This is a genomic window from Novosphingobium gossypii, from assembly GCF_050433305.1.
Lineage (GTDB): Bacteria > Pseudomonadota > Alphaproteobacteria > Sphingomonadales > Sphingomonadaceae > Novosphingobium > Novosphingobium gossypii.
Window position 1 is genome coordinate 1 of the sequence record NZ_JBNPXM010000007.1, and the last position, 112563, is coordinate 112563.

Below are 112563 nucleotides of genomic sequence, written 5' to 3' on the forward strand. Positions count from 1 at the left end.
CCCGAAGATGATCGTGGCGATGAGAGGCTGAACCCAAGGAGCCTACGTGCGCCTGCTAATCAAAAACAAACAACGCGTTCTCACACAGCCTCGGTGGAAAGCTGCCGCCGTGGAGCATAGGATATTTGTATGAAGCTCCTGACATATGTCTTTGCCTTCAGCGCCGCGACCACCATCTGCTCGCCAACGCGGGCGGAAGAAATTAATGAGCAAGCGCTTTCAGACGGTTGCGGTGACCTTGTGGTGGTCGGGCGAGTGCAGAACGGGGATTGGACCCGTGTCGATGATCCAGAAGACATCATAGGCCATGGATGGCTCGAAGCCACCTTGAAGGTGCGTAAGCTGATTGCCGGGAAGCTTGAGACGAAGTCGATCCCCGTGTCGTACTATGCCCACACCTACATGCGCGAAGATCGTGATTTTTTGTTCGTACTCGGCAAGGACGAAAATAGTGGGTGGCAGATCAAAACGGGCCGGCTAATGTCTGCCCATCCTCGCTTGAAGCGGCGCTGTGATCAAATGACAGCAGTAGGGCGTAACTCGTCCGTTCAGCATTAGCAGGAAACGAAAAAGCGATTCATGCAGGGACGCGACGGTGTCGGGCTTGCGGCGGCGCTTCCTCTTCGGCGCAGATCCCTCTGCGCCGTCGCGGCTCTGCGTGAACCCTGTTTTCTGTCCCATCTCTGGAGGCGAGCGTCCGTGGTACGTCAGCGGCAGTTTGCGCCGCCCCCACAGCCCTCACCGCTCGGTGGCGGAAACCTGCACGATCAACACTTTGTTAATGGTCGGGTCGATCCGCTTCACCGGAGCCTCAATCATTTCGGCCAGCCTTGCTACGTCCACTGGCGCGAAGCGCGAGGCACGCAGGGATGCGAACTCGATCGCGGCGGGAAGGGCGGCGGCGCGCAGTTCGGGCATGCGCTTGCCGATGGCGGCGGCATCGTCGCCGGACTTCGCCTGCACCGTGACGAGCACGTGAAGCACGCCGTCCATCCGGCCACCATCGACGATGGGGGCGTCGATCTGCTCCATCGCCAGGAACGATGCGTCGGGCGGCGGCAGTTCCACGGCCTTGCGCGCGTCGGTGTTGGCGGGCAACGCGGGGGCGGCCCAGGCCAGTGGCAGAAGCGCGGCCATGCCGGCGCGGGCCACTTTGACGCAGCCCGTTCTGGCGGGGGTCGTTCGGCTGGGGGATTGCATGCGATCTCCGATGGGCGGCCCGCCCGAGGTTCGCTCTTCCTATAATAGGATGAAAGTTAAGGAGTTGTTGAGCAATGAGCAGCGATCGGCGTCCCGCAAAGGTGCGGGTCGTCTCTTCCGAAGCGGGGGCCGAAGGCGACGTCGGGCTGGCACCTGCGCCCGGTACGCCCGCGCGTCGCCGGGGTGACAGGCCGCAGGAAGACGCATTGGCGGACGCCGGGACCGGGGGAGCGAATGCTTCCGCCGAGACGTCACCACAGGGGGGCAGCATCGCCTGGGCTCTCGGTGCGATCGTGCTGTTCCTGATCGGCTGTGCGGTGGGCGGCGGGCTATTGATGCTGTCCGGCCTTGTCTCGGTGACCGACCTGTGACGCGATCCCGGTATCCCGCGCGTGTGGCGCTGGCCCTTGGCGCGGCGTTGCTTTGCGGGACGACCGCGGCGCCCCCGCTGCCGTATGGCGCCATGGGCCCTGTCGTCGGCGCGCGGTTGCCGGGCTTTGCAGCGGAACTGGCGCAGCGCCCGTCGCTGACAGGGCCGTCGGCGTGGATCGCCATTCCCGAAAGGAAGGCATGGGACCGGTTGACCACCGCCGCATCCGCCGAACGGCAGGCGGCGCGCTGGGACTATGCCCGCAGCCTGATCGCCGGGGAACGCGGGCCGGAGGCATTGGGCGTGCTGCAGGTCATGCGGCAGGACGACCCGGACCTTGGCATGGTCGATGCGTGGCGGCTGGCCCATGGCGCGGCGCTGGCGCTGTCGGGGCGCTCTGCTGACGCAGTGGCCGAACTGGACATGCCGGGCCTGCGCGCCAACCCGGAGGCATGCCTGTGGCGGCTGCGCGCGCTGGCGGAATCCGGGCTTGCCGAACAGGCGTTGCAGCAGCTTGCCTGCGCCGGGCCTGCCCTGTCCGCCCCCCGCGCGGCGCCCTTCGTGCTGGCCGCCGCCCGCGCCGGGGTAGAGGCGAAGGGCGAAGCCGCCGCGCCCGACAAGGCGCTGCACTGGCTGTCGTGGCTGCCGGACCGCGATCCCGCCGCCAACCTCCTGCGCGGTCGGGCGGAGCAGGCGCTGGGCCATGCAGATCAGGCGCGCCTGCGCTTTGCCCGGGTGGAGCAGTCAGGCAACGCGCCGCAGCGAATGGACGCGCGGCTGTCGCAGGTCGAAGGCAAGATTGCGCGCAAGGCCATCGCTCCGCAGGCGGCGCTGAAGGAGCTGGACGCGATCCGCTATTCATGGCGCGGCGATGCGATCGAGGAACGCGCGCTGCGGCTGGCCTATTCCATCGCCGATGCGCGCGGCGATCTGGCAGAGACGCTTTCGGCAGGCGCGGCGCTGGTGCGTTATCACGATGCGGCGGCGCAGCAGCCCGAACTGCTGGCGGGCTTGCGGGCTAAGCTCTCCGAAGCGCTGGACCCGGCGCGCAAGCTGCCGCTGGACAAGGCGGCGGGGCTGTATTGGGATTATCGCGATATCGCGCCTTCCGGGGCGGAAGGCGACCTGATGGCCAGCCGTCTGGCCGGGCGGTTGCAGCAGGCCGGGCTTTACGAACGCGCGGCCGACCTGCTGTCGTACCAGCTGATGCAACGCGCGGGCGATCTGGCGCGCGGGCCGCTTTCGGCGCGGGTGGCGGGGCTGTATATCCTTGCCGGGCGGCCCGAGCGGGCCTTGCGGACCTTGCGCGAAACCGACGATCCGGGACTGCCCGATGCGATGCTGACCGAACGCAAGCGAGTGGAAGCCGCCGCGCTGGTACAGGTCGGGCGGCCGGACGAGGCGATGGCGGTGCTGCAGGATCTGCCCGGCTCCGCCCCGCTGCAGGCCGAAGTGCTGTGGCAGAAGCGCGACTGGGCGCGGTATGCCGACGCTTCAGCCGCCGCGCTGCCGACCGGGCGGACGCTGGACCCGGTGGCGCAGGCGCAGGTTCTGCGCCACGCCATTTCGCAGGCGATGCTCGGGCGCGAGGATGCGCTGGGCCGACTGCACGCACGCTATGCCGGTGCGTTCAGGGGGCTGGCGTCCGCCCCGGTTTTCGAGATGCTGACCGGCACTGCCGGCGCAGTCGATCCCGGCAAGCTGGCGCAGGCGATGGCGGCGATCCCCTCCGCCAGTCCGGCGGGCGATTTTGCCGACCTGCTGGCGGCGGGGAAGGCGCCGTAAGCGTCACTCGCTCTTGGAGGCGAACCAGATGACGTGCTTGGGCCCCTTGCCGTTGCTGCGGGCGTGGACCTTCACTTCGTCCACCGCCAGGCTGGCGCGTTCGAGGCGGCGGGTGAAGGACGGGTCCGGGCCGGCGGACCAGATCGCCAGCACGCCATCGGGCCTCAGGGCGCGATAGGCGGCGCGCAGGCCGACCTTGGAATAGATGACGTTGTTGTCTTCGCGCACCAGCCCGTCCGGGCCGTTGTCGACGTCGAGCAGGATCGCATCGTAATCGCCGTGGGCGTCGAGGATCGCCTGTGCCACATCGCCCATCACCAGATTGACGCGTGGGTCTTCCAGATGATCCTGCGTCAGGTGCGCCATCGGCCCGCGCGCCCACTGGATGATTTCGGGTACCAGTTCGACCACGGTGATCTGCGCATCGGCAGGCAGCACCCGCAGCGCGGCGCGCAGGGTGAAGCCCATGCCGTAGCCGCCGATCAGGAAATGCGGGCGCTTGGACGAACCCTTGATCCGGTCGTAGGCCATCGTCGCCAGCGCCTCTTCAGAGCCCCACTTGCGCGTGCTCATCAGCTCGTTGTGGCCGATGACGATCATGAAGTCCTTGTCGTGGCGGAACAGTTCCAGTTTCTCGCCGTCCGGAATCCAAGCCGTATCTAGGAGTTCGCGCTGGATCATGATGGCTTTCCGTATTGCAGATGGATGATGGGGTAAGGCCGCCCTTCGCCGTCACGCTCGGAGCGACCGGTGCGCACGAAGCCGCGCGCCTCGTAGAAGGGCAAGGCGTTGTCGGCCTGTTCGTTGGCATCGACGCGCGGCGCCGGGTGAAGGTCCAGCGCATGGGCGACCAGTGCAGAGCCGAAGCCATGGCCATGGACGGCGGGATCGACGAACAAGGCCTCTATCATGCCGTCGATGAAGATCATGAAGCCCTGCGGCACGCCGTGGTCGTCATCGACGATCCACAGCGGCACCTGGGGCAGCATCGCTTCCACGGCGGCGGCGATCTCCACGCGGTCGGCGCTCAGGAGAAAGCCGTGAGTGGCCTCCACCGCCGCGCGCCATATCGCGAAGGCGCGCGGTGCGTCGGCGGGGCCACCCGGCCGGATCACTTGAGGTCCGGCGCGGTGGCCTCGTCCTTCAGAAGCGCGATGGCCTCGTCCAGGGTTATGACCTTCTGGTGCTCTGCGCCCAGCGTGCGCAGGGCAACGGTGCCTTCATCCGCCTCGCGCTTGCCGACGACGAGGAGGTGCGGAACCTTCTTGAGCGAGTGTTCGCGCACCTTGTAGTTGATCTTCTGGTTGCGCAGGTCGGTTTCCACGCGCACGCCCGCAGCCTTCAGCTTCGCAGCGACTTCGGCGGCATAGTCGTCGGCGTCGGACACGATGGTGGCGACCACGGCCTGCACCGGGGCCAGCCACACCGGCAACTTGCCCGCGAAGTGCTCGATCAGGATGCCGATGAAGCGTTCATACGACCCGAAGATCGCGCGGTGCAGCATGACCGGGCGGTGCTTCTCGCCGTCCTCGCCGATGTAATGCGCGTCGAGGCGTTCGGGCAGCATGCGGTCGGACTGGATCGTGCCGACCTGCCAGGTGCGGCCGATCGCGTCGGTCAGGTGCCATTCCAGCTTGGGGGCATAGAACGCGCCCTCGCCGGGGAGTTCCTCCCAGCCGTAATCCTCGGTGGCAAGACCGGCGCGGATCACCGCGTCGCGCAGTTCGGCTTCGGCCTTGTCCCACTGTTCGTCGGTGCCGATGCGGTTGTCCGGGCGCAGCGCCAGCTTGATTGCATACGTAAAACCGAAGTCCTTGTAGACCTTGTCCGCCATTTCGCAGAAGGCCTGCACTTCGCCCACGATCTGGTCTTCGCGGCAGAAGATGTGGCCGTCATCCTGCGTGAACTGGCGCACGCGCATCAACCCGTGCAGCGCGCCGTGCGGCTCGTTGCGGTGGCAGCAGCCGTTCTCGACGATGCGCAGCGGCAAGTCGCGGTAAGACTTGATGCCCTGCTTGAAGATCAGGACGTGCGCGGGGCAGTTCATCGGCTTCAAGGCCATCCACTGCGCGTCGTCCGAGATGATCGGCCCATCGTCCTCGGTGTTGGGAACCTCGTCGGGGATGACGAACATGTTCTCGCGGTACTTGCCCCAGTGGCCGGACTGCTCCCACTGGCGCGCGTCCATGACCTGCGGGGTCTTCACTTCCTTGCAGTCGGCGGCGCTGATGGCGCGGCGCATGTAATCTTCAAGCGCGCGATAGATCACGTAGCCCTTGGGGTGCCAGAACACCGATCCGTGCGCTTCGTGCTGGAGGTGGAACAGGTCCATCTCGCCCCCCAGCTTGCGGTGGTCGCGCTTGGCGGCTTCCTCAAGACGCGTGAGGTGTTCGGCCAGCTGCTTCTTGTTGAGCCAGCCGGTGCCGTAGATGCGCGAAAGCATCGCGTTGTTCTGGTCGCCGCGCCAGTATGCGCCCGACACGCGCGTCAGCTTGAAGGCGGCCGGGTCCAGCTTGCCGGTGGAGGGCAGGTGCGGGCCACGGCACATGTCCAGCCAGTCGTCGCCCGACCAGTAGACCGTCAGCGGCTCGTCGCCGGGCAGTTCGGCGGCCCATTCGGCCTTGAAGCTCTCGCCCTGCTGCTTCCAGCGGCTGATGAGCTGTTCGCGGGTCCATTCCTCGCGGCGCAGCGGCTTGTTCGCGGCGATGATCCGGCGCATCTCCGCCTCGATCGCGGGCAGGTCTTCGTCGGTGAACGGGCGGTCCTTCGGCGCGAAATCGTAATAGAACCCGTCGTCCGTCGAAGGGCCGAAAGTGATCTGCGTGCCGGGGAACAGCGCCTGCACCGCTTCGGCCAGGATGTGCGCGAAGTCGTGGCGGGCAAGGTCGAGCGCGTCCGCCTCGTCGCGGCTGGTCACCAGCGCCAGCGCGGCGTCGCCGGTGAAGGGGCGCGACAGGTCCACCAGTTCGCCGTCGATCCGGGCGGCAAGGGCGGCCTTGGCAAGGCCGGGGCCGATGGCGGCGGCGACGTCCGCGGGGGTGGCGCCTTGCGGCATCTCGCGCACGGAACCGTCGGGCAGGCTGATCTTGAACATTTCGGACATGGACGAACTCGTTCTCTCGTTTGCCCCATGCGATACCAGAGCATGTGGGCGGGACATGTGCGCGCCATGGCACAGGCGCGGCTCCGGGTGAAGGTGCGGCGTCGGCGGAAATGGCTCTATTTCGAAAGGGAAGGCGCCGATCCCGTCCGAAACCCGGGGGTCGGCGGTTCGCGCGTTCAGCCCGCGACCGACCGTGCCCGGACGAGCCGGGTAGTCTGCGTAGTGAGGGCGATGCGCTTGGGCATGATCGCCATGTAGCGATTCGCACGCTCGATGCCAAGCGTCGGGCCCGATGACGCGGATGCTTGTCATTGTGTCAATGACGCTTGACTGCATGGTTCACCCATGACAAGTTAGCTTTACAACAAAGCAAGGAGGCTTGTCATGTTCAGCCGATCGTCGATGAAGAACCCCGCCTACCGCCGATATACCCGGCGGATGTTGCCGCTGAGCCTGCTGTACGTCGGCGCGATCATGCTGGCCTCGTGGCTGGTGCACGATCGGTCCACCATCAGCGCGGTTTCGGTGGGGCTGGCCCTGCTGCCCGGTCTTGCCATTCTGGGCTGGATCTGGGCGATGGCGCGCCTGCTGATCGAGCTGGACGACGAATTCCTGCGTCTGCTGGAAGTCCGCAAGTTCCTTGTCGCCACCGGCGTGACGCTTGCGGCCTGCAGCGTCTGGGGGCTGCTGGAAATCTACACCAATGTGCCCCGGTTGCCGGTGTTTCTGGTGTTCCCGCTCTGGGCGATGGGGCTTTTCGTGGGGATGCTGGTCAACCGGATCACGCTTGGCACCGCCGGGGCCTGCGCGTGAAGAACCGCCTCAAGGTGCTGCGCGCCGAACGGGGCTGGAGCCAGCAGGATCTTGCCGAACGGCTGGAAGTCTCGCGACAGAGCGTCAACGCGATCGAGACGGGGCGCTACGATCCTTCGCTGCCGCTGGCCTTCCGCATCGCCGACATCTTTGGTATGACCATCGAAGAGATCTTCCAAAGGGGCGAGTGATGGCTGGCGGGCCGTTGAAGCGTAGACGTGGGGCAAGGGTCGGCGTGGCGGTGGCCATAGCCGTTGCTGCCGCCGTGTCGCTGGGGCTGTTCCAGTCCTCTGCCGAGCCGGTCCCGTCGCGGGAGGAAACCGGTTTGAGCACGATCCGCGCCGACGGCAAGGTGATCCTGCGGGTGGTCGCGCCGTCCCTCTATTGAGCATCAGTGGACGGTGTGCCGCACCCGGCGCTCGCCCAGCCGGCCCAGCGCGGTCATCGCCAGCCAGCCCGCGGTCATGCAGACCCACGGCATCACCGGATAGTGAAAGCGCGACTGGCCGGAGAACACCAGGCAGATCAGCGTCGGATAAAGCGCGATGCCGTAAGGTAGCAGCCACCAGCCGATCCACCGCTGCCCATCACGCCGCCGCCGGGCGATCATGACGACGAACGCCGCCGCGAAGGCTGCCATCAGCAGCACGTAATATCCCTGATTGAGCACCCGCACGGCGCGATAGACGACCTCGAACCGCGCATAGCCGGGGGCACCGCCCTGATAGGCCCACTCGGCCTCGCCGTCGGGCAGCCACAGGCGCAGGAACTTCTTCGGTAGCAGTCCGGCGAAGCGGTCGGGGTGCTGGGTGATCCAGTCCATGCCCAGCCGCCGGGCTTCGGCGTCGCGCTGCACTTCGTCAAGGCCGGGGCGGGCCATCAGCGCCTTCACCACGGGGGCGTCGGGGGTGTAGTCGCCGGTCGCGGTGTCGTGGTTGCCGGTAAGCAGCGTATAGCCGCCGTTGGTGGATACGGCGACGACGTGGCCCAGTTGCACATAATTGCGCACCGTCCACGGCAGCACGGTCAACGCGGCAAGGGCCAGTACCAGCAGGCCTTCGCCCACCAGCCGGGGCACGCGCTGCCACACCTGGCCCATCCTCAGCCATTCGATGGCGAACAGCAGCGGCACCACCACCAGCGTCTGCGCCTTGACCAGTGTGGCCACGCCGAACAGGAACCCGGCGCTCACCAGATGCCAGCGGCTGGAGCGCGTCACGATCACCCAGCATCCGGCCATCAGCAGCGCGGTGTAGAAAACTTCGGTCAGCGCCAGCGGGACATAGCCGATGGCGTTGGGGTAGACCGCCAGCAGCAGCAGCCCGGCCCGCGCCGCGCCTTCGGAGCCGAACAGCCGCCGTCCCAGCACCAGCGTCATCGCCCCGATCAGCATGGCGCTGACAAGGTTGAACAGCCCCAGCGAAACCTGGCTCACGCCGAATTGCGCGAACACCAGCCCCAGCGCGATCGGCCAGCCCGCGGGCCAGAACGCGGTCGGCGCGCCCTGATTGTCGAGGTAGCCCTGTCCCGCTGCCAGACTGGCTGCGCGGGTGAAGTACCACTCCGCATCCGACGTCGGCACAACGTCGATCAGCAGCACGGCCACGCGCAGGGCGAAGTACAGCGCCCAGATGCCCAGCAGCACCGAGCGGTCGGTGGCGAACCATTCGAGGCGCAACGAAAGCCGCGACGGGCGGGTTGGGAAGTGAATGACCTTGGCGCTCATGAGGCCCTGCGGGTTAGGGAGGGGGACTTAAGATCGCATTACTGGCGGCGCGTCCAGCGGTTTTGCGGCTTGTGCTTCCGCCGCGCGGACATGATCCGGGTCGACGAATTTGCCGCAACGCCTTGCCCTGTGGCCCGGCGCTACCCACTAAGGGCAGCATGACGTCTACCAGCTATCTCGATCTTTCCGACGGGCGCTCCATCGCCTACCGCTTCACGCCCGGCGCCGCGGGGCACACGGGCCCTGTGATCGTCTTCCTGCCCGGCTACATGTCGGACATGGCCGGGTCGAAGGCCACCGCCCTGTTCGAGATGGCGCAGGCCAGCGGGTTGGCGTGCCTGCTGTTCGACTATTCCGGCTGCGGCCAGTCCCCCGGCGATTTCGCCGACGGCAGCCTGTCGCGCTGGGCGCAGGAAGTGCTGGCCCTTGTCGCCGCGCTGGAAACGGACGCGAAGATCGTGCTGGTCGGCTCGTCGATGGGTGGCTGGCTGATGCTGAAGGCCGGGCTGGCGCTGGGTGACAGGCTGGCAGGACTTGTCGGCATCGCCGCCGCGCCGGACTTCACCGAATGGGGCATCCCGCAGATGGACAAGGCCCTGCTGGCCGATGGGGAGACGATCTTCGAGGACAACCCCTACGGTCCCGAACCGACGCCCACCCATCCCGGTTTCTGGGCGGACGGGCAGGCCAGCCTGATGCTGGAAGGGCCGATCGCCATCGATGCGCCGGTGCGCCTGCTACACGGCCAGCGCGACACCGACGTGCCCTGGGAAATTGCGATGCAACTGGCCGAACGCCTGCGTTCAGCCGACGTGCAGGTCACGCTCATCAAGGACGGCGATCATCGCCTTTCGCGCGACGCCGACATTCGCCTGCTGCTGCGCACCGTCGCGGAGCTGGTGCTGCCACTGGCGGTAACGGACGCGCAGGCTTTGCCGGAGTCCTGATTGCCCATGTCCTCGCTGCTCCTCCTGCTCCCGCTGATGGCCCAGGTCGGTCCCGCATCGTCCCTGCCGAGCAACGCCAGCCGCTATGCGTCCCAGTTGCCGCTGGAGATCATCGAGAAGAAGGACAAGGAGGACCGCGACCGCCGCGCCCGTGAAGCGCAGACCGTGGCGATGCCATCCGGCAGCCGCAGCAGTGCCGGATGCATGAGCGCGGTGGAGGCGAACCCGGAAAAGTCCGCCGAGCTGGCCCGCAGCGCGTTGTCCGACGCCATTGGCCGCGAACGGGTGCGCGCCGGGCTATGCCTTGGCGTGGCGCTGAGCGACCTCGATCGCTGGGACGAAGCGCGCACCGCCTTCACCAACGCCCGCGACGCCGCCGACCCCGCCGACCATGCCAGCCGGGCGCGGCTGGGCGCGATGGCGGGCAACGCCGCTCTGGCCGCCGGGCAGGCGGGGCAGGCGCTGTCGCTGCTGGCTCCTGCGGCGACAGAGGCGAAGATCGTCGGCGATGCGGACCTTGTCGCCTCGATCGCGCTGGACCGCTCGCGCGCGCTGGTGGCGGTGAAGCAGCCGGACGAGGCCGCCAACGCCCTTGCCGAAGCGCGCGCCACGCAGCCGGACAATGCGCAGGCGTGGCTGCTTTCCGCCACGCTGTCGCGTCGTCAGGACAAGCTGGCGGTGGCGCAGACGCAGATCGAGAAAGCCGCCAGCCTTGCCCCGCAGGATCCCGAGATCGGGCTGGAAGCGGGCGTCATCGCGATGCTGTCCAACAACGAAGACGCCGCGCGGCGCAGCTGGGATTCGGTGGTGAAGACCGCGCCGTCCAGCGATGCTGCCGTCACGGCGAAGCAGTACCTCTCCCAGCTGGGATCCCCCGACCCGGCGAAATAAGGCTTTCCCCATGATCCCGCTTTCCGTTCTCGATCTCGTAACCGTCCGCGAAGACGGCACCGTCGGCCAGGCGCTCGACATTTCGGTGCGGACCGCGCAGGCCGCCGAACGGGCAGGCTACAAGCGGTACTGGGTGGCCGAGCATCACGGCATGGACGGGATCGCGGGCGGTGCGACCTCAGTGGTGCTGGCGCATCTGGGCAACGCCACATCGACCATCCGCATCGGTGCGGGCGGGATCATGCTGCCCAACCACACGCCTTACGTGATTGCAGAGCAGTTCGGCACGCTGGCCGCGCTGTTCCCAGGCCGCGTCGATCTCGGCCTTGGCCGCGCGCCCGGCGCTGACGGACGGCTGGCCCATGCCCTGCGCAAGGACATTCACGCCGCTTCCGAACGGTTTCCCAACGATGTGGTGGAACTGCGCGCCCGTTTTGCCGGGCAGGCGGCGGGCGGCGTCGCATCCCCGCAGGCGGACGGCGCCGATGTGGAAATGTGGATTCTCGGCTCAAGCCTGTTCGGCGCGCAGCTGGCGGCGATGCTGGGACTGCCCTACGCCTTCGCCTCGCACTTCGCCCCGGCCGCGCTGGACGATGCCGCGCGGATTTATCGCGAGCGGTTCGAGCCTTCGGAGTTCCTCGACAAGCCGCGCTTCATGGTCGGGGTCAACGTGGTCGCCGCCGACACGGACGAGGAAGCGCGCTATCTCTCCTCCTCCACCGACCAGAGCTTCGTGGCGCTGCGCTCGGGCAATCCGGGCCGGTTGAAGCCGCCGGTGCGCGATTACCGCGCCGGCCTGCCGGGTGCTGCGCGCGCCATGCTGGAGCAGGTCCGCGCCGTCAGCGCCATCGGTACCCCGCAGACGGTGCGGCGCGAACTGGAAGCTCTGGTCGAGCGGACCCAGGCCGACGAACTGATCGTCAGCATCGCCACTTACGACCCCGAAGCGCAGATACGGTCTCTGGAACTGACGATGGATGTGCTCAGGCAGCCGGCTTGACGAAGCGGGGTGCGATACCCCCTATCAAGGTAACTAGATTTCACCGTTCCCCATTGACCGCGCGGTTAAATTGCGGAACCCAAGCCGAATGGAAAAAGCAGACGTCGTCATCGTGGGAGCGGGTCATGGCGGTGCGCAGTGCGCGCTGGCCCTGCGCCAGAACGGGTTCGAGGGGACCATCACCGTCATCGGGCGCGAGCCGGAGCATCCTTACGAGCGGCCGCCGCTGTCTAAGGAATACTTCGCCCGCGAAAAAACCTTCGACCGGCTCTACATCCGCCCGCCGACTTTCTGGGCGGAAAAGGACGTGACGTTCAGGCTGTCCACCGAAGTGACAAAGGTGGACCCGGCGGCACGGGAACTGACGCTCTCCAACGGCAGCACCTTGGGCTATGGCAAGCTGGTCTGGGCGACGGGCGGCGATCCACGGCGCCTTTCATGCGGCGGGGCGGAACTGGCAGGCGTCCACGCCGTGCGCACGCGCGAGGACTGCGACACGCTGATGGCCGAAGTGGACGCGGGCACCAGGAACATCGTCGTCATCGGCGGCGGCTACATCGGGCTGGAAGCGGCGGCGGTGCTGTCGAAGATGGGGCTCAACGTGGTCCTCCTCGAAGCCCTGCCGCGCGTGCTGGCGCGCGTTGCCGGAGAGGAACTGTCCGCCTTCTACCAGAAGGAGCACCGCGACCACGGCGTCGACCTGCGCACCGGCGTGGCGGTCGAATGCCTCGAAGGTGACGGCCACCGCGTGACGGGCGTCAAGCTGGTCGACGGCGAGGTGATTCCGGCCGAAGCGGTGATCGTGGGCATCGGCATCGTGCCCGCCGTGGGCCCGCTGATCCTTGCAGGCGCATCCGGCGCCAATGGGGTGGACGTGGACGAATTCTGCCGCACCTCGCTTCCCGACATCTACGCCATCGGCGACTGCGCGGCCTTCGCCTGCGAATATGCGGGTGGCATCGTGATGCGCGTCGAATCGGTGCAGAACGCCAACGACATGGCGACCTGCGTGGCGAAGGCGATCTGCGGTGACGAAAAGCCCTACAAGGCGTTCCCGTGGTTCTGGTCCAACCAGTATGACCTCAAGCTCCAGACGGCAGGAATCAACGTCGGTTTCGACAAGACCGTGATCCGCGGCGACTTGGATGCGCGCAGTTTCTCGGTCGTGTACCTGAAGGACGGGCGCGTGGTGGCGCTGGACTGCGTGAATGCGGTGAAGGACTATGTGCAGGGTCGCAAGCTGGTGGAAGCGGGGGCGACGCCGGACGTGGAACGACTGGCCGACGCAACCGTGCCGCTGAAGGAACTGGTCTGAACCTGCCGTCGTCCCGGATCAGGTCTGGGACGATGGTATTTGCAACCTTGCCATCGCCCACCGGGCCGCGTCGGCGACGCCTTCGTCCGGGTCGGCCAGCAGCGGTTTCACCTGCTCCAGCAGCGCCGTGCGCCCGCTGTTTCCCGCCGCGTAGAGGCAGTTGCGCACGAACCGGTCGCGCCCGATCCGCTTGATCGGGCTGCCGGAGAACAGCTTGCGGAAACCGGCGTCGTCCAGAGTCAGCAGGTCCGCAAGGTCCGGCGCGGTCAGTTCGGCGCGGGGCAGGAACGCTTTCATCGTATGCGCCGTGGCCGCGAACTTGTTCCACGGGCATACGGCCAGACAGTCGTCGCAGCCGTAGATGCGGTTGCCAAGGCCGGCGCGCATGTCCTCGGGTACCGGGCCCTTGTGCTCGATGGTCAGGTAGCTGATGCAGCGCCGCGCATCGAGGCGATAGGGGGCTGGAAAGGCATCGGTCGGGCAGGCGTCCTGACAGGCGCGGCACGATCCGCAACGGTCCCGCGCCGGGGTGGAGAGCGGCAGGTCCAGCGTGGTGTAGATCTCGCCCAGAAACAGCCACGATCCATGCTCGCGGCTAACGACGTTGGTGTGCTTGCCCTGCCAGCCCAGCCCGGCGGCGGCGGCCAGCGGCTTTTCCATGACCGGGGCGGTATCGGTGAATACCTTTACACCCACTTCGCCCAGACCCTGCTTCGCCCCTTCGCTGACCATCCAGCGCGCAAGGTTCTTGAGCGCTTTCTTCACCGTGTCGTGATAATCGGCGCCTTGGGCATAGGTGGAGATACGGCCCACCTGCCCCTCGTCCGCCAGCCGCAGCGGGTCGGCGGCGGGGGCATAGCTCATCCCCAGCGCGATCACGCTGCGCGCCTCGGACCACAGCCCCTGTGGGCTGCGGCGGTGATGCGCACGTTCCTCCATCCAGCCCATGGTGCCGTGCATCCCCTCGGCCAGCCACGACTCGAGCCGCGCCGTCCGCGCCTCGTCGGGCAGGGCGGAGGCCACGCCGAACGCGCAAAAGCCGAGCGCGCGCGCCTCTGCCTCCACCGCTCCGGCAAAATCGCTTAGTGCGGTCTTAACCGGAGGTGCGCTATGAGGGGGGCAAGTGCTGGACCCTGGGGGTGTCATGGATGCGCAAGTAGGAGATCCTCGGTTGACCGGCAATGAGCGAAGCTTCGATCTGCCGCTGGCGATCGAGGCGAAAGGCCTCGTCAAGCGGTTCGACGGCACCGTGGCGGTCGATGGCGTCGACCTGACGGTGCCGCAGGGGTCGGTCTACGGCATCCTTGGTCCCAACGGCGCAGGCAAGACGACGACGCTGCGCATGCTGCTGGGCATCATCGAGCCCGATTCGGGCTATCGCCGGATCCTGGGAGCGGACAGGCCTCACGACGTCGCACACGCCATCGGCTATCTGCCAGAGGAACGCGGCCTCTACCCCTCCATGAAGGCCACCGAAGCGATCGCCTTTCTGGGCGCCTTGCGCGGACTGCCGCTGAAGGAAGGGCGCCGCCGCGCGCATGACCTGCTGGAGCGGCACGGACTGGGCTATGCGGCGGACAGGCAGATCCGCCAGCTGTCCAAGGGCATGGCGCAACAGGTGCAGATTCTGGGCACGCTGGTCCACCGCCCGCGGCTGGTCATCTTCGACGAGCCGTTTTCCGGGCTGGACGCGCTCAATCAGGGCAAGCTGGAAGCCATGATGCGCGGCCTTGCGGAAGAGGGAACGACCGTGATCTTCTCCACCCACGTCATCGCCCATGCCGAGCGGCTGTGCGACGAAGTGGCGATCATCGCCGGCGGCAGGGTGCCGTTCGCCGGGCCGGTGGATGTGGCGCGCGATCGCATTCCCGCGCAGGTGCGGCTGGAAACGCGCGAGGAGCAGGGGCTGTGGCGCACCGCCCTGCCCACCGACGCGCGGCGTGAAGGGCGCTTCTGGCGCTTCACCCTGCCGGACGAGGGGATCGAACCGCTGCTGCGCGCGCTGATCGCGGGCGAGGCGGGCATCCTCTCGCTGTCCATAGAGCGCGCGGGGCTGCACGATGCGTTCGTTGCCATCGCCGGTGCGGCGGCGGCGCGCGCGCTGGAAGAGGAAAAGCCCGAGGAGGCGGCGCGATGAGCGGGCATCGGGGGCGCCTGTCGACGCTTTTAGCCGCATGGGTGGTGGCGCGCCGCGACTTCACGGCCATCCTGTTCTCGCGCACGTTCTTCTTCTTCCTGCTCGGCCCGCTGTTCCCGCTGATCGTCGGCGTGCTGGCCGGCAGCGTCGGCCAGCGGGTGGACCAGAGCGGGCAGGCGCCGTCGATCGGCATCGCCATGGCCCCGGCCGACACGGCGGCGATGATCGCGGCGCACGATGCGCTGGCGGAACGGCTGGGGCCGGGTCTGCCAGACATGAAGGCTCTGTCTGCCATGAAGTCCGGCACGAAAGGCGATGCCACGGCGATGCTGTCGGGTTCGCTCGAGGCGCCGGTGCTGTCCGGTCCTGCGGATCAGATCCGGGCGTGGCGCGGCGATGTGGCGATGATAGCGGCGCAGGCACGCGACGGAGCCTTGCGCAAATGGCCGGATGTCCGGCTGCGGGCCGACGCCGTGGTGCATGCCACTGACCGCCGCGCCCGGCTCAGGACCGCGCAAGCCGCGCAGACGCTGCTGTTCCTGCTGACGATGATGCTGGCGGGCATGGTCCTGTCCAACCTTGTCGAGGAAAAGGCCAACAAGATCATCGAAGTGCTGGCCGCCGCGATCCCGATGGAAGCAGTGTTCCTCGGCAAGCTCTTCGCGATGCTGGGCGTGTCGCTGGTAGGCATTGCGTCGTGGGGCGCGGTGGGCGGGCTGGTCTATCTGGGCGCGGGGTCGGCCATCCCGGACCTGCCCGAACCGGCGGTCGGGTGGCCGCTGCTGATCGGGCTGGGCGTGGTCTACTTTGCCATGGCCTACCTGCTGCTGGGGGCGGTGTTCCTCGGGATCGGATCGCTGGCGAACACCGTGCGCGAAGTGCAGACGCTTTCGATGCCGGTGACGATGATGCAGCTGATGCTGTTCTTCTTTGCGACTTACGCGATGACCCAGCCCGGCAGCGGCATAGAGCGGCTGGCGGTTATCCTGCCGTTCAGTTCGCCCTTCGCGATGCTGGCCCGCGCCGCGCAGAGCCCGGCGTTGTTGCCGCATGTCGTAGCGCTGGCATGGCAGGCGGCGTGGGTGCTGCTTCTGGTGCGCGCAGGGTCCGTGCTGTTCCGGCGCAAGGCGATGAAGTCGGGGCCGCAGAGTGGTTCCCGACGCTGGTGGAGGCGGGCGCGGCCTGCCTGAACCTTGAGCCTGACCCTCTGGCCTGAACCTTGAGCTTGAACCTTGAGCCTGAACCTCAGGCCTGATCCGTGCCCTGGCGCAGGCGGCCCGGCTGCATGCGGTAGGAACGAACCGCCAGTTCCTCCAGGCTCATCAGCTGGCGGAACACCAGGCCATAGGCCGGATGTTTGCGCCAGCACACGGTTGCCTCGAATTCGGGCAGGGCATCGGCTTCGATGCGCAGGTGCTGGCCGATGGCAAGGTGGCGGTCGATCTCGATCCCTGCGCCCTGCCGGGACAGGTCGCGCAGGCGCGCGACACAAGTCTCTCCCGCAACCGTGATCCGGGCGATGTCCTCAACCCCGATACGGATCGGGCGCTTTGGGTAGGGTCCGGCTTCGGCGATGAAGCCGTGCACGTCGATCGGCACGTCGAATCGGAAGCCCGCCTCTCCGGCGTTCTCCCAGACCTTTTCCACGCCCAGCCTTTGGCCTGCCACGCTCTCAAGCGCCAGACGCCGTTCCTGCGCCAGCGCGTGGAACAGGCGCAACCGCACGCCGGTTTCGGAAACGTCCCGCACAATGCAGAGATATTGGCCACGCAGCCCGATCAACTTCGCGGCGCGCAGCAGCAGCGCGAAGCGCGGGCTGGCTCGCTGCTCCCGTTCTCGCTGTTCTGCGTATGACCCGGACTGCCCGGCGGGCAGCGTCTCCTGGAAAGTCATGCGGCCGATACCCCTCGATACGCGCTCCGCGTCGTCGCGACGACACTATGGAACGGTCCTTAGTATAGATACCGAGTTTGAAGTTACCGCTTTCCAAACGCAATCGTTCGAAGCGAACAAAACCGCCAATCGACGCAATTTATTCGATTGCAGGATCACTATGCGTCGAACACGCGATGGTGCGGGCGGCGGGACTCGAACCCGCACTGGATACCCAAGCGGATTTTAAGTCCGCAGCGTCTACCATTCCGCCACGCCCGCATGATCGCGAATTGACGACGGCCCGGCGTCTAGCCGCCGCTGTCGCGCAGCGCAATCAGGTTACGTTGAGGCGGGCGCGCATTTCCTTGCCGGGCTTGAAATAAGGCACCCGCTTTTCTGGCACTTCCACGCTTTCGCCGGTGCGCGGATTGCGGCCCTTGCGGCCTTCGCGATGACGGGTGGAGAACGCGCCGAAGCCGCGCAGTTCCACGCGGCCGCCATCGGCAAGGCGCTGGCTGATCTCCTCGAAGAAGGTGTCCACCGCGCGCTCGACGTCTTCGGCACGCAGTTCCGGATTTTCCCGGCCCAGTATCTGCAGAAGTTCCGACCTGATCATCGCCAATGTCCCCCAAAAAATTCCTGGTACACCCGGCACAGCCGAAAAAATCGACGGTCTGCGCAGGAATCCGAATATTACGCGTGGCCGCCCCATGGCCGATTGCAAAAATGCCATCGGCAAGCGGTTTGCGCAACGCTTTCAAGCAGCAGCCCCAAAATCGGCCAATCTGTCGCGCAAGCGACACGCCCTGCGGGACAACGGCCCATTTACAGCGGGAAATCCGGCGCTAACCTTCGATCTTTCACCGGTCGCAAGGCCGGGAACAAGAAACAGACAGACACAGGGCGCGAAGGCAAAAAGCACCATGAAAGACATGTCACTCTGGACCGAAGGGGACTGGATCGGCGCGATCGGCGCGGTCTTCCTCTTCGCGGTGCTCGCCGTGGGCGGGATCATCGCCACCCGCAAGAGCGATGAATTCGCAGGACACCCGCGCGGCCTCTTCGTGCTGTTCTATGCCGAAATGTGGGAGCGTTTCTCCTACTACGGCATGCGCGCGCTGCTGATCCTGTACCTCGTCAAGTTCTGGCTGTTTTCCGATGGCCAGTCGAACCTGATCTACGGGGCTTACACCAGCCTCGTCTACATCACCCCGGTGCTGGGCGGCTACATCGCCGACCGCTGGCTGGGGCAGCGCAAGGCCGTGCTGTTCGGCGGCCTGGTGCTGGCGCTGGGCCACCTGTTCATGGCCTACGAAGGGATGCACGGCATCACCGACCCCGCCACCAAACAGGCCGATCCCGCGCTCAATGTGTTCTGGCTGGCGCTGGCGCTCATCATCGTGGGCTCGGGCTTCCTCAAGGCGAACATCTCGGTGATCGTCGGCCAACTCTACAAGATGACCGACACCCGCCGCGACGCCGCCTACACGATCTTCTACATGGGCGTTAACACCGGCGCGGCGCTGGGCACGATCCTGGTCGGCTACCTTGGCGAGACACTGGGCTGGTCATGGGGCTTCGGCCTTGCCGGCATCGGCATGCTGCTGGGTCTGGTCATCTTCGTGCTGGGCCGCCCGGCGCTGCAGGGCCGGGGCGAACCGCCAAAGCCGCTGGCGAAGAGGGGCGAGTTCACGCTCTACGGCGTCGGCCTCGCTTCGGTCGCGGTGATCTGGCTCCTGATCCAGTACGTCAGCGTGATCCAGAGCCTGCTGGTGGTTTCGGGCATCGCGATGCTGCTCTACACCCTCTACGAAGCGTTCAAGCTGCCCAAGGAAGCGCGTGAGCGCATCTTCGCGATCCTGTTCCTGATCGCGCTCAACCCGATCTTCTGGGGCCTGTTCGAGCAGGCGGGCGGTTCGCTCAGCCTCTATACCGACAAGTTCGTGGACCGCGGCGGGGTGCCGACCAGCCTGTTCCAGTCGATCAACCCGATCTACATCGTCGTATTCAGCCCGATCATCGCCGGTATCTGGACGGTGCTGGGCAAGAAGGGGCTGGAACCGAGCGCGCCCGCCAAGTTCGCACTGGCGCTGGCGCAGGTGGGCCTGGGCTTCCTCGTCTTCGTGTGGGGCGCGGGCACGGGCGATCCGGCGGTGATGACCTCGGTGCTGTTCGTGTTCCTGATCTATGCGCTGCACACCACTGGCGAACTGTGCCTGTCGCCCGTCGGCCTTTCCGCCATGACGCGACTGGCGCCGCTGCACCTTGGCAGCTTCATCATGGGCGCGTGGTTCTATATGACCGCGGTGGGCAACTTCGTGGCGGGCAAGATCGGCGAGGCGACCGGCGGCGAAAGCGGCACCATGGACAAGGCACTGACGCTGGCGATCTATGCGAAGATCGGCTGGATCACGCTGGGCGTCGCTGTGGTCGTCCTTGCGCTGTCGCCCATCGTGAGGCGCTGGATGCACCTCGACACGCTGAAGGATCGCGGCATGGACGCCGACCTTGCCGGACGCTCCGGCATCGGGCTGGAGGCGCAGGAGGCAGGCGTCCATCCGGCCATGAAGACCGACTGACAAAACCATGCGGCCCGGGCGATCCCCGGGCCGTTTTACAAGGTGCGCCGATGGCACCGGCCGATCCGGACTTGCCTGCTCACCAAGAAGTTTGATGCCCCGACCCACCCCGTCCGGGGCGCGGCGCTAGGGCACGGTTAGAAACGCTAGACCTCGATCGGCGCATGATCGCGCCGAGGGACCATGCGATGTCGCACGCGCCCCCTCTACTGCCACCGCGGGTGGCGCTCTTCGGTCAGGGAAGGCTTACGCGGGCCCTCAGGCCCGCGCTTCGTTCACGCCGGTGCTGTTGTGGCGCAGGGCCTTCAGCACGGTGTCGACGATCTGCGGGGCGTTAAGGCCGGCTTCGTCGTACTGCGCGTCGGGCTTGTCGTGGTCCTGGAACACGTCCGGCAGGCGCATGGTGCGGATCTTGAGGCCGGCGTCGGTCAGCCCCTCATCGCTCGCCATCGTCAGGACGTGAGCACCCAGGCCGCCGATCGAGCCTTCCTCCACCGTGACGACCACTTCGTGGCTCAGCATCAGGCGGCGGATCAGATCGGTGTCGAGAGGCTTGGCAAAGCGCAGGTCGGCCACGGTGGCGGACAGGCCCTTCGCCTCAAGCTGGTCGGCTGCCCTCAGCGCTTCGCCAAGGCGCGTGCCGAGCGAAAGCAGCGCCACCTTGGTGCCTTCACGCACTACGCGGCCCTTGCCGATTTCCAGCAGTTCGGGCGTTTCGGGCATGGCTACGCCGGTGCCGTTGCCGCGCGGATAGCGGAATGCGATCGGACCGGCGTCGTACTGTGCGGCGGTGTGGACCATGTGGACCAGTTCCGCCTCGTCCGCAGCGGCCATGACCACCATGTTGGGCAGCGTCGCCAGATAGGTCACGTCGAACGAACCGGCATGCGTCGCGCCGTCCGCCCCGACCAGGCCGGCGCGATCGATGGCGAAGCGGACCGGCAGGTTCTGGATCGCCACGTCGTGAACGACCTGATCGAACGCGCGCTGCAGGAAGGTGGAATAGATCGCGCAGAACGGGCGCATCCCCTGCGCGGCAAGGCCCGCCGCGAACGTCACGGCGTGCTGTTCGGCGATGCCGACGTCGAAGCTGCGTTCGGGGAAGGCCTGCGCGAACTTGTCCAGCCCGGTGCCTGACGGCATCGCGGCGGTGATGGCGCAGATCGTCGGGTCGTTCAGCGCCTCTGCATGGAGCGCTTTGGCGAAGACGCCGGTGTAGCTAGGCGGTCCGGCAGGCGCCTTGGCCTGTTCGCCGGTGACGATGTCGAACTTCTGGACGCCGTGATACTTGTCCGCCGCGTTCTCGGCCGGGGCATAGCCCTTGCCCTTCTGCGTCACGACGTGGACCAGGATCGGGCCTTCGCCGGCATCGCGCACGTTTTCCAGCACCGGGACCAGCGCGTCCAGATCATGGCCGTCGATCGGGCCGACGTAGTAGAAGCCCAGTTCCTCGAACAGGGTGCCGCCCATGGCCATGCCGCGCGCGAACTCGTCGGTCTTGCGGGCGGCCTGATGCAGCGGGCGGGGCAGGCGGCGGGCGAACTTGCGGGCCAGTTCGCGCAGGCCCAGGAACTTGCCGGAGGACACCAGCCGCGCAAGGTAGGCCGACAGGCCGCCCACTGGCGGCGCGATCGACATGTCGTTGTCGTTGAGGATGACGACGAGGCGGTTGCCGGCATCGCGCGCGTTGTTCATCGCCTCGTAGGCCATGCCCGCGCTCATCGCGCCGTCGCCGATCACCGCGATGCCGCGGCCCGGCTCACCCTTGATCTTGCTGCCGATGGCAAAGCCCAGCGCCGCCGAGATCGAAGTGGAACTGTGCGCCGTGCCGAATGGATCGTACTCGCTCTCCGAACGCTTGGTGAAGCCGGACAGGCCGCCGCCCTGGCGCAGCGTGCGGATGCGGTCGCGGCGCCCCGTGAGGATCTTGTGCGGATAGGCCTGATGGCCGACGTCCCAGATCAGGCGGTCTACCGGCGTGTCGAACACGTAATGGATCGCGACGGTCAGTTCGACGACGCCCAGCCCCGAGCCGAGGTGGCCGCCGGTCTGTCCCACGGCGGAGATCATCTCCGCACGCAGTTCGTCGGCGAGTTGGCGAAGTTGCGCAGGCTTGAGCGTGCGCAGTTGATCGGGCGTCGAAACGGTGTCGAGCAGAGGTGTGGCCGGATTGGCAGTCATCTTACGGCCCTACACCGTTGTTGCGGACCTGTCGATTGACGGGTTCTGCAATATCGCGCGTAATTTGCGTTCGCGTTTCTTAGCTGCAATCGGCGCAGATGCCGCGCAGTTCGACCACCGGGCGCACGTCCGCGAATCCCGCACCCTTGGCGGCGGCGATGAGGGCGCCGGTCAGCTTGTCGTCATCGATGTGCACCGCCTGTCCGCAACTGTCGCAGATCAGGAAGATGCAGTCGTGCTGGCATCCGGGATGGCTGTTGGCGACATAGGCGTTGGCGCTTTCCACCCGGCGCGCCAGGTTTGTCCGCACGAACAGGTCGAGGATGCGGTAGACGCTGTTGGGCGCCACGCGCTTTCCGCGCAGCGACGATACGCTCTCGGCAAGGTCGTAGGCGGAGGCCGGGCGTTCGCGTTCCGCCAGCGCGGAGAACACGTCGGCGCGCATGTCCGTCCACTGCTCTCCGGCTTCGACCAGAGCGGTGCGCGCGGCCGTTACAAGGCCGTCGCCGGAATGTTCGTGATGGTGATGTTTACCCGACATGCCCCTCATATGGGGCTTTGCGCGGGCCAGTGCAATTGGCGGCTTGCAGTACGCCGATCAGCGGTTTCAGTGGCTCTGCGCGGCCTGTGCCGGGGGGACCAGATCGTTCGACAACGGTGCGACGTGGCCGATCCCCATGGCGCCCATCACCAGCAACGCACCGCCGGCGAAGCCGAAGGCGAAGTAGCGGTAGAAGTCAGGCTTGAAGATACCCATCACGTTGCTTTCGAACTGTCTTTCTGGTGGCCGGGATGCCTGCTGCATCACGCGGTCGGGAATGGCGTACGGGCCCTTTGGCCGGAAACGCCTTGCAGTCCAGTGAACAAAAGTATGCGTATGACACTTTAGCGACGAAGCGTTGAACTGGATCGACGAACTGCAGGATCAAGTGCGGTTATTGACGCCAGGCTGCCACAATCACCGAGAACGCCACCAGGATCAGCACGGGCAGGGCCGCGAAAACGAACGGCAGTGCGCTGGCTGCCAGAGCGCTGGCGGGCGACCGCAGTCTGCCCAATCGCAGCAGCACTGCCGCGATGGTCAGGCCGGTGAGAAAGCCGACGACGACGAGGGGGCCGAGCCAGGTAGCCGTCACCCCGTCACTGTCCCCGCGCCCGTCATCGTCGCTGTTCCTTCCGCCGGAATAGGCCAGCCCCTTAGTGCTTGAAGTGGCGCATCCCGGTGAAGACCATGGCGAGGCCGGCCTCATCGGCTGCCGCGATCACTTCGTCGTCGCGGATCGAGCCGCCCGGCTGGATCACTGCGGTCGCCCCGGCCTCGGCGGCGGCGAGCAGGCCGTCGGCAAACGGGAAGAAGGCGTCGGAGGCAACAGCCGAACCGACTGTGCGTGCCTGCGCCCAGCCGAACTTCTCTGCAGCTTCGGCGGCCTTCATCGCAGCGATGCGCGAGGAATCGCGGCGGTTCATCTGTCCGGCACCGATCCCGGCGGTGACGCCGTCCTTCGCATAGACGATCGCGTTCGACTTGACGTGGCGGGCCACGGTCCACGCGAACAGGCAATCGGTGAGTTCCCGGTCGGTGGGCGCGCGCTTCGTCACGACCTTGAGATCGTCGAAGCCGATGGCGCCGTTGTCACGCCCCTGAACCAGCAGGCCGCCGGTGATCGGGCGCACGGTAAGCCCGCCGCGACGCGGATCGGGCAGTTCGCCGGTCAGCAGCAGGCGCAGGTTCTTCTTCTTCGCGAAGAACGCCCGTGCTTCCTCGTCGGCATCGGGTGCGACAACGACTTCGGTGAAGATCTGGCAGATCGCCTCTGCGGTTGCGCCGTCAAGCGTCTGGTTGACCGCAACGATGCCGCCGAATGCCGACACGTCGTCACACGCCAGCGCGCCGTTCCATGCGTCGAGCAGCGAATCGCCCTGGGCGACGCCGCAGGGGTTGGCGTGCTTGACGATGACGACGGCGGGTTTCTGCCCCCTGAACTCGGCAGCGAGTTCGAAAGCGGCGTCGGCGTCGTTGTAGTTGTTGTAGGACAGTTCCTTGCCCTGCACCTGCTCAGCCTGCGCCAGTCCCTTGGTGAAGGGGCCGACCGGCGTGTAGAGCGCGGCCTTCTGGTGCGGGTTCTCACCATAGCGCAGCGTGGTGGACAGGCGGCCATTTACGCTGAGCATCTCGGGGAATTCAAGGCCCTGATCGGCAAAGGCGAACCACTGGCTGATCATCGAATCGTAAGCGGCGGTCTGCGCATAGGCGCGTGCGGCCATCAGTTTGCGGAAGGCGAGCGTGGTGGCGCCGTCGGTCGCTTCCAGTTCGACCAGCAGGCCCTCGTAGTCGCTGGGGTCGGTGACGATGGTGACGAAGGCGTGGTTCTTGGCCGCCGAGCGCACCATGGAGGGGCCGCCGATGTCGATGTTCTCGATGATTTCGTCGCGGCTGGCACCCTTCGCTACGGTCGCCTCGAAGGGGTAGAGGTTGACCACGACAAGGTCGATCGCGCCGATGGCATGTTCGGCCATCGCGGCAGCATGTTCCGGGTTGTCGCGCACGGCCAGCAGGCCGCCGTGGACCATCGGGTGCAGCGTCTTCACGCGGCCATCCATCATTTCGGGGAAGCCGGTGATCTCGGAGATGTCCTTGACCGTCAGCCCCGCATCGCGCAGCGCCTTGGCGGTGCCGCCGGTCGAAACCAGTTCCACGCCCCTGTCGCTGAGGACTTTGCCCAGTTCGGCAAGGCCGGTCTTGTCGGACACGGAGAGCAAGGCGCGGCGGATCTGGACGGAATCGGTCATGAGGCGGGCTTCCCTGGCGAATGTCTCTTCGCGCGCGCCCTTAGGACGCCGGGCGCACGGGGGCAAGGCAGGTCAGCCCATGAAGGATCGTTAACCGCCGATCCGCGGCCGTTTGAGCTACGCCAGCGACGCAGCGCCGGGGCAACCCGAATGATCGCTGCAGAAGGAGGTGATTCATATAGCTGTAAATACCGCAATCCTCATCATCATGGCCTGCCTCGCCTTCACGACCCTTGTTCTCAAGATCGTGGAAATGAGCCGCAATAAATGATGACGGGCGGGGGATGGGCTGGCACCTGTCCCCCAAACGAACCCGCCGCTTCAGAACGGCGAAAGGCGCGCTACTGGCATAGCGCGCCTTTCTGAATTCGGGTGATTCATAGATACAAATACCGCCAAACCAAGTTACTTTGGCCGAGACGAGTTTGCAAGACCGGGATTACGCTCGATCGCTTCAGTTCATCTTCTTGATGATCCACCCGAATGTCCCGCCTCCGCGCGAAACCATGCCCTGGACGACGATCTGCTGCGTCGCCTGCGGACGGCCCTGACCATCGACCCAGAGCGAATCCTCCACCGTCATCTCGCCTTCGTCGGTGGCGCAGCGGAATTGCCAGTAGCTGCCGTCGGGCAGCGAAAGGCCCGCGCCCTTGCCGTCCGCGGTCAGGGTTACGTCCACGTCCGGGCCAAGGTGGAAGCGCACCGCGAAGCCCACCTTGCCACGCTTGCCCTTCTTGCCGGCGGGCAGCAGCAGGTCTTCGCCGCGCAGTTCGCTGCCATCGTCGCGCAGCAGCAGGATGCGCTGGTGCGTCAGCCCGTAGCGGGTCGCATAGCCGTTGTGGCTGGCCTCCAGCCGGGTGGCGTTGGAGCCGTTTTCCTGTGGCAGCGTCTTGCGGTCCACCGCCACTTCGGTGACGCCCGAGCCGATCATGCCGTTGATGAGGACGGCGGTGGAATTAGCATCGTCCAGCGTCAGCGTGGAGTGCGCCGCCGTGGCGCGCAGGCCCTGTTCCAGTCGCACTGGCACCAGCCCCCCGCCGCTGGCCGCGCCGCCGCAGTTGACGACGATGCGGTGGGGCCCATGCGAAAACTCGAACGCCAGCGTGGAAGCGCAGCCGAACCGGGCATGGGCGGGCATCGGCGGTGGTGCAGTGTCGAACTGCAGCACGGACTTATGGGCCGATACGCGCTGGTAGCCCCACTGGCGCACGTCGCGCAAAGGCCGGGCACGCACGCCGCTGGCGTGGACCAGCGCTTCGACGTCCGCTCCGTCCACGGCCCAGCCGCCCTGCCACGAACCCAGACCGCCGTCGCCGTGGGTCAGCGCCAGCAGCGGCGGCACCAGCAGTTCGACCACGCGCTCGATCGCGGGCGGGGCATCGCGCCGGGTAGCCTGATAGCAGTTGCGCAGCCGAACCAGCAGCGCGATCGCCTCCATCTGGGCCAGCGGGCTGCGTGACAGGACGCCGCCATCATCGCCCATCAGTTCGCCCAGCGCCTTGATCAGGCCAGCCTCGCCGTAAAGGCGGCGGGGGCGGCCGTCGGGCAGCAGCAGCCCGGCGGCGACGATGCCCACCCAGCCCGCGATTTCGGCAAGGCCGTCCTCCGCGCTGCCGACATGCCGATCCAGCCAGCGCGCGGTCTCGGCGATGTGGCCCAGCGTGCGCAGGCGCAGCGCCTTTTCGCCTGACAGGATCAGCGGCGCGTGGGCCAGCCAGTTGGCAAGCCGCGCGCCGGTATTGCCCACGCTCCATGCCGGGCCCTTTCCGGGCTTGGCGGGCGGTTTGGGATTGGCCTGCAGCCAGGCGGTGAGGATCCGTTCAGCCACCGGCGCACCCTGTTCGCGGGGCGCGCAGGCTTCGAGATCGGTCAGCCAAGAGAAGGAATGCACCACCTTTTCCAGCGGCGGCGTGACGCGCGCGGCGCCTGCGAAATCGACCTGTGCGATCGGCGTCTTGGCGCCGTGAACCAGAAAATGCCCGGCGCGGATTGCCGTGCCGGCGGCGCGATTGCCGGGCAGGGTGTTGTTGACCGTCGCCAGCAGGCGGGTGCGCGCCTTGCGCCCCATCGGGCCGGAGAGCATCGCCCCCGGCACGCCCAGGCGATAGGCCATGCGGATGAAACGCTCTCCTACGCCCACCGACGGGGCCGAGAAGTCCACCAGCGCCAGCGCCCGGTTCGGTTCCAGCCTGCCGCCCGCAACCGGCGCGTGATCGGCAGGAGAGAACCGCACATCGTCGTTGCTGCTCACCACACCCTCCTGCACGCCCTGCGCCAGAGGAAGCGCGCGGACCGGGTCCGGGTTCCGGGCTGGAGCGCTGCCTGTCGCAGGCGTCAGGCGGGTGTCCGCGCCCACTCTATGCGAGGCCCTTCAGCAGCTTGATGTTGGCGGCGTACTGCGACGGGCCGCCCTTGAACGTCGCGGAGCCTGCCACCAGCACGTCGGCACCGGCAGAGACGCACAGCGGAGCCGTGCGGGCATCGACGCCGCCGTCCACTTCCAGCCGGATGTCGCGGCCCGACTTGTCGATCATCTTGCGCACCGCCTCGATCTTGCGAAGCTGGCTGGAGATGAAGCTCTGGCCGCCGAAGCCGGGGTTAACGCTCATGATCAGGACCAGGTCGATCTCGTCGATCAGGTAGTCCAGCATCTTGGCAGGGGTGGCCGGGTTCAGCGAGATGCCCGCCTTCTTGCCCAGATTGCGGATCGTCTGCACCGTGCGGTGGACGTGCGGCCCCGCTTCGGGGTGGACGGTGATGTAGTCCGCGCCCGCCTCTGCGAAGGCTTCGAGGTAGGCGTCCACCGGAGAGATCATGAGGTGCACGTCGAACGGCTTGGTGCTGTGCGGGCGCAGCGCCTTCACCACGGCGGGGCCGATGGTGATGTTGGGCACGAAGTGGCCGTCCATGACGTCGACATGGACCCAGTCGCAACCGGCCTCGTCGATGGCGCGCACTTCCTCTCCGAGCCGGGCGAAGTCGGCGGACAGGATCGAAGGGGAGATCAGCGGAATTGTCATGGGCAGAAACGAACGCTCCTTTTCCCCGGAATACGCCACCACATCTTGGGGCGACAAGCGTCCGGAGCAGCGTTTTCCACACGCGATCTTGTAGCAAGGGGCATGTCCAACAGTTTCCTGCACGCTGCGGCCAGCCGGTGCTTTCGGGCGGCGGAACAGGAAATTCAGTGCGCGTTCACGGCGTTTCGGGCACTTGGGCATTCATAGCGGGTTTCATGGCGTTCCGGACGCCATGCCCAGCGCCTAACGATGTGCCTGACAATCCGGGCCGACCATACGGAAAAGAGATGACCAAGACGAACCTGCCTTATCGAACCCGTGCTGCCGCCGCGCTGCTGGCGACGGCGGGTCTTGCCCTGTCGATGCCGGCCATGGCCGAGCCCTATCGCAACGAAATCCGCAATGAGCCGGCGCGCTGCCAGTCCGACCGTGGTCCGGCGATCATGGTCACGGTGGACGGCATCAAGGCATCCTCGGGCAAGCTGCGCGTGCAGTCGTACCGGGCAACCTCCGGCGAGTGGCTGGTCAAGGGCAAGTGGCTGTCGCGCATAGAGGTTCCGGCGCGGGCCGGTTCGATGAGCTTCTGCGTACCGGTGCCGTCTTCCGGCACTTATGGCATCGCCGTGCGACACGACGTCAACGGCAATGGTCACACCGACCTGAGCACCGATGGCGGAGCGATGTCGAACAATCCCTCGATCAACATCTTCAACCTGGGCAAGCCGAGCTACACCAAGGTTGGCGTGCCGGTGGGCGACGGGGTGAAATCCATACGGATCCAGATGAAGTACATGTGAGCGGCGGGTTCTAAGTCCAGCCGTCATGCACCGCCGTCATGCACTGGCCAGAATCGCCCGCGCATCGGCAAGGTCCGACGGCTTGTCCACGTCCACAGCGGCAAGCCCGTCGCGCGCGGGCACCAGGCTGGCGGTGACGCCGATCCTGCGGCCCAGCCGCGCGATGGCGGCGCTCAGCGTCAGTCGTCCCAGCGCATAGCCCAGCAGCATTCCGATCCCCAGCCGCGCGGCGATGCGCCAGGGACGCTTGCGGTCGGCCTCCACCATCTTCCACGTATCGATGGCAAGCCGGGCGTTCGGCGTCGCCAGCAGGAACAGGTTGCAGCCCGACCAGTGTCCGTCGGCAAAACGCAGGTACGTGCGGCGGCTGCCGGGCATAGCCGCCTCGATCGCCTCGCGCCGGGCAAGCAGCATGGCGACGTCGCTGGCCTGCGGGGTGTCGTTCAGGAAATCGCGGACCCAGACGCCTTTCAGCAGCGCATGGTCGCTGGTGGTGACCAGCAGCGGCGCGCCCAGCGCCTCCAAACCGATGGCGACGCTCGCGCTGGGGCCGGTGCCGGTGGCCAGCACCTCGCAGCCCAGCTCCAGCGCCAGCGCGCGAACGGCGGCATCGTTGGCGGACACGGCGATGCGCGATATGCCCGCGTCCCGCAATGCCGCGACGACGTGGGCCAGCATCGGTTTGCCCGCAATGTCGACCAGCGACTTGTGCGAGACGCCTTCCGCCTCGGCGACGGGGTCCGGTGCACCGGGGCGCGAACCGGCAAGGATCAGGGCGTTCATGCAGTCTTCTCCCGCTTTTCCCGCCAGACCTGAAACAGCACGGCAGGCGCGGCGAGGATGGGATGGCGCTCACGCCAGGGCGTGATCTTCACCGCCACGCCGGTATGGCGCTCGATCTTCCAGGCGGCATAGCGGGCGGCGCCCTCAAAGGTGGTGGAAGCCTTGATCAGGCGCAGGACGTTGTAGGGCTTGCCCATCCGCCGCCGATGCGCCCACCACGACAGGATCTGCCCGCGTTCGCGCGGGCCCAGTGCGGGGCGGATGCGATTACCCTCCTGCGCAAAGGGCACCGCGGCAGCTTTGAGGGCCAGCGGCAGCAACCCGTCGAAGTGGGCGCGGTTGGCGGCAAGGATCGAATCCTCGCGGCCGGCCTTCTCCACGCGGAACTCGGCGGCGTAAGTGGCCCGGAACAGGGCGCGCCAGTAATCTTCGGGTGTGCCGGCATTCGGGCCAAGCGCCACGGCAAGCCGGGCGGCTGTCTTTGCCGCGCCTGCCACTGCCTGCGCGATCGCGTGGCCCGCCGCATCGTCGCGCTGCCAGGCAAGGCCGCTTGGCTGGACGAAGCGGGCCCAGATGGTGGTGTCCACCCGTTCTCCGGCGGCAGCGGCGCAGAAGGTCTCCAGCGCCATCGTCGCCACCTTGGCGCGCAGGGGAACGCCGCCGAACGTCCACTCGTGATAGCTGACGCGGGGCCAGATACGCTCAATCTGCGCACCGGGCAGCAGCACGTAGAAGTCCAGCACGCCTTCCAGCGAGCCGGTGCGCAGGTTCGATCCGTAGAACAGCACCCCCAGCGCACCCGCCGCCCGAGCCAGCCGTTCGGCGAAAGCGCGCACTTCGGGCACGACTTCGCGCGTCAGGGCGGCGGCAATGCGATCGTCAAGGGTGGAGGCTTCGGTCATCGCCGCTGGCATCGGACAGGCTTGCGTGAATTACAAGCCGCCAAGGTGCACGTTCAGGGAACGACGAAGTTGATCTGCGGGCCTTCGCCCAGCACGTAGCGACCGGCAGGGAACGCTTCGCCATCGAGGATGAACGAGCCGCCGATGTCCATCTCCACCTCGTCCGCACTGACGCGGTGCGCGCCGCGGCGGGCGAACAGCTTGAGGTTGAAGCCGAACATCATGGCAGGCAGCAGCGCCACCAGCCAGCGCACCGGCCAGTCGATCACCGCCAGCTTGAGGCCGGGCGTGGGGTTGCGGCCGAACGGGCGCGCACCCAGCGGGAAGCGTTCGAAGGTGGTAGCGATCGTCAGGTACCGCTCATCCGCGCGGCCCTTGCCCAGATAAGGCAGGTGCTGGCCGGTCCGGCGGTCGACGATGCGGGTGGGGGTGCAGGCGCGCCAGACGTTGCGGGCGCCGCCGAACAGCGTCTGAAGCACGCCCCACAGGATCGTCAGGCCCACCGCGAAGCTGTTGAACAGGCCGCGACGATGCGCCTCCTGCCCGGCTTCGGTGGCGACGGAGAACACGCCGGTGCCAAGGATAAATCCCTGCACGCAGTGATTCGAGCCATCGGCGGGCGAAATGCGCAGCGGAGCGCGGGCCACGGTGCGGCCCTTGTGCGCGGCGTGAAGCGCTTCTGCCAGCGACCACTTGTTGGGCAGGCCCAGATCGACGGCCAGCGCGTTGGTCTTGCCCTTGGGAAGGACGATGACGGTCGGCCAATCGTCGCCGAACAGGTCCGCGCCTGCGGACAGGGCATCGCGCACGGTGCCATCGCCGCCATCGACCACGAGGTAGTCGATCCCGCGACGGGCGAATTCCGTCAGAGTGTCACGCAGTTCTTCCCGCGTACGGGGCGTCTGCGTCAGGATGTTGGAGCAATCCGCCATTTCGGGCGAGACGCCCTTGTTGCGGTGGCTGCGCGGATTGCGGATGATTCCGACCAGGGGCACCGCGCGTCCGCGACGGGCAGGACGAAACGTCCGCGCGCCATCGCTGCGGCCAAGCTCACCGAAGATCGGCAGCGTTTCGAAAGTGTGAATGCTTCCGTGCACGCCGCCCATGTAGGGAGGCTTGCGGAAAAAATCATCCAGAAATATGCTCTGACACAATCGCGTTACAGTTTAATGGCTCTTGTGCCCGGATTGCCACGTATGTGGCAAGATTGGGGCTGGCGAAAATACCCTCGCATTGTTTCTACCGGCCAATGGCCCTAGGTGCCGTGACATGGTTGAGAAAGCAGACGCGCTGTCGGTCGTCACGATCGGCGAAAATCCGGTGAAACTGTGGGGACTTGCGCCGGGTGAGCGGGTAGGCCGGATTGCCCGTGCTGCCGGCTGTGCGCCGGTGGGAACGGTGCCGGATGCGGCGGCCATCCTGTCCAACGCCGCGTTCGCGTGGGATCCCGCGTGGTTCGGCAACATTGCCGGTCGCCCCGGAACGGTGCTGACGCTGGGCGGCGTTCCGGCGCTCGCTCATGCCGCCGACGCCGGGCAGACGGCACGAATCGCGCAGGCCATGGCGGCGGGCGTGCCGCTGGCGGATGCCGCCGGGTTCGACGTCGTCGCCTATGAAGATGGTCCCACCATCGAGAACAAGCAGCTGCGCAAGCGTGAGACGCCGTTCCTGATGGCGCTGACCCCCGCCAGCCTGCGCCCGATCGAGCGCGCCAGCTACTTCGGCGCGTACAAGGGCGTGACCGACATCCTCACCAAGTACCTGTGGCCGGAATGGGCGCTGGTGCTGACCCGGATCTGCGCGAAGCTGGGCGTGACGCCGAACATGGTGACCGTAGTCGGCGCGGTGTTCTGCGTGGCCGCGACGGCGCTGTTCGCCTATGGTCATTACTGGCTGGGCATGGCGCTGGGGCTGTTCTTCATGGTGCTGGACACCGTTGACGGCAAGCTGGCGCGCTGCACGATCACCTCGTCCGCCCTTGGTAACGTGCTCGACCACGGGATGGATCTGGTCCATCCCCCGTTCTGGTGGTGGTTCTGGGCGACAGGGCTGGCATACTGGGGGCTGGCTCTGGATCCGGCCACATTCTGGGCGGTGCAGGCCGCCATCATGATCGGCTATGTGGTCCAGCGCCTGATCGAAGGCGCCTTCATCGCCCTGTTCGACGGCATCCACATTCACGTATGGGAGCGGTTCGACAGCCTGTTCCGTCTGGTCACCGCGCGCCGCAATCCGAACATGGTGATCCTGTTCGGGGCCGTGGTCTTCCAGCGACCCGACATCGGCATCGTCGCTGTGGCGTGGTGGACCGCGCTTTGCTGCCTGGTCCATGCCGTGCGGCTGGTGCAGGCGATGGTGCGCAAGGCTGCGGGAAAGCCCGTGCGGTCCTGGCTAGCCGATCCCGCCTGAACCGCAGCGCGCCGCTTCAGCGCGGGCGGGCGATGTAGTCGAGGATGGCGTCGGCGGCGCGGCGCGGGGCCTGCCCGTCAAGCACGCCCAGCCGTCCCTCGACGAAGCTCTTCTGGAACGATCGCAGCGGCGCCTGCGCGACCGGAGCCTGCGCGATCGCCGGAAGCAGATCGTCCAGACCGGATACGACCTGCCCGCAGTGCCATATCGAAAGGGTGGGATCGTCCTGCCATTCGTGCCCGAACGGGTTCAGGAACAGCGCCGGGCGCGGGGTCTGGAGAAATTCCAGAACCTGGCTGGACGTATCGCCGATGTAGATGTCCGCTGCGGCGGGATAGCTGCCATCGACGGCGGCAAAGCTGTGATAGTCGCACAATACGTCGTCCCGGCCTGCAAGACTGTTGCACAGGTCCGCCACTTCGGGAGCGCGTTCCACCAGCCGCTGGTGCGGCGCGAAGATAAGGTTGTAGCGCCCGCTCTCCACGATGGCGTCGATGACGTCGCGGCCCCACGACCACCACGACGAGCGTTCCTTCTGCCAGTGCGGATTGTAGAGCAGCGTCGGCCTGTCGTTGGCGAATCGGGGCTTGCCGTGCCCGAGATGCCGGAAGCACGACTTCACGTATCCCGTCGTCACGACCCGCGCGGGATCGACGCCGTGCTGGAGAAAACTGGCGCGGTCGGCTTGCGTCGCCACCAGCGTCAGCGAGGGTGCGTGGCGCCGTGCATCGTCGTAGCCGTAGTTGATGGTACCGGCGCCGTGCAGCGTGTTGAAGAACGGCGGCAGGATGCGTTCGCGGCCCAGCACGCGCGGAAGCCACAGGCTGGTCTGCTCGGCGCAGACCACCGCCGAGGCGCGCAGCAGCGCCGGGAGCATCCGCACCAGCATCGGCAGCTTGCCCGGCAGCGCGGGGTTGCTGCCGGTTTCAGGGTCGGCGGTCCATCGCCAGCCCGGCGCGCGGCGGATGCGCACGCGCGTCAGACCGGCCTCCCGCAGCCAGCGTTCGAGAAGGACTTCGTGCGTGCGGGTGGCGACCCACAGATCGATGGGAGGCGCATCGGGCCGGCCTGCCATCTCCTCTGCGATGGGGTAAAGGTGCGGGATCAGCAGCGTCTCTCCCAGGAACAGGAAGGCGACGGGCCTGCCTGACCGGGGTGCCTCTCGGCTCACGCCCCGGTGCCCGGCGCGCCGCTCCGCGCGTGCTGTTCGCGCCAGCTCACGATGTCTTCCGGGCGATCGATTTCCTGCCAGATTCCGGGCGCGCGCTCGACTGCCGAAACCAGCCAGCGCCGCGCCAGCCGGTCGACGATGGCGTGGTGATAGGCGCCTACGCCGTTACGCTCCGCGATGATCTCCTCCATCACCTGCCGGTATTCGGCATGGCCGCCGGTGGCGATGACGCAGCCGAGCGAGCGGTGCGTGGCCGTATTCTCGGGCAGATCCTTGCCCACCGCGCTGATCTGGGCACCGTCCAGCGTGACGAGCATGTCGTCGTAGTCCGCCGCCTCGATGCGCTCCACCACGAGGCCGATCGAGGCGATCGGCGTGGCGAGGGCGCGCGTCAGGATTTCGGCATCGAACAGGGTGTCGCCATTAAGGATGCAGAACGGCGCATCCATCAGGTCGCGCGCCGCCCAGACGCTGCCGATGCTGCTGGCGACAGCCCAAAACGGGTTGAAGCGCGCCTCTGCCAGCAGGGGGGTGGGCTCCGCGAGGGCCGCAGCGACCTGCGCATGGCGATATCCGGTCATCACCGTGACCCGCTTCACCCCGGCTTGGGCAAGGGCATGGAGCTGGTGGTTCAGGATGCTGCGTCCGCCCACTTCCACAAGGCATTTCGGAAGCGTCGAGGTTATCGGCAGCAGGCGTGTGCCCTGGCCGGCGGCCAGCAGGATGGCATGTTCGATCATGACCGGGCCATAGCTGCAACGCGGAACGAGGAAAAGGGTGGTCCCGGCAAAGCACAGTTGCCTTCGGGAAGCATGCTTGCAATTGTCCAAAGCCTCGTCCAAGGCGTTGGAAGATGCCCGCAGATACTGTCTCCTCCCCGCCCGCAACGGCGCTGGGACGAATTTTCCGAAACACTGTCTGGCTTATGAGCGGCAGGGGCTTCGGCGCCATCTGCAGTCTTGTCTACCTTGCCATTCTCACCCGAACGCTGGGCGTAAAGGGCTTCGGCCACTTCTCCCTGATCTTCGGCACTGCGCAGGCGCTCGTCGCCATCGCCGGGTTCCAGACCTGGCGGGTGGTGGTGCGTTACGGTGCGCAGCATATCCTGGACCGGGACTGGGACAAGTTCGGCCGCCTCAGCATGCTGTGCGGCGTGGCGGACGCCGTGGGTGCCGTGCTCGGCTGCGGGATCGCGGCCATCGCCATCTACGGGTTCGCGCATAAGCTGGAGCTGAACCCGGCTTACATCGACGTGGCCTTCTGGTTCTGCTGTGCGCAGCTGTGGGCGCTGGTTTCCGCACCCACCGGCATCATGCGCGCGCTCGATCGCTTCGACGTGAGCGTCTATGTCGAAGCCATCGTGCCGCTGGGGCGTTTGCTGGCGGCGCTGGCGATCTGGGCCATCCACCCCACGGTCGGCAATTTCCTTGCCGCATGGGCGATCATCGACCTGATCGAAGCCGCGCTCTACTGGATCGTGGCGCGGCGGTACTGCCCGCAGAGCATCCGCCTGTCGCACCTGGGGCAATGGCGTCAGGCGATCCGGGAAAACGATTCGATCCGCTATTTCTTCTGGGTCACTTACGCCAGCTCGACGATAGAGGCGCTGACGCGCAACGGTCCGCTGCTGGTGGTGGGCGCGTTCATCTCCACCAAGGCGGCGGGCCTGTACCGACTGGCGTCGCAGATTTCACAGGCGCTGTCCAAGCTGTCCTCGATGCTCACGCGGTCGGTCTATGCCGAAGTGTCACGCGCGCGCGTGGCATCCGATGCCGCCGAGTTCCGCAGGCTGGTGTCCCAGACCAGCCGCATCGCCGGACTGGCGGGCGTGGTCGTCCTGACGCTTGCCGTGATCGCCGGCGAACACATTCTGGTGCTGATCGGCGGCGACGCGTTCGAAGGCGGCGCGGCGATCCTGGTGCCGCTTACGCTGGCGTCGTGCTTCGATCTGGCCAGCGTGGCATTCGAGCCGGTGCTGCATTCCACCGGACGCGCGCGCCATGCGCTGTTCGCGCGCGGAATCGCGCTGGTCGGGCTGGGGGTCGCTCTGGTGATCCTCGTACCCATGGGAACCAGCGGTGCGGCATGGGCGGTCACGATCGGCGGCGCCATATCCTATGTCGCGATGGGCATTCTCGCGTGGTTCGCGCTGCGCGGGATGCACAAGGATGGCCCCGCGCCGCTGACAGAATCCGACGTGATCTGACACCCGGTTCGACCGCCCCGCTCTCGACAGCGGGTTGCGGGCGGGTATCATGCCGTCATGACCCTTGTTGCCCAAGCCGCCGCCCTGTCCGAAAGCATCGTGGCGCTGCGCCGCGCCATTCACGCCGACCCGGAAGTCGGGCTCCATACGCCCAGAACGCGTGACAAGATCCGCGCCGCGCTGGATCACCTGCCGCTGGAGTGGGAGGAAGGTCCATCGACCACCGGCCTTGTCGGCACGCTGAAGGGCGGGGCAGGAGCAGGCCGCACGGTGCTGCTGCGCGGCGACATGGACGCGCTGCCGATGCCTGAGGAAACCGGGCTGGACTTCGCCTCCACCGTGCCCGGCGTGATGCACGCCTGCGGCCACGATACCCATGTGGCCATGCTGGCGGGCGCGGCGCAGCTGCTGGCGGCACAGGCAGACAGTCTGGCAGGCGAGGTCCGCTTCATGTTCCAGCCGGGAGAGGAGGGCTATCACGGCGCCCGCTTCATGCTGGAGGACGGGCTGCTGGGTGGCGACGGGTTCGACCGTCCGCTGCCGGACGCGGCATTCGCGCTTCACATCATGCCCAATGCGCCGCACGGCGTGGTGGGCGGGCGCGCCGGGCCGCTGATGGCGGCGGCGGACATGCTGCGCATCACCGTGACCGGGCGGGGCGGCCATGCCTCCATGCCGCATGACACGATGGACCCGGTGCCTATCGCCTGCGAGATCGTCGGCGCGATCCAGACCATGGTGGCACGCCGGTTCAGCGTTTTCGATCCGGTGGTGGTGACCATATCGAAGATCGAGGCGGGCACCGCGCACAACGTCATCTCCGATACTGCTGTGCTGACCGGCACGATGCGCACCCTTTCCGCCGCCAACCGCGCGCGGCTGAAGGCGGAGCTTCCGGTGCTGGCCGCCGGCATCGCCGCAGCGCACGGCCTGTCGGCGGATGTGGAGATCGTCGAAGGCTTCCCCGTCACGGTCTGCGATGCGAATGCGGTAGACTTCGGGGAAACCGTGGCCCGCGATCTGTTGGGCCAAGGCGCGTTCCTGCGGCTGGCGGACCCGATCATGGGCGCAGAAGACTTCGCCTACGTGCTGGAAAAGGTGCCCGGCGCGATGTTCTTCCTGGGCGTCAGCCCCGAAGGTTCGGAATGGAAACAGTGCTGCGGCATCCACTCGACGAAGATGATGGTCGACGAGACCGTCCTGCCCAGCGGTGCCGCCTTCCTGGCCGGGCTGGCGACGCGCTATCTGGCAGAGGGCTTCGCATCGGGTTCCGATCAGCCAGGCTGATCCGCCCACGGGACCATGAACAGGAAGGGAGGCTTTCGCCCCCCTTCCGTCCGCCGTTCGTCAACGGCGGGTATCGCGACACGATCGTCAGGGCGTAGTGCCACCGGACGTCGAGCCGCCAGATGATGTTCCGGAACCCGTACCGGTTCCTGTTCCCGTTCCGGTGCCGGTGCCGGTGCCCATGTCGCTGCCGGTTCCCATGCTCCCGCTGGTGCCGGGGGTGCCGGTTCCCGTGCCGGTGCTTCCCGTGCTGCCCGAACCCGACGGGTCGGTCTGGCCGGGTCGCTGCTGGGTGCCGCGATTGCGGTCATGCTTGGAGCCACGTCGTTCCTGCGTGGTGGTCGAACTCGACGAGCCGCTGCCGGTCGTCGTCTGATCGGAACCCGTACCCGTACCTGTGCCCGGATTCGATCCTGTACCTTGTGTCGACGTGCCGCCGGTGCCGGTCGTAGTTTGAGCCATGACGCCCAAGGGCATTGCGCAAGTCGCCAGAGTAACCGCTAAAGCGAGTTTCTTCACATCCAACTCCTCTGAATATTTTGCATCAGATGGAGGACAAGCGTCGCCGCGACGTCACTGGTTTCCGAACCTTGCGGTCGGTTAGAATCCTGCCGTCCCTCAGGCCCGGACGTCGGCCCATTCGGGGTGGCGGCGGAAGGCGACCTCCACATAGCTGCAGACCGGCGCGATGCGGAAGTGGTTCTCGCGCGCATCCGCGACCATCGCCTCCACAAGACGCATGGCCACCCCGCGTCCGCCGATGGCAGGCGGGACCAGCGTATGGTCGGCGTAGTGGATGCCATCGCGCGCGGTCCAGGTCAGGCGGCCGATGTGGTCGCTGTCGGCGACATGGGCGTGGTATTCGCCCGAGGATCCGGTTTCATGTTTGGTGATTGTGACGCCGACCATGGACGGTTCTCCTCGTTGCGCTTGACGGGAGGGCCAGGCGCTTTCAGGGCATATGGTCATGCAGTTCACGTCCGACAACACCGCCGCCGTCCATCCCGCCGTCTGGCAGGCGATGATGGCCGCCGATGCCGCCGACTTCCCCTATGACGGCGATGCGCTGAGCCAGCGGCTGGACGCGGTGGTGTCGGACCTGTTCGGGCGCGAGTGTGCGGTGCTGTGGGTGGCGACGGGCACGGCGGCGAACTGTCTGGCGCTGGCGTCGATGGTGCAGCCGCATGGCGCAGTCGTCTGCCACCGCGAGGCGCATATCGAGATGGACGAAGGCGGCGCGCCGGGCTTCTACCTTCACGGCGCAAAGCTGCTGACGGCCGGGGGGGAAAGCGCGAAAGTCACGCCCGAAACGCTGGCCGCCGTCATCGACCCGATCCGCGACGACGTCCATCAGGTGCAGCCGCACGCGATCTCCATCACGCAGGCCAGCGAATACGGCTGCGTCTATCGCCCCGGCGAACTGGCCGCCATCGCCGACTTCGCCAAAGCGAGGGGGCTGGGCCTGCACATGGACGGAGCGCGGTTCGGCAATGCCGTGGCGCATCTGGGTTGCACGCCTGCCGAAGCCGCGAGCGGGGTGGACGCCCTCAGCTTCGGCTTCGTCAAGAACGGGGCGATGAGCGCGGAGGCCATCGTCTTCTTCGACGCAGAGGCCGCCCACGCCATCCGCTACCGCCGCAAGCGGGCCGGGCACCTGCAGTCCAAGGGCCGCTACATGGCGGCGCAGATCTTGGCGATGCTGGCCGACGACCTGTGGCTCGATAATGCCCGCGCCGCCAATGCCGCCGCCGCCGCCATCGCCGCCGCCGCCCCGGACCGCCTGCTGCACCCGGTTGAGGCGAACGAGGTGTTCCTTACCTGCACCGCCGCCGAACGCGCCGCCCTGCGCAACGCGGGCTTCAGGTTCTATGACTGGGGCGACGATGCAGCGCGGCTGGTCGCATCGTGGGATGCGAAGGACGGCCATGTGATGGCGCTGGTGAAGGCGCTGGCAGCGCTGTGACGGTGCCCGACACCACTCCTGCGCCGCCATCGCGCTCTCGCCTGATCTTCGCCTTCCTTGTCGTCACCGCGATCTGGGGATCGACGTGGCTGGTCATCAAGGATCAGGTCGGGGCGGTGCCGCCGACATGGTCGATCACCTATCGCTTCGCGCTGGCAGGGGTGGGTATGCTGGTCCTGGCGCTGCTGCGCCGCGATTCGCTACGGCTGACGCGAGAGGGGATGGGGCTGGCGCTGCTGGTCGGGCTGAGCCAGTTCGTGTGCAATTTCCAGTTCGTCTACCGTGCGGAAATCCACCTGACGTCGGGGCTTGTCGCGGTGTGCTATGCCCTGCTGATGCTGCCCAACGCGGTGCTGGGACGTATATTCCTAAAGCAGAAGGTGACGCCGGGGTTCATCGCCGGGTCGCTGGTGGCGATGGCTGGCATCGCTCTGCTGATGCTCCATGAATACCGCAGCGCCCCGCCGGAAGGGCGCGTGGCACTGGGCGTGCTGATGACCTGCGCGGGCATCCTCAGCGCATCGGTGGCGAACATCCTGCAGGGCAACCGCGTGGGCCGTGCCCAGCCGATGGTGCCGATGCTGGTGTGGGCGATGCTGATCGGCGCCGCGCTGGATGCCTGCTGGAGCCTTGCCACCGTGGGCGCGCCCGTGATCGAGACGCGCTGGGAATACCTGGCCGGCATCGCCTATCTGGCGATCGCGGGGTCGGTGGTGACGTTCCCGCTCTATTTCATGCTGATCCGCGAACTGGGACCGGGCCGTGCCGCCTACAACGGCGTGGCGGTGCCGGTGGTGGCGATGGCGCTGTCCACCCTGTTCGAGGGCTACCGCTGGACCGCCCTTGCCGCAGGCGGCGCGGTGCTGGCGCTGGCCGGGCTGGTGATCGCGCTATGGGCGAAGAAGCGCGGCTAACCCTTCGGCATACGTCGGATAGCGGGGCCGCCAGCCCAGCACCTGCCTGGCCTTGCCGTTGGCGACGCGGCGGTTCTCCGCATAGAAGGCGCGCGCCATCGGCGAGAGATCGGCTTCGTCCAGCGTCTGCAGCGGCGGCAGGGGTGCTCCGGTCAGGCGGCAGGCGTGCTCCACCAGCCGGTTCTGCGCGCAGGGCAGGTCGTCCGCCAGATTGTACGCCCCCGCCGGCGCATCGATTCCCGCCAACACGCCGCGCGCAATGTCCTTCACATGCACGCGGCTGAACACCTGTCCGGGCAGGTCGATGCGGTGCGCGCGGCCTTGCGCGATGCGGTCCAGCACCGAACGGCCCGGCCCGTAGATTCCCGGCAGCCGGTACGCCCGCGCGCCCAAGGCCAGCCATGCCGCGTCGGCCTCGGCCCGCGCGGTGCGACGCCCGGTGCCAACTGGGACGCTTTCGTCCACCCACGCGCCGCCCGCATCGCCGTAGACGCCGGTCGAGGAAAGATAGGACAGCGCCTTTCCGTTCAGCACATCGCCATAGCGGTCCAACACCGGATCGAGCGGTTCGCCTCTCCCTTCGCGCCCCGGCGGGACCGAGGAGAGCACATGGTCGGCATCGGCCAGCGCCAGCCGCACGGTGCCTTCATCGTCGAAGGCAAGCGTGCCTTCGCGGCCGGTGGAGACGACTTCCCAGCCGTGCCGCGCGAACAGCGATGCGACGAAACCCGCGGTATAGCCAAGGCCGAAGATGAACAGGCGGGGCATCGGGTTCCTTCCACGTCGTCCCGGATCTGCTCCGGAACCGCTGGCGTGAACAGCCCACCGGGATGGGCGCGCAGCTTTCTCGCACCTAAAGACCGCCGCCGGTCCCGGATCAAGTCCGGGACAACGAATCCGCGCCTCTTTGCTGGCAATCGCCCGCCGAGCCTCTAAGTAACGCACATGGATATCGCCAGCAGACCCTCCGAGCCCGTCGAGAACACCCAGATCGCCGATGCCGCGCCGCCGCCCGCCGCGCCGCCGGTGATCCGCCGGGAGGATTACCTGCCCCCGGCCTGGCTGATCCCGCAGGTTGCGCTAGATTTCCGGCTGGGCGTAGACGCCACGCACGTGACGTCGAAGCTGTCGGTCACGCGCAATCCTGCCGGGAACGGGGCCACCACGCTGCGGCTCAACGGTGACCAGATCGCCCCGCTCGCGGTGCGTGTCGATGGCCGGGAGGCCGACTGGCGCCTCGACGGTGCGGACCTGCTGGTCGAACTGCCCGGCGACGCGCACGAGGTGGAAGTGGAAACCGCGCTCAATCCCGGTGCCAACAGCCAGCTGATGGGCCTCTATGCCTCGGGCGGGATGCTGTGCACCCAGTGCGAGGCCGAGGGCTTCCGCCGCATCACCTTCTTCCCCGACCGGCCCGACGTGCTTTCCACCTACACCGTGCGGATGAGCGGGGACAAGGCTCAGTTCCCCATCCTCCTCGCCAACGGCAACTGCACGGCGCAAGGTGAGGGCGAGGATGGCACACATTGGGCCGAGTGGCACGATCCCTGGCCGAAGCCGAGCTACCTGTTCGCGCTGGTGGCGGGCGACCTGATCGCCAACCATGCCACCTTCACGACCATGAACGGGCGCACGGTGGACCTCAACATCTGGGTCCGCCCGGGTGATGAGGACCGCACCCAGCACGCGATGGATTCGCTCGTCAACTCGATGAAGTGGGACGAGGAAGCGTTCGGGCGCGAATACGATCTCGACCTGTTCAACATCGTCGCGGTGTCTGATTTCAACATGGGCGCGATGGAGAACAAGGGGCTCAACGTCTTCAACACCCGCTATGTGCTGGCCGACCCGGAAACCGCCACCGACGGCGATTATGATGCGGTTGAGGGGGTAATCGGCCACGAATACTTCCACAACTGGTCGGGCAACCGCGTGACCTGCCGCGACTGGTTCCAGCTGAGCCTGAAGGAAGGCTTCACCGTCCTGCGCGACCAGCTGTTCAGCTCTGCGATGGGCAGCGAGGCGGTCAAGCGGATCGAAGACGTGCGCGTCCTGCGCATCGCCCAGTTCCCTGAGGATTCCGGCCCGCTGGCGCACCCGATCCGGCCCGATTCCTATCAGGAAATCAGCAACTTCTACACCGCCACGATCTATAACAAGGGCGCCGAGGTGATCCGCATGATGCGCACGATGGCGGGCGTGGAGCGGTTCCGGAAGGGCACCGACCTCTATTTCGACCGCCACGACGGCGAGGCCGCGACGTGCGAGGATTTCGTCAGGGCGATCGAGGACGGCGCCGGGCTGGACCTGACGCAGTTCCGCCTGTGGTACTCGCAGGCCGGCACCCCGCAGGTCACTGCCCGGCTGGAGCATCGCGGTACGCAGGCCGTGCTTTCGCTGACGCAGACGGTGCCCGCCACCCCCGGCCAGCCGGAAAAGCAGGCAATGCCGATCCCGCTGCGCGTGGCCCTGTTCGACCGTGAAACGGGCGAGCATTCGGGCGAACAGCTGATCGTGCTGGACAAGGACGCCGACACCTTCACCTTCGACGGGTTCGCCAGGCCGCCGGTGCTGTCGATCAACCGCGGCTTCTCGGCCCCGGTTGCGATCGATTTCGCGCGCGGCGCACCTGCTGATGAGCGGGCGGATCTCGTGTTCCTTGCCGCGCATGACGACGATCCCTTCGCCCGCTACGAAGCGATGCAGGGGCTAGTGGTCCAGCACCTCGTCGCCGCCGTCAGCGGCAAGCTGGACGACGCCAGCCGTGCCGAAGGGCGGGCGGCCATCGGGCAGGCGTTCGGCGCAGTAATCGCTGACCCGGCGCTTGACGACCTGATGCGCGGCGAACTGATGATCCTGCCCGCCGAGACCTATCTGGCAGAGCAGCTGGCGATCAGCGACCCCGGCGCCATCCATGCCGAGCGCGAGGCGCTGAAGGCATGGCTGGGCACCGAACTTGCCGGGCCGCTGAAGGCCCTGCACGACCGTGCCATCGCCGTGCCCTATTCGCGCGATGCGGCGGCACGCGGCGCGCGCAAGATCAAGACGCAGGCGCTGGTCCTGATCGCCGCTGGCGACCCGGCCGAGGGTGCAAAGCGCGCCTTCGCGCAGTACAGCGCGGCGGACAACATGACCGACCGGCAGGGCGCGCTGATGGTGCTGTGCAACCTCGATACGCCCGAGCGGGAAACGGCGCTGGCCGACTTCCACGATCGCTATGCCGGCAACGCGCTGGTCATCGACAAGTGGTTCTCGCTGCAGGCAGGCGCGCTGAACCCGAAGGTTCTGGATCACATCGCGGCGCTGGCGCAGCATCCCGACTTCACGATGACCAACCCCAACCGCGTCCGTGCGCTCTACATGGCGGCGGCAGTGAACCCCCGCGCGTTCCATGACGAGAGCGGGGCGGGCTATCGCCTGATCGGCGACCTCATTCGCCGCCTCGATGCGGTGAATGCGCAGACTGCGGCGCGCTTCGTGCCTTCGCTGGGCCGCTGGCGGCGGATCGAGCCGGTGCGTGCCGCGATGATGCGCGCGGAACTGGAACGGATCGCGGCCATGCCCGACCTTTCGCGCGACGTGCGCGAACAGGTGTCGAAGTCCCTTGGTTGATCGGGTGGGGACTGATCGGGCCGGAACTGATCTGGCAGCGGCTGATCCGGTAGAGGTCAACCGTGCGCTTGTGCTGGACGGGTTGCCGCACGGTTTTCTGGGCCGTCGCGGTGGGGTCAGCACGGGCGAAGTGGCTGGCCTCAATGTCGGGCACGGTTCGGGCGACGATCCGGATATCGTCCAGCGCAATCGACAGCTGGCCGCTCATGCCGTGCTGCCCGGTGCGCGGCTGGCGACGGTCTATCAGGTCCACTCCCCCGACTGCGTGACGCTGGGGGTAGAGCCATGGTCGGAGGACACGGCGGCTGACGAACGGCCCAAGGCCGACGCGATCGTCACCGACCGGCCCGGCATGGTTCTGGGCGTGCTCACCGCAGACTGCGCTCCGGTTCTGTTCGCAGACCGGCAGGCGGGCGTCATCGGCGCGGCTCATGCAGGCTGGCGCGGGGCGCTGGCCGGAGTGACTGATACCACCATCGCCGCAATGGAAGCGCTGGGCGCGAAGCGGGAAAACATCGCCGCCGCCGTCGGCCCATGCATCGCGCAAGGCTCCTACGAAGTGGATGCAGCCTTCCGCGATCGCTTCCTGACGGACGACTTTCCCAACGCCCGCTTCTTTGCGCCGGGCCGGGCCGATCACTTCCAGTTCGATCTGGAGGGCTACGTGCTGTGCCGCCTGCGCGCCGCCGGGATCGCCCATCCTGAAGGCTTGCGGCTGGACACCTATGCCGATGCAGAGCGCTTCTACTCGTTCCGCCGGGCGACGCATCGCGGAGAACTGGCTTACGGGCGGCAGATTTCGCTGATCGGCCTGCCGGCTTGACTTTAATAACCAATTAGGTTATATACTCCAGCAGCGGCGGGGCGAGGGCGTGTAGCTGATGCTCCTCATCCTCGCATGCGGTCGGCGTCCGGTCGTGGAATTCCGGACAAAGCCACACTACCGGATGCACGGATGAACCGGGAGTATGCTCCCAGGGTCGATGGCAAGGACGCGAGCCCGCACCATCATCCCCGCGCACCGAAGGGCCGTGTCGGAAGAGTGACCCTGATGGTCTGCCCCTCCTTCGACCATTCGCATATGAAGGCAGCACCCGGCACTGTCACCTGTTGCCGGTGACCCAAACAGCGCCGACCGCACCCGTCCGCGTTCTTACCCCTGGCGTTATGCCCGCACTCGCCAGCGGGCGCAGAGCCGTGCCTGCGATGGGTGGCAACTCACAACCAGAGGCTGCGTACTCCCGGCCGCTCACCCTCCCCCAAAAGGCCGCAAGGTGTTTTCGGCGCCGCCGCCCCGCCCGCCCGGCTTTCATCCTATAAGTCGATGATGGCCCGGTTTCCGTTTCCCTTGGCATGTGTCTTCGCGTTTTGCGCCCTGCTTGCGCCGTCGCTAGCGGTTGCCGGGCCACAGCCGCGCATCAAGGACATCGTCGATGTCGAGAACGTGCGGACCAACCAGCTGGTCGGCTATGGCCTGGTGGTCGGCCTGCAGGGCACCGGCGACCGCATTCGCAACGTCCCCTTCACCGAAGAGACGTTGCAGGCGATGCTCGAACGCATGGGCGTCAACATCCGCGGCACCCAGATGCTGACCCAGAACGTTGCCGCCGTCACCGTTACCGCCACGATGCCGCCGTTCGCCCGCTCCGGATCGACGGTGGACGTGCAGGTTTCGGCGCTGGGCGATGCCAGCAGCCTGCAGGGCGGGATTCTCCTCGTCTCCTCGCTGCGGGCGCTGGACGGAGAGATCTATGCAGTGGCGCAGGGGCCGGTCGCGGTGTCGGGCTTCAAGGCGCAGGGCGCGGGCGCGAAGCTGAGCCGGGGCGTCATGACCACCGCGCGGATCGCCGGCGGTGCCATCATCGAGCGCGAAGTGCCCTACGACCTGCGCAATGCCCATTCGCTGAAGCTGGCGCTGAAGAATCCCGATTTCACCACCGCCCGCCAGATCGCCCAGACCATCAACCGCGAGGCGCCCGGTTCCGCCGAAGTGCTGGACCCCGGCACCGTCGAGCTGCGGCCCTATGGCAGCGCGTCGCTGATCGATCTGGTAACGCGGGTGGAGAACCTGACCGTGGCGGTGGATCAACCCGCCCGCATCGTCATCAACGAGGCGGCCGGCACCGTGGTCATGGGTGCGGACGTTCGCGTCAGCCCGGTCGCCATCGCGCAGGGCGGGCTGACCATCAGCGTCACCGAAACTCCCGTCGCCTCGCAGCCCGGCCCGCTGTCCAACGGGACCACGGCGGTGCTGCCGCGCACCCGGATCGAGGCGAACGACGGCAACGGCGCGGCGCTGGCGATGCTGACCAGCGGCACCTCGCTGCAGACGCTGGTCGGCGGCCTGAACGCGCTGGGGGTCAGCCCGCGCGATCTCATCACCATCCTGCAGGCGCTCAAGACGGCGGGCGCGCTGCAGGCCGAAATAGCGGTGCAGTGACATGAGCGATCCCGTGCATGCCTATCCCGTCCGTCCTGCCATCGTCCCGCAGGACCGCAGCCCCGCCGCTGTGGCGCGGCAGTTCGAAGGCGTCTTCGCAGGCCAGATCACCAAGATCATGATGGAGACGGTCGAGCAGGACGAACAGTTTTCCGGCGGCCACGGCGAAGAGATGTTCCGGGGCATCCTGGCCGAGCAGATCGGCAATTCCATCGCGGCGGGGAAGGGCCTTAGCATCGCGTCTGCGGTCGAGGCGCAGATCATCCGCCTGCAGGGAGGTTCCGATGGCGAATGAAGGCGAGACGGCGGCGCAGCTGGTGGAGATCATGACCTCGCTGTCCGCTGTCATGCGCGAAGAGACGCAGCGGCTGGAAGCAGGCACCCGCGCGCTGGAGCTGGCAGAACTGGCGGAGGCCAAGGCGCGGCTGGTCGGTGCGCTGGAAGAGCGGCTTGCACGCCTGACCCGGCAGGAGCCGGACTGGACCGCCGCGCTGGACGAGCCCACCCGGCAGGCGTTCATCGAAGGGCTGGGCGAACTGCGCGCGGCATCGATGGTCAACGCCACGTTGCTGGAGCGGCATATCGAACTGTCTGCGGACCTGATGGGCGCGATCTCTGCCGAGGCGAAGCGCGTCACCGGCAGCCGCGCCTATGCCTATGGCGCCAGCGGCACGCTGGCACGCGCGGATCTGACGACGCCGATCTCCCTCAACGGGCAGTTCTGACTTACTCGAACACCGCCGAAAGCACCGCCGCCACGTCTGCGGGGTCAAGCGTGTCGAGCGCGATCTCCAGATCCGGGCTTTCGCTGTAGCCCAGCATCCGGCCATGACGGTCGGCGGTGACGGAAAGGACGCGCAGGCCCTGATCGTCACGGATGACGGCAAGGCCGCCGGTGGCGGGGTAGCGATCGGGGTCCACCACCAGCGTGGCGCGGCCCGGCAGGCCCGCACCAAGCGTGGGGCGGCCAAGCCGCAGGCCATAAGCGCGCGATCCCGCGCCGCGCGGAGCCTCGATCGTGGCGTCGGTGGCAGTGCGGGCAATGCGACCGTCGGGCAGCGGGGTGCCGAATACCGGGAGCAGGCGGACGGTGGCCGTGCCTTCGACCGGGGCCGGTCGTGCGGCGGGCGCGGCGGCAGGTGTCGAAAACGCAGCGCGTGCTGTGCCCGGTGCAGCCTCCGCAGCCAGTTCATCGCGCAGGGCGGCGATACGGGTGCGGGACTTGGCGAGCCGCAGTTCCGGGTTGGCGACCAGCGGCAGGACGGGGTCAAGATCGCCGCGCGCCTGCAGGGCTTCCACGTGCGCCATCAGCGCCGCATCGTCCTTCACGCCGAACAGGCGGTGCAGGGCGGCGCGCACTTCGTCGTTCCAGCGGTCCAGCGGCTTGAGCGCGTTTTCGATGCGCGAGAGGATTACCGGAGCGATGCCGTATTCGGATTCCAGCACGGCGATGGTCAGGGCCGGATCGCCGCCGCGGCGAGCGCGCAGGGCGGCGGCGAGCATCACGGCGCCGCGTTCGCCTTCGGGGTCGGTAGGCATGGGGCCGTGCAGCGGTTCGGCCCAGGCGGCTATGTCGAAGCCGGCATCGTCCACGTCCACCAGCAGGTCCTGCGGCGCCACGCCCAGCGCACGGCCCAGATCGCGCAGTTCGTCTGCGCGGGCAAAGATTTCCCCCCGCTCGATCTTGGAGAGCCGGATATAGGTTATTCCCGGAACCCGCTCCGACAGTTCCAGCAGCGAACCGATATTGAGTTGCTTGCGGAACTTGCGAATACGGTTGGGGAATACGAGGGCGCGATGGAAATCGATTGCCGTCATGCCCCTCTCCATTACTTGCCGGTCGTCGGCCCTCTGGTCCAGTCTTGGCGACTTGTCGTTCATCGCGGATCTTGTTCCGTTCGTAAGATGACGCGGGCTTTTCATGCCCCTGCCCCCCGGTCAATCACCCCATAGGCAGGTCATGCCGAATCGGGTCTTTTTCGCGACGGTGTCATGACCGTCCCTGACTTGGGAACTGACGCCTACCCCCTTGCGATATCCTTAAAATTTCACGTTTCTTGCGCAATAGGGGCTCTCCCCATCCGCAAAACCCGTGTCGGGACGCGCAAATCGCCGGGAACGGGCGATTGTGGCGCAAGCCGAAAGGCTGGACCCAACCTCCGAAACGGATGTAAAATTTCAGGATGGCAACGCCGCGAACGAACTTTCACCCGCCGAGACGCGCCATTCCTTTAACCGCGCGCGGCGGTTCCGGTTCCCGATTCCGAAAGTGGACCGGCGACGTCAGCCCTTGCCGACGGCGGTCTTCATCAGGGCCATCTGCTTGCGATAGAGGTTGGTCATCGCCGCATAGTCCTGCTGGACCTGACCCAGTGCCAGAAGCTGGTCTTCCAGAGTGACGTTGTTGCCGTCGGGCTTGGTCTCGCTGGTGGAGGAGTCCAGCACGATGCGGCTGCCCGCCTGCGGGGGCTTTGCGCCCAGCGCGGTCATGCCGCTCGACAGTTCGATGTGCGGGCGCGCCACGTGGGGCGCGCCGGTGCTGCCCAGTTGCCCGTCGACCAGCGCCGAGAAGTTCTGCGGCTCAACCGTGCGCGCCTTGTACCCCGGCGTTTCGGAGTTGGCGACGTTCTCGGCGATGACGCGCTGGTGTTCGGCCATCGCCTTCATGGCGCGGCCCATGCCGTCGAACAGGGGGGGCAGGGTGGACATCGCGTGCTTCCTCAGGCGCCGGTGAGCCGCGACAGCGCGGCCTGGTAACTGGCCAGCTTGGCCTGCTGATAAGGAGTGCCGCCGCCGGTGGGGATCGTTCCGTCGACCATCGCCGCCTTGCTCGAATCCCAGTAGAGCGAGCGATAGGCCGATTGCGTCATCGAGATCGCCGACTTGATCTTGGCCAGCGCAGTGGCGGCGGTCTTGGCATCCAGCAGGGTCAACGCATCGTTGAGGCCCAGGTTATACCGGCCGCCGGGGGTGACCTTGGCCGCTTTGGGATCCACCGCTTTGGGCGGCACCAGCCTGATCGGATCGAGGCCGAGCTTGCCCAGCGCGTCGCTGCCGTCCGCCCCAGCGATCAGTTCCAGCGTATGCCCGGCCTTGACCTCGATCTTGAGGCTGGATGCGCCGTCGGTGAAGGGCGTGGTGATGGTGGCGTCGGTGCCGGTTATCAGCCGGATCTTCTGGGCGAGCGACGTCATCGTCTCGCCCTTGGCGATGGTGACGGTCCGCGCGCGCTCGCCATCGACGCTGATCTTGAAGGTGTCGCCCGCCCGCAGCGACGTCTCGGCGATGAGGTCGCCGTTGGCCTGCTGGTTGAGCACGCCGCGATGCAGACCCAGCGCGCCGAGCGAGGTCGCGCCGCCGGTGACGGCGGTCAGGCGCACAGGGTCAACCGCGCTGCGCAGCCGCCCCCATTGCGACAGCGTCTGAATGGACCCGTCCGCCGGGTCGATCCGTGCCACGAAACCATCGACGGTGCCGGTCTTTTCCCCGCCCAGCGTGCCAGACGTCCGCCCGCCGACGTAAAGCATGCCGTTGAGATAGGCGACGCTGTCGGCCTGATCGGCGGTGTCGGTGCCGATGTAGCGCGTGGTGGCCGCCGACAGATCGCCGTCGATCAGCGTGACGAATGCGTCAAGGCCGCCGCTGGGGGCGTTCGCCTGCGTTCCGCCCAGCGCCGTGCTGGTGGCCCCGACGACGGCGATCTGCCCCGTCTGGGATACCGCGATGGCCCTGGCCGATGCCGTGCCCAGCGCGATCGAGCCGAGATCCTGCGTCAGCGCTCCCGCCCCGATCCGGCGCAGCGTGGCGGTGCCCTTTTCGTTGGTCAGCGCCAGCAGGTTGCCGTCACCGTCGATCGCCAGCGCCGAGATCGAATCCGAGCCGCCGCTGTCGATGGTCCGGCGCTCCTGCATCCGCCCGGCGGCGTCGAGCCTGACGATCACCGCATCGCCGGCGCCGGTGGAGGCGCGGCCCGCGACGTAGATCGAGCCGTCCTTGCCAACGGCCACGGCGCTTGCCGTTTCGTTGCCGACCTGGCGGATGGCGGTGCTGGAAAGCTCCTCGCCTTTGGCGTTGAAGCGGGAGACGAGCAGGTCGGTCTGGCTGTCGTCGCTGCCGTTGAAGGCGCCGCTGACGGTCCCGGCGACGACGATCTCGCCATTGGGTGCGATCGTCACCGCCGCACCCGATGCGCTGCCCGCAGCGCCAAGGCCGCGCTGCCACACGACCTTGCCCTCGCTGTCCACCTTGGTGAGGAAGAGGTCGTCCTTGCCATCGCCGATCTGCGAACCGAGGTCTCCGGCGCTGGTGCCCACGATGTAGCTGTAGCCGTCGGCATCGGTGACGATGGCGCCGGTGGCGGTGTCTGCGGGCACGGTGTAGTCGGGCGTGGTGCCGCCTTCGACCGCTGGCTTCGCCTCGGCCTTGGCGCGGGCGGTGGCGGCAGTGTCCAGCGGGTTGATCCTGCCCAGCCGTTCCCAGCTGAGCGATCCGGCCAGATCCTCTATCCGGTAGATGTTGGCCGATGTAGGGGCAGCGGTGCCCGAGATCGTCGTCGTCTCTCCGCTGGCCACCATCAGCGCGTCGCCGGCATCGACCTGATCGAGCGAGACCTTCTCGATCCCCGCCGGGTTGAACACGAGGCCCCATTTGCCGTCGGTCTTCTCGACCGTGAAGTTCGACTTCCACTGGCTGGTCGGCTTGCCTGAAGCGTCAAGCACCGGATTTCCGGCAGCATCGGTGGCCGTTTTCGCGCCGATCGCGGCATTGATCGCGGCGGCCACCGAATCGAGCGTCGGCGGCTGAGTGGTCTGCGCCAGATCGACGTTGACTACTTCGCTGCTGCTGCCGCGGGTGAGCGTAACCTGAAACACCTCGTTGCCGGCCAGGCCCGCGATCGGGGCGGCGCGGGTCTTGGACACGCCGGTGCCGGCCACCGATCCGGTGGCATAGCGCGACGTTACCCCCACCGTGCGGGCCGTGCTGGTCACGGTGCCAAAGCCGATGTCGAGCAGATCGGTGTCGGCCTGACCGAGATAGGTCTGGAGATCGGCAAGCCCCTTGGCGAAGCTGGCCTGAAGCGACGTCCGGGCGCTGTCCGACAGGGTCTTGGAAGTGCCTGCCTGTGCAAGGATGCGCAGGTTTTCCAGCGCCTTGTATGCGGTGAAGGCGGTCTGCACATCGGGCAGATCCTCCAGCGAACTGTCGCCTTTGGGATCGATGATGGAGGCCAGGCGCTTGATCGCCGCGACCTGCGCGCTGGTGGCGCCGTCGTCTTCGGTGACACCCGTCCATGGCGCTGTGGTGGCTGGCGTGGTGAAGGCCTTCTTCGCCGCTGCAACCGCCGGGCTGTCCACGGTGGCGGCAGAGGCGAGATAGGAGGAGTAAGCCGTCGATCCTCCCAGAACCGACAGTCCGATCAACCCGTTGTTCAGACTTATCGTCAATTGTGCCTCACGAGCCGGTTGCGCGGATACCCTTCCTATAAATAGAAGGAACTCTCCGGGATCGGCAATGGCCCAGCCTTTTTTGAGCCTGTTTTTTCGCTCCAGGAACCAGGAAACGTCGCAGTGAACATGATGGCCGCGGTGGGCGAACCGCCGGAACTCAAGAAATACTCGGGCACCCAGCGCGCCGCCGCGCTGCTGCTGGCGCTGGGTCAGGAGCACGGCATCCCCATTTGGCAGCAGTTGAGCGACGACGAGATCAAGGAACTGTCCTCCTCGATCGCATCGCTGGGGCGGGTGCCGGCGAACGTGGTGGAGTACCTGCTGGGCCAGTTCTCGGGCGAGGTTTCCTCCATCACCACGCTGCACGGCTCCTACGAAAGCACCGAGCGGCTGCTGGAAGGTGTGCTGGCGCCCGACCGCGTGCGCGACATCATGGACGACATTCGCGGGCCTTCGGGCCGGACGATGTGGGACAAGCTGTCCAACGTCAGCGAGGGCGTGCTGGCGGGCTATCTCAAGAGCGAACACCCGCAGACCGTCGCCGTCATCCTGCAAAAGCTGAAGAGCGACCACGCCGCCCGTGTCCTTGCCGCCCTGCCGCGCGACTTCGGGACCGAGGTGGTGATGCGGATGCTCAAGACCGAGACGGTCCAGAAGGACGTGATCGTCCAGGTCGAGCAGACGCTGAAGACCGAATTTATGACCAACCTGTCGCGCAGCCAGCGCCGCGACCCGCACGAGGCGATGGCGGAACTGTTCAACGCGCTGGACCGGTCGACCGAAGAGGCGATGCTGGGCGCGCTGGACGAAAAGTCGCCCGAGGAAGCCCAGCGCATCCGTGCGCTGATGTTCACGTTCGAGGACTTGGCGAACCTGCTGCCCAGCGCGATCCAGGCGATCGTGCGCAACTGCAACAAGCGCGAACTGGCGCTGGCGCTCAAGGGCGCGCCGGAAGACATGCGCCGCCTGTTCTTCGGCGCCATGACCGAACGCGCCGCCAAGCTGATGCGCGACGACATGGCCGCGATGGGCCCGGTCCGCGCCCGCGAATGCGAGGCCGCGCAGGGCAATCTGGTGGCGCTGGCAAAGGATCTGGGCGAACGCGGCGAGATCGTGCTGGCCGATCCCAAGAGCGACGATGCGATGATCTACTGAGATGACCATGGACGGCGCGGCGATCATTCAACCTTTCGGCTTCGACCGGGTGTTCTTCCACCCGGCCGACATGCCCGCGCACGATCCCACCCCGCCGCCTGCCGAGCCGCCGCCGCGCGAAACGACGGTGGCGGACCTGCGCGAGGAACTGGCGGAGATGGAGGCGCGGATCGAGCGTCTTCAGGCGGATCACCGTGCCGAACTGGCCCGCGCCCGCGCCGACGGTTTCGAGGCCGGGGCATCGCAGGCGCGCGCCGAACGCGGCGAGGCGCTGCTGGCGGCGACCGATGCGCTGCACGGCGCGCTGGACGCGATCGAGGCGCGCTTCGACACGATGGCCCGCACGATGGTGGGCGAGGCGGGCGCGGTGGCGCTTCATGCCGCCGAATTGCTGGCCGGCCACGCGGTGGATACAGCGCCCACCCGTGCCGTTTCAGAGGCGCTTGCCCGCGTCCTTGACCAGGTGGCGCAGGGCACCGCACTGGTCATGCGGGTCAACCCCAGCATGCGCGAGGAAATCGCCGTTCTGATCGACGCGCGCGAGGCGAAAGCCGGGCGCCCGTTGTCGATCACGGTGGTGGACGACGTCGAGGTGCCGGACGGCGACGCCCGCATCGAATGGAGCGCAGGCGGCCTCAACATCGATGCCGGGGCGCGCCGGGCCGCAGTCATGTCGGAACTTGCAGGCGTCCTGATCTAGGGGTTGGCCCGCCAGCGCTCCGGGTCAGGGTGCGGCGGCGGCGGCATCGCGCGCGTTGTCCCGTTGCGCCTTGTCGGCGCCGACCCCGTATCCCAGAAAACAGGAAACGATCAGAACGAACGCCAGCGTGGCACCCGCGATCTGGCCGCGCGAAATTCGATCTTGCGTCATTCGAGCCTCCTTTTCGACAAGTTCTGGAAGAGTATCAGCCCTGCCGTTTTCATATGAAGCGGTTTTCGGTGCACCGGGCCATTCGCACCGTGAAGCGTGCCGACACATTTTTCCGGGCACCGGCAACTCTTGCCGCATACTCATCCTATAATATCCGTGGGGCGCGCGACGGGTGCGGCGTCAGGGAAGGCCGAACTTGGAAGCGTTGCGCAATTTCATCGGGCAGATCGGCGTGCGCCGTGCCGCTCTCATGGGCGGCGTGGCGCTGGCGCTGCTGCTGGGGCTGGGGTGGATGGCCACCCGCACGCCGGAAAGCGCGATGGGCTACCTCTACACCGACCTCGACCCCGGCGCCGCGTCCACCATCACCGAGAAGCTGAAGGCGCAAGGGGTGCCTTTCCAGCTCTCGGCGGATGGCTCGGCGATCATGGCGCCCGCCGACAAGCTGCCCGAACTGCGCATGGCGATGGCGTCCGAACAGCTGGGCGGCAAGATCGGCTACGAAGTGCTGGACGAGGAGGAGCCCTTCGGCATCTCCTCTTCACGCGCGAAGCTGAACGAAACGCGCGCGATCGAGGGTGAACTTGTCCGCTCCATCGAAAGCCTGGATCGCGTCAGCCGCGCCCGTGTCCATGTCGTCATGCCCGAACGCGCGATGTTCGAGACCGAGCCGCGCAAGGCCAGCGCATCGGTGACGGTCAAGACCAACGGCCGCCTGCCCGCCGAAGCGGTGCAGGCGATCCGCTATCTGGTGTCCTCCGCCGTGCCCGACCTGTCGCCGGAATCGGTGTCCATCGTCGACCAGACCGGCGCGCTGCTGGCGCGGGCGGGCGAAGGCGGTGGCGCCGACGCCAGCGATCTGGAAGACCGTCAGGCCGCCGTCGAGGCCCGCCTGCGCGACCAGATCGAGACGCTGGTGGAACCGATCGTCGGCCACGGCAAGGTCCGCGCCGAAGTGGCCGCCGTGCTGGAGCGCGATCAGGTGCGCGAGGAGTCGGAGACCTTCGACCCCGACAAGCAGGTCATCCAGCATCAGGTGACCGTCGAATCCAGCAACCAGAGCAACGAGAACGCACCCGGCGCGCAGGGCGCCTCGGTGGCGACGCAGCTGCCGGAAAATGCCGGCGCCGCGCAGAAGGGCGCGGGCGGAGACACCCGCAACGCCGCGCAGAACGAAACCTCGGAAGACACCACTTACCAGAACAGCCGCCTACAGAAGGTGGCCGTCCGCACGCCGGGACAGGTGAAGCGCCTGACCGTGGCGGTGATGGTGGACGGTGGCGAAAAGGGCCTGCCGCAGCCGCAGATCGACCGCCTGCAGCGCCTTGTCGAGAATGCGGTCGGCTTCGACAGCGATCGGGGCGACAGCGTGGTGGTGGAGAACATGCCCTTCGCCGCGCAGGACATCGACGGAATCGACGGCGGCCTGCCGTTTGGCCTGACCGTCGATCGCATCCTGGATGTGCTGAAGATCGTGCTGGTGGGCGGCATCGTGCTGTTCGCCATCCGCATGCTGCGACGCCAGAACGCCCCGGCGCTGCTGCCGCCGCCCGCTGTGGGCGCGTCCGACGGTGAAGATCGCCGCCAGCCGGGCGCCAGCGTCTCCATGGCCCAGCTGGAACCGCTGGGCGAGGCGGGCGAGGACATGCCGCTGCTCGATCAGGAAGTGGCGCTGGCCCATGTCGAAGGCCGCGTGAAGCTCTCCGCGATCAAGCGCATCGGCGACACCATAGCCACCAATCCGGCGGAATCCGCGTCCGTGATCCGCCAGTGGATGAACACGTGAAAGGTACCCGATGAGCGACGAGCTCGACCCCCGGCAGCCAAACGCTTCGCCCGCGCATCTGGCCCCGGCGCACCTGCCGGAAGAGCCGGAGGCGCCTTTGCCAAGCGAAACCGCGCTGCCGCCGCGCCCCTCCACCCCGCCGGTGCCGGACGACCTGCAGGCCGTGTTCGACGTTCCGGTCAAGGTGCAGGCAGTGCTGGGCCGTTCGCGCATGGACATCGGCGATCTGCTGCGGCTGAAGCCCGGCATGGTGGTGGAACTGGATCGCCGAGTGGGCGAGCCGGTCGACATCTTCGTCAACAACCGCATCATCGCGCGCGGCGAAGTGGTGCTGATCGACGCCACGCTGGGCATCACGCTGACCGAAATCGTCCGCAAGGAAGGATGATGGGCGCGCGGGACAGCGACGCGACCCGGCTGATGCTGGTCGGCGAACTGGGCGACGCGGTGGGCCTTGCCAACGCGATGGTGCGCGGCTGCGCCACCCGCATCGGCGTCGATACCGCCAGCCCCGCAGCGCTGGAGGCATGGTCGGGGCCGGAAGCGGACCCGGCGGTACACCTTGGCGCCGACGTAGTGATGGTGGACCTTGCCGTGAACCTCAAGGACGTGATGACGCGCCTGCGCGGCGGCATGGACGTGGGGTCGGTGACGGCGTCCGTCTCCGGGCTGGTCGGGCAGAACATCGCCGATGTGGAGCGCGAACTGATCCTCCAGACCCTGCGCCACTGCGGCGGCAACCGCAGCGCGGCGGCGGCGATGCTGGGCATATCGGTGCGGACCATGCGGAACAAGCTGCGCTCCTTCCAGGCCGATGGCATGGCGGTTCCACCCGCGCTGGCCGGGGCGATGCGGGCCGAGATGGCGGCGGGGGCGTGATGCCTGAAGGCGCCGCACGTCCGGCTTCCTGACAGATGGCCTCCGCCCCTTCTAGAATCGCGATTCCGCCTCAGCTTGGCCAGTTCCTGACGCGACTGGGGCCGGGGCGCGATCTGGCGCTGGCGCTGGGCGTGGGCGCGATCATCGCGATGTTGATCCTGCCGATGCCGGCATGGATGCTCGACATGGGGCTGGCGTTGTCGATCACGGCATCGGTGCTGATCCTGATGACGGCGCTGTTCATCGAAAAGCCGCTGCAGCTTTCCAGCTTCCCGACGATCCTGCTCATCACCACGATGCTGCGGCTGGGCCTGAACCTGGCCTCCACCCGGCTGATTCTGGGGCACGGGCACGAAGGGCATACGGCGGCGGGCGGGGTGATCGCGGCCTTCGGTGAGTTCCTGATGGGCGGGCAGACCGTCATCGGCCTGACGATCTTCGCGATCCTGATCGTCATCAACTTCGTGGTCATCACCAAGGGCGCGGGCCGCATCGCCGAAGTGGCGGCGCGCTTCAGCCTGGATGCGATGCCCGGCAAGCAGATGGCGATCGACGCCGACCTCAACGCCGGGACCATCAGCGAGGACGTCGCGCGCGAGCGCCGCGCCGAGATCGAGGCCGAAAGCGGCTTCTACGGCGCGATGGACGGTGCGTCCAAGTTCGTGAAGGGCGATGCCGTCGCGGCGCTGCTGATCACCGCGATCAACATCGTCGTCGGGCTGATCGTGGGCGTGGCGATCCACGGGGTTCCGTTCGGGCAGGCTTTCACGACTTACACGATCCTGACCGTGGGCGACGGGCTGGTCAGCCAGATCCCGGCGCTGATCGTCTCGACGGCGGCGGGCCTGCTGGTGTCCAAGGGCGGCGTGGTGGGCAAGACCGGCGCTGCGCTGGGCGACCAGCTGGGCCGCTATCCCAAGGCGTTCGGCATCGCCGGTGCGCTGATGGGAATGCTGGCGCTGATGCCGGGCCTGCCGTTCCTGCCCTTCGCGCTGCTGGGCGCGGGCTGCGGTTGGCTGGCCTGGTCGATGACGAAGAAGGCCGAAAACACCGCCGCCGCGGCCCGCGTGGAGGAAGCCGCCGCGCAGGCCCGGCACAGCGCCGCGCAGGCCGAGGAGCCGATCGCCCGCACCCTTGCCATCGACGCGCTGCGGATCGAGCTTGGCTATGGCCTGCTGCCGCTCATCAACGATGCCGATGCCGAGCCGCGCCTGGACGATCAGGTGCGTGCGCTGCGGCGGCAGATGGCGATCGACTACGGCTTCGTGCTGCCGTCCGTGCGCATCATCGACAACATGGCGTTGCAGGCCAACGAATACGTCGTCTACGTCAAGGAGACAGAGACGGCGCGCGGCGAACTGCGCATCGGCAAGCTGCTGGTCATCAACGCGGGCGGCGGCGAAACAGGCCTGTCGGGCGAGGCCACGCAGGAGCCGGTGTTCAAGCTGCCCGCCCAGTGGATCGACCGCGACCTGCGGCAGGAAGCGGGCTTCCGCGGCCTGACCGTGGTGGACTGCGGCACCGTGGTCACCACGCACCTGACCGAAATCGTCAAGGACAACATCGCCGATCTGCTGTCCTATTCCGAAGTGCAGAAGCTGTTGGACGACGTCCACAAGGACTCGGCCAAGCTGATCGCCGACATCGTACCTTCGCGCATTTCCGTGTCCGGCGTGCAGCGGGTGCTGCAGAACCTGCTGGCCGAGGGCGTCTCCATCCGCGACCTGCCGACGATCCTTGAGGGCGTGGCCGAAGCCAGCGCGATCACCGCGAACCTGACGCAGGTGACCGAGCATGTCCGCGCGCGGCTGGCGCGGCAGATCTCGGCCCAGCACACGCTGGATGGCATGATCCCCATCGTCGCGCTGGGACCGGCATGGGACGAGGCTTTTTCCGAAGCGATCATCGGGCAGGGCGACGACCGGCATCTGGCCATGGCGCCTTCGCAGTTGCAGGCCTTCATCGGCGCGGTGCGGCAGACGTATGACCGGCTGGCGACGCAGGGCGACATCCCATGCCTGCTGACCAGCCCGGCGCTTCGGCCCTTCGTGCGGTCCATCATCGAGCGGGTCCGGCCTGCCACGGTGGTGCTCTCGCAGAACGAGATCCACCCGCGCGCACGGCTGCGCAGCCTCGGCGCGATCGGATGACACCTGCGACCGACGACCGATCGGGCCCGAAACATCCTATGATGCATGAATGCCCGTGTCCGTGACGCCCCTGATCCCGACCATCGCCCCGGCGGGTGTCCCCTCCGGCGTGCAGGCACCGGCCGCACAGGGCGACCCCGGCGCGTTCATGGCGGCGCTTGCTGCCGTGGGCGGGGCCGGTGCGCCGATGGGCATGGAAGCGAGCATCGGCGGCGGCCCGGTGCCGGTGCAGGGCACGACCGGCAGCGCCCTCGCCCCTGCGCCTCAGGCTGACGATGCGGCGCCCGGTCCTTCGGTCGAGACGGCGCCGGGGGGTGTGGCGGCGGACAGCCCTTCGCCTGCGCCTGCGCCCCTGACGCCCGCAGTACCTGCACCGGTCGAGCCGATTCCAGACGGGAAACCTGTGGCGGAACAGGCGCCCGTTCCGCAAGGCGCGCCGCCTGCCCGGTCGAAGCCTTCACCGCTTGTGCCCCCCGCTTCCCAGCTGCCCGGCGAGGCGCGCACGACCGCGATTGCCGGCGCGACCACGCCGCGCATGGCAGAGGCAGCAACGCCGCTCGATGTGCCAGCGGCACCGATCGACGATGCGCCGAACGGTGTTCCTGCGCCGATGCCACTATCCACGTCGCAGGCCGCCGGGCAAACGGCAGAGCAATCGTTCCCGGTCACTCCCGACGCTCCGGCACAAGAGCCGGCTTCGGCAGCTCCGGGAGCTGCCGCCATTCCGATCCAGACGGCCCTTCGACCCGATGGATCCGCACCCCGGACACAGTCCATAGCGCAGGCAGTCGGCAAGGGTGGGCAGGAGGCGGGCCGCGTCCACAGACGCAAGGCGGCATCGCCAGCCGTTCCGCGCGTCGCCGTTCCGGTCGCACAGGAAGGTGCTGCCGTTCAGACGACACCCCTCGCGATGCCGCCGGGGGTATCCCATGCGGCAAGCCCGGCACTACCCGCATCGGTCGCGCCGAAGGAGGCGGAACGCGTCCAGACTTCGGCCACCGGGCATGTCATAAGCGACGGACCCACACCATCCACGCCTGACCTTTCCGCGCCTGAGCCGCGCGTCCCGGCGCCGCTGTTCACCCAGACGCTGGACATTGCCGCCGCCCGGCACGGGGCGCTGCCTTACGAGACCGCGCCGACGGGCCACGGCGCCGACGGTCAGGATGCCATCGTGTCGATGCGCCCTGGCAGTTTCGGCACCGACGTCGGCGTCGCCATCGCCCGCGCGCTCGACAATGGACCGGACGGCGCGCGCGACGCGCTGCTGATCCGGCTCGACCCGCGCCACATGGGGCGCATCGACGTGAAGATGTCGTTCGACGATGACGGCACCTTGCGCGCGGTCGTCTCCGCCGACCAGCCCGTCGCGCTCGACATGTTGCGGCGAGAAAGCACGCATCTCGACCGCGCGCTGGCCGATGCGGGCGTGCGCGCCGATGCGCAGTCGCTACGGTTCGACGGGTCAGGCAGTTTGGGCAGCGGAGCCGGGGGCCAGCAGCGCCACGGCGGGCGGCCGCAGATGCCCGCGGCCCAGCCCGGTGCGGGCGAGTTTTCCGGCACGCTCGACGGCGCGCAACCCATCCTTCGGTCGCTGCGGGGCAGCGGCCATGTCGATCTCATGGCATAAGGCAGCATCGCAATGACCACGGTAACCGACGCCGCTTCGACCCTGGGCGGCACCAGCACCGGCTCGGCTTCGACGGCTGCGTCCAGTTCGGGCCTGCTGACCGACTACAACCTGTTCCTCAAGCTGCTGACCACGCAGATGACGCACCAGGATCCGCTCGATCCCATGGACACATCAGAATACACCCAGCAACTGGTGCAGTATTCGCAGGTGGAACAGTCCATCCAGCAGACCGGCAAGCTGGGCGACATCCTCAGCCAGATGCTGTCGCAGCAGATGGCGCAGGCTTCCAGCTACATCGGGCGCGAGGCGCGGTTCGATTCCGCCGTGGCCGGCCTTGGCGATGGACCGGCGAAGTGGACCTACTACGTCGGCGGCACGCCCGCCACGGTCACCGCGACGATCAAGGATGCCAAGGGCGTGACGGTCCGCACGGTGACGCTGGACCCTTCGGAGACGCAGGGCAGCTACGAATGGGACGGCACCAAGACGGACGGTACCAAGGCGGCGGAAGGGGCCTATACCCTGTCGATCAGCTCGCTGGCGTCGGACGGGTCCACGCTGGACACCACCATCAATTCGGTGGGCGTGGTGGATGATGTGGTGACGGACGGGACGAGCATCATGCTTGGCGTCAACGGCATTCGGCTGTCGGCATCGGGGCTGGTCGCGCTGACCATGCCCAAGGACGACTGACAGGGCCGAAGGGACTGCAGGCGAAGGGTGTTACCCTTCGCCCACCGCGTCGCTGGGTTCCAAGGCAGGACGCACGGGCAGCGCGGGCGCATCGACGGGGCTGAGCGTGGTGTCCAGCCGGGTGCAGCCGGGCAGGCGTTCCGGCAGCGCCAGCATCATCAGGCAGTCGGCGATCGAAGGATCCTCCATCGGGCCGATGAGATCCTCCACCTCCTCGCGGCTGAGGTCAGTCTGGCTGAGGCAGCGCAAGGCAGCCGCCTGCCACAGCTGTGCGGGTGCATCGACCCGCAGCCTTAGCGAAAACCAGTATTCCTGCTGCGCGCCCGAAGCCGAAGCCCCCGGAGCCGGGGCGTTGCCGTCGCCCAGGCCCCAACGTGAATTGTCCGCCATCCGCACTCTCGAACAGACCGAATTGCCACGGTCCGTTGCCCCCGGACCGGGATCGACAGGCGATCCCCGCCGGAGAAAGATGGACTGAAAATCCATCCGTCGCCGGCAGCTCCGTATCTATACCAGGTTGCATTGCAGAAAAGCGGCGGCGCGAAACAATGCGTTGATAACACCGCATTGCAGCCGGACCGGACGCATTTTTCGATCAGCGGGTGGGAACCGGAGTCTCGCCCGAATAATCGTAGAAACCCTTGCCGCTCTTGCGACCGTACCAGCCCGCCTCGACGTACTTCTGCAGCAGCGGCGCGGGGCGGTACTTGGGATCGCCGGTGGTCTGGTGGAACACCTTCATGATCTCCAGCAGGGTGTCCAGCCCCACGAAGTCCGCCAGCGTCAGCGGTCCCATCGGGTGGTTCAGGCCGATCCGGCAGCCCGCGTCGATGTCCTCGACCGAGCCGATCCCGGCGCCCAGCACGAAGATCGCCTCGTTCAGCATCGGGCACAGGATGCGGTTGACGACGAAGCCGGGCTCGTCGCCCGCCAGCACCACGGTCTTGCCCAGCGCCTCGCCGAAGGCCTTCATGCGATCGATCGTGTCCTGCGACGTGGCAAGGCCGGGGATCACCTCGACCAGGCCCATCAGCGGCACCGGGTTGAAGAAGTGCAGCCCGCAAAAGCGCGTCGCGTCGGGCGAACTGGCGGCCATGCGGGTGATCGGGATGGAACTCGTGTTGGAAGCCAAGATGGCATCTGCGCCCAGCACCTTGCCGACGCTTTCGAAGATTTTGTGCTTGATGTCCTCGCGCTCGGTCGCAGCCTCTATGACAAGGTCGGCGCCGGACAGCGCGGAATAGTCGGCGGCGGGGGTGATGCGGCCCAGCAGCGCGTCAGCGTCGGCCTGGGTGATCTTTTCCTTGGCGACCAGTTTGGCAAGACCCCGGGCGATACCCGCCTTGCCTTTTTCGGCGTTTTCGAGGCTGACGTCCGTGAGGATCACGTCCATGCCCTTGCTCGCCACGGTCTGGGCGATGCCCGAACCCATGATGCCTGCGCCGATGATGCCGACTGACTGCACTTGCCAAACTCCTCTATCGTTTAACCGAGCGCTTAACACCTGCGGCGCATCGGGGAAACCTAGCGGATTGGACTCCTAGCGATTCTGGCCGGGCACCCAAAGCACATCGTCGGCACCGTCACGATTGAGCGCGCGCGCCAGTACGAAGAGGTAGTCGCTCAGCCGGTTGAGATAGGCGAGGGCCGCGGGATTTACGGCGTCGGTCGCGGCCAGCGCGGTGGCGCGGCGCTCTGCGGCGCGGGCGCTGGCGCGGGCCACATGGACGCGGGCCGCGCCTTCGCTTCCGCCGGGCAGGATGAAGCTGCGCAGGGGCGAAAGGCTGTCGTTGATGGCGTCGATCGCGGTTTCCAGCCACTGCGCCTGCGCCGGCACGATGCGCAGCGTCATCTCGCCGGGAGTGAAATCCTCTCCGGGCGTCGCCAGATCCGCGCCAAGGTCGAACAGGTCGTTCTGGATGCGGGTGAGAGTGGCGGCGTGCGGGCTGTCGGTCAGCGCGCAGACGGCAAGGCCGATGACGCTGTTCGTCTCGTCCACCGCGCCGATCGCTTCCATGCGCGCTGCGTGCTTGGGCAGGCGGGAACCGTCGACGAGGCCGGTGGTGCCGTCATCGCCGGTGCGGGTGTAGATCTTGTTGAGGCGGACCAAGAACGCTCTCCACTATGGAATGTCGGCCGAGCTAGGACAGCCGCCCCTTACCGCGCCATCGCCAGCAGCAGCGCGCAGACCAGCACGGCGGCGGCCTGATACTTGATGCGGTTGAACATCATCTTGTTCTGCAGCAGCTGGTTCGCCGAAGGTCCCGTGGCGTTCGGATCGCGGTGCAGGTCTTCCTTCGTGCTGTTCATGAAGGCGACGATGCCGCGCACGAGGCTGATCACGACCATGATCACCAGCACGACGATGACGGGGACGAGGATGTAGCTCATGCTGCGTGGTGTACCCCTTGCGAGAACGAAAGACCAGCGGGCAGCGCACCGGCGCGCAGGGCATCGGCGATGGCGAGGCCGTTCTCTCCGGCGCGGCGGCGGCCGGCCAGCGACGGGGCGCCGCGCCGCTTGGCCAGCTTGCGCCCGTCCGCCTCGACCAGCAGCGGGTGGTGCAGCCACGTCGGCACCGGCAGGCCCAGCAGCGCCTGCAGCAGCCGGTGGACGTGGCTGGCGGGGAACAGGTCCATCCCCCGCGTGACAAGGGTGACGCCGTCGGTCGCATCGTCCAGCGTGGCGGCAAGGTGGTAGCTGGCGGGCAGGTCTTTCCTCAGCAGCACCACGTCGCCGAAGATTTCCGGCGTCGCAGCCTGCGAGCCCGCCACCTCGTCGATCCATTCGAGCGGGCCGGTCAATGCCATGGCGCGCCCTACGTCGAGACGCCACGCGGCATTGTCGGGGGCCACCGGCCGATGACGGCAGGTTCCGGGATAGATAGGCCCGTCGGGACCGTAGATCGTGGCAGCGGCGGCGATTTCGGCGCGGGTGCAGGTGCAGGGATACAGCAGGCCCATCGCCTTCAGCCGCTCCCCCGCAGCCGCAAAACTGCTCAGCCGGTGTGATTGAAACACCGCGTCGCCGTCCCATTCCAGACCCAGCCATGCAAGGTCGAGCAGGAATTCGTCCACGAACTCGGCCCGGCTGCGTTTGCCGTCGATATCCTCGATCCGCAGGATGAACGCGCCGCCGCGCGCCCTTGCCGTATCGTGCGCCACCATGGCCGCATAGGCGTGGCCCAGATGCAGCGGGCCGTTGGGGCTGGGGGCGAAGCGGGTGCGCATGGGCGGTGTCCTAGCGCGGCGCAGGGCATCCGGAAACATGCCTGTGGATTTTGCGGGCGAAGCACGAATCAGCAGCCTTGACGCGCCCGACGCCAAGTGCTGCTATTAACGCATGGACTGCCATCAAACCGCAATCCCGGCCTGCGACAGGAGGCCATGCTCAAGTCGGAGCTGATAGAGCGCGCGGCCCGGTTCCGCAGCGCGGAGGATGACCCCTCCCGAAGTCTTTCGGACTGCCCTGCTCTTGTGCTGAATGCGGATTACACGCCGCTTTCCTACTACCCGCTGAGCCTCTGGCCGTGGCAGACCGCGATCAAGGCGGTGGTGCTGGAGCGGGTCGATATCGTTTCAAGCTACGAACGCGCGGTGCATTCGCCCAACTGGACGATGCAGATCCCCTCCGTGATCGCACTGCGCCAGTACGTGAAGCCCAGCGAATTTCCCGCTTTCACCCGCTTCAACCTGTTCCTGAGAGACAGGTTTTCCTGCCAGTATTGCGGCAGCCCCCACAACCTTACCTTCGACCACGTCGTGCCGCGCCGTCTGGGCGGGCGCACAAGCTGGGAAAACATCCTTACCGCCTGCGCGCCCTGCAACCTCAAGAAGGGCGGGCGCACGCCCAAGCAGGCGAACATGCCGCCGCTGGTCCATCCGATCCGCCCCACCAGCTGGCAGTTGCAAGAACGCGGCAAGGGCTTTCCGCCCAACTACCTCCACGAAACCTGGCGCGACTGGCTCTACTGGGACATCGAGCTGGAAGAATAGGTCCGCGCGCCCAGCATCTGCGGGCGGAACAGACGTCGGCGCGACACCCGTCTGCCCGAAAGCGCGAAGACGCCGTCGCCTTCGTAATGCACGTATTCCGGCTCGGGCGCGGCCGACCGGACGCTGATGTGCGTCACTTCCAGGATGAACAGGTTGTAGCGATCCACCGCTCGGTCGTCGCGCAGGCGGCATTCCAGCCGGGCATGGCATTGCGGCAGGACCGGCACATCGACGTCGTGGCCTTCTTCCCGGTCGATGCCGAACGCCGCGAACTTGTCGATGTCTCCACCCGAGCAGTTCCCGATCCGCACCACCGCGTCCAGCATATCGCCGGTGGGCACGTTCAGCGCGCACTGGCCCGATGCGCGCAGCATGTCGAAACTGCGACTGCCCCGCGACACGACGCAGCTGATGATCGAAGGGTCGGAATCGAGCACCTGATGCCAGCCGAGCGCCATCACGTTGTCCTCTCCCCGATGCCGGGTAGTCAGGAGGACGACCGGACCGGGCTCCAGGTACGTGCGGGCATGGGAAACAGCAACGCTTTCAAAGCTTTCGGCAAGGTGCCGGGGCGCGAACGAACTGGCCAAGGCTGGGGCTTCCTCTCACGGTAACGCCCTTCCGCAGCGAATTACAGCCGATCCGGTTTCATCTTTGTGCGCCGAAACGTTCAGTGGATCGTTTCAGACGATTCCGGCTCGTCCGCGATACCGGCATCCACCGCTGCGGCCAGTGCCACGTCCATCGTCACGTTGCCGATGGTGCGCATCAGGTCGGGAAGCACTTCCACCGCCACCAGCACGCCCAGCGGCCATAAAGGCACACCCATCGCCGCCGCGATCGGCCCGATGGATGAGACGAAGCTGATCGTGCCGGGCAACGAAACCGCGCCAAACGTGGTGGCAAACGCCACCAGTGCTCCTGCGGCCAGCGCGCCGGTGGTCAGTTCCATGCCGGCCAGCCTGGCGGCATAGACCGCGACCGCCATGTTCATCGCCGGCCCCGTCGCCCGGAACAGGGTGACCGCCAGCGGCAGCACGAACTCCGCCGTGGTCCCGCCGACGCCCAGCTTGCGGGCAGAGGCAAGCATGGCGGGCACCGTGGCCAGCGAGGACTGCGTGGAAATGGCGACGACCTGCGCGGGCAGCATCGCCGCGGCAAAGGCGGGGAGGCTGCGCCTGCCCGCGAACACCGCGATGAGATAGCCTGCGACCATCACCACGGTGCCCACCGTGACGACCAGGATGATGTAGTGCGCCAGCGCCCCCAGCGCCGCGCCGCCGCTGCGCACGCCCAGCGTCATGCCCAGCGCGAAGACGCCGATCGGCGCCAGCATCAGCACCCAGCCGATCACCACCATCATCGCACCCGCCAACCCTTCGAACAGGAGGGCCAGCGCGCGGCGCGGTTCGTCAGCCAGACGGGTGGAGGCCAGTGCGAACAGGCCGACGAACACGATCACCGGCAGCATCGCGCTGGCGGCTGCGGCGGAAATGACGTTGTCGGGCAGCAGCGATGCCAGGAATTCGGAGATGCCGGGCGCCTTGCCGGGGTCTGCCCCATGCGGAAAGCTGACGCCCGGCGGCACGGGGAACAGGTCCAGCAGCAGCGGCATCGCCACCGCGCCCAGGGTGGCGCTGAACGCCAGGAACCCGACGATGATGCCCAGCGTGCGGCGCGCCATGGCGCCGGCGCGGGCGGCGGCAACCGTCGTGACGATGCCGGAAAACAGCAGCCCCGCCACCAGCGGCAGGATCGTCATCTGCAACCCCTGCAGCCACAGTGACCCGATCGGCCCGGTGATCTTCAGCGCGGTGTCCGCCATCGGCCTGCCCGCCAGCATCAGGCCAAGCACCAGCCCGGAGACAAGCCCGGCCAGCGTCAGCGCGCCGGGGACGCGGATTTCGGGAATGCGCGACGCGGCCGGCGGGATGGGGGAGGAGGATGTCATGCGCCCCGACAGATAATCGGCGCCGCAGTGCTTGGCAATTTGGCGTTGCTCAACATGGTTTGGTGCCAAGGTCGACGGCAACCTAAACTCTCTGTAAGGGGGCGTTCAGCGGGCGGTAACGCCATTGGGTTCAAACGCGCAGGGTATCGCGACAGGCATCGAGCGCAAGAGGTCAGGCAATGGGCAAGCAGTTCTTCGGCACCGATGGCATCCGGGGGCGCACCAATCAGGGCGCCATGACCGCCGCCATGGCGATGAAGGTCGGTCAGGCCGCCGGCGCCCGCTTCCTGCGCGGCGCGCACCGCCACCGCGTGGTCATCGGCAAGGACACGCGCCTGTCGGGCTACATGCTGGAGAACGCGATGGTCGCGGGGTTCACCAGCGTGGGCATGGACGTGGTGCTTCTGGGCCCCATGCCGACGCCTGCGGTCGCGCTGCTGACACGCGAACTGCGCGCCGACGTGGGCGTGATGATCTCTGCCAGCCACAACCCTTACGAGGACAACGGCATCAAGCTGTTCGGTCCCGACGGCTTCAAACTGTCGGACGAGGACGAACTGGCGATCGAAGCCATGCTGACCGGCGGCGACCTCGCCCTTGCCGCCGCGCCCGAGATAGGCCGCGCCCGCCGGGTGGAGGATGCGCGCGGGCGCTACATTCATGCCGTCAAGGGATCGCTGCCTTCCACCGTGCGGCTGGACGGGCTGAAGATCGCGGTCGATTGCGCCAATGGCGCCGCCTATCAGGTTGCGCCGTCCGCCTTCTGGGAACTGGGTGCGGAGATCGTCGCCGTGGGCGTCACCCCCAACGGCAAGAACATCAACGAGCGCTGCGGGTCCACCCATGTCGAGCTGCTGCAGGAAACCGTGGTGTCCTCGGGCGCCGATATCGGCATCGCGCTCGATGGCGACGCCGACCGCCTGATCGTGGTCGATGAAAAGGGCAAGACCGTGGACGGCGACCAGATCATGGCGCTGATCGGCAGCCAGCTTGCGGCGCGCGGCGAATTGCGCGGTGGCGGCGTGGTGGCCACCGTCATGTCGAACCTGGGGCTGGAACGCTATCTTGGCGGGCAGGGCCTGTCGCTTGAACGCACTGCCGTTGGCGATCGCCATGTGCTGGAGCGGATGCGTTCGGGCGGCTTCAACGTGGGCGGCGAGCAGTCGGGCCACATGATCCTTCTCGACCACGCCACCACTGGCGACGGCACCGTGGCCGCGCTGCAGGTGCTTTCGGCGCTGGTCCAGTCGGGCAAGCGCGCCAGCGAACTGCTGCACCTGTTCGATCCGGTGCCGCAGCTGCTGCGCAACGTGCGCTTTGCAGGCGGCAAGCCGCTGGAGGCTGATAGCGTGAAGGCGGCCATCGCCGATGCCCAGGCCTCGCTCGACGGGCGCGGGCGGCTGGTCATCCGCCCCTCCGGCACCGAGCCGGTGATCCGCGTCATGGCCGAGGGCGATGACGCGGGCGAAGTGGAGGCTGCCGTCGCGTCGATCTGCCACGCCGTGGAAAAGGCCGCCGCCTGATGCCTCTGGAAATGCGCCCCGATTGCGAACGCTGCGGCACCGACCTTCCCGCCGAGGCGCCAGGCGCGTTCATCTGTTCGTTCGAGTGCACGTACTGCGCCGAATGCGCCGATGCGCTGGACGAACTGTGTCCTAACTGCGGCGGCGAACTGCTGGACCGCCCGACCCGCGCCAAGCGCCACCACGATTCCGCACCGCCATCGAAAGTGCGTCATTACAAAGGCTGACGCTCGACTCGCGGGCCGGTGAAGGGGTAAGGACGGCGGCCATGAACCAGGCTCCCCGCATCCTCTCCATCGCCGGCTCGGACAGTTCCGGCGGCGCCGGCATTCAGGCCGACATCAAGACGATCACGCTGCTGGGCGGTTATGCCATGACCGCGATCACCGCGATCACGGCCCAGAACACGCGGGGTGTCACCGACGTGGTGGCGCTGTCGCCGCAGATGGTGGCGGCGCAGATCGACGCCTGCATTAGCGACATCGGCGTGGACGCGGTGAAGATCGGCATGCTAGGCAGCGCGGAGATCGCCGAAGTCGTTGCCGACCGGCTGGCACCGCTGAACGGCGTGCCCATCATCTTCGATCCGGTGATGGTGTCCACTGCCGGCTCGGTGCTGGCGGACGCGGCGACCGTGGCCGCCTTCGATCGGCTGATGGCCATCGCCTGCCTGACCACCCCCAATTACGACGAACTGGCCGCGCTGGGCGGCGACGCGGCGCTGGCGGCGAAGGGCTATGGCTATATCGCCAAGGGCGGCGATGCGCCCGGCGACGTGGTGGAGGATCGGCTGGTGCTGCCGGGGCAGCCCCCGGTGGTCTGGACCGCGCCGCGCATCGATACGCGCCACACCCACGGCACCGGCTGCACGCTTTCAAGCGCGATCGCCACGTTCCTTGGGCAGGGCGCTCCGCTGATCGAGGCGATAGAGGATGCCCGCGACTTCGTGCGGGCGGCGCTGCTGGCGGCTCCGGGCTTCGGCGAAGGCTTCGGCCCGATGGGACACCACGCAGTCCGGTAAATCAGTGAAGGCGCGAACGGCGGCGCAGCGCGGTGTCGGCCAGCAGGCCCACTGCTGCCATCGCGCCGCCGGTAAGGCCGGCGGTGCTGAGCGCCACGATCACCGGCTGGGCATAGTCGGCAAGAGCACGGGCGCGGTCGTTGAAGGGTTCGATCAGATGGCTCATGGCGGGTGTCCTGCGGGGGGCTTGGTGTGACCCGCAGATGCACCTGAATGAACGTTCAGGACAGTCCGATAAGTTCGCTTACAGTGTTCGGGTTTTTCGAAATAGCGCAGTCGGCGGGCCGGCCGATCGTGTGGGCCGGCCCTTTTGCGTCAGCCGCCGTCCAGGTCGTAGAACTTCTGGACGTGGGCCCAGCCTTCCTCGGCGGTTTCGCACCAGTGGAAAAGGTCGAGGTCACGGGCGTTGATGACGCCTTCCTCGGCCAGCGCCTCGAAGTTGACGACGCGTTCCCAGAATTCGCGGCCGTAGAGCAGGATCGGGATCGGCTTCATCTTGCCGGTCTGGATCAGCGTCAGCAGTTCGAAGAATTCGTCGAAGGTGCCAAAGCCGCCGGGGAACACCGCGACTGCGCGGGCGCGCAGCAGGAAGTGCATCTTGCGCAGCGCGAAGTAGTGGAACTGGAACGACAGGCGCGGCGTGACATAGCGGTTGGGCGCCTGTTCGTGCGGCAGCACGATGTTGAGGCCGAGCGATTCGGCGCCGACTTCCATGGCACCGCGGTTGGCCGCCTCCATGATCGACGGCCCACCGCCCGAGCAGACTACGAACTGGCGCATCCCCTTCTCGACGATGGCGCGCTGGCTGGCGAGGCGGGCGAGCTTGCGCGCTTCCTCGTAATACTTCGCCTTGTCGGCAAGGCGCGTCGCGACTTTCTTCTGCTCGTCGGTGACGGCGGAAGTCAGCACCGCATCGGCCTTTTCGGGCGAGGGGATGCGGGCGGACCCGTACATCACCAGCGTCGAGCCGATGTTCGCTTCTTCCAGCAGCATTTCCGGCTTCAGCAGTTCCAGCTGGAAGCGCACCGGGCGCAGTTCGTCGCGCAGCAGGAAATCGGTGTCGCGGAAGGCCAGCTGGTAGGCCGGGTGGCCGGTCTGAATGGTGTCCGCCTGCTTTTCGGCGAAACCGGCTTCCTGTTCGGCCTTGTAGAAACGGCGTTCGGTGAGGTCTTTGTCTTCTTTTTCGGTCATTGGCTCTTCATAGGCATGGCGCAGGGTGCGCGTCGAGAACGGATATGTGCGTGCAGTGTTGCACACGGGACAGGAAATCCGCTCAAGGCGGATTAGGGCCGGTGCCGCTTTCGAAAATGCCCTGCTGGGCATTTTCATGACGGCGCATTAGGCTGCGGGCATGATGAACGGTTCGAGCATGACGCGGCGCGCGGCCTTGATGGGGATCGGGGGTGGAGCCGTGGCGCTGCCGGCGTGGCGGGCGCTGGCGGCTCGTCCACCGCAAGCCAGGGATATGGTGCGGCCGCCCCGCCTTCGCAATGGCGACGTGCTGGGACTTGTCGCCCCGGCCGGGTTCGTGGCCGACCGTTTCGGCATCGACGAGATCGGCGCCACGGTGCGCGCGATGGGGCTGGAGCCGCGCTTTGCCCCGCACCTGACCGCGCGCGAAGGCTATCTGGCCGGGTCGGATACGGTGCGCGCACGCGATCTTGCGGCGATGTTCGCGGACGATGGCGTCCGGGCGATCATGGCCGTGCGGGGCGGCTGGGGATCGGCGCGGTTGCTGCCGCTGCTGGACTTTGCCGCGATCCGCAAGGCGCCCAAGCTGTTCGCGGGCTTCAGCGACAACACCGCGCTGTGTCTCGCACTGGCGCGCGCGGGCGTGATGTCCATCCACGGGCCCACGGCGGCGACGTCGTGGCCGGCAGCATCGTGGGAATCGTTCCGGCAACTGGCGTTCGAGGGCGCAATGCCGACATACGCGGTGCCGACGTATCCCGGCCCGAACCTTGCCGGACGAGGGCCTGCGGTGCGAACCTTTCGCGGCGGCAAGGCGCGCGGCCGGCTGCTGGGCGGCAATCTGGCGGTGCTCAGCGCGCTGGTCGGCACGCCGTACCTGCCGGACTTCACCGGGGCGATCCTGTTTCTGGAGGAAACCAACGAGGCGGAATACCGCATAGACCGGATGCTGACCCAGCTGGCGCTGGCAGGCGTGCTGGACAAGCTGGCAGGCGTCGTCTTCGGCCAGTGCACGCACTGCGAAAACCCGGACGGCGGCTATTCCAACTTCACCGTCTACGAAGTGCTGGACCAGCGGTTCGCCGCACTGGGCATCCCGGCGTTTCAGGGGCTGATGATCGGCCATGTTGCCGGGCAGATCAGCATTCCCGAGGGCGCTCTTGCCGAGATCGACGCCGATGCAGGCACGCTGCGCCTGCTGGAACCGGCGGTGATCTAGGCCGTATCGTCGCTACGCAGACCGTAGAGGGTCACCAGTTCGGCGAAGAGATCGTCAGGCAGGGGATGAACGAATTCCAGCCCGGCGCTGTGGCTGCCCGCCCAAGCGACGAAGGCGATCATCGGACGGCATTCGGGCAGGGTCAGCGTGATCACTTCGTCCGCGTGCAGCGGGCCTATGCCCTCGATCCTTGCGCCCAGCGGCGTCAGATCCTTCAGAACGACCGTGGTGTTGACCAGATCCCGTCGGAACCGGGCCATCATCTCCACCTTCTCACGCGGCTGGCGGCGCTCCAGCGGCAGGTCTTCGGGACCGGACTGGGGCGGCGGAAAAGTGCCGGTCGCAGGCATTAGCTCCGGCATGAGCGGAAGATCCTTCGTTGGGGTCGATCGCTCCATCGTACCCGGCAAAACCTTGCCGTCATGCCTCAAGGCCGCATCCGTATTTACACCGAATCACCAGTTGGCGCGGCGATTTGAGCGGTTATAAGACGTGGTTAATCTGCAAAGGATTGCATCGCCTGCGCCCTGTTCCCGCACAAATTATTGAAAATTGCGGCTCTTTTGGCTGCTTTTCACGCTCGATCCGGCTGCCGGCCGATGGGCCGTTACCCACAACACACCCTTTCTTAACCATTTTTCGCGCAGAATTTAGGTGTTCATACAGGGGTTCTTATGCGCATCGACGCCAGAAATCTGCTCGACCGTCTTGGCAAGAACGATTTTGCCTACAAGGAATTCGAGGACCGGTTCACGGAACTCGAACTCTGGCCGATTCTGGAAGCCCTGCTGCGCGATCCACGTCTGCAGGCGATCGACCAGGCCGAGCCGAGCATCGCCTCCGCCCCCGAGGCCACGCCCACCGAAGTGGTGGAGACGTATTCGGGCGAGAGCCTGAGTTCCCTGTTCAGCCGCTACGGCAACGGCGCGCCTTCGGGCACGCCTTCGGACCGGCGCAGCGGCGCTCACCAGCAGCAGGACGTGCGCGCGATGCTGCGGCACCTGTCCGACCTCGGTTCGCAGGGGAAGATCTGATGCCCGTCATCGTCACGCACAGCCTCAAGGGCGGGGCCGGAACCACCTTCACCGCCGCGCACATCGCCATGGCCCTGTCCGAAGCGGGTGCCGACGTCACCGTGCTGACCACGGCCTACCGCGACACGATGCCGCTGCACTTCGGCCTGCAGCCCGCGATGTCGCTGCCCTCGCTGTTCGCCCCTGCCGAAGATGCGGTTCTGGTCGCGGGCATCGACCTGCGCAGCCTGACCACCGCGCCCGAGGACAACGACTTCGTGCCCGCCCTGCGCGACCTGGGCTTTCTGGAGACGGGGCAGGACAAGGTCATGGTGATCGACGTGCCTTCCGCCGACTTCGCCTTTGCCCGCCGCGTGATCCCGCACGCCAGCGCGTCGGTATGCGTGCTCAACGCCGCGCCTGACATGCTGGCGCTGATGCCGCAGGTGCTGGACGAAAGCAGCCCCGAAGCGATCGCCGCGACCAGCTTCGTCATCAACGCGCTGGACGAGACGCGTCGCCTGTCACGCCATTCCGCGGCGTTCATCCGCGAACTGGTTGGCGCGCGCCTGCTGGGCCGCATCCGTCTGGACGAATCGGTGCCCGAAGCGATCGCGATGCTGCAGCCGCTGGCCAAGTACGCGCCGACCAGCGCTGCGCTGGCCGATGCCAAGGCCGTCGGCGCCGCGCTGGTGCCCGCGCTGGAAACGCCGGGCCGCCCGTGGGTGGCGCGCGGCACCCCGGCTTCACCTGCATCCTCCAAGTCGTCGAGCCGCGCTGCATGATCGAGAGGCTGACCGCCCGCGTGCTGGACAACCGGCTCGCCCGCTATGCCGCCGTGGCGGTGGTCGTCGGCATCGCTGCCGTGGTGATCGGCGTCCCGCTGGACGGCACCGCGCAGTGGGTCTGCGCTGGCGTCACGATGGCGGGCGCACTGGTGATGCGCCGGATCAAGGGCCGCATGGGCGCGGTGGCGCTGGGCATCCTGGCGGTGCTGGTGTCCACCCGCTACCTGTTCTGGCGCACCACGCAGACGCTGGAGTTCAACACCCCGCTGGAACTGCTGTTCGGCGGCGTGCTGTATATTGCCGAGCTTTACGCGTGGATCATCCTGCTGCTGGGATTCCTGCAGACCACCTGGCCGCTCGACCGCCCGGTGATCGAGCCGGAAGGCGAGCCGGACATCTGGCCCACCGTCGACATCTACATCCCGACCTACAATGAAAGCCTTGAGATCGTGCGCAACACGGTCTTCGCGGCGATGGACCTCGATTATCCGGTGGACCGCTACAAGGTCTTCATCCTCGATGACGGCAAGCGCGCAGAATTCCGCGCTTTCGCCAAGGAAGCGGGCTGCGGCTACATCACCCGCGACAACAACCTGCACGCCAAGGCGGGCAACCTGAACGCAGCGATGAAGAAGACCGACGGCGAACTGATCGCCATCTTCGACTGCGACCACGTTCCGACCCGCGCCTTCCTTCAGCTGACCGTCGGCTGGTTCCAGCAGGATCCCCGGCTCGCGCTGCTGCAGACCCCGCACCACATGTATTCGCCCGATCCGGTCCAGCGCAATCTGGCCCAGACAATGGGCGATATGCCGGGTGAGGGCGATCTGTTCTATGGCCCGGTGCAGGGCGGCAACGACTTGTGGAACGCCACCTTCTTCTGCGGTTCGTGCGCGATCATCCGCCGCGAGGCGCTGATGGAGACGAATGGCTTCGCGGGCGAGACCGTGACCGAGGACGCGCATACCGCACTGAAGCTGCAGCGCACCGGCTGGAACACCGCGTACATCTCCGCGCGCCTGTCTGCGGGTCTTGCGACCGAGCGACTGGTGCTTCACGTCGGCCAGCGCATCCGCTGGGCGCGCGGCATGACGCAGATCCTGCGCATCGACAATCCGCTGCTGGGACGCGGCCTGACCTGGCAGCAGCGCCTCTGCTACCTGAACGCGATGATGCACTTTCAGTATCCGCTGCCGCGCATCGTGTTCCTGACCAGCCCGCTGGCCTACCTGATCTTCGGGCAGAACATCATCCAGGCCTCGGCCTCGCTGATCTTCGCTTATGCACTGCCGCACCTGTTCTGCTCTTCCGTGGCGAACGAGAAGACGCAAGGGGGCTGGCGCCGCCCGTACTGGGGCGAAGTGTACGAGACGATCCTGGCGTTCCACCTCGTCAAGCCCACCGTCATGACGTGGTTCCAGCCGCGCAAGGGCAAGTTCAACGTGACCGACAAGGGCTCGCTGCTGGACCAGACCTATTTCGACTGGGCGATCGTCAAGCCGCACCTGATCTGCATCGGGCTGGTCATGGCCGGCATCACCATGGCGGTCGTGAAGTGGGCGTTCTTCCCCTACATGTTCAACATCCAGACCGATACGCTGGTGCTGAACGTGGCGTGGGCGTCGTTCTCCCTTGCGATCCTGCTGGCCGCCGTGTCCGTGGCGCGTGAAACCCGGCAGGAACGCGTGGATATCCGCATTCCGGTGCAGCTGCCGGTAACGGCCTACCTCGCTTCGGGCCACACCGTGCCGGCGGAAACGATCGACATCTCAATGGGCGGCGCCGCGCTGGCCCTGCCCGAGGAACTGCCGACCAAGGACCGCACCGTGCGCCACATCACCATGGCGATGGGCGACGAAGTGCTGTCGATCCCCGTCACCACGATGCGCACCAATGCGACCGATGCCTTCGTGCGCTTTGAAAAGCTGGACATTCTTGCCGGGCGCCATCTGGTGCGCGCGGTCATGGGGCGCGCCGATGCGTGGCAGCCCTGGGGGCCACCCGCCATGGTCGGCACGGCCCGTTCCTTCGTCGATATTCTCCGGGTGGACATGGTAACCTTGAAGCGAATGCTGCGTCTGAACTTCGCCGAACGCCGTCAGATGAAGGCCGCCAACGCCGCCAAGCGCGCCGCTCTCGCCAAGGCCGCGCAGGAGGCCGAAGCCAAGGGGCAGAAGGGCAAGAACCTGCCGCTGGCCAAGGCCGCGATGCTGGCGGGCGCCGTGGCGCTGGGCGCGGCTGGCCTGTTCTTCGGCACGTCCGAGGTTCATGCGCAGCCGACTGCCCGGGCCACCGAAACTGCCGCCTCCGCCGCCAACCCCGCCGCCGCGCCCGGCGGCATGGCGGAACGCCTGACGCTCAAGGATCTGCGCGTCACTCAGCCGATCCGCCTGCGCGGCACGCAGGGCGAAATGGGCATCCCCTTCGGCATGCGTCAGGACCGCGTCGCCACCGCCGCCGTGCTGCGCCTGCAGATGGCATGGTCGCCGGCGATGCTTGACGATCTCAGCCAGCTAGTGGTCATCGTCAACGGCGAAGTCGCCCAGACGGTGCCGCTGACCCGCGCCAATGCCGCCGGGCAGGTGCTGGAAGTCCCGGTCAATCCCGCGCTGCTGCTGCCGGGCGACAACCAGCTCAACCTGCGCCTGATCGGCCACTACGCGCGCGATTGCGAAGATCCGTTCCACTCCTCGCTGTGGGCGAACATCTCCAACACGCGGTCGTGGTTCGAGTTCAGCTATCAGCCGCTGCCGTACAGCCCCGACCTGTCGCGCCTGCCGCTGCCGTTCTTCGACAAGGGCCAGAACGTGCCACTGCGCATGCCCTTCGTCTTCGCCGGTCAGCCGCGCGCAGGCGAACTGCAGGCCGCCGCTGCCACGGCAAGCTGGCTGGGGTCGCTCGCCAGCTATCGCGGCTTCACCTTCCAGCCGGTGGTCGGTTCGATCCCGCGCGGCAATGCCGTGGTGTTCCTGAAGGGCGGCCAGTCCATTCCCGGTCTGGACGTCGCTCCTGCCAGCGGGCCTGCCGCGGCCGCCGTGCGCAACCCCAACGATCCGAATGGCACGCTGCTGGTGATCCTGGGTCGCAACGACGAAGACCTGCGCATCGCCGCGTCCGCCGTGGCGCTGGGTCGCGGTGTGTTCGGCGGCCAGCGCATGAGCTTCGACGGCGTGCGCATCCCGGCATGGCCGCGTTACGGTGCCGTGCGCTGGCTGACCACGGACAAGCCGGTGGAACTCGGCTCGATCATGCAGCCTTATCAGCTGCAGGGCATGGGCCTGCCACCCGGCCCGCTGACTACGCAGTTCCGCGTTGCCCCCGACCTGTTCTTCTGGCCCCGCGAAGGCGGCAAGCTGAACCTCGGCTACCGCTACCCGGTGGCGCAGTGGCTGGACCGCCGCGCCTCGCGCCTCGACGTGTCGATCAACGGCCAGTACCTCAAGACGCTGCCGCTGGGCGCCGCGTGGTGGAGCGAACTGTTCGGGGCCAAGGGCGCCAAGAGCGTGGATTCCAACGCCAGCGTGATCCTGCCGCGCTACAACCTGTTCGGCCAGAACGCGCTGACCTACGACTACAACCTCATCATCGCCGACAAGAAGAAGTGCACCGGCACCCTGCCTGAGAACGTGCGCGTCTCGATCGATCCCAAGAGCACGATCGACCTGACCAGCGCCTACCACGCGATCATGATGCCCGATCTGGCGACGTTCGCAGGCGCCGGGTTCCCCTTCACCGCCAGCCCCGACCTGTCGCAGACCACCGTCGTCGTCGCGCCCAACCCGTCGCTGGCGTCGGTGCAGGCGTTCCTGACGCTGATGGGCCGCTTCGGCGATTCGACCGGCGTTCCGGTGACGGCTGTGACGGTGACCTCCACCATCGACGGCGGGGCGCTGGAAAACCAGGACGTGCTGGTCATCGGCGGCACGGCGCTGGCAGAGGCGGACATGTTCGCCGATGCGCCTGTCCGCTCGCAGAACGGTCGCCTGCGCGTGGCCGAGCGGTCGGCAATGCAGTACGTCACCGCATTGTTCGGCGGATCGCAGGAGAACGACCCGATGGCCGCCGCGCCGGTGGTCTACAATGCGCAAGGGTTCTCCGGCATCGTCAGCTTCCGTTCGCCCTATGCCTCGGACCGCACGGTGGTGGCGCTTTTGTCGGATGACGGCGCCGCACTGCCCGCGCTGGTCGACGGCATGGCCGACGTGAAGATCAACGCATCCATCCAGGGCGACCTTGCCGTGACCCGCGGCGACGGCATGACCAGCTTCGCGCTGTCAGACCGCTACTGGGTCGGGTCGCTGCCGATCTGGATGAAGCTGGCCTACTACGTCAGCCAGCGCCCGATGATGCTGGGCGTGTTCACCCTGTTGCTGGCGCTGCTGCTGGCAGGCCCCGCCTATCTCTTCTTCCGCCGACAGGCCCAAAAGCGCCTTTCCCGCCAAGACGCCCGCCAGGACGACCATGCATGACGATTAAGCGTACCTCCAAGTTCGGTGTCGCGCTGCTGCTGTCCACCGCCGTCGCCATGCCGACGGTCGTGGCGGCGCAGAGCGCGGGCGTCGAGGCGCTGGTGAAGCAGGCGCAATACTGGCGCGGCAAGGGACGCGAGGATCTGGCCCAGCAGGCGTTGAAGCGTGCCCGCGCGCTCGATCCGAATAACCCCGCGCTCAAAGCGCCTGCGCCAGCGCCGAAGCCTGCTGCCCGTCCTGCGCCCAAGCCGGTGGCCGCAAAGCCCCAGCCTGCGCCCAAGCCCGCCGCCGCCCCGGCCCGCCAGCCCGCCGCTGCAAAGCCCGCGCCCGTTACCGCCGCCGCGCCCGTATCCGCTGCCGATCGCGCGGGGCGTGCCCGCGTTTCGGGCTTCGATGCGCTGAACGACGGCAACCTTGCCTCTGCCGCGTCGCAGTTCCAGCGCGCGCTGTCCGTCAACCGGCGCGATCCCGATGCGCTGGGCGGCCTTGGGCTGGTGCGTCTGCGCGAAGGGCAGTTCGCCGAAGCGGCCAGCCTGCTGGAACAGGCGTCCGCCAGCGGCAAGGCCAGCCAGTGGGCAGAGGGTCTGGCATCGGCCCGTTTCTTCGCGGGCGTGGACGAGGCCAAGGGCCTGATCGCCCAGAACCGCCTTGCCGATGCGCAGAGCCGTGCCGAACAGCTGGTCCGTTCGGGCTACAAGGAACCGGCGCCCGCGCTGGAACTGCTGGCGGACGTCTACGAACGGCAGGGCCGCTATGCCGACGCCGCCGACCTCTACCGGCAGGCCGCGCAGGACGGTTCCGCCGCCGACGACAAGCGCCTGCAGCTGCGCGCCGCACGAGGCCGGGCGCTTGCCGCCGCAGAGCGGGGCGACGATTTCGGCGCCGTGCGTGAATTCCAGCAGGGCATCGTGCTGGACCCGAACGATCCGTGGATCCGCTATGAGTTCGCGCAGTTCCAGATCGAACGGGGCCGCGTGCCCGAAGCGGAATCGCTGATCCGTTCGCTGGCCAGCAGCGGCAACGCCGATTCGCTTTATGCAGCGGCCCTCCTCAACAACGATCTGGGCCGGTCGAGCGAGGCCGACCGCCTGATCTCGATGATCCCCGAAACGCAGCGCACCGCGCCGATGCGCAACCTGGCGCTGAGCGTGAAGACGGACGCCGCGATCGCCCGCGCCAAGGCGATGGCCGCTAGCGGGCAGGGCGCGCAGGCCGTCGGCGCGCTGCGCCAGCTGGGCGCGATGGCCTCCATCCCCGCAGGCAAGCAGGCGGCCGTCGCCAACGCGCTGTTCGATCTTGGCGATGCGCAGGGTGCAGCGGAAGTCGCCGCCAACGCCGCGTCGGGCCGGATCGACAATATCGCCGACTACGAAGGGCTGATCGGCGTGCTTACCCGCACCGGGCGCAGCGACCTTGCCCAGCAGGCGCTGCAGCGCGCCTCGCAGCTGGCGGGCAGCAGCGCGGACGGCCAGAAGGCCTATGCCCGCATCAGCGCCGGCATGATGGTGGGACAGGCGGACGAGGCGCGCACGTCCGGGCGCTATGCCGAGAGCTTCGACATCCTGCAGCAGGCCTATGCCGCCGCGCCCGACAATACCGAGATCCTGTCCGGCCTTGCCCGGCTGTACCAGACCGGCGCAATGCCTGCGAAGGCGGCGCAGACGTACCAGCTGGTGCTGGCACGGAAGCCCAACGACAAGGACGCCCTGCTGGGCCTTGCCGACACCGCGCAGGGGGCAGGCGACCAAGACTTGTCCGAACAGGCGCAGAAGCAGGTGCTGCGCCTCTACGGTCAGGATTACCAGGTGCGCATGGCGCTGGCCAATGTGGAGCGGGCACGCGGCAACGACCGCGCCGCCGTGGCGATGCTGAAGGACGCCCGCGCCCTCTACGCCCGCCAGAGCGGCGGCGTGGCGATGGGCGGCAATCCCTTTGCCGGGATGAGCGCGCCGGGCGGTGGCGGCAGCGCCAATCCATTCCGAAATCAGGTGCAGGCGGCCCCGCAGCAGGTGAACCCCTTCGCGCTGGGCGGCGGCACGCGCATTCCGGCGGCCTATCCGCAGCAGCAGGCCAGCTATGGCTACGCCGCTCCGCAGCAGATGGGCGGCTTCGGTGCCGTGCCCGCCGGTCTTGGCGGAGCAGGTGTAGGCGCGCCGGGTCTGGCTACTGGCCAGAGCGGCTTCGGCGGCTATGCCGGGGCACAGGCACCGCAGGCGAACTATACCGCGCCCGACCGCTATTCCTCGCCTGTCGGCACCCCCGCGCCGGAAGCGGCATGGGGCACCCCCGCGGACGCGCCGGGCTATGGTGGGCCGCAGGTTCCGGTCGCCTATGCGGGCGACCCGGTGATGACGCAGATCCAGTCGCAGATCGACCAACTGGCGCAGGACACCGGGCCGCGCGTCGATGTCCAGACCGGCTATCGTGGCCGCTCGGGCGAGACGGGCCTGTCCAAGCTGGACGAGATCAAGGGTTCGGCCAAGTTCTCCACCGGCGCCGCCGGGGGCCGCGTGTTCGCCAGGGCCGAAGCCGTGGTGATCGACGCGGGCCGCCCGACCGGCTCGGGCCTCGCCCGCTTCGGTCGTAATGCTACGCCCGAGGCGCAGGCCATCGTCGCGGCGCAGCCCTCCGCGCTGGTCAATGCCGATACCCAGAACGGTTCGGGCGTTGCGCTGTCGGCAGGCTACGAGAGCGACGTTGTCCAGATCGAGGGCGGCACCACCCCGATCGGCATGGGCAAGACCAAGTTCGCGGGCCGCGCCGCCGTCACCCCGAAGCTGGGGCAGAACGTGCGCGCCACGGCCTTCGTCGAGCAGAAGCCGGTGACCGATTCGATCATCTCCTACGCTGGCACCCGTGACCCCGTGACGGGCGAGCGCTGGGGTCAGGTGATGCGCACGGCAGGCGGCCTTGGCCTCAGCTATGACGAGAACGGTTCGGGCGTCTACGGCGAGGCGCGCTACTACCGCCTGCGCGGTGAGAACGTGGCCGACAACAACGGTTTCGAGGCCAACGTCGGCGGCTATCTGGAAGCGTACAAGGGCCGCAATTCGCGCGTCACCGTGGGCCTCAACGTCAATTACCAGGCCTACGACAAGAGCCAGAACTACTTCACCTATGGCAACGGCGGCTATTTCAGCCCGCAGAACTTCATCTCGGTCGGCTTCCCGGTGAACTACACCATGCAGGACGAACGCTGGGACGTGGCGGCATCCTTCACGCCCGGCTTCCAGAGCTACAAGGAGGACCAGAGCGTCCTCTACCCGACCGATCCCGCCGCGCAGGCCGAACTGGACGCGCTCAAGGCGCAGGACAACGACGTGCGTTCGTACTTCGACAGCCTGAGCAAGACCGGCTTCGCGCTCTCGGCGCAGGGATCTTTGTATTACAAGATAACCCCCAACACCCGCATCGGCGGCGAACTGGGTTACAACACTTTCGGCAGTTATGACGAGTTCCGCTCCATCCTCGGGGTGCGGCAGAGCTTCGGGAGCACCGGTAAATGAAGATGCAGGCTTTCCCCAACCCCCGCAGCGGGCCATCGGATTATGCCGTTGGCGGTCTGGCGCTGCTGGCGATCTCCACCGCCACCGAAGTGGCAGAGGGCATTCCGGACGAACAGGCGCACGGCTTCTTCGTCGCCATCGGCCGCCGCATGGCCGCGCTGGAGCCGCTGGACGGGGTGAACGACGCGTCGGTCCTGTGCGCGCGGATCAACGCCTTCTGGCAGGCGCTGGACTGGGGTGAGATCGAACTGGCCGTGGGCCGCGATGCCATCGTCGTGCGCCACCGCGACCTGCCGACCGAGATCGCCCCGGACCGTGCGGGCCACTGGGCGCGCATGCTGCTGGGCGTACTGGAAGGCGCCTACGACAGCTGGTTCCGCGTGCTGGGCAGCGGGCCGGTCCTGCGCACAACTGCGGAATGGAAGGGGGACACCCTGGAACTTCGCCATGGCCGCTGAAACCCTGTTCCGGCCCCGCGTCGATCGTCGCACATTCTCGCTGGGGGCGCTCATGGCCTTCACTGCCGCCTGCAATACCGCACCCAGTCAGGGCCGTGCCCAACAGGTCAGCGACCCGCTGTGGGTCCAGTGGCGCGACCGCTTCGTGGCGCCCGAGGGCCGCGTGGTGGACACCGGCAACGGCCGCATCAGCCACTCCGAAGGGCAAAGCTACGGCATGATCCTGGCCCTGCGCGCGGGCGACCGCGAGGCTTTCGAGCGCATCGCCAAGTGGACGCAGGATACGCTGGGCCGGGAAGACATGGCGCTGCATGCCTGGCGCTACGATCCGACGGCGGCGGTGCCCGTTTCCGACCCCAACAACGCCACGGACGGCGATCTGGTGATCGCCTGGGCGCTGGCGCTGGCAGGGCAGCGGTGGAAACGCTCCGAGTGGACCGACCGCGCGCGCGAAGTGCGCAAGGCCGTGCGCGAGCACTGCGTGATCCAGCGCTTCGGGCGCGAACTGCTGCTGCCGGGCATCGTCGGCTTTGCCGAAGCCGCGCAGGTGACGCTCAACCCGTCCTACTTCGTGTGGCCCGCGCTGGACCAGTTCGCCAAGGCGGACGGCGCGGCGACATGGGGCACGGTAATCCGGGACAGCGAGGCGATTCTGTCGCTATCCCGGTTTGGTCAGCATTCTCTGCCTGCCGACTGGATCGCGGTGACCGGCTATAACGCGGTCGCCCCGGCAGTCGGCAAGCCGCCGCGCTTCGGCTACGACGCGATCCGCGTGCCGCTGTATGCCGCAGTCGGCGGGCGCGCCGCGCTGGTGCAGCCGGTGGCGGACTGGTGGCGGTCGCGCGTGGCGCAGCACCGCTCGATCCCGGCATGGGTGGACGTGGTGACCGGCGAGGAGGCGAACTATGCGTTGTCCAGCGGCGGCGCGGCCATTGCGGCGAGGCTGATCGGCTCGACCCCGCCGGCTGCGTTGGACAGCGATTACTTCAGCGCATCGCTGCAGATGCTGGCGCGGCTCTAGGCCGCTGCTTCAAGCCGGTCGGCGCGCACTGCCATCAGCCCGAACAGGCTGAGCAGTGCGGCACCGGAAATGTAGAGGCCCACGAACAGCACGCCGCCGCTGTCGGCAAGCCCCTGCGCCACCGCAGGGGCGAAGCCGCCGCCGATGATGCCGCCCACGTTGAAGGCGATCGACGATCCGGTGTAGCGCACCCGCGCCGGGAACAGCCGGGGCAGCAGTTCGGCGATCGGGCCATAGACCAGACCCATGGTGAACAGCGCCACGCACAGGAACACGCCGATCACGAACAGCGATCCGGCGGAGAACATCAGCCCCATCACCGTGCCCAGCACCACCGCGCAGAAGCATCCGAACATCAGCACCGAACGGGACGAGCGCTTGTCTGCGGCATAGCCCGCGACGACGATGCCCACTGCCATGAACAGGATGGCGAACAGTTGCAGCCCAAGGAACTGCTGGCGTCCATAGCCCAGCGTCGCGGTGCCGTATCCCAGCGCGAAGGTGGTCGCCAGATAGTAGAGCGCGAAGCAGGCGATCACCGCGAACGTCCCGGCCAGCGTCTCGCGCATATGAGTGCGGAACAGTTCGACGATGGGGATGGCGCGGTGGGCATCGTCCTCGCGCGTGAAGACCGGGCTTTCGGCAAGGCGGAAGCGGATCCACAGGCCAAGGCCCACCAGCACTGCGCTCAGCAGGAACGGGATGCGCCAGCCCCAGGCGGCGAACTGCGCCTCGCTCAGCATCGTGCTGATGACCAGGAACAGCCCGTTCGCCGCGAAGAAGCCCACCGGCGCGCCCAGTTGGGGGAACATGCCGAAGCGCGCCTCGTAGCCCTTGGGCGCGCTTTCCACGGCCAGCAGCGCCGCGCCGCCCCATTCGCCGCCAAGGCCCAGCCCCTGGCAGAAGCGCATCAGGCACAGCAGCGCAGGGGCAAGCCAGCCCGCGCTTTCGTATGTCGGCAGCACCCCGATCAGCACCGTCGCCCCGCCCATCAGCAGCAGCGAGGCGACCAGCGTGGACTTGCGGCCCACGCGGTCACCGAAATGGCCAAACAGCGTTGCGCCCACAGGCCGCGCGATGAAGGCGATGGCAAAGCTGGCGTAAGCGGCCAGATGCTGCACCGTGGTCGATTCCGCCGGGAAGAACAGCGGCCCGAACACCAGCGCGGCGGCAGTGGCGTAGATGTAGAAGTCGTAGAACTCCACCGCAGTGCCCACGAGGCTCGCGGTGAGTACGCGGGCGTTCTGGCGATAGACGTTCATGCGCGGTGATCCCTTGTCATCCATGCGCCCTAACGCCGTGGGACACGGATGACGAGAGGTGAATGGGCGCTGTCGCGCAATTATCTGTCGTTTGTCATTTCACCGTGAAGGCGTAGCTGCCCTCCACGCGGTGCTGGTCGGCCCCGGCGGCGTGCCATGCCAGGCGATAGGTTCCCGTCGGCAGCGCGCGTGGCAGGGCAGCGGTCAGCGCTTTGCCTTTCGCCTGCGCGGTAAAGCCCCTGATCGGCATCGGCTGGTGGTTTGCCATGCCGGGCATCCCGGTCATCACCAGGTCGATGCCCGATAGCGGGCCGACCACGTCTTCCGAGAAGTTCAGCGCGATCCTCTCCGGCTTGCTCACCGTGGCCCCGGCTGCGGGGTTGGCGCTGACGAGCGCGGCATGGGCCAATGCCGTGCCGGGAAGGGCGGCGGCAGCAACGGCGAGGGGGAACACGATGCGGCGCATGGGCGAAAAACTCCGTTCGGGGGCAGGCAGCTGGCTTGCCGGGATTGTCTGCACCTCATACGCAGGACAGGCAGCCATCCCTTGGCCAACCGCGATGTTTTTTGCGGGGCAGGGCAAGGGATGCCACGATCCCCATGCGTATGAAGGCCATACGGATGGCGCTTTGGACGAAACCTATGACCGATCTTGACGACAAGCTGGCGCTGCTGCGGGGTGAACCTGCACCTGTGGCCCTGAGCGCGATGGGCGGGGCGGTGATCGCGGGCGTCGTCGCCGGGCAGGAGCGTCGGCGGGGACGGCGTGCCCTGGCGCTGGCCTGCGGCGTCGCGGCAGTGGTGGGGCTGTGGGGCGGCATCGCCGGTCCCCAGCGCGCCGCCGCCAGCGACATGCGCCATGAGGTTTCCGGTCATGACGATGCGCTGCTGGGCCTGCCCGCCGCTGCGCCCTCGCACCTGCTGGCGTCCTGAGCATGCGCGGTGCCCTGCGCTATGTGCTGGTCGCGGTGCTGGCATTTCTGGTGGCGCTGGGCGCGCTGTGGCTGGGGCAGCGGATGCGCGGGGACCAGCGGCAGGAAAGCCGCATCCACGCCGTGCTTCATGGCGAACTGGACCTCGATCCCGCGCAGCGCCAGCAGATAGACGCGCTGGAGGAGGGCTTCACCGACCGTCGCGCCCGGCTGGAGGGTGAACTCCGGGCCGCCAATGCCGGTCTTGCCGCCGCCATCACGCGCGAACATGCCTATGGCCCGGCGGTGGAAAAGGCGGTCGATCGTTCGCACGGGGCGATGGGCGAATTGCAGAAGGCGACACTGCAGCACGTCTTCGCGATGCGCGCAGTACTGCGGCCCCACCAGACCGCACGGTTCGACAAGGCCGTGGCAGAGGCGTTGACGTCCCCGCCGCAGGACTGAGCTGCCGATGACCGCCGCTCCCCGGCAATCCAACACACATGAAGACGACGCGCGCGCCGTGGCACTGGCGCTGGCGGGCGATCATTCGGGCCACGAAGCGCTGATGGCGGCGCATCGCGGTGCTGTGTTCCGCATGGCGCACGGCTACACGGGAAGCGAGGCGGATGCGCTGGACGTCACGCAGGATGCCTTCGTCGCCGCGTTCCTGGGGCTGCACCGCTACGATCCGGCGCGCCCGTTCCGTGCATGGGTGCTGCGCGTGGCGCTCAACAAGTGCCGGGACTGGACGCGGCGGCGCGCGGTGCGGCGGCTGTTCGCCTTTGCGCTGCCCATCGAACATGCGGCGCAGGTGCCCGATACGCAGCCCGATCCCGAAGCGGCGCTGGCCTCGCGGCAGGAAGTCGCCCGCATCCATGCCGCCGTGGCTGCGCTGCCCGATGCCTTGAAGGAGCCGCTGCTGCTCTGCGCGATGGAGGGGGTGGCGCAGGAGCAGGCCGCCACGATCCTGGGGATCAGCCGCAAGGCGGTAGAAACGCGCCTGTACCGCGCCCGGCAGAAATTGTCGCATCTGGTCGAGGGATAGCGCCGCGCCCGCCGTATAAGGGGGCATGACTTCGCCCGATTACGCCCGCCTGCCTCTGGATCGCCGCAGCCTGCTTGCCATGGGTGGAGCGCTGACAGGCGTGGGGGCACTGGGCGCAATGCCAGCTTGGGCGCGCAGCGGCACGGCTGGGACGGAAACGGGGGGGATGGGGCACGCCGGCACCGGCTTTGGCGTGCTGTCCGGGAACGCCATCGCGCTTGAGATCGCTGACAGCCACTTTGCCACCGGGGGCCGTTCCGCCCACGCGGTGACCGTCAACGGCACGTTGCCCGCGCCGCTGCTGCGCCTGCGCGAAGGGCAGACCGTGCGGATCGCCGTCACCAACCGCCTGAAGGAGCAGACCTCGATCCACTGGCACGGGCTGCTGGTGCCGTTCCAGATGGACGGGGTGCCGGGCATCAGCTTTCCCGGCATCGATCCCGGCGAGACGTTCGTCTACGAGTTCCCGCTGCGGCATTCGGGCACGTTCTGGTACCATTCGCATTCCAACATGCAGGAAGGGATGGGCCTGTTCGGCCCCATCGTCATCGATCCTGCCATCATGGATTCCGGGGGCCATGATCCGCTGGCTGTCGCGCGCGAACATGTGCTGGTGCTCAGCGACTGGAGCCCGCTGCATCCGCACGAACAGATGCGCCGCCTCAAGATGATGAGCGGCTATTTCAACCGCCAGAAGCAGGATCTGGCCGGACTGCTGGCGGACAAGGACCAGTCGCTGGCCGATCGCCTTGCCTGGGGCCGGATGCGGATGGACGCCACCGACATTTCGGACGTTACGGGGACGACCTATAGCTACCTGATAAACGGCCACGGCACGGCGGAGAACTGGACCGGGCTGTTCGCTCCGGGTGAGAAGGTTCGGCTGCGCGTCATCAACGCATCGTCGATGACCAACTTCAATTTCCGCATCCCCGGCCTGCCGCTGACCGTGGTCGCGGCGGACGGCAACCCGGTGCAGCCGGTCGAGACCGACGAAGTGCAGATCGCCATCGCCGAGACGTATGACTTCATCGTCGATCCTGGCACGGCGCAAAGCCATGCCATCATAGCCGAGGCGCTGGACCGTTCGGGGCAGGTCCGCGCCACGCTGGCGCAGCGCATGGGGCTTGTCGCCGCCGTGCCGCCGATCCGCCGCCGCCCGGTGCTGACCATGCGCGACATGGGAATGGACATGAGCGGCATGGACATGGGTCATGATGGAGAGATCGACCTGTCGAAGCCCGCCAGCGAAAGCATGGCCGGCCATTCGATGAAGATGCGCGACCCCGCAGTGGCGCCGGGGGTGAAGATGGGGCCGGGGGTCGCCATGCTTTCACCCATGCCGGTCGATCGGCTGGCGGACCGACCCACCGGACTGGAAGATGTCGGGCACCGCGTTCTGACATATGCCGACCTGCGTTCGCGCGATCCCAACCCGGACCCGCGTGTGCCCACCCGCCGGATCGAGGTGCATCTGACCGCCAACATGGAACGCTACATGTGGTCGATGGACGGCACCGCCATGTCCGAGAACCCCGCGCCCATCCCCTTCCGGCTGGGCGAGCGGGTGCGCGTGACGCTGGTCAACGACACGATGATGCCGCACCCGATCCACCTGCACGGCCACTTCTTCGAACTGGTCCACGGCGCGCCGGGGCACCGGCCCCGCAAGCACACCGTCAACGTCCTGCCGGGCGGCAAGGTCGCTTTCGACCTGACGGCGGATGCAGAGGGCGACTGGGCGTTTCACTGCCACATGCTGCTGCACATGCACGCGGGGATGATGCGGGTGGTCACCGTGCGCCGGGACGATCAGGGCGCGAACGGGCGGCAGGAGGAGCAGGGCTGATGTCGCTGCGCCGCGCCGTCCTGCCGATCCTGCTTGCCGCCGCGCCCGTCCCGGCGTGGAGCCAGGATCATGCGCATATGGACCATTCGGGCCATGCCATGACCCCGCTGGTGGAGGATACTGCCGCTGCCGATGAGCCCGGTGACGCTCCGCCGCCGCCGGTCCCGGACGATCACCCCGCCGACCGCTTCTTCCCGCCTGATCGCATGGCCGCCGCCCGGCGCGGCATGATCGACGAGATGCGCTTTTCCACGTTCGCGTTGCAGGTGGACCGGCTGGAGTACCGCGCCGCGAACGGGAAGGACGGCGTCGGCTGGGAAGGACAGGCTTGGTACGGCGGCGACATCGATCGCGTGGTGCTGGCCGGCGAAGGCGAAGGCAGTTTCGGTGAACGGGCCGGGCGCATCGAACTGAACGCCTACTGGCGCCACGCACTGGACCCCTGGTTCAACCTGCAACTGGGTGTGCGGCACGATTTCCGCCCCGACCCGCAGCGCACCTACGCGCTGGTCGGCATCGAGGGGCTGGCACCGTACTGGTTCGACGTTTCGGCCCAGCTGCTGGTGTCGGACAAGGGCGACGTCCACGCGCGCGGCAAGGCGGGATACCGGCAGCGGATCACCCGCACGCTGGCGATCGAGCCGGAGGCCGAAGTCGACTTCGCGTTTCAGGACGTGCCTGCGCTGACCGTGGGCGCCGGGTTCGAGCGGCTCGAACTGGGCGCGCGGCTGCGTTACGACCGCAACCGTTCGCTTGCGCCTTATGTGGGGATGCATTGGGAGCGTCGGCTGGCCGGCACCGCCCGGTTGGCGCGCGTGGCGGGGGAAGAGGTGTCCGGCCTATCCGCCGTGCTGGGGGTGCAGGCGATGTTCTGATGGCAGAGCGTCGCGATACCGTCGCAAGGCGCGCCTAGGAAGCCCGCTCCACCTCCACGCGATCTTGCCGGAACCGGATCGATGACAGCTTCCCGTCCCCCGCGCCTGCTTGCCTCCATCCATGACGTCGCCCCCTGTTTCGAGGGGCAGGTGGATCGGCTGGTGGACGGGATGGAGGCGCGGCTCGGCCCGGCGCGCCATGCGATGCTGGTGGTGCCGGACCATTGGGCACGCGCGCCGCTGACCGGCGCGGCGGCCTTCCGGACCCGCCTGCGCGGCTGGTCGGACAGCGGCGTGGAGATGTTCGTCCACGGCTGGTATCACCGTGACGATGCCCGCCATGACGGCACCGCCGGCTTCAAGGCCCGCCACATGACCGCCGGCGAGGGTGAGTTTCTGGGCCTGTCCCATGCCGAGGCCCTGCGCCGGATGCGGGATGGGAAGGCGCTGATCGAAGACGTCATCGGCAGGCCCGCCGCCGGCTTCATCGCTCCGGCATGGCTTTATGGCCCCGGCGCGATGCAGGCGCTTGCGGAATGCGGCTTCCCGCTGGCCGAGGATCATTTCCGCGTCTGGAAGCCCGGCCATGAAAACCGGCCGCTGGCGCGCGGGCCGGTGGTAACCTGGGCCTCGCGCAGCACCATGCGCACCGCGTCGTCGCTGGCCTTTGCCGCCGTGGCCCGGCCGCTGCTGCAACCGCTGCGCACCTTGCGGCTGGCGGTTCACCCCGGAGACGTCACGAAGCCGAGCATCGTCGCCAGCATCGATGCCACCTTGCGCGCGTTCACCCGCCGCCATGTGCCCGGACGCTACGCCGACCTGCTGAAATAAGTTTGGGAAATGTGCGGGAGCAGGGTCTTGGCCCTGCACGCAGCCAATGCCTGCGAAGTTGCGAAGCGGGGCCAGGAACAAGGGACACCCATCCCAGGCCCCGCTTCGCGTTCCCGCCGGTCCTGTGTTCAGGATGCGGCGGGAACGGTCACCTCGGTATATGCCTTAGAAGTCGACCTTGGCGCCGACACGCAGGTAACGGCCCATGAACAGGCGGTCCTGCCAGGCAGGGTTGAACTGATACAGGCCATAGCCGGCGTTCGGATCGTAGTGCGGCTTGCCGTCAAGCACGTTCAGGACGTCGAAGTAGAGCTTGAACTGTTCCGCCACCTTCACTTCGCCGTGAGCGTCGAGGTCGAAGGTGCCCTTGGCGTGGCACTGCACCGGATCGCCGTTGTCGTAAGTCAGCAACTGACCGGCAGCCGCGCTGGCTTCGCAGTCCTTGTAGACGCCGCCGGCATCCGCCGAAGTCGACGAATAGCCGCTGGTGTAGTTGGCGGTCAGGGTCAGGCTGGCCTTCTGGTTGAAGTCCACCGTGTTCTGCCAGGTCAGGCGGAAACGCGGAGCGCCCGAGCACGAGGTCAGGTTGCAGCCGCCCAGCGAGCCGTCATAACGCCAGATCGTGGTGCTGCCGTCGTCTTCCTGGTTCTCCTGCTGGAGGCGGATCAGGTACGAGGCGTTCGCCTTGGTCTGGAACGTGATCTTGTCGTTCAGGTAGAACCGCGCATCGGCCGAGAAGTCGATGCCCGAACCCATCATCGCGTTCTGGTTTCTGAACGAGCTGATCACCTGGCCCAGCAGCGGCAGCGCATTCGGGTTCTGCGGATCGGGCTGGCCCGGCAGGACGACGACGCCCGGAATGTTCACGACGCCGTTGTTGGCATAGTACTGCTCGATCGCAGAGCCGATGCCGACCGACGTGATCAGGTTCTTGATCCGGGTGTGCCAGTAATCCAGCGTCAACGTGATGTCGCGCGTCGGCTGCAGCACCGCGCCCAGCGTGTACGAGGTCGACTTTTCCGCCTTCAGGTCAGGATTGCCCGAATTGGTCGAGCCCGGCGAATAGCCGCCCGCGTAGTAGGCGGTGTTGCTCTTGTGCGCATCGCAGAACGCCGCGTAGAGCGCCTGCGAACAGACGATCTGCGAGTTCTGGTAGCCGGTTGCGGGCAGCTGGAACGATTCGTTCAGGTTCGGGGCACGGAAGCCCTTCGAGAACGTGCCGCGCAGCTTCAGCTGGTCCACCGGCTTGAACTCGGCCTCGAACTTGGGAGAGAAGTTCTTCTGGCCGGTCGAGTAGTGGTCGTACGAACCGTCGAACTTGACGCGGAACTGGTCCACGATCGGCACCGAGATTTCGTAGGACGCCGACCAGATGTCGCGGTTGCCCTTCACGCCCACGGCGTTGATGCCGTAGTAGCGCGCATAAGGATTGTCGTTGTTCGGCGCGTTCGAGCTGGGGTTGTTGATCGATTCGTAGCGGTACTGGCCCGCGACGGCGACGTTGACCATGCCGCCCGGCAGTTCGAACACGTCCTTGCTGAGCGTGCCGATGACCTGCGCCAGCTTCGACGTGGCGCGCTTGTTCTGGTCGGGGAAGATCTGCTGGCGGGCTTCTGCCGAATTCGCCGACTGGTCGACGAAGTTGTAGGTGCCCTGGGCGATGGCGTCAGCCAGGCCCTGCAGGTAGATGTAGCCGGTGTTCCGGACGTCCAGCGTGACTTCCGAAGCCGTCGCGCCGACCGAGTAGTTCCAGCCATCGCCGAAGCTGCCGTTGATGCCGGCGGCGATGCGGTAGGTCTTGGCATCGGTGTAGGTGCGGCGCGGCTGGTCGGGCATGCCGCTCAGGCGGGCCAGCTGGCCCTGCGCGGCATAGGGGTTGTTCGGGTTGAGCGTGCCGTTGGACGCATTGCAGCCCGTCGCCAGCAGGTTGCCGCCGACCACCGAAGCGGTGCCGGTGGGGCAGACGTAGACCGGCAGGAAGACGTTGGTCGCGGTGATCTGGTTGCCGCCGGCAGCCGTCTGGCCCGCCCACGACGAGTTCACGGACTCGTTCGCGGTCTTCACGTTGTAGTAGTTGAGCGCGATGAAGGCTTCGGCATTGTCGCCGACCTTTACGGTGCCGCGCAGCGACGCGCCCTTGCGGGTGGTGGCCGCCGTGTACATGCTGTAGTCGTTCACCAGATCCTGCTGGCAGACCACCGACGGGGCGTTGGGAACGCCGTTGTTGGCGTTCGCAGTGCCGGCCTGCTGGGCGGGCGTCAGCGCCTGCGCGGTCAGGCTGCCGCAGCCTGCGGCCGCATTCAGCAGCTGGTACGAGCCGTTGTAGAGGATGCCCGGCGTCGCGCCCGTGCTGTAGACCGGAACGTAGTTGCCGTTGGCATCGATCGTGGTCTGGGCGGACTGGGCGAAGTTGACGGTGGTCGACTGGAAGCCGTTGTAGCTGCCATCGGCCTGGATGCCGTTGCGGACCGAGTTGGTCAGGCAGCCCTGTTCGGCGGTGCCGCAGACCGAGCTCTGGTCGGCAGTGCCGGGCAGGCCGCCGCGGTCGCGCAGGTACAGCGAGTCGTTATGCTGGTACTCGGCGCTGGCGTAGATGTTGAAGCCCTGCTCGTTCAGGTCGCCATAGCCGTACGTGGCGTTGATGCGCTGCTCGCCGCCGTCACCGCGCTGCGAGATGCCCAGCGATCCGTCAAGGTGCAGGCACTGGACCTGGCGCTTGGTGATGACGTTGACCACACCGGCGATCGCGTCGGAGCCGTAAGTCGCGGACGCGCCGTCGAACAGCGTCAGGGTATAGGCGTTGTTGAAGCCGCGCAGCGACGGCGCGGTGGCGCCGGTGGTGAAGCCGTTGGCCGACCAGCTGGCGGGAATCGTGCCGGCATTGTTGGCGGTCAGCGTCTGCAGCGCGTCGGAAACGGTGGTGATGCCGCGCTTGGTCAGGTCTTCGGCGGTCACCGAGACGACCGGCGAGGCGGTGGCGGCAGCCGGGTTGCGCGTGATCGACCCGGTGACGACGATGGTGCTTTCCTCACCGGCATCGTCTGCGGCCTGGGGGGCGGCGTCCTGCGCATAGGCGGTTCCGCACAGCAGCGCGAACGCGGTCAGGCTGGTGGCGCCGCGCAGCAGGGCCTTCTGGGGGGATGTCTTCAAGTCTACGTTCCTTGTCCATTACCCCTGCCGGCCGCGTGACCGGATTCGGCAGAAGTGCGGCCCTCGCCGCTCAGTGAGCGCGCGCATCGCCGCTCATGGGCGCGTCCTTGCGCCCGTGGTCCGGAACTTTCAAAGTGCATTTCTGGTTAGTTGCAAATTGCTTCAGAAATGTTGCTATATTGCAACGCTGGCATCGCGTGCAACCGGCATGATGCTGCCAGTTTCCGTCTATGACCCTCACAATGAGCATTATTTTCTGAAGGACTGCAGCTGGATCAGAGCAATATTCAGAAACATACCGCCTAGCGAAGCAATAGTAGCAGCAACAAATATGGGTCCAACTTTGCCGTGACCGAAATAAGGCCATGTCTGAGAAGGGGACAACTAATCGTATCGCTGCCAGGTACGGTACCTGCATACGCAGCGGACGAAAGTCCATTTCATGACTGTTGTACTGACAGAAATCCCCGCCGTTGCGGGGTTGTTGTCAGACGGCCGAAGCACCTGATTTGGCTCGATCTCTCAATCGCTGCGCCGGACGGTGCGTCGGCCTTTCGGAATGGCGGGGCTACCGCCGGACGCCGGCCTTGCCGCCGTCCTGCGCCGCCGACCATGCCAGCTTGCCGCCGATCCATGTTTCCAGCACATGCGTGCCGCGCAGGGCCTGCGGGTCTGCCGTCATCGGATCCTGATCGACGAACAGGAAGTCGGCGCGCATGCCCTTCGCGAGGCGGCCCAGCCGGTCCTCGGCGAACAGCGAATAGGCGGCACCGGTGGTGTAGGCGCCCAGTGCGGCTTCGCGGGTGAGGATTTCCTGCGGTTGCCAGCCGCCGATGGGCTGCCCATCGCCGCCGGTGCGGGTGATCGCCACTGCCAGCCCCTCGAACGGACGGGCAGGCTCAACCGGGGTGTCGGAGCCGAATGCCAGTTTCGCGCCGGTGGCTGCGATGGACTTCCACGCATAGGCACCGGCGATCCGCTGCGGACCCAGCCGCGCTTCGGCCATGACCCGGTCGGAGGCTTCGTGCTGCGGCTGCATGCTGGCGATCACGCCGTTGCGGCCGAAACGCGGAATGTCGGCGGGATCGACCACCTGCGCATGTTCGATGCGCCAGCGCCGGTCGCCCTTGTAGGTCTGCGAAAGTTCCTCGATCGAATCGAGCACGGTGGCGTTCGCCTCGTCGCCGATGGCGTGGACTGCCACCTGGAACCCGTCCATCGCGGCGCGGCTCATCAGGTTGCCCAACTGCGTCTGGCTCATCTGCGGCAAGCCCTTCGTGGCGGTATCGTCCGCATAGGGCGCCTTCAGCCATGCCCCGCGCGATCCCAGCGCGCCGTCGAGGTACAGCTTGACGCCGTTCATCTTGAGCCGGTCATCGTCGATCCACGGCGTGGGGCGCGGCCCGCCGATCAGCGTCATCGCCTCGATCCCGCCGGCATAGGCGACGATCCGCATCCGCAGCTGGTGCTTGTCCGAGGCGCGGCGGAAGGTCTGCCAGTCCTCTATAGAGGTGCCCATGTCGGCCACGGTGGTGACGCCCGCCGCCAGGAACTGCAGCTGCGCTTCTCCGAACGCGGTGTCAGCGTCTTCGGGGCGGGGCTTGGGGCGCTTCTTCTCGACCAGCGCGGTGGCGGCGTCGATCAGCACGCCTTCGGGCGCCTTCGACCCGGCAACGCGCAGCACTTCGCCGCCCGCAGGGTTGGATGTCGCTGCAGTGATGCCGGCGGCGGAGAGCGCGGCGGAGTTCGCCCAGCCCGCGTGCCCGTCGATGCGGGTGAGCCACGCAGGCTTGCCGCCGGTCACCTTGTCCAGTTCGGCAGCTGTGGGCATGCGGTCCAGCCCCCAGCTGGCCTGGTTCCAGCCGCCGCCCAGAATCCACGGCGCTTCCGGATGCGCTGCCGTCCACGCGGCGATCCGCGACAGCGCCTCGTCCAGAGACTTCGCCATCGACAGGTCCAGCGTCATCCGCGCAAAGCCGGTCGCCATGACGTGGCCATGCGCGTCGATCATGCCGGGCACGACTATGCGGCCCTTGCCGTCGACCTTGTAGTCCACCTTCTTGGGCCGTTTGTCGCCCTTGTGGAACACCTGCGATACCTTGCCGTCGGGATCGATCAGGAAGCCCTCGAACCGGTCCACCCCGCCGTTGCCGTCAGGCGTGATGCCTTCGACGTTGTCCACCAGCACGTCGGCCAGCGCCGGAGTCGACAGAGCCGGGATCAGTGCGGTCCCGGAAAGCAGCGCAAGGGCTGCCGCAGATATGGATTTCACGAATTGCCCTTCTTCGGCAGCCGCTTGATGATGGCGCTGGTATCCAGCCGCCCGCCGCCCTGTGCCTGAATTTCGGAAAAGAACTGGTCCACCAGCGCGGCGATCGGCAGAGAGACGCCCAGACCGCGCCCCTCCTCAAGGCTGAGGCCCAGATCCTTGCGCATCCAGTCGATCGCGAGGCCGAAGTCGAATTCTCCGGCGTCCATCGTCTTCCAGCGGTTGTCCATCTGCCACGACTGCGCGGCCCCGCCGGAAATCGCCTCGTAGACCTTATCCATGTCGAGGTGCGATGCCTGCGCGAAGCGCACCGCTTCGGCCAGTGCGGCGACGTTGCCGGCGATGCAGATCTGGTTGGCCATCTTGGCGATCTGCCCCGAGCCCGCCTTGCCGACGTGTACGATGCGGCTGGAATAGCTTTCCATGATCGGGCGCGCGGCTTCCAGCGCGTCGTCCCGGCCACCGCACATCAGCGTCAGCGTGCCGTTTTCCGCGCCGATCTGCGATCCGGTCATCGGCGCATCGACGCAGTGAATCTTGAGGTCGCGCGCCTCTACCGAGATCTGGCGGGCGATGCGGGCCGAGACCGTGGTGTGATCGATGAACACGCCGCCGCGCTTCAGCATGCGGAACACGCCGTTGGGGCCGAGCACGACGTCGGACAAGTCGTCGTCGTTGCCCACGCAGGTGATCACCACGTCGGCATCCTGCGCTGCATGGGCCGGATTGGCGGCGATGCGGTGAGTGAGGCCCGGGTTCGCGTCGCGCCACTTGCGCGAGCGTTCGGGCGTGCGGTTGTAGATCGTCAGTTCGTGCCCGGCTTCGGCGATGTGCCGCGCAATCGCGCCGCCCATCGTGCCAAGGCCGATCATCGAGACTTTGCGGGGCGTGGCGGTCTGTTCGGTCATGCGCCCGTACTTAGCGCCTTTTGCTCAAAAGCAAACCGGCTGAAAAGCGAAATGCCGCCGTCCCCGGCGAGGACCGGCCCTACATTGCTTTGCCATTCGCCGCCATTTCCGGTAGGCGCGCGGGTCTATGGACCAGACTTTGCTCAATATCGCTCCCGGTGCGCTGGACGACGCGCCCCTGACCGCAGCCGACGTTCGCGCGGCGGCGGAGCGAATTGCGGGCAAGGTCGTGCGCACGCCGACCGCGTACAGCGCCACGCTCAGCGCCATCACCGGCGCCGACATCTGGCTCAAGTTCGAGAACCTTCAGTTCACCGCCGCCTACAAGGAACGCGGCGCGCTCAACGCCCTGCTGCTGCTGACCGACGAGCAGAAGGCGCGCGGCGTCATCGCGGCGTCCGCCGGCAACCATGCGCAGGGCCTGAGCTATCACGGCACCCGGCTGGGCGTGCCCGTCACCATCGTGATGCCGCGCACCACGCCGACCGTGAAAGTCATGCAGACCGAGAGCGTCGGCGGCACAGTGGTGCTGGAAGGCGAGAGCTTCGACGAAGCCTATGCCCACGCGCTCAAGCTGGAGGCGCAGCTGGGCCTGACGTTCGTCCACCCGTTCGACGACCCGCACGTCGCCGCCGGGCAGGGCACCGTGGCGCTCGAAATGCTGCAGGACGTTCCCGAACTGGACACGCTGGTTCTGCCGGTGGGCGGGGGCGGGCTGTCTTCGGGCATGGGCACCGTGGCGCGCGACATTCGCCCGGACATCCGCCTGATCGGCGTGGAGGCGCAACTCTACCCCTCGATGTACAATGTGCTCAAGGGCACCAGCCTGCCGATCGGCGGGGATACCCTGGCAGAAGGCATCGCCGTCATTGCGCCCGGCCTGATGACGCAGAAAGTGCTGCGCGGCCTGCTGGACGAATTCCTGCTGGTGACGGAATCGCAGATCGAAAGCGCACTGGCGCTGCTGCTGCAGATCGAGAAGACGCTGGTCGAGGGTGCGGGCGCCACCGGCCTTGCCGCCGTGCTCAACAACCCCGAACTGTTCGCCGACCGCAAGATCGGCATGGTGCTGTCGGGCGGCAACATCGATACCCGGCTGCTCGCCAACGTGCTGCTGCGCGACCTTGCCCGCTCGGGCCGCCTGGCGCGCCTGCGCATCGGCCTGCAGGACCGCGCGGGCGCTCTGTTCAAGGTGGCCAAGGTGTTCCACGAACACAACGTCAACATCATCGAAGTCTTCCATCAGCGCATCTTCACCCACCTGCCCGCCAAGGGCCTGGTGACGGAGATCGAGTGCGAGGCACGCGACAGGGCGCAGCTTGAGGCGCTGGTCGCGGGGCTGCGGCGCGAAGGCTACGAAGTGCGCATGGTCGAGACGGACTGATACGCGCGGCCTTGATCGCTGTGCTGCCGGGTTAACGGTTGCCGCCCGGCGCCGCCCCGAATTGGCACGGGAACCCACGGATGCCACCAGTCCGGCGCGATTTGGCTGCGGACTGGTCGGTTTTTGTGGTTAAATGACTCGCAAGAGGCTGCCGCCATAGGCATATTTGGGCCAGCAGACGGACTTCGGGCCGGCAATAAAGCTAGAGGAAGACCATTTTCGGTGACGGCTCCCGTTCGATTTCCGCGCTTTTTCGTGACGAGCCCGGCGCCGTGTCCCTATCTGCCGGGGCGGAGCGAGCGCAAGGTTTTCACCGAACTGAAGGGGCCGCACGCCGATTCGCTGAATGACGCACTGGGCCGCATTGGTTTTCGCCGCAGCCAGACCGTCGCCTATCGCCCGTCCTGCATAGACTGCAACGCCTGCGTGTCCGTGCGGGTGGTCGCTTCGGAATTCCGCGCCTCGCGCACGCAGAAGCGCACGATGGACGCGCATGCCGACCTTGTCGCCACGGTGTGCCGCCCCTGGTCCACCAGCGAACAGTTCGAACTGCTCCAGCGCTATCTTTCCGCCCGCCACCCCGAAGGCGGCATGACCACCATGGACGAAGTCGATTTCGCAGACATGGTGGAACACACCCCCGTCACCAGCTACGTCATCGAATACCGCGAACCCTCGCGCGACGGCGTGGTGCCGGGTCGCCTGATCGGCGCCTGCCTCACTGACCGTCAGTGCGACGGGCTGTCGATGATCTATTCGTTCTACGATCCCGAAAGCGAGCGGCAGGGGCTGGGCAACTACATCATCCTCGACCACGTTCGCCGCGCGGTCGATATGGGTCTGGGCTACGTCTACCTCGGCTACTGGGTCGAAGGTTCGGCGCGCATGCAGTACAAGGTGCGCTACCGCCCCATGGAACGCCTGGGCCGCGCTGGCTGGGAACGCATCGAAGCCGTTGAACACGATCGCCTGATCGCCGCCGCCGTCGCCAACCCCCATCGCGACGAGGGCACGACCGGCCCCAAGGACGGCATGCCTGCCGTCACCAAGGGGTGAGGGCCAGGGCCCCGGAACCGGCTCAAAGGCCGGGCCATGGCCTTTCCAGCTTGCCTACCGCCGAGCAGCGAGTTGCCGGCATGGGAGCGAATGGTTTTCCACCAATTGCCCACTGTGCTTCTGCGCTTCGACATGATCCATAAACTGGTTTTGTAGCCGCTCGTGCATCGCGAGGCCGATGTAGATTGGCTTGGGGTCTGATAGAAATCCAAGCCAGCATTGCAGTTCTCGAAGCGAGACAGAGCCCAACCACCCGGCGCCGACCAGCAAATATGGCCGAAAGGCAAATGCTCACGCGGGTCGTCGATGCCGAAGATGGTGATGGCAGCCAGCATAGCTATGTTCGGGGCAAGCTGTTGCCACAGCGGGCAGATTGGCTGTCAAAGGAGAGAAATTTGGATGCCCCGCGAGGATTCGAACCTCGATAGACGGAATCAGAATCCGTAGTCTTACCATTAGACGACGGGGCATCGGGCGGCCCCTGAGGGCAACCGGAGGGCGCCCTTTAGGAGGGGTTCTGATTCGGGTCAAGCACCTTTGGTGCATCAATTTGTGCGCCCCTTGCCGGTTCGCGCGTAGGGCGTTAGCATCGGCGTCAGGTGCCCGCCCGATCGGCGGGAAGACATTTGAACGAGTATCGAATTTATGGCGGACCACGATCCGCCGGTTGCCAAAGTCGAAGTGTCGGGAACAGCCGATGCGCCGGATCGTCCGGCGCGGCGGCGCAAGGGGCGCAGGAGCAAGGCGAAGCGCTCCCAGCCGCCCGGCACGCAACCCAAGGGAAAGGCGCGCCCGCAAGGCAGCGGCGCCAGAACCGAGGAAGGCAACCGGACAGAAACAGGCAGGGCGCCGCGCGCAGAAAAGCAGGCCGTGCCGCCCGACACGGCGCCGGTCCCGAAGGCGCCTTACAGGGCGCCTTCACACGCGGCGGTGCTGTCGGGTCAGCCTTCGGGGCGGCAGGCTTATGCCGCCATCGATCTGGGCACCAACAACTGTCGCCTGCTGATCGCGCGCCCTTCGGGGGAGAACTTCACGGTGATCGACGCCTTCAGTCGCGTCGTGCGGCTGGGGGAAGGGATCGCCCAGTCAGGCCGCCTGTCCGATGCGGCGATGGAGCGCACGCTATCGGCACTGCGGGTCTGCGCCGACAAGCTGATGCGCCGCAACGTGTACCTCGCCCGCTCGGTCGCGACGGAGGCTTGCCGCCGTGCCGCCAACGGCCCCGAATTCATCGAGCGGGTGCGGCAGGAAACCGGCATCGCGCTGGACATCATCTCGGCGCGCGAAGAGGCGCGGCTGGCGGTGCTGGGCTGCCACGTCCTGCTGGAGGACGGCTTCGGCCCGGCGATGATCTTCGACATCGGCGGCGGATCGACCGAACTGGTCTTGATCGAAAGCACCGGCACCGTGCCGCGCATCCTCGACTGGCAAAGCGTGCCGTGGGGCGTCGTCTCGCTGACCGAAAGCTGCGGACCTGAAGGCGCGACGCAGGATGAACGGCTTGCCCGCTATCGCCACATGCACAGTCTGGTCGCCGAAAGCTTCGCGGCCTTTTCCAAGCGGGTCGCGCCGGCGCGCGAAAGCGCCGGGCAGGACGGCCCGCTGCGCCTGCTGGGCACCAGCGGCACGGTCACCACGCTCGCCAGCCTGCACCTGGAATTACCCCAGTACGACCGGCGCATGGTGGACGGCCTGATCGTGCCCGCCGAATCGATGCGCGGGATCAGTTCGCGGCTGTCCTCGATGGCGATCGAGGACCGGCGCGAACTTGCCTGCATCGGGCGTGAGCGGGCCGACCTCGTCGTCGCCGGATGCGCCATCCTTGAGGCGATCCTCGACCTCTGGCCCGCCGCACGCCTCGGCGTGGCGGACCGCGGCATCCGCGAAGGCATCCTTCGCAGCCTCATCGCCTCGCACAGACCCACGGGAACCAAGACCATGACCGATACCCTCCGCAACGCAGCAGGCGCGCGATGAGCCGCTCGGGCCGTGATCCGGGCGAGCGGCTGAAGACCGCGAAGAAGCGCTCCACCAGTTCGGCGCGGTGGCTGACGCGCCAGTTGAACGATCCTTACGTGAAGAAGGCCAAGGCCGACGGCTACCGCAGCCGCGCGGCGTACAAGCTGCTTGAACTGGACGAGAAATTCGACCTGTTCCGGAACGTCGAACGCGCCGTCGATCTCGGCATCGCGCCCGGCGGGTGGAGCCAGGTGCTGCGTCTCAAGCGACCCAAGGCAAAGATCGTCGGCATCGACCTGCTTCCCACCGACCCCATTGAGGGCGTGACCATCTTCGAGATGGACTTCATGGCGGACGAAGCCCCGGCGGCACTCGACGGAGCGCTGGAAGGCGCGCCCGACCTGGTCCTGTCGGACATGGCGGCGAACACGGTCGGCCACAAGCAGACCGATCACCTGCGCACCATGGGCCTGGTCGAGACCGCAGCGGACTTTGCCATCCAGTACCTCGCGCCGGGCGGCACTTTCGTCGCCAAAGTGCTGGCCGGCGGCACCGACACGCAGCTGCTGGCCCTGCTGAAAAAGCACTTCACCAGCGTCAAGCACGCCAAGCCCCCTGCCAGCCGAAAGGATTCGTCCGAATGGTACGTGATTGCCAAGGGGTTCAAGGGCGGCGATGCAGCCGCGGCGGTAGAGTAGGGGCCGCGGGATAGCGCGGGCAAGGCGTTGAGAAGTCACCATTCAAGGTCGTTGGGCATGAGCCAGGCGCCCGCCGCGCTTGCCCAGCCGCTGCGTCCTGATGCGCCACGAGCATGTCTGTAGTGTAAAAGGATCAAGCGTGATCCGATGTCTCGAACCAAATCGTTTGCACTGCGTTGCAGCGTTTCGGCTGTGTCGAAACGCGCCAATTATGGGACGAGTTGCCGCTTTCTTACTGGTGATTTTTACCTACTTTTTTGTCGCACTTTTCGCTGCATAAGCTTATTGTGCGCCTGCAGCATAGACGCTGGCGGCACGCGGAGGCATCGTCTTTCGTAACACTAACATGGGTTTACCTGTGTGACGGGGCGAAGGCGAACGGGGGAAAAAAGCTCGATGTGGTTACGCGTAGACAATTTAGCGTGAGTGTTCCTGAGATGAAGATAGCCGTTTTTGGCTTGGGTTACGTAGGTCTGTCCAATGCGGTGCTGCTTGCTCAACGCAACGATGTCGTTGCGGTAGACGTCTCGGGAGAGAGGGTGGACCAGGTCAATGCCGGTCGCTCTCCGATCATCGACGCCGAGCTTGAAGAGTATCTGGGCGGCAAGACGCTGAAGCTGAAGGCGACGCTGGATGCCGCAGAGGCGCTGCAGGGCGCCGACTATGTCGTGGTCGCCACGCCCACCAATTACGATGTCGATACCAACAAGTTCGATACGTCCTCGGTCGAAGCCGTCATCAGGCAGGCCATCGCCATCAACCCGGATGCGACGGTGGTGGTCAAATCGACCATCCCGGTCGGCTTCGTCGACGACGTCCGGCAGCGGCTGGGGACCGAGCAGGTCATCTTCAGTCCCGAATTCCTGCGCGAGGGCAAGGCCCTCCACGACAATCTCTATCCGTCGCGGATCATCGTCGGCGAGCAGTCCGAACGGGCGCGGATCTTCGCCAACCTGCTGCTGGATGCCTCGCTGAACAAGGACGTCGAAGTCCTCTTCACCAACGCGCGCGAAGCGGAGGCGATCAAGCTTTTCGCCAATACCTATCTCGCCATGCGCGTCGCGTTCTTCAACGAACTGGACAGCTATGCCATCGCAGGTGGGATGGACAGCCGGCAGATCATCAACGGCGTGAGCCTGGATCCGCGCATCGGGCGTCATTACAACAACCCCAGCTTCGGTTACGGCGGCTACTGCCTGCCCAAGGACACCAAGCAGCTGCTGGCGAACTATTCCGATGTTCCGCAGAACCTCATCCGCGCGATCGTCGATGCCAACCGCACGCGCAAGGACTTCCTTGCCGACGTCATCATCGCGAAGAAGCCCCGGACGGTCGGCGTCCATCGCCTTGTCATGAAGGCGGGGTCCGACAATTTCCGGCAGTCCTCGATCCAGGGGATCATGAAGCGCCTCAAGGCCAAGGGCATCGAGGTCATCGTGTTCGAGCCGGCGCTGAAGGAGAGCCATTTCTACGGCTCCGAAGTGCTCAGTGATCTGGAGGATTTCAAGCGGCGCAGCAGCGTGATCCTGGCCAACCGGATCACGCCCGACATCGAGGACGTGCAGGACAAGCTGTTCACGCGCGATCTTTTCGGCGCGGATTGACGGGACGACAGGGTGGCATATGGGCTGGCCCTGTTTGGGCAGCCCGAAATTGAGTGAAATTCGATGGCTGCATTTGCGCGGTATGGCCGCGCAGCGCAGCAGTGCTGCGGTGCTGACAGGCACCGCCGCGGATGGAAACAGAAAGCGGCATCAGGAGTAGTTATGGCTGACAAGAAGATCGCGCTCATCACCGGCATCACCGGTCAGGATGGCTCCTATCTGGCGGAATTCCTGCTGGAAAAGGGCTACGAGGTCCACGGCATCAAGCGCCGTGCGTCGTCGTTCAACACGCAGCGCATCGACCATATCTATCAGGATCCGCATTCGGCCAAGCCGGACCTCAAGCTGCACTACGGCGACCTGACGGACACGTCCAACCTGACGCGCATCATCCGTGAAGTGCAGCCGGACGAGATCTACAACCTTGGCGCGCAGAGCCACGTCGCCGTCAGCTTCGAGGCGCCCGAATACACGGCCGACGTCGACGCCACCGGTACGCTGCGCCTGCTGGAAGCGATCCGTTTCCTGGGTCTGGAAAAGAAGACGAAGTTCTACCAGGCCTCGACCTCGGAACTCTATGGTCTGGTGCAGGAAACGCCCCAGCGCGAGACGACGCCGTTCTACCCGCGCTCGCCTTACGCCGTCGCCAAGCTCTACGCGTACTGGATCACGGTGAACTACCGCGAAGCCTATGGCATGTATGCCTGCAACGGCGTCCTGTTCAACCACGAGAGCCCGCGCCGCGGCGAGACTTTCGTGACCCGCAAGATCACCCGCGGTCTGGCCAACATCGCGCAGGGGCTGGAAAACTGCCTCTATATGGGCAACATCGATTCCCTGCGCGACTGGGGCCATGCCAAGGACTACGTCCGCATGCAGTGGATGATGCTGCAGCAGGATCAGCCGGAAGACTTCGTGATCGCCACCGGGGTGCAGTATTCGGTGCGTGAATTCATCAGCTGGTCCGCGAAGGAGCTGGGCGTGACGCTGCGCTTCGAAGGCGAAGGCGTGGACGAAGTGGGCATCGTCGAGGCGGTGACCGGCGACGATGCGCCTTCGGTCGAAGTCGGCGATGTGATCGTCCGTATCGACCCGCGCTATTTCCGTCCGGCCGAAGTCGAAACCCTGCTGGGCGACCCGACCAAGGCGAAGGAGCGCCTAGGCTGGGTGCCGGAGATCACCGTGCAGGAAATGTGCGCCGAGATGATCGCCGAAGACCTCCACACCGCCAAGCGCCATGCCCTGCTCAAGGCGCACGGCTACGAGCTGCCGGTTTCGATCGAATCCTGAGAGGGCTGAGACAATGCGGATATTCGTCGCAGGACATCGCGGGATGGTCGGCGGGGCCATCGCCCGCAAGCTGCGTGAGCGCGGCGTGGAGGTGGTCTGCCGCACCCATGCCGAACTGGACCTGACCGATCAAAAGGCCGTCCGTGATTTCTTCGCGGCGGAACAGCTTGACGGTGTGGTGCTGGCGGCGGCCAAGGTGGGCGGCATCCATGCCAACAACACCTACCCGGCAGAGTTCATCTACGAAAACCTGATGATCGAATGCAACGTGGTGCATGCGGCCTATTCCGCCGGCATCCAGAAGCTGCTGTTCCTGGGTTCGTCGTGCATCTACCCGCGCGAAGTGGCCCAGCCCATGCGCGAAGATGCGCTGCTGACGGGCATCCTTGAGCCCACCAACGAGCCTTATGCGATCGCCAAGATCGCCGGGATCAAGCTGTGCGAAAGCTACAACCGGCAGTACGGCACCGATTACCGCAGCGTCATGCCCACCAATCTTTACGGGCCGGGCGACAACTTCCACCCGACCAACTCGCACGTGATGCCCGCGCTGATCCGTCGCTTCCACGAAGCGGTGCAGGCGGGCGCGAGCCAGGTCGCGATCTGGGGCACCGGCACGCCGCGCCGCGAATTCCTGCACGTCGACGACATGGCCGAAGCATCGCTGTTCGTCTTCGATCTGGACGCGGACACGTACCAGGCGAACACCGAAGCCATGCTGAGCCACATCAACGTCGGGTTCGGCGACGATGTCAGCATCGCCCAGCTTGCCGCGATGATCGCCGAGGTCACCGGGTACAAGGGTGAGATCGTGTTCGATGCCGACAAGCCGGACGGCACGATGCGCAAGCTGATGGACTCCGGTCGCCTTCGGGCAATGGGCTGGAAGCCGCGCGTCGAACTGGCCGAGGGGATCCGCGAAACCTACGCCTGGTATCTCGAAAACGGCGCGGCGGTCCCGCAGCCTGCCGCCTGACCCTGAAAAAGCGGCATCGTGCCGGTCTGGTGCTGGACATGGGCACAGTCAAATGCATGGGATGATTAGATGACTTCCGCCCTCGTATCCTACCCTGCCAGCACCAAGCGTGATGCGAGCGCGGTCCGTACCGCCGCCGGGGTTCCTGCCACCAGGATCCTCGACGTGCCTGTCAGCACGGTGAACATGGATGCGGCTGTCCGAACGATCTTCGGCTGGATCAGGAACCGCAGCGCCCACTACATCTGCGTGCGCGACGTCCATGGCGTGATGCGCGCGCAGGAGGACGAGGCGCTGATGGACATCCATCACGGCGCAGGCCTGATCACGCCGGACGGGATGCCGCTGGTTTGGGCGCTGAAGGCGCGCGGCTACAAGGGCGTGAGCAGGGTCTGCGGCGCGGATCTCGTCGCGGCGCTTTGCGAGGCATCTGAAGCGAACGGGGCGCGCCACTACTTCTACGGCGGCAAGCCGGGCGTGGCCGAGCGGATGGCAGAGGAACTGGTGAAGCGCTATCCCCGCCTGAAGGTGGTGGGAACCGGCACGCCGCCGTTCCGGGCACTGACGGCTGAAGAAGACGAGCAGGCGGTTGCGGAGATTTCCGCTGCCCGGCCCGACATCGTCTGGGTCGGCCTGTCGACGCCCAAGCAGGAATACTGGATGCGCGACCATGTGGGCCGCATCCCCGGTGCGACGCTGGTGGGCATCGGCGCCGCGTTCGATTTCTACGCCGGCGACGTCAAGCGCGCGCCGGTGTGGATGCACAAGTCGGGCTTCGAGTGGCTCCACCGCCTTGTCAGCGAGCCGCGCCGCCTGTGGCGTCGCTACCTTGTCATGGCCCCGAAGTTCGTGGCCAAGATGGCATATCGAGCCATTCGGCGCGAGGCCTGAAACATGAACGATGACAGCGGCTCAGGCCGTCTGCGCATATTGACGGTACATAATGCTTACCAGCAGGCCGGCGGCGAGGACACGGTCTTTGCCAGCGAGACGGAACTGCTCCGCGATGCCGGCCATCAGGTAGAGACCCTTACCGTATCGAACGATGGGATCTCCTCCCGGGTATCCCAACTGAAGACGGCGTTGTCGGCAAGTTATAACCGAGCCGGGCGCGCACTGGCCGCCGACGCCATCGCCGCGTTCCGGCCGGACGTGGTACATGTTCACAACACCTTCCCCCGGCTTAGCCCGGCCGTGTTCGATGCATGTCACGCCGCCGGGGTGCCGGTAGTCTGGACCCTGCATAATTTTCGCGTGACCTGCGCCAACGCCATCCTGCTACGGGATGAGGCCCCGTGCGAGGATTGTGTCGGGCGCGCGCCGCTGCCGGCGATCCGCCATCGCTGCTATCGCGGGTCGATGATCGGTTCCGCCGCCGTGGCCGGGCTGATCTGGCGGCACCAGCGGCGCGGCACGTGGCACGGCAAGGTGTCGCGTTTCCTCGCGCTGACGCAGTTCGCGCGGGAAAAGTTCATCGCCGCCGGGCTTCCTGCCGACAGGATCGTGGTCAAGCCCAATTTCGCGGTAGACCCCCAGCCGGCTGGGACCGGCGATGCTCCGCTGCGCACCGGCGCCCTGTTCGTCGGACGGCTGAGTGCTGAAAAGGGCGTGGACGTTCTTGTCAAGGCCTGGCGCGGCATGGGCCTGTCGCTGACCATCATCGGCGACGGACCGGACCGGGCTGCGCTGGAAGCGATCGCGGGGCCGGAGGTGCGGTTCCTGGGATTTCGCGACAGCCGCTTCGTGCAGGAGGAAATGCGCCGCGCGGCCATGCTGGTGGTGCCTTCGGTATGGTACGAGATGTATCCGATGACGGTGGTGGAGGCGATGGCCTGCGGCACCCCCGTCATCGCATCGCGCATCGGTGCCCTGAAGGAGATCGTCGAGGATGGCGTGACCGGCTGCCACTTCACAGCAGGCGATCCCGACGATCTGGCGCGTACGGTGCGAAAGGCCGCGTCACAGCCCGCGCACCTTAAGCAGATGGGCCGCAATGCCAGGGCGCATTACCAGTCGGCGCTGTCTCCGGCGGCCAGCCTGGCCGCGCTGGAGAGTGTCTATCGGCAGGTCATGGTGCAGTGACCGTGTCGTGCTTCGCCCTCATCAGGTCCGACATGACAGAAGGTGTCAGGACGCAATTTCAGGAAGGAGCCGGATCGTGAAGTCCAGGCAGCGCCGAGTCGTATTCCTGACCTCGATCATCACGCACTATCGGTTGAAGTTCCATGAACTTCTCCGGGCGCGGTTGGAGGAAGCCGGCATCCGGTACGACATCATTTATGGCGAACCCGATGAAGCGGAAGCATCCAAGAACGACACCGTGGAGCCAGACTGGGCGACCAGGATTCCGCAAAAACGGTGGCGCATAAAGTCGGTGAAGATGCAGTTCCATCCGGTGTTTGCCGCCGCGCGAGGTGCAGATCTCGTCATACTGGGTCAAGAGAACAAGCACCTGCAGAACTATCTCTATCAGATGACGCCGAAGGGCCTTCGGCCAAAACTGGCGCTGATGGGGCATGGCAGGAACTTCCAGTCACGTCGGCCCGACAGCGCGGGCGAGAAATGGAAGCGCTTCTGGGCCACCAAAGTGGACTACTGGTTCGGCTATACCGAAGAGACGCGGCGACACGTCGAATCGCTCGGGTTCGCGCCGGACCGGATCACGGTGTTCAACAACTCCGTCGATACCTCGCAACTGCGCGCCCAGGTGGCGGCGGTGACGGACGAGCGGTTGCAGCAGCGCCGCGCGGAACTGGGGCTTGTCGGGCGGCATGTGGGTGTGTTCGTCGGCGGAATCTATCCCGACAAGCGCATGACATTCCTGATCGAGGCGGCGGACCGCATACGCGAAAGCGTGCCCGATTTCGAACTGCTCGTGGTCGGCGGCGGGTCCGACTTGTCCCTCGTCAGCGATCTGGCGCGGGATCGTCCCTGGGTGCACGTGCTGGGGCCGCGGTTCGGGCAGGACAAGGTGGAACTGATGATGCTGGGCCACGTTTTCATGATGCCCGGCCTGATGGGTCTGGCGATTCTGGATGCCGGTGTCGTCGGTCTGCCCGTCGCCACCACGGCATATCCGTGGCACAGCCCGGAAATCGCCTATCTCCAGCCCGGCATCAGCGGATTGGTTGTCGAAGACTGGGAAAATCCGCTTGCCTATGCGCGCGAAGTGGCTGATCTGCTGCACGATCCTGTTCGGCTGGGCCAGATCGGCATAGCGGCACGGGAAATGGCGGACCGTTATTCGATCGAGCGGATGGCGGATAATTTTGCCAACGGCATTCTGAAGGCCTTGGCGGTCTGATAGGCACAAGGTCGTCCTTTAAATGTTCTTAGCGCTTGTGTTGGGGATCGTGCTCCTTTCCCTTGCCGACCCGAAACGGGTTCGGCGCGAGTACCTGCTGCTGTTGCTGGTGTTCATCGTCATGTTCAGCATGATGGACATGAACAAGGGCATGATGGGCGACTGGGTCTGGTACACCGAGCACTATCGCCGGCTCGAGCATATGAGCCTGTCCAGCTACATCGGCGCGCGCATGGGCTGGATCACCATCAAGTGGAACGAGCCCACCTACTACGCCATTGCAAAGGCCGTCGCGGTGCTGTCCGGGGGGAGCATTGCCGCCCTTGCGGCGGTATTGACGGCGCTCAACTATAGCATGATCGGCTGGGCGACCTACCGCGTGGGCAAGGACATCTTCAGGTCTGCCGGCCGCCTGCCCAGCGCGCTGATCCTGATGGCCTGCGTGCTGCTTGCCATGAACTTCACACTGACCACGCACCTGATCCGGCAGGAACTGGCGGCATCGTTCGGCATCCTGGGCTATTCATTCCTGCGGTCGCGGCAGTACGTCGCGGCCGGCGTGCTGGCGCTGCTGGCGGTAACCACGCACCAGTCCGCCGCGCTGCTGCTTCTGGTGCTCTATACGCCGCCGTTCATCACCCTGAACCTCAAGCGCTATCCGCTGGCCCGCCGGTTCGCGATCCTGGGCGCACTGATGGTGGCCGCCTTGCTGGGATACTACGTCTCGCACAGCGAGATCGTGGCCATCGGGCAGAAGAACGACGGTTCGGTGTCCATCGTCATCTTCCTGCTCGATGCGGTCATCTTTGGCGGGCTGGTCCTGGTGACGACCTTCCTGCGCCCGGCGGGTCCGCAGGCCAGGGAACTGGTGCTGTCGTTCCTGCTGTTCGCCGCGGCGATGGCGTTCATGATGACCATCCCGCTGGCAGCGCTGCGCATGTATTTCTACATCGACTTCGTGCGGTCGCTGGCGCTGGTCGTCATCGCCGTATGCCTCCTCAGATACCTGCCGCGAAGCATGGACAATATCGTTGCGGGTATACCGATGCTGTTCCTTGGGCTTTGCTATGTGCAGTTCAGGCTCGATCGCTCTCCGTTCGATTTCGGCGGCGATCTGATCCACTACATGCTTTATCCCATTTCCTGATTTCCTGTGACGGAAAGACCCCAGTCAATGAATACCGAGCCGCAATTGTCGATCATGGCCCTGCTGGTGTGCCGCAATCGCCGGGACACGACGCTGGCCGCGATCGAGCGGATCAAGCGGCAGAAGGCACCCGTGCGCGCATCGATCGCCGTGTTCGACGATGCATCCACCGATGGCACCCCGGAGGCGGTGAGCGCCGCCTATCCCGACGTGCGGATCGTCAAGGGCGATGGCAACGCCTTCTGGAATGGCGGACTGCACCGGTTGTGGAGCGCCGTGCGCGATGCGGACGTAGACGCATTCCTGTGGCTGAACGACGACAGCTGGCTGGACGACGACGCATTCGACAAGATCGCCGACGGCTGGAACGAGATGACCCGGGTCGATGGCGACAAAGGCTTCATCCTCGTCGGCAGCACCCGCGGCACCGATGGCGAGATCAGCTACGGCGGCCTGCACATGGGCAATTCGCGCGTGGCGTTTCGCATGAGCCGGGCCTATCCGAAGGAAAGCGGACTGGTGCCGATCTCCACCTTCAACGGCAACGTGGTGCTCGTCAGCAAGAGCGCGGTCGGCAGGATCGGCCTCAACGACCCCTACTTCTTCCACAACCTGGGCGACGTGGATTACGGGCTGCGGGCGACACAGGCCGGGATACCGGTGATGCTCCTGCCCGGAACCGTCGGCTATTGCGAGGCGAACGCCGCCAAGTCCCAGCGCGGATACGGCGCGCCGAAGCTGTCCGTCCAGCAGCAGTGGCGCAAGGTCAACACGCATCACGGACTGCCGTTCAGAGACTGGCTGTATTTCACGCGGCGCCATTCCGGACGGAACTGGCTGCTGCATTTCGTGACCCCATACCGCCATCTGCTGCGTTTCTGGAGACTGAAAGCCTGACGCGGGCACCGGGTGGACGCGAAAGTCCGCTACGTACATCCCCTGGTCACGATCCCAAGTGGACACCCGCGCGCAGGGACATTGCTGACAAGGAGCGAAACTTGCCGCGCAACGATGCACAATTCAACCTGGAACGCCGCGCTCTGATCGCGGCGGGTGCCACCGGCTTGCTGGGAATGGCGGGGGCGGCGGCGCTGTCGCAGCCGGCCGGGGCGGCTGCGCCCGGCAAGACGGGGCCGGGTGCTGGCGCAGACGTGAGGCCCGAAGATTTCGGCGCGGTCGGCGACGGGCGGCATGACGACACCTCGGCATGGCAGGCGGCCATCGCGACGGGACGGGTCGTGGCTCCGCGACCGGGCGCGACGTACATCATCGGTGCCAGTCTCCAGCCGCAGGCGAAACAGCCGCTGCTCATCCGCGGAGCCGGGATCCATGGCAACGCGGCATCGACGCTGAAGGCTGCCCCCGGCTTTCGCGGATACCTTCTGAAACCATCGGGGTCCTACGACATTCGCGGCATCCGCCTGGCGGGCAATGGCCGCGAAGGCTGCCATCTGATCGGCAGCGACGAGGTCGGCGGGGCAGGGTTTGCCATCCTGGACACGGTGATGCTGCAGTCCGCCGATACCTTCATCAATTTCGGCACGGCCTGGGAGCATCCGCTGGGGCTGTCCTACGACCGCATATACGGCCAGCATTTCAGGACCGCCGGCATCGTCGTGGGCGGCGTCGAGGGGGCTGCGCGCAATGGCGAAAGCGCATGGCGCTTCGGCCTGATCGTCATGACCAACGGCGGCGGAGACGGCGGCGGGCGGGTGCCGGCGCAAGGCGTCGAAGTCCGCCGGAATTTCGCCGCGGGGTCGGACCTGGTGACATGGTCCGGCGCCGGAGCGGGCGAAGCGGCACCGCTTTTCGGATGGGTGGTGCTGCGCTCGAAGGACGGGAAGACCGGCTGGGCCGTGCCGCCCAACTGGGGGGATGCCCTGTGCCGCGACACCCGCTTCGTGGCGAGCAAGCAGCCCGGAGAGGACTGGACCTATGCCGTCATGCGCCAGACGGTGGGGGTGTGCCTGCACCGTGGCAAGGCCGTGGCCGCCGGCGTCATCCAGGCCGAATACTGCGGGATCGGTGTCCTGCTGATCAGTGTCGCCGGGTTCGATATCCAGACGATCTACAGCGAAAGCCGCGATCGGGCGCCCAATCCGTTCCCCAATCTGGCTGCGGTGATGGTCAAGGGGGCCAGTTACGGGTCGATCGGTGCCACGTGGGTCGAAGCGATCGGGTACGGCGTCATCACCGACGAACGGGCCAACGTCGAAGTGCGCGCGCTGCATGGCAATGCGCTGCGCTGGGCCCTGCGCGCATCGACCGCGGCGACCGACAAGGGGGCAAACGCCATGCAGACCGGCAGTCGCGGCATCCCCACCCCCTACCGCCAGCTGGCGCGCCCGCCGAAATGAAGCCATGGCGGCACGTGCCGTACAGGCAGGACAAGGACTAACCGACGTGACCATTGCGGCCCTGCGCCGAAAGCTCGACACCGGCATGGGCCGCGCCCTGACGAGCGCGCTCGATCCCGTCATTTCCAGCGGGGCGATGTTCCTGCTGCAGGGGGCAGTGCTGCTTACCGCGGACAAGCAGGCGTTCGGATCGTACAGCCTGGGCTATTCCTATGTCCTCATGGGGCAGGTGCTGCTGTCGGCACTGTTCGGAGCGCCGCTGGTGACCCTGCTGGGCCGGATGGAGGGCGATGAGCAGCGCCGTCATATCGGTGAGGCCGTCCTGCGGTTCCAGATGATGGCGTCGCTGGTGGTGGGGCTGCTGGGGCTAGTGCTGGCGTGGTTTGCGGGAATCCCCGCGTCCGTCGCGGTGGCCGCGGCGGTCGGGCTGGTGGGGGTGTCGTTTCGCGACGCGTTGCGCAGCGTACTTCTGGCGCAGTTGCAGTTGGTCCGGGCAGCGGTGTTGTCGATGATTTTCGCAGCGGCTATCGCGGCGATTTTGCTGGGAATGTTCATCGTGTTCCGGCGGATCGACGCGGTGCTGGGCCTCGCCGCGCTGGCGGCGGCATCGCTGCTGGCGGTATCGCGCTACGTCTGGGTCAGCCTGACCACGAAAGCGCGCATTCCTGCCGAGACGCAGCGGGAAATCCGCGGGATGACG

105 protein-coding genes and 2 tRNA genes (1 of these 107 only partly in view) are annotated in these 112563 nt (G+C 66.8%); 63 read left to right on the forward strand and 44 right to left on the reverse strand.

Translation table 11 applies throughout. From position 1 onward, the window contains the following. The first annotated feature begins 129 nt into the window (after positions 1-129). The gene (locus GGR40_RS13735; RefSeq protein ID WP_429276816.1) at positions 130-558 is read left to right on the forward strand and encodes a hypothetical protein; all 429 of its coding nucleotides are present in this window, start codon (positions 130-132) and stop codon (positions 556-558) included. 180 nt (positions 559-738) lie between these two features. Here GGR40_RS13735 and GGR40_RS13740 read toward each other — a convergent pair whose 3' ends face one another. Next, a complete protein-coding gene (locus GGR40_RS13740; RefSeq protein ID WP_429276817.1) occupies positions 739-1200 on the reverse strand; it encodes a hypothetical protein in 462 nt (153 codons plus the stop codon). 74 nt (positions 1201-1274) lie between these two features. Between GGR40_RS13740 and GGR40_RS13745 the strand changes: the two genes are divergently transcribed. Both GGR40_RS13745 and GGR40_RS13750 read left to right on the forward strand, forming a co-directional pair. After that, positions 1275-1571, forward strand: a complete 297-nt coding sequence (locus GGR40_RS13745; protein ID WP_429276818.1) for a hypothetical protein — start codon at positions 1275-1277, stop codon at positions 1569-1571. Next, positions 1568-3355 (forward strand): hypothetical protein, encoded by a 1788-nt coding sequence (locus tag GGR40_RS13750; protein ID WP_429276819.1) that lies wholly within the window; start codon positions 1568-1570, stop codon positions 3353-3355. The genes GGR40_RS13745 and GGR40_RS13750 overlap by 4 nt, the downstream gene beginning before the upstream one ends. A gap of 3 nt (positions 3356-3358) precedes the next feature. Here GGR40_RS13750 and GGR40_RS13755 read toward each other — a convergent pair whose 3' ends face one another. From GGR40_RS13755 to thrS, 3 genes are read right to left on the reverse strand one after another with little or no spacing between them, the layout of a single operon-like run. Further along, entirely contained in the window at positions 3359-4036 is a 678-nt protein-coding gene (locus tag GGR40_RS13755; protein ID WP_429276820.1) for a spermidine synthase, read from the reverse strand. Continuing rightward, positions 4033-4470, reverse strand: coding sequence for an acetyltransferase (locus tag GGR40_RS13760; RefSeq protein ID WP_429276821.1), 438 nt, complete (start codon positions 4468-4470; stop codon positions 4033-4035). Before GGR40_RS13760 ends, GGR40_RS13755 begins: the two co-directional genes overlap by 4 nt. Beyond that, positions 4467-6458: a threonine--tRNA ligase gene (gene thrS, locus GGR40_RS13765; RefSeq protein ID WP_429276822.1), complete on the reverse strand. Its 1992-nt coding sequence runs from the start codon at positions 6456-6458 to the stop codon at positions 4467-4469. The genes GGR40_RS13760 and thrS overlap by 4 nt, the downstream gene beginning before the upstream one ends. A 384-nt stretch (positions 6459-6842) precedes the next feature. Between thrS and GGR40_RS13770 the strand changes: the two genes are divergently transcribed. Genes GGR40_RS13770 through GGR40_RS13780 form a run of 3 tightly spaced genes read left to right on the forward strand, consistent with a single transcriptional unit; the run spans position 6843 to position 7659 of the window. Further along, positions 6843-7271: a hypothetical protein gene (locus tag GGR40_RS13770; protein ID WP_429276823.1), complete on the forward strand. Its 429-nt coding sequence runs from the start codon at positions 6843-6845 to the stop codon at positions 7269-7271. Beyond that, positions 7268-7462, forward strand: a complete 195-nt coding sequence (locus tag GGR40_RS13775) for a helix-turn-helix transcriptional regulator (protein WP_429276824.1) — start codon at positions 7268-7270, stop codon at positions 7460-7462. The genes GGR40_RS13770 and GGR40_RS13775 overlap by 4 nt, the downstream gene beginning before the upstream one ends. 50 nt (positions 7463-7512) lie before the next feature. Beyond that, the gene (locus GGR40_RS13780; RefSeq protein WP_429276825.1) at positions 7513-7659 is read left to right on the forward strand and encodes a hypothetical protein; all 147 of its coding nucleotides are present in this window, start codon (positions 7513-7515) and stop codon (positions 7657-7659) included. A 3-nt stretch (positions 7660-7662) separates the two neighbouring features. On the opposite strand, the gene GGR40_RS13785 is transcribed toward GGR40_RS13780, so the two are convergent. After that, positions 7663-8997, reverse strand: coding sequence for a glycosyl transferase (locus tag GGR40_RS13785; RefSeq protein WP_429276826.1), 1335 nt, complete (start codon positions 8995-8997; stop codon positions 7663-7665). A gap of 158 nt (positions 8998-9155) precedes the next feature. Here GGR40_RS13785 and GGR40_RS13790 point away from each other — a divergent pair, with 158 nt between their 5' ends. From GGR40_RS13790 to GGR40_RS13805, 4 genes are all read left to right on the forward strand, one after another. After that, positions 9156-9944 carry an alpha/beta hydrolase gene (locus tag GGR40_RS13790; protein ID WP_429276827.1) on the forward strand — a complete coding sequence of 263 codons (789 nt, stop codon included), beginning with the start codon at positions 9156-9158 and terminating at the stop codon, positions 9942-9944. Between the two features lie 6 nt (positions 9945-9950). Beyond that, positions 9951-10835 (forward strand): tetratricopeptide repeat protein, encoded by an 885-nt coding sequence (locus tag GGR40_RS13795; RefSeq protein WP_429276828.1) that lies wholly within the window; start codon positions 9951-9953, stop codon positions 10833-10835. 10 nt (positions 10836-10845) lie between these two features. Then, positions 10846-11835, forward strand: coding sequence for an LLM class flavin-dependent oxidoreductase (locus GGR40_RS13800; protein WP_429276829.1), 990 nt, complete (start codon positions 10846-10848; stop codon positions 11833-11835). Between the two features lie 88 nt (positions 11836-11923). Beyond that, positions 11924-13150 carry an NAD(P)/FAD-dependent oxidoreductase gene (locus GGR40_RS13805; RefSeq protein ID WP_429276830.1) on the forward strand — a complete coding sequence of 409 codons (1227 nt, stop codon included), beginning with the start codon at positions 11924-11926 and terminating at the stop codon, positions 13148-13150. Between the two features lie 18 nt (positions 13151-13168). On the opposite strand, the gene queG is transcribed toward GGR40_RS13805, so the two are convergent. Next, entirely contained in the window at positions 13169-14215 is a 1047-nt protein-coding gene (queG, locus tag GGR40_RS13810; protein ID WP_429276831.1) for a tRNA epoxyqueuosine(34) reductase QueG, read from the reverse strand. Between the two features lie 79 nt (positions 14216-14294). Between queG and GGR40_RS13815 the strand changes: the two genes are divergently transcribed. Together GGR40_RS13815 and GGR40_RS13820 are read left to right on the forward strand one after the other, a co-directional pair. Further along, complete coding sequence (locus tag GGR40_RS13815) at positions 14295-15287, forward strand: ABC transporter ATP-binding protein (protein WP_429276832.1); 993 nt, start codon at positions 14295-14297, stop codon at positions 15285-15287. Next, positions 15284-16477, forward strand: a complete 1194-nt coding sequence (locus tag GGR40_RS13820) for an ABC transporter permease (protein ID WP_429276833.1) — start codon at positions 15284-15286, stop codon at positions 16475-16477. The genes GGR40_RS13815 and GGR40_RS13820 overlap by 4 nt, the downstream gene beginning before the upstream one ends. A gap of 55 nt (positions 16478-16532) precedes the next feature. On the opposite strand, the gene GGR40_RS13825 is transcribed toward GGR40_RS13820, so the two are convergent. The 3 genes from GGR40_RS13825 to GGR40_RS13835 all read right to left on the reverse strand — a co-directional run bounded on the left by GGR40_RS13825 (position 16533) and on the right by GGR40_RS13835 (position 17778). Further along, positions 16533-17180 (reverse strand): PilZ domain-containing protein, encoded by a 648-nt coding sequence (locus GGR40_RS13825; RefSeq protein WP_429276834.1) that lies wholly within the window; start codon positions 17178-17180, stop codon positions 16533-16535. 177 nt (positions 17181-17357) lie between these two features. Then, positions 17358-17441, reverse strand: a tRNA-Leu gene (locus tag GGR40_RS13830). 55 nt (positions 17442-17496) lie between these two features. Next, positions 17497-17778 carry an integration host factor subunit beta gene (locus GGR40_RS13835; RefSeq protein WP_429276835.1) on the reverse strand — a complete coding sequence of 94 codons (282 nt, stop codon included), beginning with the start codon at positions 17776-17778 and terminating at the stop codon, positions 17497-17499. 307 nt (positions 17779-18085) lie between these two features. Between GGR40_RS13835 and GGR40_RS13840 the strand changes: the two genes are divergently transcribed. Continuing rightward, positions 18086-19741 (forward strand): peptide MFS transporter, encoded by a 1656-nt coding sequence (locus tag GGR40_RS13840; protein WP_429276836.1) that lies wholly within the window; start codon positions 18086-18088, stop codon positions 19739-19741. A gap of 258 nt (positions 19742-19999) precedes the next feature. Here the strand turns inward: GGR40_RS13840 and dxs are convergent, their stop codons facing one another. From dxs to rpe, 7 genes are all read right to left on the reverse strand, one after another. Continuing rightward, entirely contained in the window at positions 20000-21922 is a 1923-nt protein-coding gene (gene dxs / locus GGR40_RS13845) for a 1-deoxy-D-xylulose-5-phosphate synthase (RefSeq protein WP_429276837.1), read from the reverse strand. Positions 21923-22001: 79 nt separating this feature from the next. After that, positions 22002-22472: a Fur family transcriptional regulator gene (locus GGR40_RS13850; RefSeq protein WP_429276838.1), complete on the reverse strand. Its 471-nt coding sequence runs from the start codon at positions 22470-22472 to the stop codon at positions 22002-22004. Positions 22473-22529: 57 nt separating this feature from the next. Further along, on the reverse strand, positions 22530-22679 hold the full coding sequence (locus tag GGR40_RS13855) for a hypothetical protein (RefSeq protein ID WP_429276839.1): 150 nt from the start codon (positions 22677-22679) through the stop codon (positions 22530-22532). 178 nt (positions 22680-22857) lie between these two features. Beyond that, complete coding sequence (locus GGR40_RS13860; RefSeq protein WP_429276840.1) at positions 22858-23058, reverse strand: hypothetical protein; 201 nt, start codon at positions 23056-23058, stop codon at positions 22858-22860. 61 nt (positions 23059-23119) lie between these two features. Continuing rightward, on the reverse strand, positions 23120-24712 hold the full coding sequence (gene purH, locus GGR40_RS13865; protein WP_429276841.1) for a bifunctional phosphoribosylaminoimidazolecarboxamide formyltransferase/IMP cyclohydrolase: 1593 nt from the start codon (positions 24710-24712) through the stop codon (positions 23120-23122). 454 nt (positions 24713-25166) lie between these two features. Beyond that, positions 25167-27068 (reverse strand): heparinase II/III family protein, encoded by a 1902-nt coding sequence (locus GGR40_RS13870; RefSeq protein ID WP_429276842.1) that lies wholly within the window; start codon positions 27066-27068, stop codon positions 25167-25169. Between the two features lies 1 nt (position 27069). Next, positions 27070-27732, reverse strand: a complete 663-nt coding sequence (gene rpe, locus GGR40_RS13875; protein WP_429276843.1) for a ribulose-phosphate 3-epimerase — start codon at positions 27730-27732, stop codon at positions 27070-27072. Positions 27733-28019: 287 nt separating this feature from the next. Between rpe and GGR40_RS13880 the strand changes: the two genes are divergently transcribed. Next, on the forward strand, positions 28020-28529 hold the full coding sequence (locus GGR40_RS13880) for a DUF2141 domain-containing protein (RefSeq protein ID WP_429276844.1): 510 nt from the start codon (positions 28020-28022) through the stop codon (positions 28527-28529). A 36-nt stretch (positions 28530-28565) separates the two neighbouring features. On the opposite strand, the gene GGR40_RS13885 is transcribed toward GGR40_RS13880, so the two are convergent. The 3 genes from GGR40_RS13885 to GGR40_RS13895 are packed head-to-tail and all read right to left on the reverse strand — an operon-like array spanning position 28566 to position 31320. Next, positions 28566-29312, reverse strand: coding sequence for an NTP transferase domain-containing protein (locus GGR40_RS13885; protein WP_429276845.1), 747 nt, complete (start codon positions 29310-29312; stop codon positions 28566-28568). Next, a complete protein-coding gene (locus GGR40_RS13890) occupies positions 29309-30214 on the reverse strand; it encodes a hypothetical protein (protein ID WP_429276846.1) in 906 nt (301 codons plus the stop codon). The genes GGR40_RS13885 and GGR40_RS13890 overlap by 4 nt, the downstream gene beginning before the upstream one ends. Before the next feature lie 53 nt (positions 30215-30267). Continuing rightward, the gene (locus tag GGR40_RS13895) at positions 30268-31320 is read right to left on the reverse strand and encodes a diacylglycerol/lipid kinase family protein (protein WP_429276847.1); all 1053 of its coding nucleotides are present in this window, start codon (positions 31318-31320) and stop codon (positions 30268-30270) included. 163 nt (positions 31321-31483) lie between these two features. Between GGR40_RS13895 and GGR40_RS13900 the strand changes: the two genes are divergently transcribed. Then, positions 31484-32623, forward strand: a complete 1140-nt coding sequence (locus GGR40_RS13900; RefSeq protein ID WP_429276848.1) for a CDP-alcohol phosphatidyltransferase family protein — start codon at positions 31484-31486, stop codon at positions 32621-32623. A gap of 16 nt (positions 32624-32639) precedes the next feature. On the opposite strand, the gene GGR40_RS13905 is transcribed toward GGR40_RS13900, so the two are convergent. Both GGR40_RS13905 and GGR40_RS13910 read right to left on the reverse strand, forming a co-directional pair. Further along, entirely contained in the window at positions 32640-33794 is a 1155-nt protein-coding gene (locus tag GGR40_RS13905) for a hypothetical protein (protein WP_429276849.1), read from the reverse strand. Then, the gene (locus GGR40_RS13910; protein ID WP_429276850.1) at positions 33791-34534 is read right to left on the reverse strand and encodes a phosphocholine cytidylyltransferase family protein; all 744 of its coding nucleotides are present in this window, start codon (positions 34532-34534) and stop codon (positions 33791-33793) included. The genes GGR40_RS13905 and GGR40_RS13910 overlap by 4 nt, the downstream gene beginning before the upstream one ends. Positions 34535-34647: 113 nt before the next feature. Between GGR40_RS13910 and GGR40_RS13915 the strand changes: the two genes are divergently transcribed. Both GGR40_RS13915 and GGR40_RS13920 read left to right on the forward strand, forming a co-directional pair. Continuing rightward, positions 34648-36000, forward strand: a complete 1353-nt coding sequence (locus GGR40_RS13915) for a lipopolysaccharide biosynthesis protein (RefSeq protein ID WP_429276851.1) — start codon at positions 34648-34650, stop codon at positions 35998-36000. Positions 36001-36057: 57 nt separating this feature from the next. After that, positions 36058-37287 carry a M20 metallopeptidase family protein gene (locus tag GGR40_RS13920; RefSeq protein ID WP_429276852.1) on the forward strand — a complete coding sequence of 410 codons (1230 nt, stop codon included), beginning with the start codon at positions 36058-36060 and terminating at the stop codon, positions 37285-37287. A gap of 87 nt (positions 37288-37374) precedes the next feature. Here GGR40_RS13920 and GGR40_RS13925 read toward each other — a convergent pair whose 3' ends face one another. Together GGR40_RS13925 and GGR40_RS13930 are read right to left on the reverse strand one after the other, a co-directional pair. Further along, positions 37375-37749, reverse strand: coding sequence for a hypothetical protein (locus tag GGR40_RS13925; protein WP_429276853.1), 375 nt, complete (start codon positions 37747-37749; stop codon positions 37375-37377). A gap of 156 nt (positions 37750-37905) precedes the next feature. After that, the gene (locus GGR40_RS13930) at positions 37906-38196 is read right to left on the reverse strand and encodes a GNAT family N-acetyltransferase (RefSeq protein WP_429276854.1); all 291 of its coding nucleotides are present in this window, start codon (positions 38194-38196) and stop codon (positions 37906-37908) included. Positions 38197-38254: 58 nt separating this feature from the next. Here GGR40_RS13930 and GGR40_RS13935 point away from each other — a divergent pair, with 58 nt between their 5' ends. After that, positions 38255-39250: a threonine aldolase family protein gene (locus tag GGR40_RS13935; protein ID WP_429276855.1), complete on the forward strand. Its 996-nt coding sequence runs from the start codon at positions 38255-38257 to the stop codon at positions 39248-39250. A 2-nt stretch (positions 39251-39252) separates the two neighbouring features. Further along, complete coding sequence (locus GGR40_RS13940) at positions 39253-40164, forward strand: DMT family transporter (protein WP_429276856.1); 912 nt, start codon at positions 39253-39255, stop codon at positions 40162-40164. Here GGR40_RS13940 and GGR40_RS13945 read toward each other — a convergent pair. Beyond that, positions 40141-40932 carry a Rossmann-fold NAD(P)-binding domain-containing protein gene (locus GGR40_RS13945; protein WP_429276857.1) on the reverse strand — a complete coding sequence of 264 codons (792 nt, stop codon included), beginning with the start codon at positions 40930-40932 and terminating at the stop codon, positions 40141-40143. The two genes, GGR40_RS13940 and GGR40_RS13945, sit on opposite strands and share 24 nt — an antisense overlap. Before the next feature lie 177 nt (positions 40933-41109). On the opposite strand from GGR40_RS13945, the gene pepN reads away from it, so the two are divergent. The 5 genes from pepN to GGR40_RS13970 all read left to right on the forward strand — a co-directional run bounded on the left by pepN (position 41110) and on the right by GGR40_RS13970 (position 46941). Next, complete coding sequence (pepN, locus tag GGR40_RS13950; protein WP_429276858.1) at positions 41110-43776, forward strand: aminopeptidase N; 2667 nt, start codon at positions 41110-41112, stop codon at positions 43774-43776. Then, the gene (gene pgeF / locus GGR40_RS13955; RefSeq protein ID WP_429276859.1) at positions 43769-44599 is read left to right on the forward strand and encodes a peptidoglycan editing factor PgeF; all 831 of its coding nucleotides are present in this window, start codon (positions 43769-43771) and stop codon (positions 44597-44599) included. Before pepN ends, pgeF begins: the two co-directional genes overlap by 8 nt. A 504-nt stretch (positions 44600-45103) precedes the next feature. Continuing rightward, positions 45104-46216: a flagellar basal body P-ring protein FlgI gene (locus GGR40_RS13960; protein WP_429277016.1), complete on the forward strand. Its 1113-nt coding sequence runs from the start codon at positions 45104-45106 to the stop codon at positions 46214-46216. A 1-nt stretch (position 46217) separates the two neighbouring features. Further along, complete coding sequence (locus tag GGR40_RS13965; RefSeq protein ID WP_429276860.1) at positions 46218-46511, forward strand: rod-binding protein; 294 nt, start codon at positions 46218-46220, stop codon at positions 46509-46511. Continuing rightward, complete coding sequence (locus GGR40_RS13970) at positions 46501-46941, forward strand: flagellar biosynthesis protein FlgN (protein ID WP_429276861.1); 441 nt, start codon at positions 46501-46503, stop codon at positions 46939-46941. The genes GGR40_RS13965 and GGR40_RS13970 overlap by 11 nt, the downstream gene beginning before the upstream one ends. A 1-nt stretch (position 46942) precedes the next feature. On the opposite strand, the gene GGR40_RS13975 is transcribed toward GGR40_RS13970, so the two are convergent. From GGR40_RS13975 to GGR40_RS13985, 3 genes are all read right to left on the reverse strand, one after another. Continuing rightward, a complete protein-coding gene (locus tag GGR40_RS13975) occupies positions 46943-48034 on the reverse strand; it encodes a helix-turn-helix domain-containing protein (RefSeq protein WP_429276862.1) in 1092 nt (363 codons plus the stop codon). 465 nt (positions 48035-48499) lie between these two features. Beyond that, positions 48500-48925 carry a flagellar basal body protein gene (locus tag GGR40_RS13980; RefSeq protein ID WP_429276863.1) on the reverse strand — a complete coding sequence of 142 codons (426 nt, stop codon included), beginning with the start codon at positions 48923-48925 and terminating at the stop codon, positions 48500-48502. 11 nt (positions 48926-48936) lie between these two features. After that, positions 48937-51660 (reverse strand): hypothetical protein, encoded by a 2724-nt coding sequence (locus GGR40_RS13985; RefSeq protein ID WP_429276864.1) that lies wholly within the window; start codon positions 51658-51660, stop codon positions 48937-48939. Positions 51661-51789: 129 nt separating this feature from the next. Here GGR40_RS13985 and GGR40_RS13990 point away from each other — a divergent pair, with 129 nt between their 5' ends. Both GGR40_RS13990 and GGR40_RS13995 read left to right on the forward strand, forming a co-directional pair. Further along, positions 51790-52818 (forward strand): flagellar motor switch protein FliG, encoded by a 1029-nt coding sequence (locus GGR40_RS13990; protein WP_429277017.1) that lies wholly within the window; start codon positions 51790-51792, stop codon positions 52816-52818. Between the two features lies 1 nt (position 52819). Beyond that, entirely contained in the window at positions 52820-53518 is a 699-nt protein-coding gene (locus tag GGR40_RS13995; protein WP_429276865.1) for a FliH/SctL family protein, read from the forward strand. 24 nt (positions 53519-53542) lie between these two features. Here the strand turns inward: GGR40_RS13995 and GGR40_RS14000 are convergent, their stop codons facing one another. Further along, on the reverse strand, positions 53543-53689 hold the full coding sequence (locus GGR40_RS14000; protein WP_429276866.1) for a hypothetical protein: 147 nt from the start codon (positions 53687-53689) through the stop codon (positions 53543-53545). Between the two features lie 196 nt (positions 53690-53885). Between GGR40_RS14000 and fliF the strand changes: the two genes are divergently transcribed. Genes fliF through GGR40_RS14030 form a run of 6 tightly spaced genes read left to right on the forward strand, consistent with a single transcriptional unit; the run spans position 53886 to position 60830 of the window. Next, the gene (fliF, locus tag GGR40_RS14005) at positions 53886-55475 is read left to right on the forward strand and encodes a flagellar basal-body MS-ring/collar protein FliF (protein WP_429276867.1); all 1590 of its coding nucleotides are present in this window, start codon (positions 53886-53888) and stop codon (positions 55473-55475) included. A 10-nt stretch (positions 55476-55485) separates the two neighbouring features. Next, a complete protein-coding gene (gene fliN / locus GGR40_RS14010) occupies positions 55486-55863 on the forward strand; it encodes a flagellar motor switch protein FliN (protein WP_429276868.1) in 378 nt (125 codons plus the stop codon). Further along, positions 55860-56354 (forward strand): helix-turn-helix domain-containing protein, encoded by a 495-nt coding sequence (locus GGR40_RS14015; protein WP_429276869.1) that lies wholly within the window; start codon positions 55860-55862, stop codon positions 56352-56354. The genes fliN and GGR40_RS14015 overlap by 4 nt, the downstream gene beginning before the upstream one ends. Before the next feature lie 35 nt (positions 56355-56389). After that, on the forward strand, positions 56390-58504 hold the full coding sequence (flhA, locus tag GGR40_RS14020) for a flagellar biosynthesis protein FlhA (RefSeq protein ID WP_429276870.1): 2115 nt from the start codon (positions 56390-56392) through the stop codon (positions 58502-58504). Between the two features lie 49 nt (positions 58505-58553). Then, positions 58554-60134, forward strand: a complete 1581-nt coding sequence (locus GGR40_RS14025; protein ID WP_429276871.1) for a flagellar hook-length control protein FliK — start codon at positions 58554-58556, stop codon at positions 60132-60134. 12 nt (positions 60135-60146) lie between these two features. After that, positions 60147-60830 (forward strand): flagellar hook assembly protein FlgD, encoded by a 684-nt coding sequence (locus tag GGR40_RS14030; RefSeq protein ID WP_429276872.1) that lies wholly within the window; start codon positions 60147-60149, stop codon positions 60828-60830. Between the two features lie 30 nt (positions 60831-60860). Here GGR40_RS14030 and GGR40_RS14035 read toward each other — a convergent pair whose 3' ends face one another. The 5 genes from GGR40_RS14035 to gluQRS form a co-directional block, all read right to left on the reverse strand. Beyond that, positions 60861-61220 (reverse strand): hypothetical protein, encoded by a 360-nt coding sequence (locus GGR40_RS14035; RefSeq protein WP_429276873.1) that lies wholly within the window; start codon positions 61218-61220, stop codon positions 60861-60863. Between the two features lie 205 nt (positions 61221-61425). Then, on the reverse strand, positions 61426-62295 hold the full coding sequence (locus tag GGR40_RS14040) for a 3-hydroxyacyl-CoA dehydrogenase family protein (protein ID WP_429276874.1): 870 nt from the start codon (positions 62293-62295) through the stop codon (positions 61426-61428). Positions 62296-62370: 75 nt separating this feature from the next. Beyond that, a complete protein-coding gene (locus GGR40_RS14045; protein WP_429276875.1) occupies positions 62371-62940 on the reverse strand; it encodes a cob(I)yrinic acid a,c-diamide adenosyltransferase in 570 nt (189 codons plus the stop codon). Positions 62941-62987: 47 nt separating this feature from the next. After that, positions 62988-63221: a hypothetical protein gene (locus tag GGR40_RS14050; RefSeq protein ID WP_429276876.1), complete on the reverse strand. Its 234-nt coding sequence runs from the start codon at positions 63219-63221 to the stop codon at positions 62988-62990. Continuing rightward, a complete protein-coding gene (gene gluQRS / locus GGR40_RS14055; protein WP_429276877.1) occupies positions 63218-64060 on the reverse strand; it encodes a tRNA glutamyl-Q(34) synthetase GluQRS in 843 nt (280 codons plus the stop codon). The genes GGR40_RS14050 and gluQRS overlap by 4 nt, the downstream gene beginning before the upstream one ends. A 156-nt stretch (positions 64061-64216) precedes the next feature. Here gluQRS and GGR40_RS14060 point away from each other — a divergent pair, with 156 nt between their 5' ends. Further along, the gene (locus GGR40_RS14060) at positions 64217-64825 is read left to right on the forward strand and encodes an HNH endonuclease (protein ID WP_429276878.1); all 609 of its coding nucleotides are present in this window, start codon (positions 64217-64219) and stop codon (positions 64823-64825) included. Here GGR40_RS14060 and GGR40_RS14065 read toward each other — a convergent pair. Both GGR40_RS14065 and GGR40_RS14070 read right to left on the reverse strand, forming a co-directional pair. Next, positions 64798-65415 carry a flavin reductase family protein gene (locus GGR40_RS14065; RefSeq protein WP_429276879.1) on the reverse strand — a complete coding sequence of 206 codons (618 nt, stop codon included), beginning with the start codon at positions 65413-65415 and terminating at the stop codon, positions 64798-64800. The genes GGR40_RS14060 and GGR40_RS14065 overlap by 28 nt on opposite strands. Before the next feature lie 80 nt (positions 65416-65495). After that, on the reverse strand, positions 65496-66776 hold the full coding sequence (locus GGR40_RS14070) for a dicarboxylate/amino acid:cation symporter (RefSeq protein ID WP_429276880.1): 1281 nt from the start codon (positions 66774-66776) through the stop codon (positions 65496-65498). Between the two features lie 179 nt (positions 66777-66955). Here GGR40_RS14070 and glmM point away from each other — a divergent pair, with 179 nt between their 5' ends. From glmM to thiD, 3 genes are read left to right on the forward strand one after another with little or no spacing between them, the layout of a single operon-like run. Continuing rightward, on the forward strand, positions 66956-68299 hold the full coding sequence (glmM, locus tag GGR40_RS14075; protein ID WP_429276881.1) for a phosphoglucosamine mutase: 1344 nt from the start codon (positions 66956-66958) through the stop codon (positions 68297-68299). Further along, a complete protein-coding gene (locus GGR40_RS14080; RefSeq protein WP_429276882.1) occupies positions 68299-68526 on the forward strand; it encodes a DUF1272 domain-containing protein in 228 nt (75 codons plus the stop codon). The genes glmM and GGR40_RS14080 overlap by 1 nt, the downstream gene beginning before the upstream one ends. 41 nt (positions 68527-68567) lie before the next feature. Next, positions 68568-69320, forward strand: a complete 753-nt coding sequence (gene thiD, locus GGR40_RS14085) for a bifunctional hydroxymethylpyrimidine kinase/phosphomethylpyrimidine kinase (RefSeq protein WP_429276883.1) — start codon at positions 68568-68570, stop codon at positions 69318-69320. 1 nt (position 69321) lies between these two features. On the opposite strand, the gene GGR40_RS14090 is transcribed toward thiD, so the two are convergent. Together GGR40_RS14090 and GGR40_RS14095 are read right to left on the reverse strand one after the other, a co-directional pair. After that, on the reverse strand, positions 69322-69486 hold the full coding sequence (locus tag GGR40_RS14090; RefSeq protein WP_429276884.1) for a hypothetical protein: 165 nt from the start codon (positions 69484-69486) through the stop codon (positions 69322-69324). Positions 69487-69635: 149 nt separating this feature from the next. Continuing rightward, positions 69636-70511, reverse strand: coding sequence for an LOG family protein (locus GGR40_RS14095; RefSeq protein WP_429276885.1), 876 nt, complete (start codon positions 70509-70511; stop codon positions 69636-69638). 160 nt (positions 70512-70671) lie between these two features. On the opposite strand from GGR40_RS14095, the gene GGR40_RS14100 reads away from it, so the two are divergent. Beyond that, positions 70672-71730, forward strand: coding sequence for a S66 peptidase family protein (locus GGR40_RS14100; protein ID WP_429276886.1), 1059 nt, complete (start codon positions 70672-70674; stop codon positions 71728-71730). Here GGR40_RS14100 and GGR40_RS14105 read toward each other — a convergent pair. Continuing rightward, positions 71727-72092, reverse strand: a complete 366-nt coding sequence (locus tag GGR40_RS14105) for a hypothetical protein (RefSeq protein ID WP_429276887.1) — start codon at positions 72090-72092, stop codon at positions 71727-71729. The two genes, GGR40_RS14100 and GGR40_RS14105, sit on opposite strands and share 4 nt — an antisense overlap. Positions 72093-72404: 312 nt before the next feature. Here GGR40_RS14105 and GGR40_RS14110 point away from each other — a divergent pair, with 312 nt between their 5' ends. From GGR40_RS14110 to GGR40_RS14135, 6 genes are read left to right on the forward strand one after another with little or no spacing between them, the layout of a single operon-like run. Continuing rightward, the gene (locus GGR40_RS14110; RefSeq protein WP_429276888.1) at positions 72405-72764 is read left to right on the forward strand and encodes a hypothetical protein; all 360 of its coding nucleotides are present in this window, start codon (positions 72405-72407) and stop codon (positions 72762-72764) included. After that, positions 72764-73528, forward strand: a complete 765-nt coding sequence (locus tag GGR40_RS14115) for a cellulose synthase operon protein YhjQ/BcsQ (protein ID WP_429276889.1) — start codon at positions 72764-72766, stop codon at positions 73526-73528. Before GGR40_RS14110 ends, GGR40_RS14115 begins: the two co-directional genes overlap by 1 nt. Next, the gene (gene bcsA, locus GGR40_RS14120; protein WP_429277018.1) at positions 73525-78000 is read left to right on the forward strand and encodes a UDP-forming cellulose synthase catalytic subunit; all 4476 of its coding nucleotides are present in this window, start codon (positions 73525-73527) and stop codon (positions 77998-78000) included. Before GGR40_RS14115 ends, bcsA begins: the two co-directional genes overlap by 4 nt. Then, positions 77997-81506 (forward strand): cellulose biosynthesis protein BcsC, encoded by a 3510-nt coding sequence (locus tag GGR40_RS14125; RefSeq protein ID WP_429276890.1) that lies wholly within the window; start codon positions 77997-77999, stop codon positions 81504-81506. The genes bcsA and GGR40_RS14125 overlap by 4 nt, the downstream gene beginning before the upstream one ends. Next, entirely contained in the window at positions 81503-81964 is a 462-nt protein-coding gene (gene bcsD / locus GGR40_RS14130; protein WP_429276891.1) for a cellulose biosynthesis protein BcsD, read from the forward strand. Before GGR40_RS14125 ends, bcsD begins: the two co-directional genes overlap by 4 nt. Continuing rightward, complete coding sequence (locus GGR40_RS14135; RefSeq protein ID WP_429276892.1) at positions 81954-82985, forward strand: glycosyl hydrolase family 8; 1032 nt, start codon at positions 81954-81956, stop codon at positions 82983-82985. The genes bcsD and GGR40_RS14135 overlap by 11 nt, the downstream gene beginning before the upstream one ends. On the opposite strand, the gene GGR40_RS14140 is transcribed toward GGR40_RS14135, so the two are convergent. Together GGR40_RS14140 and copC are read right to left on the reverse strand one after the other, a co-directional pair. Next, positions 82982-84247, reverse strand: a complete 1266-nt coding sequence (locus GGR40_RS14140; protein WP_429276893.1) for an MFS transporter — start codon at positions 84245-84247, stop codon at positions 82982-82984. The genes GGR40_RS14135 and GGR40_RS14140 overlap by 4 nt on opposite strands. Positions 84248-84341: 94 nt before the next feature. Continuing rightward, complete coding sequence (gene copC, locus GGR40_RS14145; protein ID WP_429276894.1) at positions 84342-84713, reverse strand: copper homeostasis periplasmic binding protein CopC; 372 nt, start codon at positions 84711-84713, stop codon at positions 84342-84344. A gap of 176 nt (positions 84714-84889) precedes the next feature. On the opposite strand from copC, the gene GGR40_RS14150 reads away from it, so the two are divergent. The 6 genes from GGR40_RS14150 to GGR40_RS14175 all read left to right on the forward strand — a co-directional run bounded on the left by GGR40_RS14150 (position 84890) and on the right by GGR40_RS14175 (position 89761). Then, positions 84890-85180, forward strand: a complete 291-nt coding sequence (locus tag GGR40_RS14150; RefSeq protein ID WP_429276895.1) for a hypothetical protein — start codon at positions 84890-84892, stop codon at positions 85178-85180. A 2-nt stretch (positions 85181-85182) separates the two neighbouring features. Then, the gene (locus tag GGR40_RS14155) at positions 85183-85623 is read left to right on the forward strand and encodes a periplasmic heavy metal sensor (protein ID WP_429276896.1); all 441 of its coding nucleotides are present in this window, start codon (positions 85183-85185) and stop codon (positions 85621-85623) included. Positions 85624-85630: 7 nt separating this feature from the next. Next, on the forward strand, positions 85631-86206 hold the full coding sequence (locus tag GGR40_RS14160) for an RNA polymerase sigma factor (RefSeq protein ID WP_429276897.1): 576 nt from the start codon (positions 85631-85633) through the stop codon (positions 86204-86206). Between the two features lie 25 nt (positions 86207-86231). After that, the gene (locus GGR40_RS14165) at positions 86232-88055 is read left to right on the forward strand and encodes a copper resistance system multicopper oxidase (RefSeq protein ID WP_429276898.1); all 1824 of its coding nucleotides are present in this window, start codon (positions 86232-86234) and stop codon (positions 88053-88055) included. Continuing rightward, positions 88055-88930: a copper resistance protein B gene (locus tag GGR40_RS14170; RefSeq protein ID WP_429276899.1), complete on the forward strand. Its 876-nt coding sequence runs from the start codon at positions 88055-88057 to the stop codon at positions 88928-88930. The genes GGR40_RS14165 and GGR40_RS14170 overlap by 1 nt, the downstream gene beginning before the upstream one ends. Positions 88931-89011: 81 nt before the next feature. Further along, positions 89012-89761 (forward strand): DUF2334 domain-containing protein, encoded by a 750-nt coding sequence (locus tag GGR40_RS14175; protein ID WP_429276900.1) that lies wholly within the window; start codon positions 89012-89014, stop codon positions 89759-89761. Between the two features lie 165 nt (positions 89762-89926). Here the strand turns inward: GGR40_RS14175 and GGR40_RS14180 are convergent, their stop codons facing one another. The 3 genes from GGR40_RS14180 to GGR40_RS14190 all read right to left on the reverse strand — a co-directional run bounded on the left by GGR40_RS14180 (position 89927) and on the right by GGR40_RS14190 (position 96088). Next, positions 89927-92911, reverse strand: a complete 2985-nt coding sequence (locus GGR40_RS14180) for a TonB-dependent receptor domain-containing protein (protein ID WP_429276901.1) — start codon at positions 92909-92911, stop codon at positions 89927-89929. A 568-nt stretch (positions 92912-93479) separates the two neighbouring features. Further along, positions 93480-95183 (reverse strand): amidohydrolase, encoded by a 1704-nt coding sequence (locus GGR40_RS14185; RefSeq protein ID WP_429276902.1) that lies wholly within the window; start codon positions 95181-95183, stop codon positions 93480-93482. Next, complete coding sequence (locus GGR40_RS14190; protein ID WP_429276903.1) at positions 95180-96088, reverse strand: NAD(P)-dependent oxidoreductase; 909 nt, start codon at positions 96086-96088, stop codon at positions 95180-95182. Before GGR40_RS14190 ends, GGR40_RS14185 begins: the two co-directional genes overlap by 4 nt. Before the next feature lie 127 nt (positions 96089-96215). Between GGR40_RS14190 and GGR40_RS14195 the strand changes: the two genes are divergently transcribed. Together GGR40_RS14195 and GGR40_RS14200 are read left to right on the forward strand one after the other, a co-directional pair. Beyond that, positions 96216-97472 carry a threonine ammonia-lyase gene (locus GGR40_RS14195; protein WP_429276904.1) on the forward strand — a complete coding sequence of 419 codons (1257 nt, stop codon included), beginning with the start codon at positions 96216-96218 and terminating at the stop codon, positions 97470-97472. A gap of 222 nt (positions 97473-97694) precedes the next feature. After that, a complete protein-coding gene (locus GGR40_RS14200; RefSeq protein ID WP_429276905.1) occupies positions 97695-98528 on the forward strand; it encodes an arginyltransferase in 834 nt (277 codons plus the stop codon). Between the two features lie 396 nt (positions 98529-98924). On the opposite strand, the gene GGR40_RS14205 is transcribed toward GGR40_RS14200, so the two are convergent. Then, positions 98925-98998 (reverse strand) — tRNA-Gln (locus GGR40_RS14205). A 175-nt stretch (positions 98999-99173) separates the two neighbouring features. Between GGR40_RS14205 and GGR40_RS14210 the strand changes: the two genes are divergently transcribed. The 12 genes from GGR40_RS14210 to GGR40_RS14265 form a co-directional block, all read left to right on the forward strand. After that, positions 99174-100505: a Ppx/GppA phosphatase family protein gene (locus GGR40_RS14210; RefSeq protein ID WP_429276906.1), complete on the forward strand. Its 1332-nt coding sequence runs from the start codon at positions 99174-99176 to the stop codon at positions 100503-100505. After that, positions 100502-101185: an RlmE family RNA methyltransferase gene (locus GGR40_RS14215; protein WP_429276907.1), complete on the forward strand. Its 684-nt coding sequence runs from the start codon at positions 100502-100504 to the stop codon at positions 101183-101185. The genes GGR40_RS14210 and GGR40_RS14215 overlap by 4 nt, the downstream gene beginning before the upstream one ends. Positions 101186-101622: 437 nt before the next feature. After that, positions 101623-102789 carry a nucleotide sugar dehydrogenase gene (locus GGR40_RS14220; protein ID WP_429276908.1) on the forward strand — a complete coding sequence of 389 codons (1167 nt, stop codon included), beginning with the start codon at positions 101623-101625 and terminating at the stop codon, positions 102787-102789. A gap of 162 nt (positions 102790-102951) precedes the next feature. Next, positions 102952-104079, forward strand: a complete 1128-nt coding sequence (gmd, locus tag GGR40_RS14225) for a GDP-mannose 4,6-dehydratase (protein ID WP_429276909.1) — start codon at positions 102952-102954, stop codon at positions 104077-104079. A 13-nt stretch (positions 104080-104092) separates the two neighbouring features. Next, positions 104093-105055, forward strand: coding sequence for a GDP-L-fucose synthase (gene fcl, locus GGR40_RS14230; protein ID WP_429276910.1), 963 nt, complete (start codon positions 104093-104095; stop codon positions 105053-105055). A 69-nt stretch (positions 105056-105124) separates the two neighbouring features. Next, positions 105125-105946, forward strand: a complete 822-nt coding sequence (locus GGR40_RS14235; protein ID WP_429276911.1) for a WecB/TagA/CpsF family glycosyltransferase — start codon at positions 105125-105127, stop codon at positions 105944-105946. A gap of 3 nt (positions 105947-105949) precedes the next feature. Further along, on the forward strand, positions 105950-107137 hold the full coding sequence (locus tag GGR40_RS14240) for a glycosyltransferase (protein WP_429276912.1): 1188 nt from the start codon (positions 105950-105952) through the stop codon (positions 107135-107137). Between the two features lie 76 nt (positions 107138-107213). Continuing rightward, the gene (locus GGR40_RS14245) at positions 107214-108359 is read left to right on the forward strand and encodes a glycosyltransferase family 4 protein (RefSeq protein WP_429276913.1); all 1146 of its coding nucleotides are present in this window, start codon (positions 107214-107216) and stop codon (positions 108357-108359) included. Between the two features lie 22 nt (positions 108360-108381). Then, positions 108382-109506, forward strand: a complete 1125-nt coding sequence (locus GGR40_RS14250) for an EpsG family protein (protein WP_429276914.1) — start codon at positions 108382-108384, stop codon at positions 109504-109506. Between the two features lie 27 nt (positions 109507-109533). Then, positions 109534-110403, forward strand: a complete 870-nt coding sequence (locus GGR40_RS14255) for a glycosyltransferase family 2 protein (protein ID WP_429276915.1) — start codon at positions 109534-109536, stop codon at positions 110401-110403. Between the two features lie 101 nt (positions 110404-110504). After that, positions 110505-111863 (forward strand): hypothetical protein, encoded by a 1359-nt coding sequence (locus GGR40_RS14260; protein WP_429276916.1) that lies wholly within the window; start codon positions 110505-110507, stop codon positions 111861-111863. A 46-nt stretch (positions 111864-111909) separates the two neighbouring features. Continuing rightward, positions 111910-112563, forward strand: partial view of a lipopolysaccharide biosynthesis protein gene (locus tag GGR40_RS14265; RefSeq protein ID WP_429276917.1) — the 5' portion only. The gene runs 606 nt beyond the window's last position; only the first 654 of its 1260 coding nucleotides appear in the window; its start codon is at positions 111910-111912; its stop codon lies off the right edge, out of view.

Excerpts from the sequence above, each read along its gene's own strand:
- GGR40_RS13735 (WP_429276816.1), top strand. The coding sequence starts at position 130 with ATGAAGCTCCTGACATATGTCTTTGCCTTCAGCGCCGCGACCACCATC.
- GGR40_RS13740 (WP_429276817.1), bottom strand. The coding sequence starts at position 1,200 with ATGCAATCCCCCAGCCGAACGACCCCCGCCAGAACGGGCTGCGTCAAA.
- GGR40_RS13745 (WP_429276818.1), top strand. The coding sequence starts at position 1,275 with ATGAGCAGCGATCGGCGTCCCGCAAAGGTGCGGGTCGTCTCTTCCGAA.
- GGR40_RS13755 (WP_429276820.1), bottom strand. The coding sequence starts at position 4,036 with ATGATCCAGCGCGAACTCCTAGATACGGCTTGGATTCCGGACGGCGAG.
- thrS (WP_429276822.1), bottom strand. The coding sequence starts at position 6,458 with ATGTCCGAAATGTTCAAGATCAGCCTGCCCGACGGTTCCGTGCGCGAG.
- GGR40_RS13770 (WP_429276823.1), top strand. The coding sequence starts at position 6,843 with ATGTTCAGCCGATCGTCGATGAAGAACCCCGCCTACCGCCGATATACC.
- GGR40_RS13785 (WP_429276826.1), bottom strand. The coding sequence starts at position 8,997 with ATGAGCGCCAAGGTCATTCACTTCCCAACCCGCCCGTCGCGGCTTTCG.
- GGR40_RS13790 (WP_429276827.1), top strand. The coding sequence starts at position 9,156 with ATGACGTCTACCAGCTATCTCGATCTTTCCGACGGGCGCTCCATCGCC.
- GGR40_RS13795 (WP_429276828.1), top strand. The coding sequence starts at position 9,951 with ATGTCCTCGCTGCTCCTCCTGCTCCCGCTGATGGCCCAGGTCGGTCCC.
- GGR40_RS13800 (WP_429276829.1), top strand. The coding sequence starts at position 10,846 with ATGATCCCGCTTTCCGTTCTCGATCTCGTAACCGTCCGCGAAGACGGC.
- GGR40_RS13805 (WP_429276830.1), top strand. The coding sequence starts at position 11,924 with ATGGAAAAAGCAGACGTCGTCATCGTGGGAGCGGGTCATGGCGGTGCG.
- GGR40_RS13815 (WP_429276832.1), top strand. The coding sequence starts at position 14,295 with ATGGATGCGCAAGTAGGAGATCCTCGGTTGACCGGCAATGAGCGAAGC.
- GGR40_RS13820 (WP_429276833.1), top strand. The coding sequence starts at position 15,284 with ATGAGCGGGCATCGGGGGCGCCTGTCGACGCTTTTAGCCGCATGGGTG.
- GGR40_RS13825 (WP_429276834.1), bottom strand. The coding sequence starts at position 17,180 with ATGACTTTCCAGGAGACGCTGCCCGCCGGGCAGTCCGGGTCATACGCA.
- GGR40_RS13835 (WP_429276835.1), bottom strand. The coding sequence starts at position 17,778 with ATGATCAGGTCGGAACTTCTGCAGATACTGGGCCGGGAAAATCCGGAA.
- GGR40_RS13840 (WP_429276836.1), top strand. The coding sequence starts at position 18,086 with ATGAAAGACATGTCACTCTGGACCGAAGGGGACTGGATCGGCGCGATC.
- dxs (WP_429276837.1), bottom strand. The coding sequence starts at position 21,922 with ATGACTGCCAATCCGGCCACACCTCTGCTCGACACCGTTTCGACGCCC.
- GGR40_RS13850 (WP_429276838.1), bottom strand. The coding sequence starts at position 22,472 with ATGAGGGGCATGTCGGGTAAACATCACCATCACGAACATTCCGGCGAC.
- GGR40_RS13855 (WP_429276839.1), bottom strand. The coding sequence starts at position 22,679 with ATGGGTATCTTCAAGCCTGACTTCTACCGCTACTTCGCCTTCGGCTTC.
- purH (WP_429276841.1), bottom strand. The coding sequence starts at position 24,712 with ATGACCGATTCCGTCCAGATCCGCCGCGCCTTGCTCTCCGTGTCCGAC.
- rpe (WP_429276843.1), bottom strand. The coding sequence starts at position 27,732 with ATGACAATTCCGCTGATCTCCCCTTCGATCCTGTCCGCCGACTTCGCC.
- GGR40_RS13880 (WP_429276844.1), top strand. The coding sequence starts at position 28,020 with ATGACCAAGACGAACCTGCCTTATCGAACCCGTGCTGCCGCCGCGCTG.
- GGR40_RS13885 (WP_429276845.1), bottom strand. The coding sequence starts at position 29,312 with ATGAACGCCCTGATCCTTGCCGGTTCGCGCCCCGGTGCACCGGACCCC.
- GGR40_RS13890 (WP_429276846.1), bottom strand. The coding sequence starts at position 30,214 with ATGACCGAAGCCTCCACCCTTGACGATCGCATTGCCGCCGCCCTGACG.
- GGR40_RS13895 (WP_429276847.1), bottom strand. The coding sequence starts at position 31,320 with ATGGGCGGCGTGCACGGAAGCATTCACACTTTCGAAACGCTGCCGATC.
- GGR40_RS13900 (WP_429276848.1), top strand. The coding sequence starts at position 31,484 with ATGGTTGAGAAAGCAGACGCGCTGTCGGTCGTCACGATCGGCGAAAAT.
- GGR40_RS13910 (WP_429276850.1), bottom strand. The coding sequence starts at position 34,534 with ATGATCGAACATGCCATCCTGCTGGCCGCCGGCCAGGGCACACGCCTG.
- GGR40_RS13915 (WP_429276851.1), top strand. The coding sequence starts at position 34,648 with ATGCCCGCAGATACTGTCTCCTCCCCGCCCGCAACGGCGCTGGGACGA.
- GGR40_RS13920 (WP_429276852.1), top strand. The coding sequence starts at position 36,058 with ATGACCCTTGTTGCCCAAGCCGCCGCCCTGTCCGAAAGCATCGTGGCG.
- GGR40_RS13925 (WP_429276853.1), bottom strand. The coding sequence starts at position 37,749 with ATGGCTCAAACTACGACCGGCACCGGCGGCACGTCGACACAAGGTACA.
- GGR40_RS13930 (WP_429276854.1), bottom strand. The coding sequence starts at position 38,196 with ATGGTCGGCGTCACAATCACCAAACATGAAACCGGATCCTCGGGCGAA.
- GGR40_RS13935 (WP_429276855.1), top strand. The coding sequence starts at position 38,255 with ATGCAGTTCACGTCCGACAACACCGCCGCCGTCCATCCCGCCGTCTGG.
- GGR40_RS13945 (WP_429276857.1), bottom strand. The coding sequence starts at position 40,932 with ATGCCCCGCCTGTTCATCTTCGGCCTTGGCTATACCGCGGGTTTCGTC.
- pepN (WP_429276858.1), top strand. The coding sequence starts at position 41,110 with ATGGATATCGCCAGCAGACCCTCCGAGCCCGTCGAGAACACCCAGATC.
- GGR40_RS13960 (WP_429277016.1), top strand. The coding sequence starts at position 45,104 with ATGGCCCGGTTTCCGTTTCCCTTGGCATGTGTCTTCGCGTTTTGCGCC.
- GGR40_RS13965 (WP_429276860.1), top strand. The coding sequence starts at position 46,218 with ATGAGCGATCCCGTGCATGCCTATCCCGTCCGTCCTGCCATCGTCCCG.
- GGR40_RS13970 (WP_429276861.1), top strand. The coding sequence starts at position 46,501 with ATGGCGAATGAAGGCGAGACGGCGGCGCAGCTGGTGGAGATCATGACC.
- GGR40_RS13975 (WP_429276862.1), bottom strand. The coding sequence starts at position 48,034 with ATGACGGCAATCGATTTCCATCGCGCCCTCGTATTCCCCAACCGTATT.
- GGR40_RS13980 (WP_429276863.1), bottom strand. The coding sequence starts at position 48,925 with ATGTCCACCCTGCCCCCCCTGTTCGACGGCATGGGCCGCGCCATGAAG.
- GGR40_RS13990 (WP_429277017.1), top strand. The coding sequence starts at position 51,790 with ATGATGGCCGCGGTGGGCGAACCGCCGGAACTCAAGAAATACTCGGGC.
- GGR40_RS13995 (WP_429276865.1), top strand. The coding sequence starts at position 52,820 with ATGACCATGGACGGCGCGGCGATCATTCAACCTTTCGGCTTCGACCGG.
- GGR40_RS14000 (WP_429276866.1), bottom strand. The coding sequence starts at position 53,689 with ATGACGCAAGATCGAATTTCGCGCGGCCAGATCGCGGGTGCCACGCTG.
- fliN (WP_429276868.1), top strand. The coding sequence starts at position 55,486 with ATGAGCGACGAGCTCGACCCCCGGCAGCCAAACGCTTCGCCCGCGCAT.
- GGR40_RS14015 (WP_429276869.1), top strand. The coding sequence starts at position 55,860 with ATGATGGGCGCGCGGGACAGCGACGCGACCCGGCTGATGCTGGTCGGC.
- flhA (WP_429276870.1), top strand. The coding sequence starts at position 56,390 with ATGGCCTCCGCCCCTTCTAGAATCGCGATTCCGCCTCAGCTTGGCCAG.
- GGR40_RS14025 (WP_429276871.1), top strand. The coding sequence starts at position 58,554 with ATGCCCGTGTCCGTGACGCCCCTGATCCCGACCATCGCCCCGGCGGGT.
- GGR40_RS14030 (WP_429276872.1), top strand. The coding sequence starts at position 60,147 with ATGACCACGGTAACCGACGCCGCTTCGACCCTGGGCGGCACCAGCACC.
- GGR40_RS14035 (WP_429276873.1), bottom strand. The coding sequence starts at position 61,220 with ATGGCGGACAATTCACGTTGGGGCCTGGGCGACGGCAACGCCCCGGCT.
- GGR40_RS14050 (WP_429276876.1), bottom strand. The coding sequence starts at position 63,221 with ATGAGCTACATCCTCGTCCCCGTCATCGTCGTGCTGGTGATCATGGTC.
- gluQRS (WP_429276877.1), bottom strand. The coding sequence starts at position 64,060 with ATGCGCACCCGCTTCGCCCCCAGCCCCAACGGCCCGCTGCATCTGGGC.
- GGR40_RS14060 (WP_429276878.1), top strand. The coding sequence starts at position 64,217 with ATGCTCAAGTCGGAGCTGATAGAGCGCGCGGCCCGGTTCCGCAGCGCG.
- GGR40_RS14070 (WP_429276880.1), bottom strand. The coding sequence starts at position 66,776 with ATGACATCCTCCTCCCCCATCCCGCCGGCCGCGTCGCGCATTCCCGAA.
- glmM (WP_429276881.1), top strand. The coding sequence starts at position 66,956 with ATGGGCAAGCAGTTCTTCGGCACCGATGGCATCCGGGGGCGCACCAAT.
- GGR40_RS14080 (WP_429276882.1), top strand. The coding sequence starts at position 68,299 with ATGCCTCTGGAAATGCGCCCCGATTGCGAACGCTGCGGCACCGACCTT.
- thiD (WP_429276883.1), top strand. The coding sequence starts at position 68,568 with ATGAACCAGGCTCCCCGCATCCTCTCCATCGCCGGCTCGGACAGTTCC.
- GGR40_RS14090 (WP_429276884.1), bottom strand. The coding sequence starts at position 69,486 with ATGAGCCATCTGATCGAACCCTTCAACGACCGCGCCCGTGCTCTTGCC.
- GGR40_RS14095 (WP_429276885.1), bottom strand. The coding sequence starts at position 70,511 with ATGACCGAAAAAGAAGACAAAGACCTCACCGAACGCCGTTTCTACAAG.
- GGR40_RS14100 (WP_429276886.1), top strand. The coding sequence starts at position 70,672 with ATGATGAACGGTTCGAGCATGACGCGGCGCGCGGCCTTGATGGGGATC.
- GGR40_RS14105 (WP_429276887.1), bottom strand. The coding sequence starts at position 72,092 with ATGCCGGAGCTAATGCCTGCGACCGGCACTTTTCCGCCGCCCCAGTCC.
- GGR40_RS14110 (WP_429276888.1), top strand. The coding sequence starts at position 72,405 with ATGCGCATCGACGCCAGAAATCTGCTCGACCGTCTTGGCAAGAACGAT.
- GGR40_RS14115 (WP_429276889.1), top strand. The coding sequence starts at position 72,764 with ATGCCCGTCATCGTCACGCACAGCCTCAAGGGCGGGGCCGGAACCACC.
- bcsA (WP_429277018.1), top strand. The coding sequence starts at position 73,525 with ATGATCGAGAGGCTGACCGCCCGCGTGCTGGACAACCGGCTCGCCCGC.
- GGR40_RS14125 (WP_429276890.1), top strand. The coding sequence starts at position 77,997 with ATGACGATTAAGCGTACCTCCAAGTTCGGTGTCGCGCTGCTGCTGTCC.
- bcsD (WP_429276891.1), top strand. The coding sequence starts at position 81,503 with ATGAAGATGCAGGCTTTCCCCAACCCCCGCAGCGGGCCATCGGATTAT.
- GGR40_RS14135 (WP_429276892.1), top strand. The coding sequence starts at position 81,954 with ATGGCCGCTGAAACCCTGTTCCGGCCCCGCGTCGATCGTCGCACATTC.
- GGR40_RS14140 (WP_429276893.1), bottom strand. The coding sequence starts at position 84,247 with ATGAACGTCTATCGCCAGAACGCCCGCGTACTCACCGCGAGCCTCGTG.
- copC (WP_429276894.1), bottom strand. The coding sequence starts at position 84,713 with ATGCGCCGCATCGTGTTCCCCCTCGCCGTTGCTGCCGCCGCCCTTCCC.
- GGR40_RS14150 (WP_429276895.1), top strand. The coding sequence starts at position 84,890 with ATGACCGATCTTGACGACAAGCTGGCGCTGCTGCGGGGTGAACCTGCA.
- GGR40_RS14155 (WP_429276896.1), top strand. The coding sequence starts at position 85,183 with ATGCGCGGTGCCCTGCGCTATGTGCTGGTCGCGGTGCTGGCATTTCTG.
- GGR40_RS14160 (WP_429276897.1), top strand. The coding sequence starts at position 85,631 with ATGACCGCCGCTCCCCGGCAATCCAACACACATGAAGACGACGCGCGC.
- GGR40_RS14165 (WP_429276898.1), top strand. The coding sequence starts at position 86,232 with ATGACTTCGCCCGATTACGCCCGCCTGCCTCTGGATCGCCGCAGCCTG.
- GGR40_RS14170 (WP_429276899.1), top strand. The coding sequence starts at position 88,055 with ATGTCGCTGCGCCGCGCCGTCCTGCCGATCCTGCTTGCCGCCGCGCCC.
- GGR40_RS14175 (WP_429276900.1), top strand. The coding sequence starts at position 89,012 with ATGACAGCTTCCCGTCCCCCGCGCCTGCTTGCCTCCATCCATGACGTC.
- GGR40_RS14190 (WP_429276903.1), bottom strand. The coding sequence starts at position 96,088 with ATGACCGAACAGACCGCCACGCCCCGCAAAGTCTCGATGATCGGCCTT.
- GGR40_RS14195 (WP_429276904.1), top strand. The coding sequence starts at position 96,216 with ATGGACCAGACTTTGCTCAATATCGCTCCCGGTGCGCTGGACGACGCG.
- GGR40_RS14210 (WP_429276906.1), top strand. The coding sequence starts at position 99,174 with ATGGCGGACCACGATCCGCCGGTTGCCAAAGTCGAAGTGTCGGGAACA.
- GGR40_RS14215 (WP_429276907.1), top strand. The coding sequence starts at position 100,502 with ATGAGCCGCTCGGGCCGTGATCCGGGCGAGCGGCTGAAGACCGCGAAG.
- GGR40_RS14220 (WP_429276908.1), top strand. The coding sequence starts at position 101,623 with ATGAAGATAGCCGTTTTTGGCTTGGGTTACGTAGGTCTGTCCAATGCG.
- gmd (WP_429276909.1), top strand. The coding sequence starts at position 102,952 with ATGGCTGACAAGAAGATCGCGCTCATCACCGGCATCACCGGTCAGGAT.
- fcl (WP_429276910.1), top strand. The coding sequence starts at position 104,093 with ATGCGGATATTCGTCGCAGGACATCGCGGGATGGTCGGCGGGGCCATC.
- GGR40_RS14235 (WP_429276911.1), top strand. The coding sequence starts at position 105,125 with ATGACTTCCGCCCTCGTATCCTACCCTGCCAGCACCAAGCGTGATGCG.
- GGR40_RS14240 (WP_429276912.1), top strand. The coding sequence starts at position 105,950 with ATGAACGATGACAGCGGCTCAGGCCGTCTGCGCATATTGACGGTACAT.
- GGR40_RS14250 (WP_429276914.1), top strand. The coding sequence starts at position 108,382 with ATGTTCTTAGCGCTTGTGTTGGGGATCGTGCTCCTTTCCCTTGCCGAC.
- GGR40_RS14255 (WP_429276915.1), top strand. The coding sequence starts at position 109,534 with ATGAATACCGAGCCGCAATTGTCGATCATGGCCCTGCTGGTGTGCCGC.